At 60.9% G+C, this 115,343-nt stretch carries 106 protein-coding genes and 1 tRNA gene (2 of these 107 only partly in view); 60 read left to right on the forward strand and 47 right to left on the reverse strand.

Features of this window, described 5'->3' with window-relative positions; genetic code table 11:
• From lhpI to AC4CWH_RS16135, 4 genes are all read left to right on the forward strand, one after another.
• Positions 1-458, forward strand: partial view of a bifunctional Delta(1)-pyrroline-2-carboxylate/Delta(1)-piperideine-2-carboxylate reductase gene (lhpI, locus tag AC4CWH_RS16120; protein ID WP_491319519.1) — the 3' portion only. Its footprint begins 499 nt before the window's first position; the window shows 458 of its 957 coding nt (coding positions 500-957); the start codon falls outside the window, past its left edge; it ends in the stop codon at positions 456-458.
• Positions 455-2,935, forward strand: coding sequence for an ATP-dependent helicase HrpB (gene hrpB / locus AC4CWH_RS16125; RefSeq protein WP_491319520.1), 2,481 nt, complete (start codon positions 455-457; stop codon positions 2,933-2,935). Before lhpI ends, hrpB begins: the two co-directional genes overlap by 4 nt.
• Positions 2,936-2,948: 13 nt before the next feature.
• A complete protein-coding gene (locus AC4CWH_RS16130) occupies positions 2,949-4,253 on the forward strand; it encodes an ActS/PrrB/RegB family redox-sensitive histidine kinase (RefSeq protein WP_491319521.1) in 1,305 nt (434 codons plus the stop codon).
• Positions 4,254-4,362: 109 nt separating this feature from the next.
• Positions 4,363-4,941, forward strand: a complete 579-nt coding sequence (locus AC4CWH_RS16135) for an ActR/PrrA/RegA family redox response regulator transcription factor (RefSeq protein ID WP_491285495.1) — start codon at positions 4,363-4,365, stop codon at positions 4,939-4,941.
• Between the two features lie 15 nt (positions 4,942-4,956).
• Here the strand turns inward: AC4CWH_RS16135 and AC4CWH_RS16140 are convergent, their stop codons facing one another.
• The gene (locus AC4CWH_RS16140; RefSeq protein ID WP_491319522.1) at positions 4,957-5,445 is read right to left on the reverse strand and encodes an MmcB family DNA repair protein; all 489 of its coding nucleotides are present in this window, start codon (positions 5,443-5,445) and stop codon (positions 4,957-4,959) included.
• A gap of 178 nt (positions 5,446-5,623) precedes the next feature.
• Between AC4CWH_RS16140 and AC4CWH_RS16145 the strand changes: the two genes are divergently transcribed.
• The gene (locus tag AC4CWH_RS16145) at positions 5,624-6,298 is read left to right on the forward strand and encodes a L,D-transpeptidase (protein ID WP_491283062.1); all 675 of its coding nucleotides are present in this window, start codon (positions 5,624-5,626) and stop codon (positions 6,296-6,298) included.
• A gap of 105 nt (positions 6,299-6,403) precedes the next feature.
• Here AC4CWH_RS16145 and AC4CWH_RS16150 read toward each other — a convergent pair whose 3' ends face one another.
• From AC4CWH_RS16150 to hslV, 5 genes are all read right to left on the reverse strand, one after another.
• Positions 6,404-8,566, reverse strand: a complete 2,163-nt coding sequence (locus AC4CWH_RS16150; protein WP_491319523.1) for a malate synthase G — start codon at positions 8,564-8,566, stop codon at positions 6,404-6,406.
• A 166-nt stretch (positions 8,567-8,732) separates the two neighbouring features.
• Positions 8,733-10,127: a cytochrome P450 gene (locus AC4CWH_RS16155; protein ID WP_491319524.1), complete on the reverse strand. Its 1,395-nt coding sequence runs from the start codon at positions 10,125-10,127 to the stop codon at positions 8,733-8,735.
• A 46-nt stretch (positions 10,128-10,173) separates the two neighbouring features.
• A complete protein-coding gene (locus tag AC4CWH_RS16160; RefSeq protein ID WP_491319525.1) occupies positions 10,174-11,121 on the reverse strand; it encodes a DUF1402 family protein in 948 nt (315 codons plus the stop codon).
• A gap of 195 nt (positions 11,122-11,316) precedes the next feature.
• Positions 11,317-12,624: an ATP-dependent protease ATPase subunit HslU gene (gene hslU / locus AC4CWH_RS16165; protein ID WP_491283066.1), complete on the reverse strand. Its 1,308-nt coding sequence runs from the start codon at positions 12,622-12,624 to the stop codon at positions 11,317-11,319.
• A 96-nt stretch (positions 12,625-12,720) separates the two neighbouring features.
• Positions 12,721-13,245, reverse strand: a complete 525-nt coding sequence (hslV, locus tag AC4CWH_RS16170; protein WP_491319526.1) for an ATP-dependent protease subunit HslV — start codon at positions 13,243-13,245, stop codon at positions 12,721-12,723.
• 200 nt (positions 13,246-13,445) lie between these two features.
• On the opposite strand from hslV, the gene hisB reads away from it, so the two are divergent.
• The 7 genes from hisB to coaA all read left to right on the forward strand — a co-directional run bounded on the left by hisB (position 13,446) and on the right by coaA (position 18,156).
• On the forward strand, positions 13,446-14,042 hold the full coding sequence (gene hisB / locus AC4CWH_RS16175; RefSeq protein ID WP_491285497.1) for an imidazoleglycerol-phosphate dehydratase HisB: 597 nt from the start codon (positions 13,446-13,448) through the stop codon (positions 14,040-14,042).
• Positions 14,043-14,060: 18 nt separating this feature from the next.
• Positions 14,061-14,543, forward strand: a complete 483-nt coding sequence (locus tag AC4CWH_RS16180; RefSeq protein WP_491319527.1) for a DUF2628 domain-containing protein — start codon at positions 14,061-14,063, stop codon at positions 14,541-14,543.
• Positions 14,543-15,193 (forward strand): imidazole glycerol phosphate synthase subunit HisH, encoded by a 651-nt coding sequence (gene hisH / locus AC4CWH_RS16185; RefSeq protein ID WP_491283069.1) that lies wholly within the window; start codon positions 14,543-14,545, stop codon positions 15,191-15,193. Before AC4CWH_RS16180 ends, hisH begins: the two co-directional genes overlap by 1 nt.
• A gap of 1 nt (position 15,194) precedes the next feature.
• A complete protein-coding gene (gene hisA / locus AC4CWH_RS16190) occupies positions 15,195-15,938 on the forward strand; it encodes a 1-(5-phosphoribosyl)-5-[(5-phosphoribosylamino)methylideneamino]imidazole-4-carboxamide isomerase (protein ID WP_491319528.1) in 744 nt (247 codons plus the stop codon).
• A 103-nt stretch (positions 15,939-16,041) separates the two neighbouring features.
• Positions 16,042-16,830, forward strand: a complete 789-nt coding sequence (gene hisF, locus AC4CWH_RS16195) for an imidazole glycerol phosphate synthase subunit HisF (protein WP_491283071.1) — start codon at positions 16,042-16,044, stop codon at positions 16,828-16,830.
• Between the two features lie 10 nt (positions 16,831-16,840).
• Positions 16,841-17,164, forward strand: coding sequence for a phosphoribosyl-ATP diphosphatase (locus AC4CWH_RS16200; protein WP_491283072.1), 324 nt, complete (start codon positions 16,841-16,843; stop codon positions 17,162-17,164).
• Positions 17,161-18,156: a type I pantothenate kinase gene (gene coaA / locus AC4CWH_RS16205; protein ID WP_491283073.1), complete on the forward strand. Its 996-nt coding sequence runs from the start codon at positions 17,161-17,163 to the stop codon at positions 18,154-18,156. The genes AC4CWH_RS16200 and coaA overlap by 4 nt, the downstream gene beginning before the upstream one ends.
• A gap of 31 nt (positions 18,157-18,187) precedes the next feature.
• On the opposite strand, the gene AC4CWH_RS16210 is transcribed toward coaA, so the two are convergent.
• The 3 genes from AC4CWH_RS16210 to AC4CWH_RS16220 form a co-directional block, all read right to left on the reverse strand.
• Positions 18,188-18,799: an alpha-ketoglutarate-dependent dioxygenase AlkB family protein gene (locus tag AC4CWH_RS16210; protein WP_491319529.1), complete on the reverse strand. Its 612-nt coding sequence runs from the start codon at positions 18,797-18,799 to the stop codon at positions 18,188-18,190.
• A gap of 15 nt (positions 18,800-18,814) precedes the next feature.
• Positions 18,815-19,249 (reverse strand): alternative ribosome rescue aminoacyl-tRNA hydrolase ArfB, encoded by a 435-nt coding sequence (gene arfB / locus AC4CWH_RS16215; protein ID WP_491319530.1) that lies wholly within the window; start codon positions 19,247-19,249, stop codon positions 18,815-18,817.
• A gap of 95 nt (positions 19,250-19,344) precedes the next feature.
• A complete protein-coding gene (locus AC4CWH_RS16220) occupies positions 19,345-20,955 on the reverse strand; it encodes a phosphoenolpyruvate carboxykinase (RefSeq protein ID WP_491319531.1) in 1,611 nt (536 codons plus the stop codon).
• Between the two features lie 327 nt (positions 20,956-21,282).
• Between AC4CWH_RS16220 and chvI the strand changes: the two genes are divergently transcribed.
• From chvI to trxA, 12 genes are all read left to right on the forward strand, one after another.
• Entirely contained in the window at positions 21,283-22,005 is a 723-nt protein-coding gene (gene chvI / locus AC4CWH_RS16225; protein WP_210106877.1) for a two-component system response regulator ChvI, read from the forward strand.
• Between the two features lie 83 nt (positions 22,006-22,088).
• Entirely contained in the window at positions 22,089-23,858 is a 1,770-nt protein-coding gene (locus AC4CWH_RS16230; RefSeq protein WP_491321447.1) for a stimulus-sensing domain-containing protein, read from the forward strand.
• The gene (locus tag AC4CWH_RS16235) at positions 23,855-24,328 is read left to right on the forward strand and encodes an HPr kinase/phosphorylase (RefSeq protein WP_491319532.1); all 474 of its coding nucleotides are present in this window, start codon (positions 23,855-23,857) and stop codon (positions 24,326-24,328) included. The genes AC4CWH_RS16230 and AC4CWH_RS16235 overlap by 4 nt, the downstream gene beginning before the upstream one ends.
• A gap of 121 nt (positions 24,329-24,449) precedes the next feature.
• A complete protein-coding gene (locus tag AC4CWH_RS16240; RefSeq protein ID WP_491283079.1) occupies positions 24,450-24,851 on the forward strand; it encodes a PTS sugar transporter subunit IIA in 402 nt (133 codons plus the stop codon).
• 8 nt (positions 24,852-24,859) lie between these two features.
• Positions 24,860-25,135, forward strand: a complete 276-nt coding sequence (locus AC4CWH_RS16245) for an HPr family phosphocarrier protein (RefSeq protein ID WP_491285499.1) — start codon at positions 24,860-24,862, stop codon at positions 25,133-25,135.
• A gap of 144 nt (positions 25,136-25,279) precedes the next feature.
• Complete coding sequence (gene ahcY / locus AC4CWH_RS16250) at positions 25,280-26,680, forward strand: adenosylhomocysteinase (RefSeq protein ID WP_491319533.1); 1,401 nt, start codon at positions 25,280-25,282, stop codon at positions 26,678-26,680.
• Between the two features lie 193 nt (positions 26,681-26,873).
• Positions 26,874-29,453, forward strand: coding sequence for an ATP-binding protein (locus AC4CWH_RS16255; protein WP_491319534.1), 2,580 nt, complete (start codon positions 26,874-26,876; stop codon positions 29,451-29,453).
• On the forward strand, positions 29,450-30,964 hold the full coding sequence (gene tsaE / locus AC4CWH_RS16260) for a tRNA (adenosine(37)-N6)-threonylcarbamoyltransferase complex ATPase subunit type 1 TsaE (RefSeq protein WP_491319535.1): 1,515 nt from the start codon (positions 29,450-29,452) through the stop codon (positions 30,962-30,964). Before AC4CWH_RS16255 ends, tsaE begins: the two co-directional genes overlap by 4 nt.
• A gap of 7 nt (positions 30,965-30,971) precedes the next feature.
• A complete protein-coding gene (locus AC4CWH_RS16265) occupies positions 30,972-31,709 on the forward strand; it encodes a nucleotidyltransferase family protein (RefSeq protein ID WP_491319536.1) in 738 nt (245 codons plus the stop codon).
• Entirely contained in the window at positions 31,706-34,915 is a 3,210-nt protein-coding gene (gene addB / locus AC4CWH_RS16270; RefSeq protein WP_491319537.1) for a double-strand break repair protein AddB, read from the forward strand. The genes AC4CWH_RS16265 and addB overlap by 4 nt, the downstream gene beginning before the upstream one ends.
• Positions 34,908-38,474: a double-strand break repair helicase AddA gene (addA, locus tag AC4CWH_RS16275; protein WP_491319538.1), complete on the forward strand. Its 3,567-nt coding sequence runs from the start codon at positions 34,908-34,910 to the stop codon at positions 38,472-38,474. The genes addB and addA overlap by 8 nt, the downstream gene beginning before the upstream one ends.
• 73 nt (positions 38,475-38,547) lie before the next feature.
• Positions 38,548-38,868 carry a thioredoxin gene (gene trxA / locus AC4CWH_RS16280; RefSeq protein ID WP_491319539.1) on the forward strand — a complete coding sequence of 107 codons (321 nt, stop codon included), beginning with the start codon at positions 38,548-38,550 and terminating at the stop codon, positions 38,866-38,868.
• Positions 38,869-38,945: 77 nt separating this feature from the next.
• Here trxA and AC4CWH_RS16285 read toward each other — a convergent pair whose 3' ends face one another.
• The 13 genes from AC4CWH_RS16285 to AC4CWH_RS16345 form a co-directional block, all read right to left on the reverse strand.
• Positions 38,946-40,289, reverse strand: a complete 1,344-nt coding sequence (locus AC4CWH_RS16285) for a bifunctional folylpolyglutamate synthase/dihydrofolate synthase (RefSeq protein WP_491319540.1) — start codon at positions 40,287-40,289, stop codon at positions 38,946-38,948.
• A 28-nt stretch (positions 40,290-40,317) separates the two neighbouring features.
• On the reverse strand, positions 40,318-41,217 hold the full coding sequence (gene accD / locus AC4CWH_RS16290) for an acetyl-CoA carboxylase, carboxyltransferase subunit beta (RefSeq protein ID WP_491319541.1): 900 nt from the start codon (positions 41,215-41,217) through the stop codon (positions 40,318-40,320).
• A gap of 39 nt (positions 41,218-41,256) precedes the next feature.
• A complete protein-coding gene (gene trpA / locus AC4CWH_RS16295) occupies positions 41,257-42,096 on the reverse strand; it encodes a tryptophan synthase subunit alpha (protein WP_491319542.1) in 840 nt (279 codons plus the stop codon).
• Between the two features lie 2 nt (positions 42,097-42,098).
• Positions 42,099-43,319: a tryptophan synthase subunit beta gene (trpB, locus tag AC4CWH_RS16300; protein ID WP_491319543.1), complete on the reverse strand. Its 1,221-nt coding sequence runs from the start codon at positions 43,317-43,319 to the stop codon at positions 42,099-42,101.
• The gene (locus AC4CWH_RS16305; RefSeq protein WP_491319544.1) at positions 43,316-43,987 is read right to left on the reverse strand and encodes a phosphoribosylanthranilate isomerase; all 672 of its coding nucleotides are present in this window, start codon (positions 43,985-43,987) and stop codon (positions 43,316-43,318) included. Before AC4CWH_RS16305 ends, trpB begins: the two co-directional genes overlap by 4 nt.
• Before the next feature lie 71 nt (positions 43,988-44,058).
• Positions 44,059-44,817, reverse strand: a complete 759-nt coding sequence (locus tag AC4CWH_RS16310) for a M48 family metallopeptidase (protein WP_491319545.1) — start codon at positions 44,815-44,817, stop codon at positions 44,059-44,061.
• 91 nt (positions 44,818-44,908) lie between these two features.
• The gene (locus AC4CWH_RS16315; RefSeq protein WP_491319546.1) at positions 44,909-45,337 is read right to left on the reverse strand and encodes a DUF2852 domain-containing protein; all 429 of its coding nucleotides are present in this window, start codon (positions 45,335-45,337) and stop codon (positions 44,909-44,911) included.
• 153 nt (positions 45,338-45,490) lie between these two features.
• Positions 45,491-46,771 carry a polyhydroxyalkanoate depolymerase gene (locus AC4CWH_RS16320; RefSeq protein ID WP_491319547.1) on the reverse strand — a complete coding sequence of 427 codons (1,281 nt, stop codon included), beginning with the start codon at positions 46,769-46,771 and terminating at the stop codon, positions 45,491-45,493.
• 329 nt (positions 46,772-47,100) lie between these two features.
• The gene (gene gyrB / locus AC4CWH_RS16325; RefSeq protein WP_491283096.1) at positions 47,101-49,533 is read right to left on the reverse strand and encodes a DNA topoisomerase (ATP-hydrolyzing) subunit B; all 2,433 of its coding nucleotides are present in this window, start codon (positions 49,531-49,533) and stop codon (positions 47,101-47,103) included.
• Positions 49,534-49,665: 132 nt separating this feature from the next.
• Positions 49,666-50,031, reverse strand: a complete 366-nt coding sequence (locus tag AC4CWH_RS16330) for a helix-turn-helix domain-containing protein (protein ID WP_491283097.1) — start codon at positions 50,029-50,031, stop codon at positions 49,666-49,668.
• On the reverse strand, positions 50,028-50,591 hold the full coding sequence (locus AC4CWH_RS16335; protein ID WP_491319548.1) for a Smr/MutS family protein: 564 nt from the start codon (positions 50,589-50,591) through the stop codon (positions 50,028-50,030). The genes AC4CWH_RS16330 and AC4CWH_RS16335 overlap by 4 nt, the downstream gene beginning before the upstream one ends.
• The gene (mltA, locus tag AC4CWH_RS16340) at positions 50,588-51,706 is read right to left on the reverse strand and encodes a murein transglycosylase A (protein WP_491319549.1); all 1,119 of its coding nucleotides are present in this window, start codon (positions 51,704-51,706) and stop codon (positions 50,588-50,590) included. The genes AC4CWH_RS16335 and mltA overlap by 4 nt, the downstream gene beginning before the upstream one ends.
• Entirely contained in the window at positions 51,703-52,401 is a 699-nt protein-coding gene (locus tag AC4CWH_RS16345; RefSeq protein ID WP_491319550.1) for a Tim44/TimA family putative adaptor protein, read from the reverse strand. The genes mltA and AC4CWH_RS16345 overlap by 4 nt, the downstream gene beginning before the upstream one ends.
• A gap of 123 nt (positions 52,402-52,524) precedes the next feature.
• Between AC4CWH_RS16345 and AC4CWH_RS16350 the strand changes: the two genes are divergently transcribed.
• Together AC4CWH_RS16350 and secB are read left to right on the forward strand one after the other, a co-directional pair.
• The gene (locus tag AC4CWH_RS16350) at positions 52,525-53,064 is read left to right on the forward strand and encodes an FxsA family protein (RefSeq protein ID WP_491319551.1); all 540 of its coding nucleotides are present in this window, start codon (positions 52,525-52,527) and stop codon (positions 53,062-53,064) included.
• 85 nt (positions 53,065-53,149) lie between these two features.
• Positions 53,150-53,617 carry a protein-export chaperone SecB gene (gene secB, locus AC4CWH_RS16355; RefSeq protein WP_491283102.1) on the forward strand — a complete coding sequence of 156 codons (468 nt, stop codon included), beginning with the start codon at positions 53,150-53,152 and terminating at the stop codon, positions 53,615-53,617.
• A gap of 72 nt (positions 53,618-53,689) precedes the next feature.
• Here the strand turns inward: secB and dnaQ are convergent, their stop codons facing one another.
• Genes dnaQ through AC4CWH_RS16380 form a run of 5 tightly spaced genes read right to left on the reverse strand, consistent with a single transcriptional unit; the run spans position 53,690 to position 57,299 of the window.
• Positions 53,690-54,394: a DNA polymerase III subunit epsilon gene (gene dnaQ / locus AC4CWH_RS16360; protein ID WP_491319552.1), complete on the reverse strand. Its 705-nt coding sequence runs from the start codon at positions 54,392-54,394 to the stop codon at positions 53,690-53,692.
• Positions 54,387-55,004: a dephospho-CoA kinase gene (gene coaE / locus AC4CWH_RS16365; protein ID WP_491319553.1), complete on the reverse strand. Its 618-nt coding sequence runs from the start codon at positions 55,002-55,004 to the stop codon at positions 54,387-54,389. The genes dnaQ and coaE overlap by 8 nt, the downstream gene beginning before the upstream one ends.
• The gene (locus AC4CWH_RS16370) at positions 55,001-55,852 is read right to left on the reverse strand and encodes a shikimate dehydrogenase (protein ID WP_491319554.1); all 852 of its coding nucleotides are present in this window, start codon (positions 55,850-55,852) and stop codon (positions 55,001-55,003) included. Before AC4CWH_RS16370 ends, coaE begins: the two co-directional genes overlap by 4 nt.
• Positions 55,845-56,444 carry a Maf-like protein gene (locus AC4CWH_RS16375; RefSeq protein ID WP_491319555.1) on the reverse strand — a complete coding sequence of 200 codons (600 nt, stop codon included), beginning with the start codon at positions 56,442-56,444 and terminating at the stop codon, positions 55,845-55,847. The genes AC4CWH_RS16370 and AC4CWH_RS16375 overlap by 8 nt, the downstream gene beginning before the upstream one ends.
• A 33-nt stretch (positions 56,445-56,477) precedes the next feature.
• Positions 56,478-57,299: a pyruvate, water dikinase regulatory protein gene (locus tag AC4CWH_RS16380; protein WP_491319556.1), complete on the reverse strand. Its 822-nt coding sequence runs from the start codon at positions 57,297-57,299 to the stop codon at positions 56,478-56,480.
• Between the two features lie 406 nt (positions 57,300-57,705).
• On the opposite strand from AC4CWH_RS16380, the gene hemE reads away from it, so the two are divergent.
• The 8 genes from hemE to AC4CWH_RS16420 all read left to right on the forward strand — a co-directional run bounded on the left by hemE (position 57,706) and on the right by AC4CWH_RS16420 (position 66,341).
• Positions 57,706-58,746 (forward strand): uroporphyrinogen decarboxylase, encoded by a 1,041-nt coding sequence (gene hemE, locus AC4CWH_RS16385; protein ID WP_491319557.1) that lies wholly within the window; start codon positions 57,706-57,708, stop codon positions 58,744-58,746.
• Complete coding sequence (gene hemJ / locus AC4CWH_RS16390; protein ID WP_491319558.1) at positions 58,736-59,293, forward strand: protoporphyrinogen oxidase HemJ; 558 nt, start codon at positions 58,736-58,738, stop codon at positions 59,291-59,293. The genes hemE and hemJ overlap by 11 nt, the downstream gene beginning before the upstream one ends.
• 172 nt (positions 59,294-59,465) lie before the next feature.
• Positions 59,466-60,731, forward strand: a complete 1,266-nt coding sequence (rho, locus tag AC4CWH_RS16395; protein WP_210106847.1) for a transcription termination factor Rho — start codon at positions 59,466-59,468, stop codon at positions 60,729-60,731.
• 64 nt (positions 60,732-60,795) lie between these two features.
• Positions 60,796-62,103: a tRNA uridine-5-carboxymethylaminomethyl(34) synthesis GTPase MnmE gene (gene mnmE / locus AC4CWH_RS16400; protein ID WP_491321448.1), complete on the forward strand. Its 1,308-nt coding sequence runs from the start codon at positions 60,796-60,798 to the stop codon at positions 62,101-62,103.
• A 36-nt stretch (positions 62,104-62,139) separates the two neighbouring features.
• Entirely contained in the window at positions 62,140-64,011 is a 1,872-nt protein-coding gene (mnmG, locus tag AC4CWH_RS16405; RefSeq protein WP_491319559.1) for a tRNA uridine-5-carboxymethylaminomethyl(34) synthesis enzyme MnmG, read from the forward strand.
• Positions 64,011-64,628, forward strand: a complete 618-nt coding sequence (rsmG, locus tag AC4CWH_RS16410; RefSeq protein WP_491319560.1) for a 16S rRNA (guanine(527)-N(7))-methyltransferase RsmG — start codon at positions 64,011-64,013, stop codon at positions 64,626-64,628. Before mnmG ends, rsmG begins: the two co-directional genes overlap by 1 nt.
• Before the next feature lie 19 nt (positions 64,629-64,647).
• Positions 64,648-65,439, forward strand: a complete 792-nt coding sequence (locus AC4CWH_RS16415) for a ParA family protein (RefSeq protein ID WP_491283112.1) — start codon at positions 64,648-64,650, stop codon at positions 65,437-65,439.
• 20 nt (positions 65,440-65,459) lie between these two features.
• Positions 65,460-66,341, forward strand: a complete 882-nt coding sequence (locus AC4CWH_RS16420) for a ParB/RepB/Spo0J family partition protein (RefSeq protein WP_491283113.1) — start codon at positions 65,460-65,462, stop codon at positions 66,339-66,341.
• 64 nt (positions 66,342-66,405) lie between these two features.
• Here AC4CWH_RS16420 and holA read toward each other — a convergent pair whose 3' ends face one another.
• From holA to leuS, 3 genes are read right to left on the reverse strand one after another with little or no spacing between them, the layout of a single operon-like run.
• The gene (holA, locus tag AC4CWH_RS16425; RefSeq protein ID WP_491319561.1) at positions 66,406-67,452 is read right to left on the reverse strand and encodes a DNA polymerase III subunit delta; all 1,047 of its coding nucleotides are present in this window, start codon (positions 67,450-67,452) and stop codon (positions 66,406-66,408) included.
• 5 nt (positions 67,453-67,457) lie between these two features.
• Positions 67,458-67,979, reverse strand: a complete 522-nt coding sequence (locus AC4CWH_RS16430) for a hypothetical protein (RefSeq protein WP_491319562.1) — start codon at positions 67,977-67,979, stop codon at positions 67,458-67,460.
• Positions 67,969-70,602: a leucine--tRNA ligase gene (gene leuS, locus AC4CWH_RS16435; protein ID WP_491319563.1), complete on the reverse strand. Its 2,634-nt coding sequence runs from the start codon at positions 70,600-70,602 to the stop codon at positions 67,969-67,971. The genes AC4CWH_RS16430 and leuS overlap by 11 nt, the downstream gene beginning before the upstream one ends.
• A 170-nt stretch (positions 70,603-70,772) precedes the next feature.
• Between leuS and AC4CWH_RS16440 the strand changes: the two genes are divergently transcribed.
• Both AC4CWH_RS16440 and AC4CWH_RS16445 read left to right on the forward strand, forming a co-directional pair.
• Positions 70,773-71,432, forward strand: coding sequence for a YggS family pyridoxal phosphate-dependent enzyme (locus tag AC4CWH_RS16440; protein ID WP_491319564.1), 660 nt, complete (start codon positions 70,773-70,775; stop codon positions 71,430-71,432).
• A 133-nt stretch (positions 71,433-71,565) separates the two neighbouring features.
• Entirely contained in the window at positions 71,566-73,500 is a 1,935-nt protein-coding gene (locus AC4CWH_RS16445; RefSeq protein ID WP_491319565.1) for an AMP-binding protein, read from the forward strand.
• A gap of 67 nt (positions 73,501-73,567) precedes the next feature.
• Here the strand turns inward: AC4CWH_RS16445 and AC4CWH_RS16450 are convergent, their stop codons facing one another.
• Complete coding sequence (locus tag AC4CWH_RS16450; protein ID WP_491319566.1) at positions 73,568-74,269, reverse strand: DUF1013 domain-containing protein; 702 nt, start codon at positions 74,267-74,269, stop codon at positions 73,568-73,570.
• 219 nt (positions 74,270-74,488) lie between these two features.
• On the opposite strand from AC4CWH_RS16450, the gene acs reads away from it, so the two are divergent.
• Positions 74,489-76,450, forward strand: coding sequence for an acetate--CoA ligase (acs, locus tag AC4CWH_RS16455; protein WP_491319567.1), 1,962 nt, complete (start codon positions 74,489-74,491; stop codon positions 76,448-76,450).
• Between the two features lie 81 nt (positions 76,451-76,531).
• Here the strand turns inward: acs and AC4CWH_RS16460 are convergent, their stop codons facing one another.
• The 3 genes from AC4CWH_RS16460 to AC4CWH_RS16470 all read right to left on the reverse strand — a co-directional run bounded on the left by AC4CWH_RS16460 (position 76,532) and on the right by AC4CWH_RS16470 (position 79,050).
• Complete coding sequence (locus AC4CWH_RS16460) at positions 76,532-76,987, reverse strand: thermonuclease family protein (RefSeq protein ID WP_491319568.1); 456 nt, start codon at positions 76,985-76,987, stop codon at positions 76,532-76,534.
• Between the two features lie 117 nt (positions 76,988-77,104).
• Positions 77,105-78,727, reverse strand: coding sequence for an ABC-F family ATP-binding cassette domain-containing protein (locus AC4CWH_RS16465; protein ID WP_491319569.1), 1,623 nt, complete (start codon positions 78,725-78,727; stop codon positions 77,105-77,107).
• 233 nt (positions 78,728-78,960) lie between these two features.
• Positions 78,961-79,050: transfer RNA gene (locus AC4CWH_RS16470), tRNA-Ser, on the reverse strand.
• Positions 79,051-79,375: 325 nt separating this feature from the next.
• Here AC4CWH_RS16470 and rplU point away from each other — a divergent pair.
• From rplU to AC4CWH_RS16540, 14 genes are all read left to right on the forward strand, one after another.
• Positions 79,376-79,687 (forward strand): 50S ribosomal protein L21, encoded by a 312-nt coding sequence (gene rplU / locus AC4CWH_RS16475; protein ID WP_491283147.1) that lies wholly within the window; start codon positions 79,376-79,378, stop codon positions 79,685-79,687.
• A gap of 41 nt (positions 79,688-79,728) precedes the next feature.
• The gene (rpmA, locus tag AC4CWH_RS16480) at positions 79,729-79,998 is read left to right on the forward strand and encodes a 50S ribosomal protein L27 (RefSeq protein ID WP_491283148.1); all 270 of its coding nucleotides are present in this window, start codon (positions 79,729-79,731) and stop codon (positions 79,996-79,998) included.
• Between the two features lie 137 nt (positions 79,999-80,135).
• Positions 80,136-80,771 carry a GNAT family N-acetyltransferase gene (locus tag AC4CWH_RS16485; protein ID WP_491283149.1) on the forward strand — a complete coding sequence of 212 codons (636 nt, stop codon included), beginning with the start codon at positions 80,136-80,138 and terminating at the stop codon, positions 80,769-80,771.
• Complete coding sequence (locus tag AC4CWH_RS16490; RefSeq protein WP_491319570.1) at positions 80,768-81,346, forward strand: GNAT family N-acetyltransferase; 579 nt, start codon at positions 80,768-80,770, stop codon at positions 81,344-81,346. Before AC4CWH_RS16485 ends, AC4CWH_RS16490 begins: the two co-directional genes overlap by 4 nt.
• Before the next feature lie 198 nt (positions 81,347-81,544).
• Entirely contained in the window at positions 81,545-82,591 is a 1,047-nt protein-coding gene (obgE, locus tag AC4CWH_RS16495) for a GTPase ObgE (RefSeq protein WP_491283151.1), read from the forward strand.
• A 1-nt stretch (position 82,592) separates the two neighbouring features.
• Complete coding sequence (proB, locus tag AC4CWH_RS16500; protein WP_491283152.1) at positions 82,593-83,771, forward strand: glutamate 5-kinase; 1,179 nt, start codon at positions 82,593-82,595, stop codon at positions 83,769-83,771.
• The gene (locus AC4CWH_RS16505; RefSeq protein WP_491319571.1) at positions 83,764-85,044 is read left to right on the forward strand and encodes a glutamate-5-semialdehyde dehydrogenase; all 1,281 of its coding nucleotides are present in this window, start codon (positions 83,764-83,766) and stop codon (positions 85,042-85,044) included. Before proB ends, AC4CWH_RS16505 begins: the two co-directional genes overlap by 8 nt.
• Positions 85,019-85,726, forward strand: a complete 708-nt coding sequence (locus AC4CWH_RS16510) for a nicotinate-nucleotide adenylyltransferase (protein WP_491319572.1) — start codon at positions 85,019-85,021, stop codon at positions 85,724-85,726. Before AC4CWH_RS16505 ends, AC4CWH_RS16510 begins: the two co-directional genes overlap by 26 nt.
• A gap of 57 nt (positions 85,727-85,783) precedes the next feature.
• Positions 85,784-86,224 (forward strand): ribosome silencing factor, encoded by a 441-nt coding sequence (rsfS, locus tag AC4CWH_RS16515; RefSeq protein WP_491285505.1) that lies wholly within the window; start codon positions 85,784-85,786, stop codon positions 86,222-86,224.
• Between the two features lie 230 nt (positions 86,225-86,454).
• Positions 86,455-86,937, forward strand: coding sequence for a 23S rRNA (pseudouridine(1915)-N(3))-methyltransferase RlmH (gene rlmH / locus AC4CWH_RS16520; protein ID WP_491319573.1), 483 nt, complete (start codon positions 86,455-86,457; stop codon positions 86,935-86,937).
• 169 nt (positions 86,938-87,106) lie between these two features.
• Positions 87,107-88,501 (forward strand): murein hydrolase activator EnvC family protein, encoded by a 1,395-nt coding sequence (locus tag AC4CWH_RS16525; protein ID WP_491319574.1) that lies wholly within the window; start codon positions 87,107-87,109, stop codon positions 88,499-88,501.
• On the forward strand, positions 88,491-89,819 hold the full coding sequence (locus AC4CWH_RS16530; protein ID WP_491283157.1) for a S41 family peptidase: 1,329 nt from the start codon (positions 88,491-88,493) through the stop codon (positions 89,817-89,819). The genes AC4CWH_RS16525 and AC4CWH_RS16530 overlap by 11 nt, the downstream gene beginning before the upstream one ends.
• A gap of 78 nt (positions 89,820-89,897) precedes the next feature.
• Entirely contained in the window at positions 89,898-91,106 is a 1,209-nt protein-coding gene (locus AC4CWH_RS16535) for a divergent polysaccharide deacetylase family protein (RefSeq protein WP_491319575.1), read from the forward strand.
• A gap of 7 nt (positions 91,107-91,113) precedes the next feature.
• Positions 91,114-91,641 (forward strand): RNA pyrophosphohydrolase, encoded by a 528-nt coding sequence (locus AC4CWH_RS16540; RefSeq protein WP_491283159.1) that lies wholly within the window; start codon positions 91,114-91,116, stop codon positions 91,639-91,641.
• 76 nt (positions 91,642-91,717) lie between these two features.
• Here AC4CWH_RS16540 and bfr read toward each other — a convergent pair whose 3' ends face one another.
• From bfr to AC4CWH_RS16565, 5 genes are all read right to left on the reverse strand, one after another.
• Positions 91,718-92,203, reverse strand: a complete 486-nt coding sequence (gene bfr / locus AC4CWH_RS16545; protein ID WP_491319576.1) for a bacterioferritin — start codon at positions 92,201-92,203, stop codon at positions 91,718-91,720.
• Positions 92,169-92,486: a (2Fe-2S)-binding protein gene (locus tag AC4CWH_RS16550; RefSeq protein WP_245366906.1), complete on the reverse strand. Its 318-nt coding sequence runs from the start codon at positions 92,484-92,486 to the stop codon at positions 92,169-92,171. The genes bfr and AC4CWH_RS16550 overlap by 35 nt, the downstream gene beginning before the upstream one ends.
• Positions 92,487-92,657: 171 nt before the next feature.
• The gene (locus AC4CWH_RS16555) at positions 92,658-96,035 is read right to left on the reverse strand and encodes an error-prone DNA polymerase (RefSeq protein ID WP_491319577.1); all 3,378 of its coding nucleotides are present in this window, start codon (positions 96,033-96,035) and stop codon (positions 92,658-92,660) included.
• A complete protein-coding gene (locus AC4CWH_RS16560; RefSeq protein ID WP_491319578.1) occupies positions 96,032-97,465 on the reverse strand; it encodes a Y-family DNA polymerase in 1,434 nt (477 codons plus the stop codon). Before AC4CWH_RS16560 ends, AC4CWH_RS16555 begins: the two co-directional genes overlap by 4 nt.
• A gap of 40 nt (positions 97,466-97,505) precedes the next feature.
• Positions 97,506-98,480, reverse strand: a complete 975-nt coding sequence (locus AC4CWH_RS16565; protein ID WP_491319579.1) for a hypothetical protein — start codon at positions 98,478-98,480, stop codon at positions 97,506-97,508.
• 209 nt (positions 98,481-98,689) lie between these two features.
• Between AC4CWH_RS16565 and AC4CWH_RS16570 the strand changes: the two genes are divergently transcribed.
• Positions 98,690-99,133 carry a metallopeptidase family protein gene (locus AC4CWH_RS16570; RefSeq protein ID WP_491283163.1) on the forward strand — a complete coding sequence of 148 codons (444 nt, stop codon included), beginning with the start codon at positions 98,690-98,692 and terminating at the stop codon, positions 99,131-99,133.
• A gap of 13 nt (positions 99,134-99,146) precedes the next feature.
• On the opposite strand, the gene murA is transcribed toward AC4CWH_RS16570, so the two are convergent.
• From murA to AC4CWH_RS16585, 3 genes are all read right to left on the reverse strand, one after another.
• Positions 99,147-100,457 carry a UDP-N-acetylglucosamine 1-carboxyvinyltransferase gene (gene murA / locus AC4CWH_RS16575; RefSeq protein WP_491319580.1) on the reverse strand — a complete coding sequence of 437 codons (1,311 nt, stop codon included), beginning with the start codon at positions 100,455-100,457 and terminating at the stop codon, positions 99,147-99,149.
• A gap of 134 nt (positions 100,458-100,591) precedes the next feature.
• Positions 100,592-100,798, reverse strand: a complete 207-nt coding sequence (locus tag AC4CWH_RS16580; RefSeq protein WP_491283165.1) for a DUF1737 domain-containing protein — start codon at positions 100,796-100,798, stop codon at positions 100,592-100,594.
• Positions 100,799-100,812: 14 nt separating this feature from the next.
• A complete protein-coding gene (locus AC4CWH_RS16585) occupies positions 100,813-101,718 on the reverse strand; it encodes an HpcH/HpaI aldolase/citrate lyase family protein (protein WP_491319581.1) in 906 nt (301 codons plus the stop codon).
• A gap of 111 nt (positions 101,719-101,829) precedes the next feature.
• Between AC4CWH_RS16585 and AC4CWH_RS16590 the strand changes: the two genes are divergently transcribed.
• The 5 genes from AC4CWH_RS16590 (at position 101,830) to AC4CWH_RS16610 (ending at position 105,560) form a co-directional block, all read left to right on the forward strand.
• The gene (locus AC4CWH_RS16590) at positions 101,830-102,078 is read left to right on the forward strand and encodes a hypothetical protein (RefSeq protein ID WP_491283167.1); all 249 of its coding nucleotides are present in this window, start codon (positions 101,830-101,832) and stop codon (positions 102,076-102,078) included.
• 169 nt (positions 102,079-102,247) lie between these two features.
• Complete coding sequence (gene leuD / locus AC4CWH_RS16595; protein ID WP_491319582.1) at positions 102,248-102,853, forward strand: 3-isopropylmalate dehydratase small subunit; 606 nt, start codon at positions 102,248-102,250, stop codon at positions 102,851-102,853.
• 20 nt (positions 102,854-102,873) lie between these two features.
• Entirely contained in the window at positions 102,874-103,263 is a 390-nt protein-coding gene (locus AC4CWH_RS16600) for a RidA family protein (RefSeq protein ID WP_491319583.1), read from the forward strand.
• A 102-nt stretch (positions 103,264-103,365) separates the two neighbouring features.
• On the forward strand, positions 103,366-104,475 hold the full coding sequence (gene leuB / locus AC4CWH_RS16605) for a 3-isopropylmalate dehydrogenase (RefSeq protein WP_491319584.1): 1,110 nt from the start codon (positions 103,366-103,368) through the stop codon (positions 104,473-104,475).
• 251 nt (positions 104,476-104,726) lie between these two features.
• Positions 104,727-105,560: a phosphatase PAP2 family protein gene (locus AC4CWH_RS16610; RefSeq protein WP_491319585.1), complete on the forward strand. Its 834-nt coding sequence runs from the start codon at positions 104,727-104,729 to the stop codon at positions 105,558-105,560.
• Between the two features lie 3 nt (positions 105,561-105,563).
• Here AC4CWH_RS16610 and AC4CWH_RS16615 read toward each other — a convergent pair whose 3' ends face one another.
• The 3 genes from AC4CWH_RS16615 to AC4CWH_RS16625 are packed head-to-tail and all read right to left on the reverse strand — an operon-like array spanning position 105,564 to position 109,555.
• Positions 105,564-107,468 (reverse strand): polysaccharide biosynthesis protein, encoded by a 1,905-nt coding sequence (locus AC4CWH_RS16615; protein ID WP_491319586.1) that lies wholly within the window; start codon positions 107,466-107,468, stop codon positions 105,564-105,566.
• A gap of 34 nt (positions 107,469-107,502) precedes the next feature.
• On the reverse strand, positions 107,503-108,465 hold the full coding sequence (locus AC4CWH_RS16620) for a UDP-glucose 4-epimerase family protein (RefSeq protein ID WP_491319587.1): 963 nt from the start codon (positions 108,463-108,465) through the stop codon (positions 107,503-107,505).
• Between the two features lie 19 nt (positions 108,466-108,484).
• Complete coding sequence (locus tag AC4CWH_RS16625; RefSeq protein ID WP_491319588.1) at positions 108,485-109,555, reverse strand: MraY family glycosyltransferase; 1,071 nt, start codon at positions 109,553-109,555, stop codon at positions 108,485-108,487.
• A gap of 415 nt (positions 109,556-109,970) precedes the next feature.
• Here AC4CWH_RS16625 and AC4CWH_RS16630 point away from each other — a divergent pair, with 415 nt between their 5' ends.
• Both AC4CWH_RS16630 and AC4CWH_RS16635 read left to right on the forward strand, forming a co-directional pair.
• Positions 109,971-111,005, forward strand: a complete 1,035-nt coding sequence (locus tag AC4CWH_RS16630) for an aspartate-semialdehyde dehydrogenase (RefSeq protein WP_491283174.1) — start codon at positions 109,971-109,973, stop codon at positions 111,003-111,005.
• A gap of 234 nt (positions 111,006-111,239) precedes the next feature.
• Positions 111,240-112,013, forward strand: coding sequence for a lytic murein transglycosylase (locus AC4CWH_RS16635; protein WP_491285511.1), 774 nt, complete (start codon positions 111,240-111,242; stop codon positions 112,011-112,013).
• A gap of 48 nt (positions 112,014-112,061) precedes the next feature.
• On the opposite strand, the gene AC4CWH_RS16640 is transcribed toward AC4CWH_RS16635, so the two are convergent.
• Entirely contained in the window at positions 112,062-112,703 is a 642-nt protein-coding gene (locus AC4CWH_RS16640) for a carbonic anhydrase (protein ID WP_491283175.1), read from the reverse strand.
• Between the two features lie 139 nt (positions 112,704-112,842).
• Positions 112,843-113,712 (reverse strand): pyridoxal kinase PdxY, encoded by an 870-nt coding sequence (pdxY, locus tag AC4CWH_RS16645; RefSeq protein WP_491319589.1) that lies wholly within the window; start codon positions 113,710-113,712, stop codon positions 112,843-112,845.
• Between the two features lie 149 nt (positions 113,713-113,861).
• Between pdxY and AC4CWH_RS16650 the strand changes: the two genes are divergently transcribed.
• Positions 113,862-115,343: the 5' portion of an NAD-glutamate dehydrogenase gene (locus AC4CWH_RS16650; RefSeq protein ID WP_491319590.1), read on the forward strand. It continues 3,270 nt past the right edge of the window; only the first 1,482 of its 4,752 coding nucleotides appear in the window; its start codon is at positions 113,862-113,864; its stop codon lies off the right edge, out of view.

The following is a 115,343-nucleotide window of genomic DNA, read 5'->3' on the forward strand; positions in this document are numbered from 1 at the left end:
CACGGGAGGCGCAAGAGGCAGGCTTTGATGTGGAGCCGGTGCGAGACCTTGAGGCAGCCGTTGGCCGCGCGGATATCGTTTCCTGCGCAACCCTCTCCGTCGAGCCGCTGATCCGCGGCGACTGGCTGAAGCCCGGCGCCCATCTCGATCTCGTTGGCGCCTTCAAGCCGACCATGCGCGAGAGCGATGACACGGCTGTTTCCCGCGCCAGCGTTTTTGTCGATACGCGCGCCGGTGCCATGCATGAGGCCGGCGACATCGTCATTCCCCTGGGCAACGGGACGCTTGCGCCGGGTGACATTCGCGCAGACCTTGCCGAGCTGACACGCGGGCAGCATCCGGGCCGGCAATCTGACGATGAAATCACCCTGTTCAAATCGGTGGGCGCGGCCCTTGAGGATCTGGCCGGTGCCATCCTTGCCTATGAAACAGTACGCGGCGGGACATCTGCCGCATGACACGCACGCATGCCCCCCTGCCCCGCCTGCCGGTCAGCTCGGTGCTGCCGGATATCGCCGCCGGTCTGGCGCGCGCCAACCGCGCCGTTCTGTCAGCCCCGCCGGGCGCTGGCAAAACAACGCTGGTGCCGCTTTTCCTGCTCGACCAGGACTGGTGCAGCGGCAAGATCATCCTCCTGGAGCCGCGGCGGCTGGCCGCGCGGGCAGCGGCCGCGCGCATGGCCTCTCTCCTGTCGGAAACGGTTGGCCACACTGTCGGCTATCGCATGCGGCTTGATAACCGGATTTCCGCGGCAACCCGCATCGAGGTGGTGACGGAGGGCGTGTTTGCCCGCATGATTCTGGAGGATCCCGAGCTGTCGGGCGTGTCAGTGGTGGTGTTCGATGAATTCCACGAGCGCTCGCTGGATGCCGATTTTGGCCTGGCGCTGGCGCTCGATGCGCAGGGCGCGCTGCGCGAAGACCTAAAACTTCTTGTCATGTCTGCAACGCTCGATGTGGAGCGCGTGGCAGATCTTCTCAGCAATCCGCCTGTGATCGTCAGCGAAGGCCGCAGTTTTCCCATCGACATCCGCCACGGCGAACGCGGGCCCTCGGAGCGCATCGAGGATGCCATGGCGCGCGCCATCCTGAGAGCCCATGCAGAAGAAGAGGGATCGATCCTTGCCTTCCTGCCGGGCCAGGGGGAAATCCTGCGCACCGCCGAGCGGCTGTCCCAGAAGCTGCCGGAGACTACTATAGTCACTCCGCTTTACGGCAATCTTTCGCAAAAGGAGCAGGATCTGGCGATCCGGCCAACGGCGAAAGGCAAGCGTAAAGTGGTGCTTGCCACCTCGATTGCCGAAACGTCTATCACCATTGATGGCGTGCGTATCGTGATCGACAGCGGATTGCAGCGTCTGCCGGTGTTTGAACCGTCAACCGGCATCACCCGGCTGGAAACCGTCAAAGTATCGCGCGCTTCGGCGGACCAGCGGGCGGGCCGTGCCGGGCGGACGCAGCCCGGCATCGTCATCCGCCTCTGGCATGCCGGCCAGACGGCGGCCATGCCGGCTTTCACGCCGCCGCAGATTCTGGCAAGCGACCTTTCCGGCCTTGCGCTGGATCTTGCCCATTGGGGCGTGCGCGACCCGGCCGACCTTTCGTTCCTCGATCCGCCGCCGGCAGGAGCGCTCCATGAAGCACGCCAATTGCTGCACATGATGGGCGCGCTCGATACCTCCGACATGCTGACGCCGAAGGGCCGGATGATGCGGGGGCTTTCGCTGCCACCGCGGCTTGCGGCCATGGCGATTGCCGGCGCAGAGCAAGGCCAGGGACTGGCCGCCTGCCAGCTGGCCGTGCTGATGACGGAACAGGGGCTCGGCGGGCCGGATGTCGATCTCGACCAGCGGCTCAAATCTTTCCGCAACGAACGCGGCGAGCGGGCTGATGCTGCCCGACAGCTTGCCCGGCGGCTGGCTGATGCGCTGCCGCGCTCGGCGCAATCTCAAAATTCGGCCCCGGCGCCCGTCCTTGCCGGTCACCTGCTGATGCATGCCTATCCCGACCGGGTGGCGCTGCAGCGCGGCGCGCGCGGACGGTTTGTGATGGCGAATGGTCGCGGCGCCGAACTGCCGGAGACCGAACGTCTCTCGGGCGCCCGCATGCTTGTTATTGCAGACCTGACGGGACGGGCGGCACAGGCGCGCATTCTGGCAGCGGCCGAGATCGACCGCGACAGCGTGGAGGCGGAACTGGCCGATGCCATCGAACGGCGGCAGGAAGGTTATTTCGACCGGCAGAGCCGGCAGGTGCGGGCGCGCAAGGTGGTGCGGCTTGGCGCCATCATTCTGGAAGAAACGCCGCTTCCTCGCCCGACCGGTGCGCAGGCCGCCGAAGCGCTGGCGGATGGCGTGCGCCAGCTTGGCCTTCGGGCGCTTTCGTTTTCCAAGGACACCGAGCAGCTGCGCGCGCGCATCGGCTTTTTGAACCGCACGATCGGCGAGCCCTGGCCGGATGTGTCGGAAGAAGCGCTGCTATCCCGGCTGGACGATTGGTTCACGCCGTTCCAGTCCGGCCGCAGCAGCCTCGATGCCATCGACCAGGGCAGCCTTGCCGAGGGGCTTCGCACCCTCATTCCCCATGCGGTACGCTCGGAAATCAACCGGCTGGCGCCGACGCATTTTGAGGCCCCGACGGGACAGCGGCATCCGATCCGCTACGACGGCGAGGAGCCGGTGATTTCCCTTCGGGTGCAGGAACTGTTCGGGCTGAAGGCACATCCGTCCGTGGCCGGCGGCAGATTGCCGCTTCTTCTCGAATTGACATCGCCTGCCCATCGGCCGATCCAGACCACGCGCGACCTGCCCGGCTTCTGGGCCGGATCCTGGCGGGACGTGCGCGCCGATATGCGCGGGCAATATCCAAGACATGCCTGGCCGGAAGATCCGGCCAATGCAGCACCGACCGCACGCGCAAAACCGCGGGGAACCTGACGAGGACATGAGCATGGAACAGATCTCCATCCGCCACGCGCAGTTTGGCCGCGCCAGCCGCAGCATGCGGCTTCAGACGCTGGTTCGGCTGCGCTGGCTGGCGGTGGCGGGCCAGACGATCACCGTGCTGATTGTGGCGCTTGTCCTTAACTATGCGATGCCGCTTGTCGAAACCGCCGTGCTGGTCGCAGCGCTTGCGCTCGCCAACCTTGTTCTGTCGCTGCGGTTTCCGCCAACGCACCGGCTTCAGCCGGTAGCAGCGCTTTGCCTGCTCGGTTTCGATCTTCTCCAGATGGCGTGCCTCTTATTCATCACCGGCGGCATTGCCAATCCGTTCGCGCCGCTCATCTGCGTGCCCGTCATCATCTCGTTCGGATCGCTGCCGCTGCGCCACTCGCTCGGCCTTCTCGGCTTTGCCATCGTCTGCACGACGACGCTGGTTCTTTCGCCTTATCCGGTTCCCTGGCTGGAGGGCGAGATGCTTCTGATCCATCCGATCCTGCAGCTCGGCTCCTGGTGCGCCATCGTCTCGATGATGATCTTTGCCGCCTTTTATGCCTACCGCGTTTCCATGGAGGCGACGCTGCTCGCCGATGCGCTGGCGGCAACGGAACTGGTGCTGGAACGCGAAAAACACCTGTCACAGCTGGATGGCCTTGCTGCTGCGGCCGCCCATGAGCTTGGCACCCCGCTTGCAACGATCAGCGTGGTGGCCAAGGAAATGGAGCGCGAACTGGGCACTGATCCGCGCTACGGCGAGGACGTGGCGCTCTTGCGCAGCCAGAGCGAACGCTGCCGCGACATTCTTCGCCGGTTGACTTCCCTTTCGGCGGAAAACGAGGAGCATATGCGCCGGCTGCCACTCTCCTCGCTGATCGAAGAGGTGATGGCGCCGCATCGGCAGTTCGGCATTGCCCTGGAACTCGTGGAGAAGGGTGACCGCGCCAAGGAGCCGGTCGGCAACCGCAATGCCGGCATTCTCTACGGGCTCGGAAATCTCATCGAGAATGCCGTCGACTTTGCGTGTCAAAAGGTAACCGTGACGGTGGAACACGATGTCGATAAGGTGGTCATTACCATCGAGGATGACGGCCAAGGTTTTGCGCCGGATGTTTTAACCCATATCGGGGAACCCTATATGTCGACACGAAGCCGCGAAAATCCGCGGGCCGGCGGCCTCGGCCTTGGCCTCTTCATCGCCAAGACCTTGCTGGAACGATCCGGGGCAGTACTCGACTTTGCCAATCGCGGCCCGGATGTCGAGGGGGCCATGGTGCGCGTCACCTGGCCCCGTGCGGTCATGCAGATGCAGGCGTGACCCACAATCGACAGTGACCCGACAGGCCGGTAAACGCGTAATGACATGCGTATAGAATGCCGGATAAGAGCCGGAAGACCGGGACGCCCCCGGTGGAGACAAGACAATGATGGCAGACAAGATTGAAGCTGGCGAAACGGGCGATGGCACCGGTGATCTGGGGCCGGACGCGACGCTTCTGATCGTTGATGACGACGCGCCGTTTCTGCGCCGGCTGGCGCGCGCCATGGAAAGCCGCGGCTTTCAGGTGGAAATGGCCGAATCGGTGGCCGAAGGCATTGCAAAATCCCGGGCGCGCCCGCCGAAATATGCCGTGGTGGACTTGCGGCTCGGCGACGGTAACGGGCTCGACGTGATTGAAGCGATCCGCCAGCAGCGCGAGGATACACGCGTCATCGTACTGACCGGCTATGGCAATATCGCAACCGCCGTGACGGCCGTGAAACTGGGGGCGGTCGATTACCTGTCAAAACCCGCCGATGCCGATGATGTCTATTCAGCACTGACCCAGCGCCCCGGTGAAAAGGCGGATGTGCCGGAAAATCCGATGTCGGCGGACCGTGTGCGCTGGGAACATATCCAGCGGGTCTATGAAATGTGCGAGCGCAATGTTTCCGAAACGGCGCGACGGCTTAATATGCATCGCCGCACGCTGCAGCGGATTCTGGCCAAGCGCGCGCCAAAATAACTGCGGGCACCGGTGTCAGCCGTCTCCAAAAATCTGGCCGGTCGCCCATTCGGCGGCCAGCAGGCGCTGGCCTGCGACGCGGGCAAAGGACAGTGTCATTGATTTGCGCTGCGCGGAACTCAGCCGGTGTTCCGGCGCCTCGCGCAACAGATGCGCGCCATAACCGTCCGACAGCAGCAGGCCGCAATCCTCCGGAAAGATCTCCAGCGGAACCTGATTATGGGTGGCAAACAGCAGCCGGTCGCAATAGTGCCGGTAATCGGGCCACTTCCGGTCGACGCGAAAATCCTCGATCGAGGTCTTGATCTCGATGATCCAGATCTCGCCCTTGTCGGTGATCGACACCAGATCGGCGCGGCGGCCACTGGCGAGCGTCAGTTCGGGCAGAAGCGTGTGGCGCATCTCGGTCAAGAGGATCTGCACGCCACGGCGCACCATCATCGCCCGGCTGGATTGCCGGCCGTCGATTAACGGATTGTTAGGGCCGATTTGAACGATCGTCATCGATAACACATGGTTTGCACTGCGGATTGTTGCAAAAAGACAATGCATTTTTCATTTGTGACGGCGCGCCCCCCGGGTGCGCCACGATGCCTTGCCAACCCCCTTCTAATAGAAAATAACCGCTCAATCAAAGATGGCATCCATCATCTGCCCTGACCCCACCATTTAAGAGAACTCCATGCAAACCCGCACACGCATGATCGCATCCGGCCTGTTGGCGATGCTGGCCCTTTCCGGCTGCTCCACCACATCCGACACCCGGCAGGTTGCCGTGGCGCCCGTCCGCGTTGAGACCAACGCGATCTTCAGCGAATCCTATGGCGCAGTCACCGATGCCGGCTATGCGTTGCCGGCCATTCCGATCAGCCGCATGGACAAGAAGTTCTACCGCCAGATTGTCGATTTCGACAGCAAGGAACGCCCGGGCACCATCATCGTCAACACGCGGGAACGCTTCCTCTATTACATCCTGCCCGGTGGCAAGGCCGTGCGTTACGGCATCGGCGTCGGCAAGCAGGGTTTTGCCTGGGCCGGCGAAGCCTATGTGGCCTGGAAGCAGGAATGGCCGACCTGGCATCCGCCGAAGGAAATGGCCGTGCGCAAGCCCGACATTGCCCGTTACGTCGAAGATGGCATGGGCCCGGGCCTCAGCAATCCGCTCGGTGCGCGCGCCATGTATCTCTTCAATGACAAGGGCCAGGACACGCTGTTTCGCCTGCATGGCACGCCGGAATGGGCCTCGATCGGCACCGCCGCCTCGTCTGGCTGCATCCGCATGATCAATCAGGACGTCATCGACCTTTACAGCCGCGTGCGTCCCGGCCGCGAGACGAAGGTCATCGTCATCCAGTAAGCTGCGGTCTTTTCCGCAACACACTGTCAAACGGCGCGCCAGACGCGCCGTTTTCGTATGCGGCATTTGAAAGGCCCGTGGCGATGCGCCACGGGCCTTTTTCAATCAGGCCTTTGCCTTGGCTTCCAGCCGGCGACGGTGCAGGACAGGCTCTGTATAGCCATTCGGCTGTTCGCGCCCCTTCAGCACCAGATCGAGCGCCGCCTGGAAGGCAACCGACTGCTCGAAACGGCCAGCCATCGGCTGGTAGAGCGGGTCGCCGGCATTCTGCCCGTCAACCACGGAAGCCATGCGGCGCATGGTTTCCACCACCTGCGCTTCCGTGACCAGCCCGTGGTGCAGCCAGTTGGCCATATGCTGGGCCGAGATGCGCAGCGTCGCCCGGTCTTCCATCAGCCCGACATTGTTGATGTCCGGCACCTTGGAGCAGCCGACGCCCTGATCGATCCAGCGCACGACATAACCGAGGATCCCTTGCGCGTTGTTATCCAGTTCGCGCTGCACCTCTTCCGGCGTCCAGTTGGGGCGAGAAGTTACCGGCACGGAGAGGATATCCGAGAGTTTTGCCCGCGCGCGCGATGTCAGGCTGGCCTGAACCTCGGCGACATTCACTGTATGATAATGCGTGGCATGGAGCGTGGCCGCCGTCGGTGATGGAACCCAAGCCGTGTTGGCACCGGCCTTCGGATGGGCGATCTTCTGCTCCAGCATGGCTGCCATCAGGTCCGGCATGGCCCACATGCCCTTGCCGATCTGCGCATGGCCGGAGAGGCCGCAGGCAAGCCCGATATCGACATTCCAGTTTTCATAGGCGGCAATCCAGGGCGCCTGTTTCATGTCGCCCTTGCGAATCATCGGCCCGGCTTCCATCGAGGTGTGGATCTCGTCGCCGGTGCGATCAAGGAAGCCCGTGTTGATGAAAACCACCCGTTCGCGCGCGGCGCGAATACATTCCTTGAGGTTGATGGTGGTGCGGCGCTCCTCGTCCATGATGCCCATCTTGATCGTATTCGGCGCCATGCCGAGCAAGTCCTCGACGCGCGAAAAGATCTCGCAGGCAAAGGCCACTTCCTCCGGCCCGTGCATCTTCGGCTTTACCACATACATCGAGCCGAGACGCGAATTCTGCCGACGCCCGTTCGGGCCGACATCATAAAGAGCAATCAGGGCGGTTACCGCCGCATCCATGATGCCTTCCGGCACCTCGTGACCGTCACGATCGAGAATGGCCGGATTGGTCATCAGGTGGCCGACATTGCGCACCAGCATCAGCGAACGGGCATGCACCTCGAAGGGTGTGCCATCCGGCGCCGTATACTGGAGGTCGGGGTTCAGGCGGCGGGTAAAGGTGCTTGCCCCCTTCGACACCTCTTCGGACAGGTCGCCCTTCATCAGGCCGAGCCAGTTGCGGTAGACCACAACCTTGTCCTCGGCATCGACGGCAGCGACAGAATCCTCGCAGTCCATGATCGTGGTGATGGCCGATTCAAGCCAGACATCGGAAATATGCGCCGGATCATCCTTGCCGATGGCGGTCGAGGCATCGATGCGGATTTCGACATGCAGCCGGTTGCGCGTGAAAAGCAGGTGTGTCGGGCGGGATGCCTCGCCGCGATAGCCGGCAAATTGTGCGGCATCGACAAGCGTGACCGTCTTGTCCTTGGCCGACACCGAGAGCGCGCCGTCGACGAGGGAAAGGGCCGTGACATCCGTCCAGGAGGCGCCTTCGAGCGGCACGGACTGGTCGAGGAAGCGTCGCGCCCAGGCAATGACCTTTGCACCACGGACCGGATTGTAGGACGCGCCTTTTTCGGCACCGTCGGTCTCGGCAATCGCATCCGTGCCGTACAGCGCGTCATAGAGCGAGCCCCAGCGCGCATTGGCAGCGTTCAGTGCATAACGGGCGTTCATCACCGGCACGACCAGCTGCGGGCCGGCGATTTCGGCGATCTCCGGATCGACACTGCCGGTCTCGACCTTAAAATCCGGCCCTTCCGGCAGGAGATAGCCGATCTCGCGCAGGAAGGCTTCATAAACCGCCGAATCCCCCGGCGCGCCGTTCTTGCGGTACCATTCGTCGAGCTTTTCCTGCAGCGCATCACGGGTCTTCAGAAGCGCGCGGTTTTTCGGCGCAAGCTCGTGGACGATGCGCGAAAAACCTTCCAGGAAATGTTCGGGATCGATGCCGCTGCCGGGAAGCGCCTCATGGACCAGAAAGGCATGCAGCGCCTCGTCAATGGCCAGGCCATGTTTCTCGATTCGGTTCATCCGGATGCTCCATCATTGCGTCACCTGTGGTTTTTGCGCGCGCGGACCGCTTAGTCAATGCGGCATTGGTGGCAGGCAAGGGCGAAGCCCGCGAGAAACGCGCCCATCAACGCGCGCCATCCCTTTGAGGCCTAAGTGGCCGCAAAAATCTGCCAGTCGGGACGGGTCAGCGCGGGCTGACACGCATCGGCAGGCCGTCACGCGGCTGGGTTGTCAGCTTCTGCACCGGCCAGGGTGCGACACCCGGCACCGCATCGAACCGGTAACGTGCCATCAGCACGGCAAGCGCAATGACCGCCTCCTGCATGGCAAATGTCGCGCCGATGCAGACGCGCGGCCCGGCCCCGAAAGGCAGATACTGGAAACGATGGATCTTGCCGCGGTTTTCCGGCAAAAACCGCTCCGGCATGAATGCGCGAGGTTTTTCCCAGTAGAGCGCATGGCGATGCAGCGTCCAGGGCATGATGAGAACCGTGGTCCCCGCCGCAATCTCGACAGTCTTTCCTTCGGCACTTGTCCAGCGATCATCGGCAATGGCGGCGCGATTGATGGAGGGTGCCGGCGGATAAAGCCGCATACCCTCTTCGAAGGCGGCCCGCACATGCGGCATCAGGTCCAGCCATTCGACGGGTTCGGCCCCCGAGGCCATCACCCGGTCGATCTCCTCTTCCATCTGGCCGCGCACCTGCGGCGAATGGGAAACGCAGTAGAGCGTCCAGGCAAGCGCACGCGCCGTCGTCTCGTGACCAGCACCGATGAAGGTGAGGATATTGTCCTCGATCTCATCCAGCGTCAGCCCGTCGGGGCCGGCAAGGTCGAGAAGCAGCGTCAGAAAATCGTCGGGCGTTGAGGCGCGGTCAGCCCGCATCATCGCCTTGCGCTTTTCCATGGTGAGCCGCACGATCTCTCGGAATTTGCCCAGAACCTTGGCGCCGCCGATGCGCGTCAGACGCGGCACCCAGGGCGGCGCGCGCAAAAGATCCATCGGATCGACGCGGCCCATGCGGTGCAGCAGGCTGTCCACATCGTCGGAAAACTTGTCGCTCTGCGTGACGATATCGCCGGAAAACAGTGTTTCCGAGAGAATGGCAAAGGCGATTTCCGTCATGTCGACGGAAATATCCTCGACGCGCCCGTCGGGGCCGATATCGGCATATTTTTCGATGTAATTTTGCGATTGCGCCAGCATCTTGCCGGCAAAGCCTTTCGCATGGCGCGGCGTAAAGACCGGCGCCATGGCCTTTCGCGACCGCTTCCAGACAGGGCCTTCCGCCGTCAGCAGCCCGTCCCGCAGGATCGGGCGCAGGATGAGCTGGCGGATTTCCGACATCTCGTAATTGGAAACATTATCCACCAGCACATGGCGGATGAGACCCGGATCATTGACGATGATCGTGCGCTCGGCAAAAAACTTCGTCTCGATCCACGGCAGCGTATAGGACGGTTCACCCCAGAGTTCGAGCGGATTGCGCAAAACGGTGCGGATGATCTCCAGGCGGCCAGGCGGAACAGTGCGGGGAACCGGTGCCGGCGGCTCGAAAGGCTCGGGACGCATGTCCATGACCGGTTCTCCTGTAAGCATTTGCTTGGAGACCTTATATCAGAACTCAGAGCAGCGATTTCAATTCATCGAGCTTGTCGTTCACCAGCCAGCCGTAATAATTCTCTTCCGGCCAGGAGAACCCGCCGTTGCGGTTGCGCGCGGCAAGCGCTGCGGCGCGGTCTGCGGAATTGCCGACATTATAAAGCGTCGCGGTAATGCCGGGATTATGGGAAATGTCCATTCCAGCGATCTGCGCATAATCATCGATGGCGCGGCGGATGGTGGCGGCCATATAGGCGAGCGACTGATCCGGATCCATGATGGCCTTGTAGACATCGGCCGCATCCGAGGCATCGAGCTTCGAATAACCGGAGCGGCGCGCCACCATGTCCGATTGCATCAGCGCCGTCAGCGGGTTGATCTGGCCAAGGCCAAAGGTCTGCCCTGCAAAGAAAGGCTGGAAGAACACGGCGCTGAAGCGGTTGTCGGGATAGGACACGCCCTCCACCGTCTTGCCGCGGAAGACGCGCTCCCACACCTCTTCGCGGCAGGACCACAGCCGGTAGGAATCGTTGAAATCATCGCATTTTGAAAACTGCGCGCGCTCAACGAAGACACCGATCGTCTCGTCCTTGTAGCCGAAGCGGAAGCGGTCGCCGGCATAGGCGGCGGCCTTCACATAATAGGACTGCAGCCGGTCATAGGCATCGACATTATAGGTGTGTTCGCCGACGATGGCGCCGATGATGTGGATCGGGTCGATATCGTACTGGCGCGAGGTCTGCTTGATCTTGGAGATCAGCGACTTGTCGCTGGCCAGAAGCTCGCGGATCTTGTCGTATTTTTCGTCGAACGTGCTTCTGCCGGCCTTGGTGCGGCGCACGGAAGCACCCGGCACCTTGGGCTGTTCGGCATTACGGTTGCCTGGCGGAACGACATTCAAGCCGCCAGCCAGCGCATGAGATGCGCTCCAGGCAAAAATCATCAGCAATGCCAGAAGGATACGTCGCAAGATTTCAGTGCCTCAGGACTTCATGATGAGCCGGCCGGATGGCCCTGCACTCTCTGACGAATCAGACATGCGCATCGCATCATAATCAACTGGTGCTGCATTACTGAAAAGCAAGGCGCGGAGTCGAGCCCGCGCCTTTCAATTTCCCGTCATGAGCAGGCGTACGGCCACCGGCCGTTGCCGCCTTGCCACGTTTTACAGGATGTAACGCGACAGATCCGTATCGGCGGCGATATCGCCGACATGCTGCTTCACATAGGCCGAATCAATCGTGACGGCAGATCCCGGACGATCCGGCGCGTTGAACGAAATCTCATCGAGCACCCGCTCCATCACCGTCTGCAGACGCCGCGCGCCGATGTTTTCAACCGACGAGTTCAGATGCACGGCAACATCTGCCAGTGCATCGATGGCATCCTCGGTGAAATCGAGCGCCAGCTGTTCGGTTTCCATCAGCGCCCGGTACTGGCGGATGAGGCTTGCCTCGGTTTCCGTCAGGATGCGGCGGAAATCCTCCTTCGTCAGAGCCTTCAGCTCGACGCGGATCGGCAGGCGGCCCTGAAGCTCCGGCAACAGGTCGGACGGTTTCGAGACATGGAAGGCGCCGGACGCGATGAACAGGATATGGTCGGTTTTGACAGGGCCATATTTGGTCGAAACCGTGGTGCCTTCGACGAGCGGCAGCAGATCTCGCTGCACGCCCTCGCGAGACACGCCCGCCCCCATGCCGCCATCGCGCGCGGCGATCTTGTCGATCTCGTCCAGGAAGACGATGCCGTCGTTTTCAACGGAGCGCACGGCCTCGCGCTGAATGACCTCGTTGTCGATCAGCTTGTCGCTTTCGTCACGGATGAGGTCGCCATAGGATTTCGTGACCGTCGTGCGCACCTTCTTGGTGCGCCCGCCCATCGCCTTGCCGAACATTTCCGACAGGTTGAGCACGCCGATATTGGCGCCGGGCATGCCGGGCATTTCAAATCCGGGCATGCCGGACCCGGCATCGGCCACCTCGATTTCGATTTCCTTGTCGTCCAGCTCGCCGGCGCGCAGCTTCTTGCGGAATGTTTCACGTGTGGCAGGCGAAGCCGTGGTGCCCACAAGCGCATCGAGCACACGTTCTTCGGCACTCTGGTGCGCCTTGGCCTGCACTTCGGCGCGTTTCTTGTCGCGCACCAGGCCGATGCCGATCTCGACGAGATCGCGGATGATCTGCTCGACGTCACGGCCGACATAACCGACTTCGGTGAACTTGGTTGCTTCCACCTTGATGAAGGGCGCACCGGCAAGCTTGGCGAGGCGCCGGGAGATTTCCGTCTTGCCGACGCCGGTCGGCCCGATCATCAGGATGTTCTTCGGCATTACCTCGTCGCGCAGGCTCTCATCGAGCTGCTGGCGGCGCCAGCGATTTCGAAGCGCAATGGCGACGGCACGTTTCGCCTCATGCTGGCCAATGATGTAGCGGTCCAGTTCGGAGACGATTTCGCGGGGAGAAAAAGTGGTCATATCTTCCTCTTGCGGCATCCCTGCCCGGCCGGCTTTTTCGATCAGCCCGGCCCCAGGGACCCATGGTCAACATTCGTTAGGGGGATTGCCGGACGCTCATTCGGCGTCGAGCGATTCGACCACCAGATTGTGGTTGGTATAGACGCAGATATCGGCTGCGATATCGAGCGCGGCGCGGGCGATCTGTTCGGCATCCTTGTCCGAATCCATCATGGCGCGCGCCGCCGCATAGGCAAAATTGCCGCCGGACCCGATGGCAATCGTGCCGTGTTCCGGTTCCAGCACATCGCCATTGCCGGTGACGGCCAGCGTCACCGTCTTGTCTGCCACCAGCATCATGGCTTCGAGGTTGCGCAGGTATTTGTCGGTGCGCCAGTCCTTGGCAAGCTCGACGGCCGCGCGCATCAGCTGGCCCGGATACTGTTCCAGCTTCTTTTCCAGCCGATCGAGCAGCGTGAAGGCATCAGCCGTGGCACCGGCAAATCCGGCGATCACCTCGCCCTTGCCGATGCGGCGCACCTTGCGCGCATTGCCCTTCATCACGGTCTGGCCAAGGCTCACCTGGCCATCTCCGGCCATGATGACCTTTCCGCCTTTCCGCACGGTAATGATTGTCGTCATATGTTTCACCTGTCGCCCGCAATCGGGCTTCCTGTCGCCGGTCCATTCCGGCTGTTGGAACCTCATGTAAGTGGTGCGCCGTAGATTGCAAATCCGCTCCGTCGCGCGGAAACATCCGGGCCGTCTATTCGTTTGCACCGCAGCTTTGCGGCTGATAATGAGCGCAGACGTTCCGAAGACTGATAGATCCGGTGGGTATGATGACCGAACGCCGCGCCACGATTTCGCGCAAGACCAACGAGACCGCCATTTCCGTGACCGTCGATCTCGACGGCACCGGCAAATCGACCATCAAGACGGGCATCGGCTTCTTCGATCATATGCTCGACCAGCTGTCGCGCCATTCGCTGATCGACATGGATATCGATTGCAACGGCGACCTGCACATCGACGATCATCATTCGGTGGAAGATACCGGCATTGCCATCGGCCAGGCAATTTCGAAGGCGCTCGGCGACCGGCGCGGCATCACCCGTTATGCCTCGATCGATCTTGCCATGGACGAAACCATGACCAAGGCTGCCGTCGACCTTTCCGGCCGGCCGTTCCTCGTCTGGAACGTTGCCTTCAGTGCACCGAAAATCGGCACGTTCGATACGGAACTGGTGCGCGAGTTCTTCCATGCGCTGGCCCAGAATGCCGGCATCACGCTGCATGTGATGAACCATTACGGCGCCAACAACCACCATATTGCCGAGACCTGCTTCAAGGCCGTGGCGCGGGTGTTGCGCCAGGCGACAGAAATCGATCCCCGCCAGGCGGGACGGGTGCCATCCACCAAGGGCACGCTGGTCTGACGCCCGTCAGGAGGACCTTTGAAACGCTATATCATCCTCACGCCACCGGATGGACCCGACCGGGATCATCGCACCACCCGCTTCATCGCGGATCGCATGTCGCTGCTGGCGCTGGTATTTCCGGGCCCCTGGCTTTTGCTGCACCGCTGCTGGTGGGCCGGACTTGCCGCCCTTGGTGTGCAGGTGCTTGCGGGATGGCTGGCGGACCAGCCCGGCTTTTTCTGGGCGGGAACGCTGTCCAGCCTGGCGCTCGGACTTCTGATCGGCCTTGAGGCACGCCATATGCAGGTGCAAAGCCTGATGCGGCGCGGGTGGCGCGAAGAAGCGGTGCTGCTGGCGCCGGACCTTGCCACCGCCGAGGCGATGTTTTTCGCCGCCCTGCCCGAGCCGGAAAAATTTGTGGTTCCGGCAGCAGACTGGACCAAAATCTCCCAGCGCAAGGATGGCCCCGCTTACGGCGGCCCGGCGCTCGGGCTTTTCGATATGGGGAAGGGACGCTGATGCGCGTTGCAATCATCGACTACGGATCGGGCAATCTTCGCTCCGCCACCAAGGCCTTTGAGCGGGCCGCGCGGGAAGCAGGCCTTGATGCAACAATCGAGCTGACGGACAGCCCTGACATCGTGGCCGCCGCCGATCGCGTCGTTCTACCCGGCGTCGGCGCTTATGCCGATTGCCGTCGCGGCCTTTCCGCGGTCGAGGGCATGGAAGAGGCGCTGTTCGAAACGGTCAAGACAAAAGGCCGGCCCTTTCTCGGCATCTGCGTCGGCATGCAGCTGATGTCCTCGCGGGGTCTGGAAAAAGACGTGACGCAAGGTTTCGGCTGGATCCGCGGTGACGTCAAGGAAATGACGCCGTCCGACCCGACGCTCAAGATCCCGCAGATCGGCTGGAACACGCTGACGCTCCACCGCCCGCACGCCCTTTTCGACGGCATCCCCACAGGCCCGGACGGGCTGCACGCCTATTTCGTGCATTCTTATCACTTGGCGGCAGAAAACCCTGATGACATCGTGGCCACGACCGATTACGGCGGGCCGATGACGGCGTTTGTCGCCCATGAAAATACGGCGGGTGCCCAATTCCATCCGGAAAAGAGCCAGACGCTCGGCCTTGCCCTCATCTCCAATTTCCTGCGCTGGAAGCCCTGACATGATCCTCTTTCCCGCCATCGACCTGAAAGACGGCCAGTGCGTTCGCCTGAAGCTTGGCGATATGGACCAGGCAACCATCTACAATCCCGATCCCGCCGCTCAGGCTAAAGCCTTCGAAGATCAGGGTTTTGAATGGCTGCATGTGGTGGATCTCGACGGCGCCTTTGCCGGTGAAAGCCGCAACGGCTTTGCCATCGACGCCATTTTGAAGGCGACGAAAAACCCGGTGCAGCTCGGCGGCGGCATTCGCACGCTGGAGCATATCGAAGCCTGGCTGTCGCGCGGCCTTGCCCGCGTCATCCTCGGCACCGTTGCCGTGCGGGATCCGGCGCTGGTCATTGAGGCCTGCAAAAAGTTCCCCGGCCAGATTGCCGTCGGCATCGATGCCAAGGGCGGCAAGGTGGCGGTGGAAGGCTGGGCGGAAGCCTCCGAGCTTGGCATCGTAGAACTTGCGCAAAAATTCGAGGGCGCCGGCGTCGCCGCCATCATCTACACCGACATCGACCGCGACGGCATTCTGGCCGGCATCAACTGGGCTTCGACGCTGGAACTTGCCAACAGCACCGCGATCCCCGTGATTGCTTCCGGTGGCCTTGCCTCCATGGACGATATCCGCCGCATGCTGCAGCCCGATGCCGCCAATCTCGAAGGCGCCATTTCCGGCCGCGCGCTTTATGACGGACGCATCGACCCGGCAGAAGCATTGGCGCTGATCCGGGCTGCGAAGGGAGTGTCCGCATGACCCCCAAGGCCCGCGTCATTCCCTGCCCCGATGTGAAGGACAGCCGCGTCGCCCGCAGTTGCGTAGCAACGAGGACGCGCATGGAAAAGATGGAGGCCGTCCGATGACCCTCAAGGCCCGTGTCATTCCCTGCCTCGATGTGAAGGACGGCCGCGTTGTGAAGGGTGTCAACTTTGTTGACCTGATCGATGCCGGCGATCCGGTGGAGGCGGCAAAGGCCTATGATGCGGCGGGTGCCGACGAGCTTTGTTTCCTCGACATTACCGCCTCTGCCGACAATCGCGACACGATCTTCGATGTGGTGGCTGAGACGGCGGAACATTGTTTTATGCCGCTCACCGTGGGTGGCGGCGTGCGCGCGGTCTCCGACATCCGCAAACTGCTGCTCGCTGGTGCCGACAAGGTGTCGATCAATTCGGCGGCGGTCAACAATCCGGATTTCGTGGCGCAGGCTGCCGACAAGTTCGGCAACCAGTGCATTGTCGTCTCCATCGATGCCAAACGGCGGCGAAGCCAGGGCGTCGGTTCCGACAATATGAGCGCCTGGGAAATCTATACCCATGGCGGGCGCAACGCGACGGGCATCGACGCGGTAGAATTTGCCGCCCGCATGGTGGAGCTGGGCGCCGGCGAACTGCTGGTGACGTCCATGGACCGCGATGGCACCAAGGTCGGTTATGATCTGGAACTGACGCGGGCGATTGCCGATGCGGTTCGCGTGCCGGTGATCGCGTCTGGCGGCGTCGGCTCGCTGGACGATCTGGTGGCAGGCGTGCGCGATGGCCATGCGACGGCGGTTCTGGCCGCCTCCATCTTCCACTTCGGCACCTATTCCATCGGCGAAGCCAAGCGCTACATGGCTGACCATGGCATTGCGATGCGGCTCGACTGAGGAGACACGGATGACACAGTTTTCCCTCACCGATCTGGAGGCGATTGTCTCCGAGCGCGCCAAGGCCGATCCGCAAAGCTCCTGGACGGCAAAGCTTGTCTCCGCTGGCCAGGAAAAGGCTGCCAAGAAGCTGGGCGAAGAGGCGGTGGAAACCGTCATTGCCGCCATCCTCAACGACCGGCAGAACCTGACGGCAGAAGCGGCCGATCTTCTTTATCATCTGTTGGTCGTATTGAAGATTGCGGGCATTCCGTTGCAGGATGTGCTGGATGAACTTCAACGCCGCACGGCCCAATCGGGCCTTCAGGAAAAGGCGAGCCGACAATCCCCATGACGATCGCCAGCCAGAGCGTTGAACCCGATATTCCGCCAAAGCCGTCCGCTGCCAGCAATTATTCACCGTTCTTCCTGTTTACCTCGGAGGAATGGTCGCATTTTCGGGCCGATACGCCGCTGACGCTGACGGCAGACGAGGTCAAACGCCTGCGCTCGCTGGATGACCCGATCGATCTCGATGAAGTCCGGCGCATCTACCTGTCGCTGTCGCGTCTTCTGTCGGCCCATGTGGAAGCCTCGCAGCTGCTGTTCCAGCAGCGCAACCGGTTTTTGAGCCTGTCGGATCAGGTGAAGACGCCCTTCGTCATCGGCATTGCAGGCTCGGTTGCCGTGGGCAAATCCACGACGGCCCGCATCCTGAAGGAGCTTCTGGCGCGCTGGCCCTCCAGCCCCAAGGTCGATCTCGTCACCACAGACGGCTTTCTTTATCCGAACGCCGTGCTGAAGCGCGAAAACCTGATGGAGCGCAAGGGTTTTCCGGAAAGTTATGATGTTGGCGCGCTGCTGCGCTTCCTCTCCGCCATCAAGGCCGGCAAGCCGAATGTCATGGCGCCGCGTTATTCGCATCTGACCTACGATGTGCTTGCCGACGAACACACGGTCGTCGACCGGCCGGATATCCTGATCTTCGAAGGCATCAACGTGCTGCAGTCGCGCACCTTGCCGGCCGATGGCACGATTGTGCCGATCGTCTCGGATTTCTTCGATTTCTCAATCTATATCGATGCCGAGGAAAGCCAGATCCACAACTGGTATGTGGAACGCTTCATGCGCCTGCGCCAGACGGCGTTTCGCGACCCGAACTCCTTCTTCAACCGGTATGCGACGATTGACGAGGTGACAGCGCTCTCCATTGCCGAAGGTCTCTGGGAAAACATCAATCTGAAGAACCTGCGCCAGAACATTCTGCCGACGCGCCCGCGCGCCGATCTGATCCTGCGCAAGGGCAGCAATCACTTCATCGAAACGGTGGCGCTGCGTAAACTGTAAGCGATCTATCGCTGGCGATGAAGATCAATCGTCAGCGATTGACCCGGCGCAGCGTCAGGTTGATGCGCCCGCCCTTCTTCAAAAGCGTCGAGGTGGCCGGATAGATGCGGTCGACACCGTGAAACGCCAGACGCCCCTCTCCGCCCAGCACCACGGCATCGCCGCTTTGCAGGCGAAACGATCCTGTTGGATCTCCCCGCTCCAGCCCGCCGACGCGAAACAGGCAGGTATTGCCGAGCGAAAGCGACACGACGGGGGCATCCAGCGCCTGTTCATCGCGGTCCTGATGCAGGCTCATGCGGGCGTCATCGGCATAGAAGTTGATGAGGCAGGCCTCCGGCGGCTTTGGGTAGCCGGACAGCCTATCCCAGATCTTCAGGAGTTCGTCGGGAATGACAGGCCACGGCTCTCCCGTTGCGGGATGATGCGGCTGGTAGCGATAGCCCTGGTCCTTGTCCGTCACCCAGCCAAGCGATCCGCAATTGGTCATGCGCACGGACATCGGTTTTCCCGTGCGCGGCATGGCGGGTACATAAAGAGGAGCCTGCGCGACGATGGCACGCACGGTCTCGACCAGCCGCGCCTGGGCCTCCCGGTCCAGAAATTCCGGCAGGTGGCGAATACCGTTCATAAGCGGTGCCATGCATGTGCCTCCGTCTCAGTCGCCGCCGGGGCGGCCGCGCATCTTCTTCACTTCGGAACGCCCGGATTTTTCCTTCAGCCGCCGTTCAACCGAGCCCTTGGTGGGTTTTGTCTTGCGGCGTGGCGGAGGTGGCGGTTTTGCGGCATCGAGCAGCAGCTCCTTCAGCCGCTCGCGAGCATCCTCGCGGTTGCGCTCCTGGCTGCGAAAGCGGTTGGCCTCGATCAGCAGAATACCTTCCTTGGAAAGCCTGCGACCGGCCAGTTGCGCCGCATTGGCCTTCACCCGGTCACTCAGCGCCGGCGAGCCCATCAGGTTAAAGAACAGCTGGACGGCGGTGGAAACCTTGTTGACATTCTGTCCGCCGGGACCGCTCGCCAGAACGAACTGTTCTGTCAGCTCCCATCCGGCGATGGTGATGCGGCTGTTGATGACAAGGGGGTCGCTGGCCATGGTTCTTCTCCGGCGCCCTCTATTTCACAAATGCCGCCAAAAGAAAACCGCCGGCCCCAGAAGGACCGGCGGTGATCAATGTTCCACGTGAATCCTCACTCGGCTGCGGCAAGCACGCCCGGCGCTGCGTCGCGCACCTTGCTGTCGACATGGTTCTCGAACTTGGTGAAGTTCGAGATGAACATGTTGACCAGCTTTTGCGCCTGCGCGTCATAAGCTTCACCATCCGCCCAGGTGGACCGCGGATCGAGGATGGCGCTGTCCACGTCCGGCACAGCGACCGGAACGGCAAAGCCAAAATTCTCGTCGGTGCGGAACTCTGCCTTCTTCAGCTCGCCCGTCAGCGCTGCCGTCAGAAGCGCGCGGGTTGCCTTGATCGGCATGCGGCGGCCGATGCCGTAGGCGCCACCGGTCCAGCCGGTGTTGACCAGCCAGCAATCGACCTCGTGCTTTGCAATCAGGTCGCGCAGCAGATTGCCATATTCCGTCGGATGACGCGGCATGAAAGGCGCGCCGAAGCAGGTGGAGAAGGTGGCTTCCGGTTCAGTCACGCCCTTTTCCGTGCCGGCAACCTTGGCTGTGTAGCCGGAGAGGAAGTGGTACATCGCCTGTTCCGGCGTCAGCCGGGCGATCGGCGGCATCACGCCAAACGCATCGGCCGTCAGCATGATGATCGTCTTCGGATGCGGCGCAAGACCGGTTGCCGATGCGTTCGGAATGAAATGCAGCGGATAGGCGCTGCGGGTATTTTCCGTGAGCGACGTGTCGTCGAAATCAGGCACGCGGTTTTCGTCCATCACGACGTTTTCCAGCACGGTGCCGAAGCGGCGGGTGGCCGCATAGATTTCCGGCTCGGCTTCGGCCGACAGGCGGATCGCCTTGGCGTAACAACCACCTTCGAAGTTAAAGATGCCGTTTTCGCCCCAGCCATGCTCGTCATCACCGATCAGCGTGCGGTTCGGATCGGCAGACAGTGTCGTCTTGCCGGTGCCGGACAGGCCGAAGAACACGGCCGAATCACCGGCGGGGCCGACATTGGCCGAGCAGTGCATGGGCATGACACCCTTTTCCGGCAGCAGGTAGTTGAGAACCGTGAAGACCGATTTCTTGTTTTCGCCAGCATAAGACGTGCCGCCGATCAGCACGAGGCCGTTCGTGAGGTCGCAGGCGATGACCGTTTCCGTGCGGCAGCCATGGCGGGCCGGATCGGCGCGGAAGCTCGGCAGGTTGATGATCGTCAGCTTCTGCTGGAAGGAGGGCAGCGTCGAGCGATCCGGGCGAATCAGCAGGTTGCGGATGAACAGCGCGTGCCAGGCAAGTTCGGTCACCATGCGGGTGGGCAGCGCATTGTCCACATCGGCACCGCCGATCAGGTCCTGCACATAAAGCGTGCGGCCGGCCGCATGCGCCAGCATGTCCTGGCGCAGGATCTCGAAATGCTCCGGCGACATCGGCTTGTTGTTGTCCCACCAGATTTTCGGATCGGTGTTTTCATCGCGAACGACAAACTTGTCCTTCGGCGAACGGCCTGTGTGCTGGCCCGTGACGGCACGCAGCGCGCCATCCACCGTCAGCTCTGCTTCACCCGAACGCAGCGCTGCTTCGTACAGTTCGCTCTCGTTCAGATTGTAGTTGACGCGCGCCGCACCGCCAAGACCGATGGCCGCAATGCCATTCGACGGATTGTAAACACCGAGTGCCTCCATGTCGCGCTTCCCTTCAGCTGACGTTGGTAATGAGACAAGGCTAAACAGCGTTTTTTAAAAGAGCAAGAGCGAAAATAGAATTACGTCAATAAAATCAATTATTTAATCGATTTAAAAACTTTTCGTTCTGTTTAAATCGTTTAAAGGCGAAGAAATGTTCGGATTCTCGTGCACCCTTGAGAGCCTTGCTGGGAGAGACCAAAACACCCTCCCCTTTATCTTTGCCACAATTTGTTCCACCTTTATCCTCAAGACACGCAAACCCGGACAGTCGTCCGGCTGGGCCACAATCCAGGAGATGCGTTGAGAATGGCGGAGATAGACAGAATGCAAACAGTCGCGTTGGTGGACGACGATCGCAATATTCTAACGTCAGTGTCGATTGCACTGGAGGCAGAAGGATATCGCGTTGAGACCTATACGGACGGTGCTTCTGCGCTTGACGGACTTCTGGCTCGCCCGCCGCAGCTGGCGATTTTCGATATCAAGATGCCGCGTATGGATGGCATGGAACTGTTGCGTCGCCTGCGCCAGAAATCCGATATGCCGGTGATCTTCCTCACCTCCAAGGATGAGGAAATCGATGAGCTGTTCGGCCTGAAGATGGGCGCCGACGATTTCATCACCAAGCCGTTTTCGCAGCGCCTGCTCGTCGAGCGCGTCAAGGCGATCCTGCGCCGCGCAACGAGCCGCGAAGGTCAGGCAGCGCCCGGCACGCCAAAAGCCATTGCCGATCAGGCAGCCCGCACGCTGGAGCGCGGACAGCTCGCCATGGACCAGGAGCGCCATACCTGCACCTGGAAGGGTGAGCCGGTGACGCTGACGGTGACGGAATTCCTCATCCTGCATTCGCTGGCGCAGCGTCCCGGTGTGGTCAAAAGCCGCGATGCCCTGATGGACGCCGCCTATGACGAACAGGTCTATGTGGACGATCGCACCATCGACAGCCATATCAAGCGCCTTCGCAAGAAATTCAAAATGGTTGACGGCGATTTCGATATGATCGAAACGCTCTACGGCGTAGGCTACAGGTTCCGCGAAGCGGCCTGAATGGCTGCAGACATACGCGCAGCACATCGACCGCCAGGACGGCAGGCGGTTGCGTGAAAGGTGAAGGCGTGGCCGATCAGGCAATACAATCCGGCGAAACGGAAGGGGCGGAGGCAAGAAGCTCCCGCCCGACGCGAAGGGTATGGTCGCATCCCTTCACGCTCATTCGCCGCATTTTCGGCAATGCGGTGTTTTCAAGCCTCACCCGCCGCATCCTGTTCTTCAACATTGCAGCGACCGTGGTTCTAGTGGCGGGTATTCTCTACCTCAACCAGTTCCGCGAGGGTCTGATCGATGCCCGCGTCGAAAGTCTTCTGACGCAAGGCGAAATCATTGCCGGCGCGATTTCGGCTTCGGCCTCCGTCGATACCAATTCCATCACCATCGATCCCGGCAAGCTTCTGGAACTGCAGGCCGGCCAGAGCATCACGCCGGTGCCGAACGATGAGGATCTCGGTTTTCCGATCAATCCGGAGCGGGTGGCGCCTGTGCTGCGGCGACTGATTTCGCCGACCCGCACGCGCGCCCGCCTGTTTGATGCCGATGCCAATCTGCTGCTCGATTCGCGCCATCTCTATTCGCGCGGCCAGGTGCTGCGCTACGACCTGCCGCCGGTGGAAAGCGAAACCGCCACCTGGAACGAATGGTTTGCCAGCATCGTCAACCGCGTGCTGCAACCCGGAAATCTCCCGGCCTATCGCGAGGCACCGGGCGGCGATGGCTCCATCTATCCGGAAGTGATGAATGCGCTGACCGGTGTGCGCGGCGCCGTGGTGCGCGTCACCGACAAGGGTGAGCTGATCGTTTCGGTCGCCGTGCCCGTCCAGCGCTTCCGCGCCGTGCTCGGCGTTTTGCTGCTTTCCACACAAGCCGGCGATATCGACAATATCGTCCATGCCGAGCGGCTGGCGATCATGCGCGTCTTCGGCGTTGCAACGCTCGTCAACATTCTTCTGTCGCTGCTGTTGTCGTCGACCATTGCCAACCCGCTGCGCCGCCTGTCGGCTGCCGCCATCCGTGTGCGCCGCGGCGTGAAGCAGCGCGAGGAAATTCCTGATTTTTCTGCCCGTCAGGATGAAATCGGCAACCTCTCGATTGCGCTGCGCGACATGACCAACGCGCTCTATGACCGCATCGATGCCATCGAAAGCTTTGCGGCCGACGTCAGCCACGAGCTAAAAAACCCGCTCACCTCGCTGCGCAGCGCGGTGGAAACCCTGCCGCTGGCGAAGAACGAGGATTCCAAGCAGCGCCTCACCGCCATCATCCTGCATGACGTGCGCCGTCTTGACCGGTTGATCACCGATATTTCCGATGCCTCGCGACTGGATGCCGAACTGGCCCGCTCGGATGCGGCACCGGTCGACATGGAAATGCTGGCGAGCAACCTTGTCGACATCTCGCGCCAGATCCGCACCGGCCGCAAGCCTGTCGATATCGAGCTTTCGGTCGATCACAAGCCCGGCGTGAAGACGAGTTACCGCGTGCATGGACACGACCTTCGGCTCGGCCAGATCATCACCAACCTCATCGAAAACGCTCGCTCCTTCGTGCCGGATAAGGGCGGGCGCATCACCGTCAAACTCTACAAGAACCGCGACAACTGTGTGGTTCAGGTGGATGACAACGGACCGGGCATCCGCGCCGAAGACATTGACCGGATTTTCGAGCGTTTCTACACCGACCGCCCGGAAGGCGAAAGTTTTGGCCAGAACTCCGGCCTTGGCCTCTCGATCAGCCGCCAGATCGCCGAAGCGCATGGCGGCACGCTGAAGGCGGAAAACCTGACCGACGGAAAAACCGTCACCGGCGCCCGCTTCACCCTGTCCCTTCCAGCCGGGGAGGCTGCGTGAGGGAGGCTCAACACAACATCCACGGCACGGCGATCGTCATCGGCACACGCGGCCTTCTCTTTTGCGGCCCCTCCGGCAGCGGAAAATCGACAATGGCCTTGGCTTGCCTCAATGCAGCGCACCAAGCCGGCGCCTTTGCCGCCCTCATTGCCGACGATCAGGTTTTCGTGACGGCCCGCGCAAATGCCGTGATCGCCACAAGACCGCCTTCCATCGCCGGCCTGATCGAGATCCGCCACAGCGGAATTGCAAGGGTTTCCAGTATCGGCAAAGCTGTCCTCAATCTGGCCATCGCTCTCGTCACCGAGGATGAAGCAGAACGCCTTCCACCGGACGATGAACGGCTGGATCTTGGCCCAGCAGGCAGCCTGCCGCTGATGCGATTGCTGCGCGGCACACATCATCCATTGGCAATCCTTTCTGCCCTTCGGCCCGAACTCAGAGGAGAACATCCGTTTTCATGCGTGTGATCCGAAGATTTTTAGCTTGCACTTCGACTTTACATGGACAAGATGGCTTCCCACCGCCATTGGTCCTGTTGCAGTGCGAAAAGAGACCGAGCGTATCCGTATCCTGGGGGGTGATTTCAATATGATCGGACTGGTGCTTGTCACCCATGGCAAGCTGGCTGAGGAATTTCGTCATGCCCTCGAGCATGTCGTGGGCCCTCAGAAAAACATCGAGACTGTCTGTATCGGTCCGGAGGACGATATGGACCAGCGGCGGCAGGATATCGTGGATGCGGTGGGCAGGGTCGACAGCGGCAATGGCGTCGTCATCCTCACCGACATGTTCGGCGGGACCCCGTCCAATCTCTCGATTTCCGTGATGAACAGCGGCAAGATCGAGGTGATCGCCGGCGTGAACCTGCCGATGCTGATCAAGCTCGCCGGCGTGCGCGCCGATAACGACATGGCAAAGGCTCTCGCCGACGCAGCCGATGCCGGCCGCAAATACATCAACGTTGCAAGCCGCGTGTTGAGCGGCAAATGAACACCCAGATGCAAGCCCTGACCCGAGAACTGCTGATCATCAACAAACGCGGCCTGCACGCGCGCGCTTCGGCGAAATTCGTGCAGATGGTGACGGGCTTTGACGCGGAGGTCAGCGTCTCCAAGGACGGTATGACCGTCGGCGGCACCTCCATCATGGGCCTGATGATGCTGGCGGCCAGCCCCGGCTGTTCGATCGAAGTGAGCGCCACCGGCACCGATGCCGAGGCAGCCCTTGAGGCGCTCACGCAACTCATCGCCGATCGATTTGGCGAAGAGATGTAACGATCATATAAAGACTTCTTTATATCATTATTGCTAGTTTTCGGGAAGCCTGCTAAACGGCAGGCAAGGTCGTTGCCCTGTGCAACGGCACCTGTGTTGCTGCTTGCCGATGAGCGGTAGCCCCTGCAAAGCTGGAGAGCCACCATGAGCATTGAGAAAGATTACATCGTCGCCGACATCGCGCTTGCCGATTACGGGCGCAAGGAACTCGACATTGCCGAAACCGAAATGCCGGGCCTGATGTCCTGCCGCGAGGAGTTTGGTGCATCCAAGCCTCTGTCCGGCGCACGCATTTCCGGCTCGCTGCACATGACGATCCAGACCGCCGTTCTGATCGAGACCCTGAAGGTTCTGGGCGCCGACGTGCGCTGGGCCTCCTGCAACATTTTTTCCACCCAGGATCATGCCGCCGCCGCCATTGCCGCTGCCGGCATTCCTGTTTTCGCCGTCAAGGGCGAGAGCCTGACCGAATACTGGGATTACACCGACCGCATCTTCCAGTGGACCGATGGCGGCACCTCCAACATGATCCTCGATGATGGCGGCGATGCCACCATGTACATCCTGCTGGGCGCACGTGCCGAAGCGGGCGAGGATGTTCTCTCCGTTCCGGGTTCGGAAGAAGAAGAAATCCTGTTCGCGCAGATCAAGAAGCGCCTGAAGGCTTCGCCCGGCTGGTTCACCAAGCAGCGCGATGCAATCAAGGGCGTCACCGAAGAAACCACGACCGGCGTTCACCGTCTCTATGATCTCGCCAAGAAGGGCCTGCTGCCCTTCCCGGCCATCAACGTCAACGACAGCGTCACCAAGTCGAAGTTCGACAACAAGTACGGCTGCAAGGAATCGCTGGTCGACGGCATCCGCCGCGCAACCGACGTGATGATGGCCGGCAAGGTTGCCGTCGTCTGCGGTTATGGCGACGTGGGCAAGGGTTCGGCCGCTTCGCTGGTCGGCGCCGGTGCGCGCGTGAAGGTGACGGAAGTCGACCCGATCTGCGCCCTGCAGGCTGCCATGGACGGTTTTGAAGTGGTGCAGCTCGAAGACGTCGTCTCGTCTGCCGATATCTTCATCACCACCACCGGCAACAAGGACGTCATCCGCATCGAGCACATGCGCGAGATGAAGGACATGGCGATCGTCGGCAACATCGGCCACTTCGACAACGAGATCCAGGTCGCCGCGCTGAAGAACCTGAAGTGGACGAACATCAAGCCGCAGGTGGACATGATCGAGTTCCCCAAGGGCAACCGCATGATCATCCTGTCGGAAGGTCGCCTGCTCAATCTCGGCAACGCCACAGGCCATCCGTCCTTCGTCATGTCGGCCTCGTTCACCAACCAGGTGCTCGGCCAGATCGAGCTTTTCACCAAGCCTGCCGAATACAAGCCGGGCGTCTATATCCTGCCCAAGCACCTCGACGAAAAGGTCGCGCGCCTGCATCTGGCCAAGCTCGGCGTGAAGCTGACTGAGCTTTCCACCGAACAGGCGGCCTATATCGGCGTGTCCCAGCAGGGCCCGTTCAAGGCAGACCACTACAGGTACTAATTTTCACTAAACTATCCACAATATATGGTAGCCGCGCACTTGACAAATGCGCGGCTTCTTTTTTTGCCGCCACCCTTTGCCCGGATTCCCGAAGCAGTTATTGTTCTCAGACTTGATTCGCGCACCTGTTTCGTGTCGCGCGGACTGGGATGTCTTGTCGGCGATGCGGCACATGGGACGGAGACAGACCCGAATGGCGGTAAATTCCAAGGCTCCTCTTGTAGGGGCTCGAAAAGATGTTGGTTGCGACGAGGCACCGGCATCGACACATGAACTGAAGGCTGAGGGCCTGGCGAAAGCCGGGCGCTTTCGCTTCAATCGGCTGTATCCTCTGGTACGGGCGGGCCTTGCAGGCACGGCGCTTTCCGGTTTTGCCGGTGCAGCGTTTGCGCAGGATGCCGCCTATGGCGCAACACGGCTGTTCACCTCGTCCGAGGTGATCTTCTCGTCGCTGGCCATCGGTGCGATTGCAGCAGCGCTGCTGTCCACCATCTGGCTGGTGCGCCAGCGTGGCAATCTGGAGGCCGAAAGCGAGGACATGCGCAGCGCGCTGTCTGAAGCTCAGCAGCGTATTTCCAAATACGAAGCGCTGATTGCCGACAAGAACCGCCGGATCGTGATCTGGGAAGCGGGGCCCTCGCGCCCGGAATTCCTCGGCCAGCTGCCGGTGGAAACCGGCGCGCCGCAGGAAGACCGCGAGTTCCTTGCCTTTGGCAAATGGCTCCGGCCGCATTCGGCTGCAGAGCTTGAGCGCGCCATAGAGACGCTGCGTGGCCATGCCCGCAGTTTCGAAATGGTGGTGGAAACGCAGCGTGACGAAATTCTCGAAGTGCAGGGCCGGGTCTCCGGCGGCAAGGCCTTCATCCGCTTTATCGCGCTCAACAATCTTCGCGCGGAACTCGCGGAGTTGAAGATCGAGCGCGAACGCCTCGTCACCTCCATGGGTCTGTTCCAGTCGCTGCTCGATGCGCTGGAACAGCCGGTCTGGCACCGCGATCCCGATGGCAACCTTGCCTGGGTTAATCATGCCTATGGCGAAGCCGTGGAAGCGGCAAACGCAGCGCAGGCCGTCGAAGAAGGCCGCGAGTTTCTCGGCACCATCGCGCGCGAAAAGATCCGCGCCAGCACCACCATAACCTCGCCCTTCCATGAGCGGGTTTCGACCGTCGTGCGCGGCAATCGCAGCGTCTTCGACGTGGTGGATGTGATCGGCAAGGGCGGATCCGCCGGCATGGCAGTGGATGTCTCGGAAGCGGACGCGATCCGTGCCGAACTGACGCGCACGCTCAAAAGCCATGCCGAGACGCTCGACCATTTGGCAACGCCCGTTGCCATCTTCGACCGTGACCAGCGACTGCAGTTCTATAACCAGGCCTTTGCGCGCCTGTGGGATCTCGATCTCGGCTTCCTGGAAAGCCGGCCTGATCACAACGAGCTTCTCGACCGGCTGCGCAGCCAGAACAAGCTGCCGGAGCAGCTGAACTGGCGCAACTGGAAGGAAAGCGTGCTTTCCGTTTACCGGTCGCTGGATACCCAGACCAACCGCTGGCACCTGCCGAACGCCCAGACCCTGCAGGTGATTGCTACCGCGCATCCACAGGGCGGCGTGACCTGGGTGTTTGAAAACCTCACCGAACAGGTGGATCTGGAAACCCGTTACAACACGCTGGTCAAGGTGCAGGGCGAAACCATCGATCATCTGGCCGAAGGCGTTGCCGTGTTCGGGCCGGACGGGCGCATCCGCCTGTCCAACCCGGCATTCAGGGCCATCTGGGGCATTACCGACGACCAGACCAAGCCCGGCACCCACATCAAGGCCATCGAAGCGGCCTGCGCCATGGAATATGACAAGCCGGATGGATGGCGTCTGTTTGGCCAGATGCTGACCAATTTTGATGATGAGCGCCCCTCGCTGCAGGGAACGTTCGAGCTTTTCTCCGGCATCGTGCTGGATTATGCGGTCATTCCGCTGCCGAATGCCCAGACCATGCTGACCTTCGTCAACATGACCGACAGCGCGCGTGCCGAACGGGCATTGAAGGAAAAGAACGAAGCGCTGCGCAAGGCAGACGAACTGAAGAACGATTTCGTTCAACACGTCTCCTACGAGCTACGCTCGCCGCTCACCAACATCATCGGTTTTACCGACCTCCTGAAGACGCCGGGCATCGGGCCGCTCAACGAGCGCCAGACGGAATATGTCGACCATATCTCGACGTCCTCGGCGGTGCTGCTCACCATCGTCAACGATATCCTTGATCTGGCAACCGTCGATGCCGGCATCATGGAGCTGAACTATACCGAGATGGATATCGACGACCTGCTGGATGACGTCGCCATGCAGATCTCCGACCGGCTTTACGAAAACTCCGTGACGCTGGAAATCATCGCGGCGAAAAATCTCGGCACGATCGTCGCGGACCAGCAGCGCCTGAAGCAGATCCTGATCAAGCTCGTCACCAATGCGGCCAATTTCTCTCCGGAAGGCGCGACAGTTACCTTGAGCAGCTGGCGCAAGGGTTCGGACTTCTTCTTCTCCGTCGCCGACCATGGTCCCGGCATGAGCGAAGACATGCTGAAGACGGTCTTCGACCGCTTCTCCAGCGGCAAGGGCGGCAAGAAAAGCGGTGCGGGGCTTGGCCTCTCCATCGTTGAAAGTTTCGTCACGCTGCATCATGGCGACGTCAAGATCGACAGCCAGACCGGTGAAGGAACCACCGTCACCTGCCGTATCCCGAGCGCCATCACCGCCCGGTCCATTGCCGCCGAATGAACGACAACACCCCTCTCCATCTTGCCCTCTCAAGCGAGGCGGACACGATCCGCCTCGGTGAAGATCTGGCACTGGCGCTGAAGGCCGGCGATTGCCTGGCGCTGTCGGGCGATCTCGGCGCCGGCAAATCGACGCTCGCGCGGGCTTTCCTGCGCGCCATGGCAGACGATGACGATCTGGAAGTGCCAAGCCCCACCTTTACGCTGGTGCAGGCCTATGATCTGCGCATTCCTGTCGCCCATTTCGATCTTTACCGACTGGCCGATGGTTCTGAGCTGGATGAACTGGGTTTTGACGAAGCGCTGAACGACGGCATCTGTCTGGTGGAATGGCCGGAAATGGCCGATGCGCAACTGCCGGGTGATCGGATCCGCCTCACCCTCGTACATGATGGCGATGGCCGGCGGGCGGAATTTAACGGCCCGAAAGCCGCGCTCGATCGCATCCGCCGGGTGCTGGCCATCCGCGCCTTTCTCCAGACCCACGGTCATGGCGATGCCCGGCGGCGCTTCCTGACCGGCGACGCATCGCTTCGCGCCTATGAAACAATCACCGGCAGCGACGGCAAACGCACCATCCTGATGGACTGGCCGCTTCGCCCGGAAGGCCCGCCGGTGCTGGATGGAAAACCCTATCCGAAGGTCGCGCATCTCGCCGAAGACGCCTACCCCTTCGTCGCCATTGCCGAATATCTGCGGCGCATGGGTCTTGCCGCACCGGAAATTCTGGCGGTCGACTATACCGCCGGGATCCTGCTGATCGAACATCTGGGTTTTGACGGCGTGCTGGATGAAGACGGGCAGCCGATCAGGGAGCGTTACCGCGAAAGCATCGCCTGCCTTGCGCATCTTCACCAAAGCCCGCTTCTGCGGGAACTTCCGGTCACGCCCGACCATACGCACAAGGTGCCGGATTTCGATCCCGTCGCAATGAAGATCGAGACCCGGCTGATCCTTGACTGGTATCTGCCGTGGCAGCGCAAAGGCGGCACCGTCAGCGAGGCGGAACGCCAGTCCTATGGCGCGATCTGGGATGGCCTGATCGAAAAGCTTGGGGCTTGCGAGCACCACCTGCTGCTGCGCGACATGCATTCGCCCAACCTGATCTGGCGGGCAGAACACAGCGGGCTCCAGCGCGTCGGCCTCATCGATTTCCAGGATGCGATGATCGGCCCGACCGCTTATGACGTCGCCTCGCTGGTGCAGGATGCCCGCGTTACCATTCCCCCTGCCCTTGGCGAAGATCTGCTGCAGCATTATCTTGCGCTGCGCCATCAGCAGGGCAAATTTGATGAGGCCGGGTTCCGGCAAGCCTTTGCGATCATGGCAGCGCAGCGCAATTGCAAGCTTGCCGGCCTCTGGGTGCGCCTGAAAGACCGCGACGGCAAGCCCGGATACATGAAGCATATGCCGCGCACGCTTGCCTATCTCGCATCCGCCCTGCAACATCCGGTGCTTGCGCCCTTGCGCGATTGGATGGCAGAAGCTGGAATAGAGTTTAGACAATCATAGGTTCCGGATGATCATCGAGAATGCCATGGTGCTGGCCGCGGGGCTCGGCACCCGCCTTCGCCCCTTGACCGACCTCACACCAAAACCGCTTGTACCGGTGGGCGGGCGACCGATGCTGCATTACGTGCTCGACCTTCTGGTGGAGTGCGGCGTCAAACGCCTTGCCATCAATGTCCATCACCATGCCGACCAGATGGAAGCTTATTTGGCGGCCCGCGGCGATCTCGACATCCTCATCTCCGATGAACGGCAGCGCCTGATGAACAATGGCGGCGGGCTGATCAAAGGCCTGACGCTTCTGCCGCCGGGACCGGTTCTGGTCATGAATGCCGACCTCTTCTGGGTCAACGAACCCGCCGGCGAAGCCTCCAACCTCACCCGCCTCATCAAGACCTTCGATCCGGACGCAATGGACATGCTGATGTTGTGTGCGCCGATGGACCGGACAATCGGCCACAATGGCACGCGTGATTTCCACATGGACCCGGCGGGCCGCCTGACGCGTTACCGCGAGGGAGACGCTCATCCCGTGGTGTATGCCGGCGCCTTTGCCGTAAACACGACCTTCTTTGATGATGCGCCCGACGATGCCTTCAACCTCAACCTCTGTTTCGACAAGGCCATTGCCCGCAACCGTCTCCACGGCATCGAGCTTCATGGCGACTGGATCACCGTCGGATCGCCGGAAGGGCTTGAGGAGGCCGAGACTTTCCTAAAGAATTCTTCGCCAACGGGCGGAGCATGAGTGCGCGCGGGCAAAAACGCGTCCTGACTGTGCCCGCGGCGGTGCCTTTCCTGCGCACGGTGGCACAAAGTCTTTGCGATGGCCGGCTCCTCTCCTCCTTCCGTTATGAGGCAAGCGATCCGCTGTCGCTCTCGAAGGTGACGATCTACGTGCCGACACGGCGCGCAGCCCGCGTGCTGCGCTCGGAATTTGTCGATCTTCTCGGCGGTCGCTCGGCCATCCTGCCGCTCATCCGGCCACTTGGCGAAACCGATGACGATGCCGGATTCTTTGATCTGGTGGCACCGGAGGAGATGGATCTTTCCATGCCGATCAGCAGCACGGCCAGGCTTCTGGAGCTTGGCCGCCTGATCCTTGCCTGGCGCAATGCCCTGCCCCGCGCCATCATGGATGTGCATCAGGAATCGCCGCTTGTGGCGCCGGCAAGTCCGGCGGATGCCATCTGGCTTGCCCGCGCACTTGCCGAACTGATCGATGCCATCGAAACCGAGGAACGCGACTGGTCGGATCTCGAGCGGCTGGAAACCAGTGATCATTCGCTCTGGTGGCAGCTAACGGCAGAATTCCTGAAGATTGCCAGCAGCTTCTGGCCCTCTCGGCTGGAAGAGTTGCGCCGTTCCTCGCCCGCGCGCCACAAGGCCGCGATCCTCAACGGCGAAGCACGCCGGATCGGGGAACGACTGCATGACGGCCCGGTGATCGTCGCCGGTTCCACCGGCTCAGTGCCGGCCGCTGCCAATCTCATCGCCGCAATCGCCAACCTGCCGAACGGCGCCGTGGTGTTGCCGGGGCTCGATCTCTTCATGCCTGATGACCAATGGCAGATGCTGGGCGAGCAGATGCCGGGCACCCGGCCCGACCCATCAGGCCGCAGCCACCCGCAATACGGCCTTCACCGGCTTTTGCAAAAACTTCAGATCCGCCGCGATGAGGTAGAGCCGCTTGGCAACGCGCCCGAAGACCTGACAACGCGGGCCAAACTCCTCTCACAGGCACTTGCGCCCGCCGAGGCCACAGACCGCTGGAACGACTGGCGGCAGGAAACCGAACTTTCCGAAATCCGGGCGGCCTTTGCCGATATCAGCCTCATTGAAACCGCCAATGAGCGGGAGGAAGCCGCAGCCATTGCCATTGCGCTGCGCCTCGCGCTGGAAAAGCCCGGCATCGACGGCGGCGAATCGCAGGCGGCACTGATCACGCCGGACCGGGCGTTGGCCCGGCGGGTATCCGCCGAACTTGCCCGCTTCGGCATCACGGCCGACGATACCGCCGGCACACCGCTTTCCGCGACGCCACAGGGCACGCTTCTGGCGCTGACGCTGGAAGCCATTTTGCGGCCGGGCGATCCGGTGGCCATCACCGCACTCATCAAACATCCGCTGGCCGTGTTCGGTCTTCCGGCCGATCAACGCAAGCAGGCCGGCGAGGCACTGGAGCTTCTGGCATTGCGCGGCGGCATCGGCGAGCCGGATATCGCAACGCTTGAGGCACTTCTCGCGCGACGGCTGAAAGAACAGGCAGAGGATCGGCACACACCGCAATGGCGGCTGTCGCTGCCGGAAAACGGAGCCGTGGATGCGCAGACACTCGCGCAAAACATTGCCCGCGCCGTCGAACCGCTCGCCTCCGCACTCATCGCCAAGCGACCCGACGGCCGCAGCCTGACGGCACGGCTGCCGCTGTCTGACTGGGCGGAACGAACCGGCCGGGCGCTGGAAGCCATCGCGGCCGGGGCCGACGGCGATCTACGGGCACTCTGGACGGGCGAAGCCGGCGAACGGCTGGCAGCACTTCTCGCAGAAATCATCGAGACGGATGGTCAGATCGAGGCCGATGGCCCGCAATGGATCGACATTATCGCGGCATTGCTGACGAGCGAAGCAGTAAAACCCCGCGCGCTCAGCCATCCGCGCATCTTCATTTTCGGCACGCTGGAAGCGCGGTTGCAGAGGGTCGATACGCTCATTCTCGGCGGCATGAACGAAGGCTCCTGGCCGGGACAATCGGTCAACAACCCCTTCCTGTCGCGCACCATGAAGACCGATATCGGCCTTGAACCACCGGAGCGGCGAATCGGCCAGCTGGCGCATGACTTTGAGATGGCAAACGGCACGCGCCACATCATCTATTCGCGTGCGCTCCGCCAAGGCGGCGCGCCAACCGTCGCTTCACGCTGGCTCCAGCGCTTGCTGGCACTCGGTGGCGAGGCGCTGGCAAAGGATCTGCGGGCGCGCGGTGATGTCTACCGGACATGGGCGCGGCTTCTCGACCGGGCCGATGCGAGCGAGCGCCAACCGCTTGCGCGCCGCCCTGCCCCCAAGGCGCCAGCGGAACTGCAGCCGACGAAATATTCCTTCAGCGAAGTCGGACGGCTGCGCCGCGACCCTTATTCCATTTATGCCCGCCGCATCCTGAAGCTCGATCCGCTTTCCCCCTTCAACGAGGATCCGGGTGTTGCCGAGCGTGGCACGCTCTATCACCGCATCATCGAACGCTACACCCGGGTTGCTCCTGTTCCCGGCTCACCCGAAGCCTGGCAGGTGATGGAGCGGCTGATTGACGAGGAATTTCTGGCCGAGACGCTACCAGTTCACATCGATCAGGTGTGGCGTCCGCGTTTTCGCGAGGTAGCCCGCGCCTTCCTGCGCTGGGAAGCAGACCGCGCGCCGGATATTCGCCGGACCTATACCGAACTGCCCGCCGGGTTTGAAATTCCCGGCGCTGGCATTCGGCTGACCGGCATTGCCGACCGCATCGACATCAAGGGCTCAGGATACGCCGATATCATAGATTACAAGACGGGCCTCAGCCCCTCGGTGGCGCAGGCCCGGGCACTGCTCGATCCGCAATTGCCGCTCGAAGCCGCAGCCCTTCAGGCCGGCGGCTTCAAAGGCATCGGTGCGCTGCGGCCGGATAACCTGCTTTATGTCCGTCTCCGACCCGGCGAGCGTTTCACGTGCGACACTGTGAATAACGAGGGTGGGCGCGAAACGGCGCGCAGCAAGCCGAAGTCGGCTCAGGAATTGGGTGAGGATTCGATCGAGCAATTGACCGCCTTCGTTATTCGCCTGCGCGACGGGAATGTCGGTTTTGCCTCGCGCCTGATCCCGGTCATGCAGAGCAATTTCGGCGGCGAATACGATCATCTGGCGCGGGTGGCGGAATGGTCGACAGCCGATGCCGAAGAAAGTGATGCCGATGAGTGAGCTGCAATACCATTTGCCGGATGTCTCAGAACTGGCGGATGATCCGCAGATCTGGCTGACCTGGACGGCGCGCCAGCAGGCGCTTGCCTCCGATCCCATGGGTTCCGCCTGGGTGTCCGCCAATGCCGGCTCGGGAAAAACCCATGTGCTGACCCAGCGGGTGATCCGGCTGTTGCTCGCCGGCTGCCGCCCGTCCGCCATTCTATGCCTCACCTATACCAAGGCGGCAGCGTCGGAAATGTCCAACCGCGTGTTCCAGCGATTGGCCGAATGGGCCGTGTTGCCGGATGAGAAACTGGCCGAACGGATCGCCGGCATTGAAGGCCGTGAGCCGGATTCCTTCAAGCTTGCCGATGCGCGGCGCCTGTTTGCCAAAGCGCTCGAAACGCCGGGTGGCCTGAAGATCCAGACCATTCACGCCTTCTGCGAGGCGCTGCTGCACCAGTTCCCGCTGGAAGCGAATGTTGCCGGGCATTTTTCGGTGCTGGACGATGCCTCGGCTTCTGCACTTCTGGCCGAAGCCCGCCGGTCGCTGCTGACGGCCACCTCCGCGGAAGAGGATTCAGCCCTCGCCGCAGCCTTTGCCCATGTGCTGGATCTCGGGGACGAGACCGGTCTGGAGGGCCTCATCTCCGACATCATCGCCAATCGCACCGCAATCCGCCGGTTCCTTGCCGAAGCAGATGACCACGGTGGTCCCGACGCGCTGTTGCGAAAAACGTTTGACCTCGGCAAAAATGACAGCGAGGCCACGCTGATCGAAGCCTATTGGCCGCTTCCCGGCCTCTCCGGCCCGCTGCTTGGCCTTTATCTCGAACTTGCCGAGGCAAAGGGCGGCGCAAAGGCGGGCGAAGCGGGACTTATGCTGAAACGGGCGCTGGCCGAGCCAGATCCGTTTGCGCGTGCCAAAATTCTCGATCAGGTGTTCCTGACGCAGGCCGGCAAGCCGAAGGCAGACAGCTCGCTTGTGGCAAAAGCCATGCTGACGGCTGCCCCGCAACTGGCTGACGCCGTGGCGGCAGCGCGCCAGCATGTGGTGGATACCCGAGAGCGCTTGCGCATCCTGCGCATGTTCGAGGCGACCCGTGCGGCCCTGACGCTCGCGGATCGGTTAAACGAGGATTACGAAGAACTGAAGCGCCGCCGCAGCCTGCTGGACTTCGAGGACCTGATTGCCCGCACCGCTGATCTTCTGACCCGCGACGGGGTCGGCGCCTGGGTACATTACAAGCTCGACCAGGGCATCGACCACATTCTGGTCGATGAAGCGCAGGATACGAGCCCGGTGCAATGGGCGGTGATCAAATCGCTGGCGGAAGACTTTTTCTCCGGCCACAGCGCGCGCGAAACCCGGCGAACGATCTTTGCCGTCGGCGATGAAAAACAATCGATCTATTCCTTCCAGGGGGCCCGTCCGGAGCGGTTTGCGCAGGAGCGCTCCGAAACCCAGAAGCGGGTGGGGTTGAGCGGTCAGGCCTTTCATCCGGTACGGCTGCCCCTCTCCTTCCGCTCCACCGCCGATGTGCTGAGCGCCGTCGATCAGGTGTTTTCGCTGGAAGCCAATGCACGGGGCCTGAGCGCTGTCGGCGATCCCGTCATCCACCGGTCAAACCGCATCGGCCATGCGGGTGCCGTGGACCTCTGGGAAACCGTGGTGCCTGATGTCGCCGATATCGAGGATGACTGGACGGCGCCATTCGATGCCACGCCCGACCGGGCACCCTCTGCCATTCTGGCCGCCCGCATGGCGCATGTGATCGGCGAGATGATCGGCCGCCAGACCATCATCGAGAAAGACCATGAACGTACGATCCGTCCGGGCGATATTCTGGTTCTGGTGCGCAAGCGCGACGCCTTCGTTAATGCGCTGACGCGGGCCCTGAAGCGGCGCGGCGAAATTCCCGTTGCCGGGGCCGACCGCCTGAAGCTCACCAACCACATTGCCGTTCAGGACCTGATGGCGCTCGCCCGCTTCGTCCTGCAGCCGCATGACGACCTGTCGCTGGCCGCAGCACTAAAAAGCCCGCTGTTCGATCTGACCGAAGACGATATTTTTGCGCTGGCAGCACTCAGGCCTGCAGACACCAGCGTCTGGCAGCACATGCAGGACTTGGGGCAAGACGGTGACATCAGGCTTTCCGCCGTGGTTGCCCGTTTGCATGACATCATCGGGATGGCGGCGCGTTTCAGCGTGCATGACTTCTTTGCCCGGATTCTCGGAGCCGATGGCGGGCGCAAACGGTTCCTTGCCCGGCTTGGCAGCGAGGCCGCCGATATTCTCGACGAGTTCCTGAGCCTTGCGCTTGACCATGAGGACAAGACGCTGCCGGGCCTGCAGAGCTTCATTTCCACATTGGAGCTGGAATCGCCCACCATCAAGCGCGAGCAGGATAGCGGACGCGACGAGGTGCGCATCATGACCGTGCATGCCTCCAAGGGGCTGGAGGCGCCGGTGGTGTTTCTGGTCGATAGCGGCTCGAAAGCCTTCATCCACTCGCATGTGCCAAAGTTCCGCTTCCTGAAGATCGACGGTCGCGACGTGCCGGCCTGGGTGCCGGGAAAAACCCTCTCCAACGCGCTGACCTCGGCCGACGACGAACGGGTGAAGCTGGCGGCCGAGGAAGAATATCGCCGCCTGCTTTATGTCGGGATGACGCGCGCTGCCGACCGGCTGATCGTTTGCGGTTATCGCGGCAAGCTGGAAAACGACGAGAGCTGGCAAGCTATGGTCGCCCGCGCACTGTCAGCCGATGGCGACCGCTGCAAGGCCGCAAGTTTTTCCGGCGCAGACGGGCAATGGGATGGGTACCAGTGGCGCGCACCGGCCGGCCCGCTGCGCCAGATTGCAAGGCATGAGGAAGCAACAGCCGCGCCAGCGCAGGAGAGCCTGCCCGAGGCCTTGTCTCGTCCATTGCCGCCATCGCGCCCCCTGCCCCGGCCGCTCAGCCCCTCCGGCGCCGGTGTGATGATTGACGAGGAGGATGGCGAGGCGACCTTTGTCTCTCCGCTGTTTGGCGAAAAAGCATCCTCCGGGCGTGCCCTGCAGAAGGGTCGGCTGACACACCGCATGCTGCAGATGCTGCCGAGCTTCCCCCCGGCAGAGCAGGAGGATGCGGCCCGACGTTATCTGTCCCGCACGGCGGGCTTCTGGTCGCAGCCCGAAAGGCAGGCGCTTTTAACCTCGATCATGGCGGTGTTGCGCCATCCGAACCTTCAATCCGTCTTTGATGCCCATGCCCAGCCGGAGGTATCGATCATGGGCACACTGCTGCTGAACGGCCGCAATCACGCCGTCTCCGGCCGCCTCGACCGCCTGAGCGTCTCGGCCGATGGGACCGTCACCATTCTCGACTACAAGACGAACCGTTTTGCACCCCGATCCGCCACAGAGGTACCGTTGGCCCACCGGGCCCAGCTTGCCATCTACCGGGAAATCCTGAAGCCGCTTTATCCGGATCGGGAGATTGCCTGCGTGCTGGTCTACACGGAAACAGCAGCCGTCATCACGCTTCCACCGGCGCTGCTTTCCCGCTCCCTTGCCGAACTCAATACAAAGTGAGATAGGCAGCATTGAATTTGACGCGGCCGCGCATCACATTCTTGCCAACACGAAATCGTTGAAGGAGAGCCCCATGGCTACCGTGAAAGTCGACAATGCGAACTTCCAGTCGGAAGTTCTGGAATCCGCCGAACCCGTCATCGTGGATTTCTGGGCTGAATGGTGCGGCCCGTGCAAGATGATCGCGCCGAGCCTGGAAGAAATCTCCACGGAGATGGCTGGCAAGGTGAAGGTCGCCAAGCTCAACATCGATGAAAACCCGGAACTGGCCGCCAAGTTCGGCGTGCGCTCCATTCCGACCCTTGCCATGTTCAAGGGCGGCGAAGTCGCCGACATCAAGGTGGGTGCAGCGCCGAAAACCGCGCTCTCCGCCTGGATCTCCGGCGCCATCTAAGCGCAGCATCGACAACCAAAAGAAAAGCCCGGCATTGACCGGGCTTTTTTCATGGACGCAATTTGGGAAGGATAATCTTATTTCGGCGGTGTGCCGTTATCGGCGAGAACGTTTCCGGCCAGATAAAGCGAGCCACCGATGAGGATGCGCGGCGGCAGCTGCCCTTCGATCTGGCGCTCGGTGATTTCCTTCAGCGCGTCGGCAACCGTCAGCGACGGCTCGGCCACGAGACCTGCGTCATAGGCGGCATTGGCCAGAACCACCGGATCAAGTCCCGCATCGCTGCCGCGGATCGGCACCGCAAAGACATATTCGGCAATATCGGCAAAAGCGCGGAAATAGCCGATTGGGTCCTTGGTGTTGAGCATGCCGATGATGAGATAAAGCGGACGGGCCTGTTTTTCCTCAAATGATGCCATGGCTTCGGCAATCACCTCGCCGGCACCGGGATTATGCCCACCATCCACCCAGATTTCTGCCCCGGCTGGCGCGTATTGAAGAAGGGCACCTTCCGTCAGTTTCTGCAGACGGCCCGGCCATTCGACTGAAGTCATCGCCGTTTCCATCATCGCTTCGGTGACGGGAAAACCCGCTGCCTTTACGGCGCGGATCGCAGCGGCCGCATTCGCCAGCTGATGTCGGCCCGGCAGGCGCGGCAGAGGCAGGTCGGCAAGGCCGAACTCATCCTGATAGACCATCCTGCCAAATTCTTCGTGGGCGGTAAAATCCTGCCCGTAAATGGTTGCCGGAGAACCAAGACGATCGGCGGTCGCGGCAAGCGTTTCGCGCGCTGCCTCAAATTCCTGGTGGCCAATCACCACCGGGCGGCCCTTTTTGATGATACCGGCCTTTTCGGCTGCAATCAGTTCCACCCGGTCTCCCAGATAGGCCTGATGGTCGAACGAGATCGGCATGATGACGGATACGGCCGGATTATCGACGACATTGGTGCAATCGAGACGTCCACCCATGCCGACCTCGATGATCACGGCATCGGCGGGACGTTCGGAAAACAGCAGAAAGCCGGCGGCCGTCAGGATCTCGAACACGGTGATGGCTTGGCCCGCATTGGCCTCGGCCACCCGGCGCAGCGCATCGGCAAGATCGGCATCCTCCACCAGCGTCCCCGGCTCGCCCTTGCGGCCGATCCGGTAACGCTCATGCCAGTGGACGAGATGGGGCGAGGTATGAACGTGAACGGAATAACCGCCAGCTTCCAGGAGCGCACGACAGAAGGCCGAGACGGAGCCCTTGCCATTCGTGCCGGCGACATGGATCATCGGCGGCAGTTTCAGCTGGGGATTACCCAGAACCTCCAGCAGGCGACGCATGCGCCCAAGGGTCATGTCAAAACCCTTGGGGTGCAGTTTCATCAGGTCATTGATGACCTGTTCCGCCTCGCTGTGGGCCACGTCGTTCATGTCAGTCCCCGAGGCGTTCATCGGAAAATCAGGCGCTGAGTGCGAGCGGTTGCCCTGCTTCGTCGCTCGTATCGCCAGCTGGCTGCTTCAGCATGATCTTGAGGATCGTGGCCAGCGTGTGAGCGATATCGTGGCGCTTGACCACCATGTCGACCATGCCGTGCTCCAGCAGATATTCCGCAGTCTGAAAACCTTCCGGCAGCTTTTCGCGCAGCGTCTGCTCGATAACGCGCTTACCGGCAAAGCCGATTTCCGCGCCGGGCTCGGCAATGTGAACATCGCCCAGCATGGCATAGGACGCGGTTACGCCACCGGTCGTCGGGTTCGTCAGAACCACGATATAGGGCAGGCCCTCTTCCTTCAGCATATCGATGGCAACAGTGGTGCGCGGCAGCTGCATCAGCGAGAGAATGCCTTCCTGCATGCGCGCGCCGCCTGATGCCGGGAAGATCACAAGCGGGCAACGTTCAGCCAGCGCCCGTTCGGCTGCCTTGACGATCGCCTCGCCGGCGGCCATGCCGAGCGAACCGCCGATGAAGTTGAATTCATGCACGACGGCGACAAGCGTCAGCCCCTCGACCTTGCCGAGACCGGCCAGGATCGTATCTTCCTGCTCGGTCTTGATGCGGCTGTCCTTCAGGCGGTCGGCATATTTTTTCGAATCGCGGAACTTCAGCGGGTCCTGCGCCACCTTCGGCTGCGGCAGGTTTTCAAAAACGCCGCCATCGAACAGGTCAGCCAAACGCGCCTTGGCCGGCATCTTCATGTGGAAACCGGAGGCGGGAATGACCCACTTGTTTTCTTCCAGGTCCTTGTGGAAGACCATTTCGCCGGTTTCCGGGCACTTGATCCAGAGGTTCTCCGGCACTTCCCGGCGACCCAGCATGGAATTGATGCGCGGGCGCACATAGTTGGTGATCCAGTTCACGGGCAAAACTCCTGATTGACCATCGTCAATGTGGTAACTTTATTCGGCAGCAGCAAGGCGTGCCGAACGAACGCCGGTGGCAAGGCCGCGCACCAGCGTCGAGACTGCGGAAATCGTGTGGCTTGTCGCACAGCCTTCAGCATCGAGACTGCCGGCCACCTGGGCAACGATGGCAGAACCCACCACCACGCCATCGGCGGCGGCACCGATTGCCTGCGCATGATCGGCCGTCTTCACGCCAAAGCCGACACAGACCGGCAGGTCCGTATGCGCCTTGATGCGGTTGACGGCCGTTGCGATCTTGGACAGATCCGGCAGGGCCGAGCCGGTGATGCCGTTCATCGAGACATAATAAACGAAGCCCGATGTGTTCTGCAGAACTTTTGGCAGGCGCTTTTCATCGGTCGTCGGCGTCGCAAGGCGGATGAAGTTGATGCCCTTGGCCAAAGCCGGGATGCACAGTTCATCGTCCATCTCAGGCGGCAGGTCGACAACGATCAGGCCGTCGATGCCCGCTTCGAGCGCTTCATCCAGGAAGCGTTCGACGCCGAAGGAATAGATGGGGTTGTAATAGCCCATCAGCACGATCGGCGTCTTCTGGTCGCCTTCACGAAAAGCGCGGGCGAGATCCAGCGTCTTCGCCAGTGTCTGACCACCGGCGAGGGCCCGATGGCCCGCCATCTGGATCGCGGGACCATCGGCCATCGGATCGGAAAACGGCATGCCAAGCTCGATGACATCGGCACCGGCTTCCGGCAGCGCCTTCATGATGCCGAGCGAGGTTTCGAAATCGGGATCACCGCCCATAAAATAGGTGATGAGTGCCGGACGGCCCTCAACCTTCAGGTCGGCGAAACGTGCGTCCATACGTTCAGTCATGATCAGAGACCCATTCCGAGAAGCTTGCCGACGGTGAAGATGTCCTTGTCGCCACGGCCACAGAGGTTCATCAGGATGATCTGGTCCTTGTCCATCTTCGGTGCGCGCTTGATGACTTCGGCCAGCGCATGGCTGGGCTCGAGCGCCGGAATGATGCCTTCGGTGCGCGTCAGCATCTGGAAGGCGGCGAGCGCCTCGTCATCCTTGATTGGCACATATTCGACGCGGCCGGTATCGCGCAGCCACGAATGTTCAGGCCCGATGCCGGGATAATCGAGACCGGCCGAGATGGAATGGCCTTCCTTGATCTGGCCGTCATCGTCCTGCAGCAAATAGGTACGGTTGCCATGCAGAACGCCGGGGCGGCCGGCCGTCAGCGAAGCACAGTGTTCCTCGCCCTCCAGCCCCTTGCCGCCGGCTTCGACGCCAACGATCGCAACGCTTTCGTCATCGAGGAAGGGATGGAAGAGGCCGATGGCGTTCGAACCACCGCCCACAGCTGCCACCAGCATGTCCGGCAGGCGGCCTTCGGCTTCCATCATCTGTTCGCGGGCTTCCTTGCCGATGACCGACTGGAACTCGCGCACCATTTCCGGATAGGGATGCGGGCCGGCGGCCGTGCCGATGATGTAATAGGTATCGTCGACATTGGTCACCCAGTCGCGAAGGGCCTCGTTCATCGCGTCCTTCAGCGTGCCGTGGCCGGAGGTCACGGGCTTCACCTCGGCGCCGAGCAGCTTCATGCGAAACACGTTGGGGGCCTGACGCTCGACATCGGTTGCACCCATATAGACGACACAAGGCAGGCCGAAGCGGGCGGCAACGGTGGCCGATGCCACGCCATGCTGGCCGGCACCGGTTTCAGCGATGATGCGGGTCTTGCCCATGCGCTTGGCGAGCAGGATCTGGCCGATGCAGTTATTGATCTTGTGGCTGCCCGTGTGGTTCAGCTCATCGCGCTTGAAATAGATCTTTGCGCCACCCAACTCCGCCGTCAGGCGCTCGGCGAAATACATCGGGCTCGGACGTCCGATATAATGCTTGCCGAGATGCGCAATCTCGGCCTGAAATTCCGGATCGGTCTTGGCCTTGTTCCACTCGTCCTGCAGGTCGAGGATCAGCGGCATCAGGGTTTCAGCCACGAAGCGGCCGCCATAAATGCCGAAGCGTCCGTCTTCATCGGGACCGGCCCGGAAGGAATTCGGTTTCAGAGGCTGGTTCACGTCTCTACTCCCTTTGATCCACTGACGCGCCACGCATCGATCCTGTCGAAGAAGGCGTTCATCTTGTCGAAGTCCTTGATACCAGGTGCGCTTTCCACGCCCGAGGACAAGTCGATGCCACGCGCGCGCGTCGCCGTCAGCGCCTGAACCACGTTATCCTTGTTCAGGCCACCGGAAAGCATGTAATCGACGCTGTCGTCAAGCACGTCCATGATCGCCCAGTCAAACGAAACACCGTTACCGCCGGGAAGTTCAGAGCCTTCAGGGGCCTTGGCATCGAACAGGAAGCGATCAGCAAGCCCGTCATAGGCTTCGATCTTGCGCAGATCATCCGTGCCGCGCACGGAAAACGCTTTCATCACAGGCAGGCCATACAGCGCCTTGACCGTCAGGACGCGATCAGGGGTCTCGGCACCGTGCAACTGAAGGATATCCGGCTTCAGGAAGGCAATGATGTCTTCCAGCTCTTCGTTATCGGCGTTGACGGTGACGGCGACGATTTTTGCGCGTCCCCTCACCCGGTCAGCCAGAATGCCCGCACTCATCGGATCGATGTGCCTTGGGCTCTTCTCGAAGAAGATGAAGCCGATATGGGTCGCGCCGCGGGCCACCGCCAGATCGACGGCCTCCGGTGTCTTCAATCCGCAGATTTTGATATCTGGTGTCATGGAAAGGCGGATTCGCATGTTTTGGGCGTTGAGTCGAGCCATATTGCGGCCCTGCGACCAAGGCGCCCGTCTCAGCTGAAATCGATGGCGTGCAGTTGCGACCCGTTCTGTTTCAGCCAGCTCCGGGCCGCCTCCATTCCCGGGCAAAGCTTTTCGCAAAGCGACCAGAATTGCGGCCCGTGGTTCATTTCCTTCAGGTGCGCCACCTCATGGGCGGCGAGATAATCGATGACGGAGGGCGGTGCCATGGCGATCCGCCAGGAAAAGCTCAAGTTACCGTCCCAGGAGCACGATCCCCAGCGGCTGCGGGTATCTTTCATCGAGAGCGACTTGACCGGCTTGCCGACTGCGGCCGCATGGCGGGCCACCAGCTTTTCCAGATCCGCCCGCGCTTCCTTCTTCAGGAATGCGGCAAGCCGTCGCCCCAGATGGTCTTCCAGCCCGCTCACCCGGATCACGGGCTCACCGTCTTCTTCGCCACATTCGGTCAGGCCACGAAGAGAACCGGTATGAACGATGCGATGCGGCACGCCGCGAAGAGAAAGCGTACCGCCGGGGCGTAAACCAGAATCGGCGGCAAACTTTGCAAGCTTCATCCGCAGCCAGTCGTCATGGCGGATGAGAAAAGCGTCGATCTCGCGCTTGGCAAGGCCTGTCGGCACGGTCAGCCGCAGCGCACGTCCACCCGGTTCGATGCGCAGCGTGATGCGGCTTGCCTGGTGATGCTCGCGGATCGTCAAGGGCATGGCGCGATCGCCGACATGCAGCACGCGCTCGGTCTTCTTGACCGGGGGCTTGGTCTTCTTCGACTTTTTCAAGAGGGCGAACATGCGGTGGTTCTAGCCAGCCTTGCCACGGGGGCGCAACAGAAAACCGGCACCTTGCGGTGCCGGCCAGGATCTTTCGTCAGGATGGCAGCTATCAGACCGCTGGATACTGGGTGTCTGATCCGCGACCGCGACGCTCACGCATAAAACGGTCGAACTCTTCCTGATCCTTGGCACGGCGCAGTTCGCGCAGGTAGGAATCGAACTCCTCGCGCATTTCGTCCATCCGGCGGCGTTCCTCTTCCATGCGGTCGAGTTCTGCCTTGCGCCAATCGTCAAACGCAACATTACCGGTGGAATAGGTGCCGTTGGCAAAGGGCGAGCGGCGGCCGGACCGGCGCAGGCCGGAAAAGAAGCCGTCTGCCCTTGCATTCGCGTCGCGTTTAAAATCGCGAAGTCGATCACCGAACAGGATATAGGCGAGCATGGCAAGGCCAAGCGGCCAGAAGACCACAAAGCCGAGCACCATCAGGGCGATGGTCGCCGGCGTCCATTCCGGACGTATCAATGCTTGCTGGTTCATGGGGTGTGTTACCTCAGTTGTCATACGAACCGGCCTCATGCCTGCTCGTCTGATCTCGATTTGGTAAGTGCTGCACCCGCCTTCAAGAAGGGCCCTTGCCAAATCGGCAAAGGCCCTGATTTTATTTCAGGAAATCGGCATGTACTCGAGGTATCAGGCGGATTTGCCGCCCTTGATAACCCGTGGAACCGGTGCCTTGCGGGCCACTTTTGTGTGAGCGCGGGCGAAAGCCAGGATGCGCGGTGCAATTTCGCGGCGGAAGCGCGAGCCGTTGAAGACGCCGTAATGACCGACATCCGGCTGCACGTAATGTTCGCGCAGAGCGTCTGGAATATTCGGGCAGATGGTCTGCGCAGCCTTCGTCTGACCGACACCCGAGATATCGTCGTTTTCGCCTTCGATGGTCAGCAGCGCGACGTTGCGGATGGCTGATGTATCGACCTTGGCGGAACGGTGCATCATCTCGCCCTTTGGCAGCGAATGCTTGATGAACACGGTATCGACCGTCTGCAGATAGAATTCCGCCGTCAGGTCCATCACGGCCAGATATTCGTCGTAGAAGTCGCGATGCTTTTCCGCCGATTCACCATCGTTCTTGACGAGATGCTGGAAGAACTCCTTGTGCGCGACCACGTGGCGATCAAGGTTCATCGACATGAAACCGGAGAGCTGCAGGAAGCCCGGATAGACCGGCCGCATGAAACCGGCCTGCGGCCAGGGCACCGTCATGATCACATTGTCCTTGAACCATTTCAGCGGACGGTCCTGGGCAAGCTTGTTGACGGCGGTCGGGTTGATGCGTGTGTCGATCGGTCCGCCCATCAGCGTCATCGAAGCGGGCGCCAGAGGATCGCCGGCGGCTTCCATCACGGCTGCAGCAGCAAGCACCGGCACGGAGGGCTGACAGACACCGACAACATGGGTGTTCGGCCCGAGGTGATGCAGCATCTCGATAATGTAGTCGATGTAATCGTCGAGATCGAAGAGACCGTCCGTCACCGGCACATTTCGCGCGTCCTGCCAGTCTGTGATGTAGACGTCAGCGCCCTGTATCAGCGCCTCGACCGTGCCGCGCAGCAGCGTCGCATAGTGTCCGGACATCGGGGCAACGACGAGGATCTTCGGATCAGCATCCCTGCCCTTCGGCAGCGCCCGTTCAAAATGCAGGAGATCGCAGAACGGCTTTGACCACACCACCTTTTCCGTCACGGCGACAGTCTCGCCATCGACAGTGGTTGTGGGAAGGCCGAATTCCGGCTTGCCGTAACGCCGCGTCATCCGTTCGAAGACTTCAAGACCGGCCGCATAGGTGCGGCCCATCGTGGTCTTCGCAAACGGGTTCATGGGATTGTCATAGAGGAAGCGCATGGCTTCAGTTGAGGCGCGAAGAGGCGCCATCGCGGCGTGGTTCAACTCATAAAGTTGGTAGAACATGCGAAGCGCCACCTTTCTTTCCGATGTACTTGCCTGCGCCATAAGGGGCGCAAGACGAGATCTAGCATGGGGGAGGTAAACTAACAGGTTACATGTGCGGCGCAATATCGCCGAAAGCGGTAGACGCTATCAAGCGTGATGGAGCGCCCTGCCTCAATCCGAAGAGAGACATAAAGTTCCGTTGCGAGCGCAAGCCGTTCTGCAACATTGTTCGTACTGGCTTTTTGGCTTGAACCGCATTCGACGCGGGCCTTTTCGAACCAGAGGTTCAAAAAGAATGTTTCACGTGAATCAATCCACAGGAAAGATTCACGTGAAACAATTTTTGATCAGATGTCGAGGTTGGCAACGCTGAGCGCGTTCTCCTGGATGAACTCGCGACGCGGTTCGACCTCATCACCCATCAGGCGGGCGAACATGCCGTCCGCATCCGTCGCATCGAGAACCTTCACCTGCAACAGCGAGCGGACGTTCGGATCAAGCGTCGTTTCCCAAAGCTGTTCGGCGTTCATTTCGCCGAGACCCTTGTAACGCTGCATCGACAGGCCCTTGCGGCCAGCCGCAAAGATCGCATCGAGCAGAGCGCGGGGGCCGGCAATCTCGAACTTGCCTTCCTTGCGTGTGAGGATCGGCGGCGTGCCATAGATATCGTGCAGGCGGGCCGTCATCTGGTCGATATGGCGGGCATCGGCCGAGCCGATCAGCGCCACGTCAAGGAAAGCGGCTTCCTTCACGCCACGCACCATGCGCTCGAAGCGGATGCCGCCTTCCGGCGTCACGTGGCCAGACCAGCCGCGTTCGGTCTCTTCCGCAATGATATCGAGACGGCGCGCCACTTCGTCAGCCGTTTCCTGCGCACGCACCGGATTGTCGGTGAGTTCCGGATTAAGCGCGCCGGCAATGGCGGCCTGTTCAACGATCGCGCGGCTATAACGCGAATGCAGACCATCGAGCAGCGAGCGCAGACGCAGCGCATCGGCAATCACATCGCGCAGATCGGCAGCAGCTCGTACTTCGCCGGACCCGAGCGTCAGCGTTGCGTCCTCGAGGCCCTGGCCGATCAGGTACTCTTCCAGCGCCTTTTCGTCCTTCAGATACTGCACGGACTTGCCGCGCGTCACCTTATAGAGCGGCGGCTGGGCGATATAGAGATGGCCGCGCTCGATCAGTTCCGGCATCTGGCGGAAGAAGAAGGTGAGCAGAAGCGTGCGAATATGAGCGCCGTCGACGTCAGCGTCCGTCATGATGATGATCTTGTGATAACGCAGCTTGTCGGCGTTGAACTCGTCCTTGCCGATCGACGTGCCAAGGGCGGTGATGAGCGTGCCGATTTCCTGGCTCGACAGCATCTTGTCGAAGCGCGCACGTTCCACATTGAGGATTTTGCCGCGCAGCGGCAGGATGGCCTGGCTTTCGCGCGAGCGGCCCTGCTTGGCCGAACCGCCAGCGGAGTCACCTTCCACGAGGAAAAGCTCGGACTTTGCCGGATCGCGCTCGGAGCAGTCGGCAAGCTTGCCGGGCAGCGAAGCGATATCGAGCGCGCCCTTGCGGCGTGTCAGTTCGCGGGCCTTGCGAGCGGCTTCGCGAGCCACGGCTGCTTCAACAACCTTGCCGACGAGGATCTTGGCTTCGGTCGGATGCTCTTCGAACCAGGTGCTGAGCGCCTCGTTGACGAGGTTTTCAACGACCGGGCGCACTTCCGACGAAACCAGCTTGTCCTTGGTCTGCGACGAGAATTTTGGATCCGGAACCTTGACGGAGAGAACGGCGGTCAGGCCTTCGCGGCAGTCTTCACCCTGCAGCGTCACCTTTTCCTTTTTGGTGATGCCGGATGTATCGGCATAGGAGGTGATCTGGCGCGTCAACGCGCCGCGGAAACCGGCCATATGCGTGCCGCCATCGCGCTGGGGAATGTTGTTGGTGAAGCACAGCACATTTTCATGATAGCTGTCGTTCCACCACATGGCGACTTCGACGGTGATGCCGTCCTTCTCGCCCTTGATCGCCACCGGCGTGTTGACCAGCGGCTTCTTGGAGCGGTCGAGATAACGTACGAACGCTTCCAGACCGCCGTCATAGAGCATTTCTTCCTGGCGGATGTCGGACTTGCGTTTGTCGGTCAGCAGAATGCGCACGCCGGAATTCAGGAACGCGAGTTCGCGCAGGCGATGCTCCAGCGTTCCGTAGTCGAAATCCGTCTTGGTAAAAGTGTCTGTGCTCGGCAGGAAAGTGACTTCCGTGCCGGATCGACCTTCATATTCGCCGATGATCTTCAGGGGACTGTCGGGAACGCCGTGGGTGAAGCTGATTTCGTGAACGCGGCCGCTGCGGCGGATCTTGAGGTTCAGCTTGACGGAGAGCGCGTTCACCACGGACACGCCAACGCCGTGCAGACCACCCGACACCTTGTAGGAGTTCTGGTCGAACTTGCCGCCGGCATGCAGCTGGGTCATGATGACTTCGGCGGCCGACACACCCTCGCCGGTGTGGATATCGGTGGGAATACCGCGGCCGTTGTCGGTAACGGTGACCGATCCATCGGCGTTCAGCGTAACGGTGACGATGTCGGCATGTCCCGCCAGCGCTTCGTCGATCGCATTGTCGACGACTTCGTAGACCATATGGTGGAGACCGGAGCCATCGTCCGTATCCCCGATATACATGCCGGGACGTTTACGAACCGCGTCAAGCCCTTTCAGGACCTTGATCGAATCGGCTCCGTATTCTGCACTCGCGCTATCGCTGACGGGTGTATCGCTCATCAATCAACTTTCTAGTTTCTTGGCTGCGGACGGTGAGGCGTCGAATCACCGTTGTCCTTGACACGGACTATAGGAAGTTCCGGCCCTGTTTCCAAAGCGTTGGCTCGCGAAAACAGGGGATGACATGCGCCGTTAGCCCCGATTTGAGGCTTTTTCCAGCAGCTCCGTCAAGTCGTCTATCACGTCCGGTTCCAAAGTGCTAATGCGGCGCGCCAGAAGATTGGCAAGGGCGGTATATTTCGGCGGCAAACCGGCCGTATCCACCACCACGCGCGGATCCGACGTTTCCGCCAGCATGAACAGTTCTTCCGCCTCATCCCAGATGATGTTGAAATAGCCGGCCACACGCTGCAGAAAATCAAAGCTCGGGCGCCCACGCCGGCCGTGTTCCAGCGCAGACAGATAGGCCGGCGAAACGCGCAGTGCTGCCGCCATCTGCTGCTGGTTCACGCCTTTTCGCAGACGCAGCGTCCGCATGGCTTCACCAAACGGCGTCACCGCTCGCCACCGCGCCGGGTCAGCCGCACGTAAAGCGCGCCCTCCCCGCCATGCTGGCGTGCCGCCGGCTCATAAGAAGATATCAGGAAGCGGAATTCGGCCTTGGAAAACCACATCGGCACGGCCCGCTTCAGGGCCCCTTCGCTACCATAGGAACTTCCCTTGCCGGTGATGACAAGCACATGACGCAAGCCCCGCTCATGAGCGCGCATGAGGAAATCCAGCAGCATGCCATGCGCCTCGCTCTGGAACATGTCGTGCAGGTCGATACGCGCTTCCAGCGCCAGGCGGCCACGGGCGATCTTGCGCTTGACCGGCTTTTCCAGCGGATGGTGCAGACCTGTCGGCTGTGGCTTTTTCGGCGTTGCATCGGCGGGCTCACTGGACGCGCCTGCCTTCTGCCCGCGCGCCTTTCCCTCCTTGATTTTAGGCTCCGGCAGAGCCGTCTCCTCTTCGAAGGACAAAAGCTCTTCCATGCGGCCGGAGAGCGGCTTCGTCGTCTTGGCGACCGTGCCCCAGAGAATGCGCTCTTCGGCGCTCAGCTTCCGCCCGCCCTTCATCGGCCGTACCGAATGGCTGCTGCCTTGGGGATCAGGATATGAAAATCGGCGCTGTTGCGCACCGTACCGGCCCTGTCTCCGGCCTCGTCGCCGGACCCGGTAAAAATGTCACCGCGTGCCGGGCCGACAATGGCAGACCCCGTATCGAGCGCCAGCATCAGCCGCGCAAACGGCTGGCCGCCATCCAGATGCGTCAAAGTGTCGGAGGCGATGAAAAAGGGAAAACCAAACGTATGGATCAGCCGGTCCACGGCAAGCGAGCGACCGGGCACCAGCGGCACTTTTGCGGCAGCAATCGGTCCGAGCGTGGGATCGCTCACGTCTGCCTCGCGGAAGAAGATGTAGGAGCGATTGTGCCAAAGGACCTCATCCACCTTAGCCGGATTCTCTGCCAACCATTTTCGGATCGTCTGCATCGAAATATCTGCCGGACGGATCTCTCCCCGATCGATCAGCAGCTTGCCGATGGCCGAAAACGCATGGCCAGCCTTTCCGTCATAGGTGATCCGCCGAAGGCTACCGTCGGGATAACGCAGCCGAGCTGCGCCCTGCACATGGGTAAAGAAGACATCGACCTTGGATCGCGCCCAGGCAATTTCCAGTCCCCTGCCATTGAGATAACCGAGATCAATATCCCGCCGGTCCGGATAAGGACCGATCACACCGGACTGGTCGCGACCGAAAGCGTAGGAGGACGGCATGTCCGCCGGTCGGTTGCTGTCATTAAGATCGACAAGATCGGCAGGGCGCCGATAGAACGGAAACTCATAGCCGGATTCCGGCCGATCAGAAACCTCGACTTCCGGCTCATAAAAGGCCGTCACGAACCCCGGTTTCGCCTCCGCTTGCCTGATGCGGAAGGGAAGGCAATGGGCCTCGAAGAAAGCGCGAGCCGAGGCGGCATCGGTGATATCAGCCTGACCGGCAGCCGAAAGAAGCGGCACAAGGTCGTCCGCGCTGAGGCCAAGCGACCCGGTTCGATAGGGCTTGCCGCGTTCAAGATGCGCAAGACACTGGCGCATGACCGAAAAGAGGGGGCGGGGATCATCGATCTCCCACCCCCTCACATCGGAGAATGCCAGCTGTGTCAGCGAAAAAGGTTCGGAAACGGTCATTGCTCGGATTCGGTTGCCACCAGCTTCCAGTTCGGATCGCGCGAGCGCAGGTCACGGGCAAAGGTCCAAATGTCGGTGACCTCAGCCACGTTTTCCGCATCGCCATCGATCAACGTGCCGGCCTTGTCATAGGTTGCCGAAATCAGCTGGCTGACAATGCGCACGGTGATCTGCTCGTCATGATCTTTGACGGACGCATGGGTGATATCGGCCTTGTCGATGCCAACGAAAGTGGATTTGATGGTTTCGCCGCGTGCCTCGCGCTCGCTGATGGCTGCACCAAAACCTTCAAAAACTTCTTTCGACAGAAGACCGGTCAATGTTTTGCGATCGCCATCGGCAAATGCCATCACGATCATTTCATAGGCCATGCGGGCGCCGGCGAGAAATTCCTTCGGCCGGAATGTCGGATCGGCTTTCACGAGATCACGCAGACCCTCGTTCAGGGCAGTGCCGGGCTTGGCAACCGCATCGATCTCGCTCCAGCGCTGTTCGTCGTCCACGGGCTCGCGGCGCGGCAGTGTCACCACCTTGCCGTCATCGGCTGCCGGTCCCCGCGCCGTATCCCTTGCAGCGAAGGGATCTGCAGGCGGCTTCTCATGGCCGGTGCGGCGGCCGAGCACACTGCGCAACTGCAGGAAGATCAGCACCGCTGCCACGAGAAAAAACAGAGTTATGAAATCGTTCGCGCCCATTTTCACCCGCAGTATCGTTGGAATTGGAAAGGTTCCACCTCATATAGTCTGATATGACGCTCATTCAAATAGCGTGACCGTGTCTTCGCGTTCATGCCGTGCAACGGACCTTCAAAGGATATCATGCGCCTGTTTCTGTTTCCGCTTCTTCTTCTCGGCCTTCCGCTGGCGGAAATTGCCGGCTTCGTGATGGTCGGGCGATGGCTTGGCCTCTGGCCGACGCTTGGCCTCGTCATCCTGTCCGGCATTTTAGGTGCGATGCTGCTGCGCGTGCAGGGGCTCGGCGTCTTGCGCCAGATCCAGACGGAAGGACGCGAGGGCCGCGTGCCGGGAGAAGCCATCATCCATGGCGCGATGATCGTATTTGCCTCTATCCTCCTCGTGCTGCCCGGCTTCCTCACCGATATCCTCGGCCTTCTGCTGTTCATCCCCGCGGTGCGCACGGTGCTCTGGGGTCTGATCGGCCAGCGCGTGGTGGTGAAATCAAGCTATTCGGCCTCAGCCCGCGGCAATCCGTTCCAGAATCCACGTCAGAATCCCGAGCCAGGCAAAGGCCCGGTTGCGCGCACGCTCGATCTGAATTCGGACGATTATCAGCGCAAGCCAAACCCCTCCTCGCCCTGGTCCGACGGGCCGGATCGCAAGCCTGACGACGAGCGCTGAGACAGCCTGTCGCCCCGGCCAAAGGGTTGTAAGGAGCAGGTCTAAGTGATAGACGGCGCAAAAGATCGAAGCCGAGGAACAGCCAATGGCAAACGAAAACGAAACGCAGTCCCCCTCCCTCACCATTCTTGCGCAGTACACCAAGGATCTCTCCTTCGAGAACCCGGGCGCTCCGCATTCGCTGCAGGCTCGCGACAAGGCTCCGGCGATCAACATCAACGTGAACGTCAACGCCAATCCGCTATCGGAGACCGATTTCGACGTGGTGCTGACGCTGAACGCTGAAGCCAAGGATGGCGACAAGGTCGTGTTTGCCGCCGAGCTGGTTTACGGCGGCGTTTTCCGCATCACCGGTTTCCCGCAGGAACACATGCTGCCGGTTCTCTTCATCGAGTGCCCGCGCCTGCTCTTCCCGTTTGCCCGCCAGATCATTTCCGACATCACGCGCAATGGCGGTTTCCCGCCGCTGATGATCGACCCGATCGATTTCGGCCAGATGTTTGCCCAGCGTGTTTCCGAGGAACAGAACCGTTCGCAGACGCTGAACAGCTGATCGATCTTCTTCAAAGCATGAAAAAGCCCGGTTCGACCGGGCTTTTTTTGTGCCTGTGATTTGGTGGTGAGATCAGGAGACCGTGGGATAGCGCGACCAGATGGCCTTTTCGCCAAACGATTTGACGAGCGCCTCATGCGCCTCGATCTCTGCTTCACCCAGACGCGGCGGCAGCGGACGTGGTCGCTCCAGCGTGGTAATTTCCACCACATCCTCTTCAACAACCGTGCGCGCCCGCTCGTTGCTGGCAAGCCCCAGCGCTGCCTGCCGCCCGCCGATCATCTCGGTATAGACTTCGGCCAGAAGCTCGGAATCGAGGAGCGCGCCGTGTTTCGTGCGGTGCGAATTGTCGATACCGTAACGCCGGCAGAGCGCATCGAGCGAATTCGGCCCCATCGGGTTCTTGCGCCGCGCCATCGACAGCGTGTCGATCACCTGATCGGACGGAACCGGCGGCAGGCCAAGCCGGTCGAATTCGGCGTTGATGAAACCCATGTCGAAGTTGGCGTTATGCGCCACCCATTTGGCGCCGTCGAAAAATTCCCGGATCTGATCGACCACCTCGGCAAAGCGCGGCTTGTCCTTCAGAAAATCGTCGGTAATGCCATGCACGGCCAGCGCATCCGGATGAACCTTGCGATCGCCGGGGTTGATATAGACGTGAAACGTCCGGCCGGTCGGAAAGTGGTTCAGAAGCTCGATGCCACCGATTTCGATGATGCGGTCGATCTTGTTCTCAAGGCCGGTCGTTTCCGTATCGAAGATGATTTCACGCATCTCTTGCGCTCCATTGTCCCGTTTCAATGCCTGCCTGCACCGTGGCGATGATATCGCGCACGCGGCTTCTGGCCGCTTCGATGCCGTGGCCGGTATCGATGATGAAATCTGCCCGCGCCCGCTTGTCCGCATCCGGCACTTGTCGCGAAAGGATCAGGTTGAACTTGTCCTCGCTCATGCCCGGTCGCGCAAGTACCCTTTGCCGCTGGATCTGTGGATCGCAGGAAACCACCACGACCACATCAACCCGGTCGGCCCCGCCGCTTTCAAACAGAAGCGGAATATCAAGAACCACCATGGTGCGGCCGGCTTCCCGTTGCGTGTCCAGAAAAACCGCCTCCCGCGCCCGCACCAGCGGATGCACGATGGCTTCCAGTTCCTTGAACCGCTGGGGTTCTGCCGCAAGCGCCCTTGAAAGGGCAGCGCGATCGATCACACCCTCTGCCGTCACGCCGGGAAAAGCTGCCTCAATGGGCGCCACGGCTTCGTCGCGGTAAAGATCATGCACAACCGCATCTGCATCGTTGACCGGAATGCCTTCGGCGGCAAAGAGCGCCGCTGTCGTCGACTTTCCCATGCCTATCGATCCGGTAAGGCCGATCCTGATCATGCATGGGCCTCCATATCCTTGACGATGAGGGCGCGCAAAGCGTCATCCACCACCGGGCGCATCCCGAACCATTTTTCAAAACCGGGCACCGCCTGGTGCAGGAGCATGCCGAGACCATCCACCGTTGCCAGGCCTTCAGCTTTCGCCATGGCCAGGATCGGCGTTTCCAGCGGCACATAAACAATGTCGGTCACGACCGCATCGGCGCGCATGGTGGAAAAATCGATCTCGGGCGCTGCCTCGCCATCCATGCCAAGCGAGGTGGTGTTGATGAAAAGCCCGGCGCCTGCCATCACCTCGCCCAGTGCCTCCATCGGATGGGCATGAACGCGCGCGCCAAACCGGTCGGCCAGCGCGCTTGCGCGTGATACCGTGCGGTTGACCACATGGATTTCGGCAACGCCGCGATCTCGCACCGCTTGGATAATCGCCCGGCTTGCACCGCCTGCCCCCAGAATGACAGCGCGGTCCGCTCTGTCCCAGCCGGCATGACGCTGGTCGAGATTGGCGGTAAAGCCATAACCATCGGTATTCGTCGCTTTGAGCAAGCCCTCTTCCAGCCAAAGCGTGTTGGCAGCGCCCAGTTCCTCGGCCAGTTCATCCGGCTCGTCGGCCAGTTCGAAGGCGCGCTCCTTGTGCGGAATGGTGACATTGCCGCCGCGATAGAGGCCATCCGTCTTCAAGGACGCAATAAAATGCTGAAAATCTGCCGGCAAAACTTCGATCGCCCGATAGCTGCCATCAAGGCCGAACTGGCGCAACCAATGGCCGTGGATGAGCGGCGAGCGCGAATGACGGATAGGGCTGCCGACAACGAAGGCGGCTAACGTTTCACGTGAATCAGCCATTGATCGCTCCAAGTTCACGCAGCGCCTGCAGGAGGGGCAGCATGGGCAGGCCCAGAATGGTGAAGTAATCGCCATCGATATGCGAAAACAGCTGAATGCCCTCTCCTTCCAACTGATAGGCGCCGACGCTGGTCAGGGCCTTGTCACCTGTACGGGCGAGATAGCCATCGATGAAGCTTTCACTCAGCCGCCGCGCCGTCAGTTTGGCCATGACGACGTCCTCCCACAGCGACACGCCATCACGAACTATCACGACGCCGCTGTTCAGCTGATGAGTCTCGCCTGAGAAAGACAGAAGCGTTTCGCGGGCTTCGGCAAGGTTTGCGGGCTTGTGATAGACCCGGTCTCCAAGCGACATCGTCTGGTCCGACCCGATGACGAAGGCCGCGGGCCAATGCCGGCTGACCGCAAGCGCCTTTTCACGCGCAAGCGACTGGGCCACCTGCTGCGGATCTGCTCCCTCTTCATGAAGACGGGCCTCGATGGCGCGTTCATCGATGTCTGCGGCCTGGGCCTCAAAGGCGAGACCGGCATTTTTCATCAGCATGCGGCGGAAGGGGCTGGAGGAGGCAAGAACAAGCGGTTGGGTCACGGTTCATTCCAGGCTTTGACGGTTGGATTCGGCTTAACGCAGCTTCGGACGCAGGGCAACGATGGCAGCAGCCGTTTCTTCGATCGAGCGCCGGGTCACGTCGATGATCGGCCATTGGTGACGGGCACAGAGCGTGCGGGCATATTTCAACTCCTCATTGATGTTTGCCCTGTCGGTATAATGACCACGATCAAAACCGCTGACCGTGCCCAGTTCACGGTTTTCACGCACCTGCGAGATCCGGTCCGTTGTCGCCACGAGGCCGACAATCAGCGGCCGTATTGCTTTCAGCAGGCTCTCCGGCAGCGGCACATCCGGAACGATGGGAATATTGGCGCATTTGATGCCGCGATTGGCGAGATAGATCGAGGTCGGTGTCTTGGAGGTTCGGCTGATGCCGATGATCACCACATCCGCCTCGTCATAGGTCTCCGGCATCTGCCCGTCGTCATGATCCATGGCGAAATTCAGCGCATCGATGCGTTTGAAATAGTCGGCGTTCAACGCGTGCTGCGCGCCGACCCTTCGGCGCGACATGGCGCCGAGATAGGTCTGGAACGTGGCGAGCACCGGTTCCAGCACATTCACGCAGGGAACCCCAATTTCCCGACAGCGTTGATCCACGTGATCGGCAAGCTCCTGATCGACGATGGTATAAAGAACGATGCCCGGTTTTTCATCGATCGCATCAAGAACCGGCGAGAGCTGGCGGCGGTTTCGAATGAGTGGATAGACATGCTCGATGGCAAGCGAGCCCTGAAATTGCGCCGAAGCTGCGCGTCCCGCCGAAATGAGAGTCTCGCCCGTTGAGTCAGAAATCAGGTGCAGATGAAAGAAACTTTTGCGGTTCTCCACGTTAAACTTCACCCTCTGTTCATAACCCGGGATAAACCATGGCCTCTGGAGCGACAGGACTGAGCCGGACTAACAACTGCCGATTTATCCACAACGAAGGCTCCTGTGAGGCCGATTTCGCGGCAGCTGGGGACACTGGGGATAACTGGTAAAAGCACTTGTCTGCCACACACGCTATCCACAGATTTTCATGATGGCATCTGGCTCGCAAGAGATTGATTCAAGACAGTGAATCCGAACTGTCCACATTTGCCTGAATATGCCTATATCTCTTTCCCGCCTGGGTGTCATTGTCGCACTGTCCGCGTGTGGACTGTGCAAGAGAAATGATCCTTGATAGTCACCGACTCTAAGAATCAGAAGAATCCAAGATTCTCATTTTCTTTGTTTTAGGGGAGAACACGGTTTGCCTTCACATCGCCGAAAGGTTCTGGAGGTCCTGCAAGGATCGACCGTCGCACCTCCACCCATCTGGCTCATGAGACAGGCAGGGCGATACCTGCCGGAATATCGTCAGACGCGCGCAAACGCTGGAAGCTTCCTGCAGCTCTGTTATTCGCCGGATCTGGCAACCGAGGTCACTCTCCAGCCGATCCGGCGTTATGGCTTTGATGCGGCGATCCTGTTTTCCGATATCCTCGTCATTCCCGACGGGCTCGACCGGGGCGTTCATTTCGTCGAAGGCTCAGGCCCGAAGATGACCCCGATCGATGAGGATGGCATTTTTGCCCTCTCGCCAGAGCGCGTTCTTCTGCACCTGAAGCCGGTGATGCAGGCGGTGTCGCAGATCCGCGCCAGCCTGCCGGAGGAAACGACCCTCCTCGGTTTCTGCGGCGCGCCCTGGACGGTTGCGACCTATATGATCGCCGGCCACGGAACGACGGACCAGGCCCCTGCCCGCCTGTTCGGTTATCGTTATCCAAAAGCCTTTGCGCATCTGCTGGCGGTGCTTGCCGATCTCTCCGCCGATTATCTCGTGGCGCAGATCGATGCCGGCGCCGATGCGGTGCAGATCTTCGATTCCTGGGCGGGCGTGCTCGGTGAAAAGGAATTCGAGGACTATGCCATCAAGCCGGTGGCCCGTATCATCCGCAGCGTTAGGGAACGCCGCCCGCAAGCGAAAATCATCGCCTTTGCCAAGGGCGCCGGTATGAACCTCAAGACCTATCGCCAGAAGACCGGGGCAGACATGATCGGTCTCGACTGGTCGGTACCGCTCGGTTTTGCCGCCGAGCTGCAGAAGGATGGCCCGGTGCAGGGTAATCTCGATCCCATGCGGGTTGTTGCCGGCGGCCAGGCGCTGGATGACGGTATCGACGCCATCCTTCAGGTTCTCGGTCAGGGTCCGCTGGTGTTTAATCTCGGGCACGGCATCACGCCGGAGGCAAACCCCGATCATGTGACCAGGCTCGTCAACCGCGTGCGGGGGATTCCGCATGGCGCCTGAAAAACAGGTGCCTGAAAGACAGGTGGATGCACAGCCCGGACGACGGGCAGCGCTGCGGGCAACCATGGCGCTGATCGTTTTTGTCGGATTGATCGCTCTGCTGGTCGTTCTGCAGCCGGAAAGCCTGTATCTCTGGGTGAAGGCGTTTCACGTGATTGCTGTGATCGCCTGGATGGCCGGCCTGTTCTACATGCCGCGCCTGTTCATCTATCACACCGATGCCGAACCCGGTTCGGTGCAATCGGAAACCTTCAAGGTGATGGAAAAGCGCCTGCTGAAGGTGATTATGAACCCGGCGATGATGATCAGCTGGGCGCTCGGCCTCTATCTCGCCTGGGATATCTACGGTTTCCAGGGTGGCTGGCTGCACGCCAAGATCGCGCTGGTCGTGGCGCTGACGCTTGCCCATATGCACCAGAGCCGGGCCGTCAGGCAGTTTGCGGTGGACGGCCCGCGTAAAACCGCACGCTACTGGCGCCTGATGAACGAGATCCCGACCGTGCTGATGATGTTGATTGTCATTCTCGTGATCGTCAAACCCTTCTGATCGAGAAGAATTCCCGCCCGCCCCCCTTGCGGCTCACTGTTGAAGCCGCTATTTTCCCGCCACTCATCTTTCGTGGCTCGTGTGCATTCTTCTGTCGTCCGCGGTTTTCCTGCGGTAACGAATTTCACAGACACGCCAATTCCCTCAAAATTAGTCAAAGCGGTCCCTCTTCATGGCTGAAATGAAGCTTCAAGAACTCAAGAGCAAGTCACCGACCGACTTGTTGACCTTCGCCGAATCGCTGGAGGTCGAAAACGCGAGCACAATGCGCAAGCAGGAGCTGATGTTCGCGATTCTCAAGGTCTTGGCCAGTCAGGACGTGGAAATCATCGGCGAAGGCGTGGTTGAACTGCTGCAGGACGGTTTTGGCTTCCTGCGTTCGGCAAATGCCAATTACCTGCCGGGCCCGGATGACATCTACATCTCGCCCTCGCAGATCCGCCGCTTTTCGCTGAAGACTGGTGATACGGTGGAAGGCCCGATCCGGGGACCCAAGGAAGGCGAACGGTATTTCGCGCTCCTGAAGGTCAACACGATCAATTTCGACGATCCGGAGAAGATCCGTCACAAGGTTCACTTCGATAACCTGACGCCGCTTTATCCGAACGAGCGCTTCAAGATGGAACTGGAGGTTCCGACCTCGAAGGATCTGTCAGCCCGCGTGATCGATCTGGTGGCGCCGCTCGGAAAAGGCCAGCGCGGCCTTATCGTCGCCCCGCCGCGGACCGGTAAAACCGTTCTCCTGCAGAACATCGCCCATTCCATTACCGCCAACCATCCGGAATGCTACCTGATCGTTCTCTTGATCGACGAGCGGCCGGAAGAAGTGACCGACATGCAGCGCTCCGTGCGCGGCGAAGTCGTCTCCTCCACCTTCGATGAGCCGGCCGTGCGCCACGTTCAGGTCGCCGAAATGGTCATCGAGAAGGCCAAGCGCCTAGTTGAACACGGTCGTGATGTCGTGATCCTGCTCGATTCGATCACCCGCCTTGGCCGCGCCTATAACACCGTCGTTCCCTCCTCCGGCAAGGTCCTGACGGGCGGCGTGGACGCTAATGCATTGCAGCGGCCGAAGCGTTTCTTTGGTGCTGCCCGTAATATCGAAGAAGGCGGCTCGCTGACGATCATCGCGACTGCGCTGATCGACACCGGCAGCCGCATGGACGAAGTGATCTTCGAAGAGTTCAAGGGCACCGGCAACTCGGAAATCGTGCTGGACCGCAAGGTCGCCGACAAGCGCATCTTCCCGTCCATGGACATCCTCAAGTCCGGAACGCGTAAGGAAGATCTCCTTGTGCCGCGCCAGGATCTGCAGAAGATCTTTGTGCTGCGCCGTATCTTGGCACCGATGGGCACGACCGATGCCATCGAGTTCCTCATCGACAAGTTGAAGCAGACGAAGAGCAACGGCGATTTCTTTGATTCGATGAACACCTGATCGATAGCCGGATTCTTCATCCGGCTTTCAGGTGTCGACCGGAGTGAGAAGAGGGCAGATGTCCCTGTACAAGTCCGATACAATTTTTGCACTCTCGAGCGGGGCGACACCATCAGGTGTCGCCGTCGTTCGTTTAAGCGGACCTCTTACGTTCTCCGCAGCACGGCAACTCGCTCCCTTGCCCGAGGGACGTTTCATGGTTCTCAGATCGATTCGCCGCCGGAACGGTGAACTGATCGACAAGGGTCTGGTTCTCGGCTTCCCCGGCCCCGCCTCCTTTACCGGTGAAGATTGCCTTGAATTCCAGCTCCACGGTGGACGCGCAGTCGTCTCGGCGCTGCAAGGCGAACTTCTGGGGCTTGGTCTTCGCCCGGCAGAACCCGGAGAGTTCACGCAGCGCGCCTTTAACAATGGCAAGCTCGACCTCGTGGAAGTCGAAGGGCTCGGGGACCTTATTTTGGCCGAAACCGAAATGCAGCGGCGTCTGGCCATCGAGCAGAGCGCCGGCGGTCTGTCGCGACTGTATGTCGATTGGGCGGAGCGTCTGACCCGATGCCGCGCATTGATCGAGGCGGAGTTGGACTTTGCCGATGAAGATGATGTTCCCGGTTCCGTGTCCGATCAGGTCTGGCAGCAGGTCACGCAGATCAGCGAAGAAATTTCCAGACAGATCCGCTCGACTGAAAAGGCCGGTTCCGTCCGCGACGGATTCAAGGTGGTTATTGCCGGGCCGCCGAATGCCGGGAAATCCAGTTTTCTGAATGCGATTGCGCAACGCGACGTCGCAATTGTCACCGATATCGCCGGTACGACGCGCGATGTTCTGCACGTCGATCTGGATCTTGGGGGCTTCCTTGTGCGGTTCTATGATACCGCAGGCCTGCGCGAGACATCCGATGTCATAGAGCAGGAGGGTGTGCGGCGTGCCAGACAGGCGATGGCCGAGGCTGATCTGGTTCTGCACCTCTCTGAAATCGATTCGGATATGCAACAATCGAAGAACTTTTCCGGCGAGGTACCGAGGCTTAGAGTTGGGACCAAATCGGACAAGCATCCCGGCATAAAAGGTCGCTTTGATGTGACGATCTCCACGCAAACCGGCGAAGGTCTGGAAAACCTGCGCCAAGCAGTGCTGGAGCGGGTGCGGGAAAACTGGGCAGCAATCGCCTCCAGTGGAGCCGGAAGATTGCGGCATCTCTCCCACCTGCAGCGGGCTTCCAATTTTCTGGCAGAAGCGCTATCAGGAGCGGAACTGGATCTTCGTGCTGAAAGCCTTCGGCTTGCTGCCGAAGAGCTTGGCCGGATCACCGGCCGGGTCGATGTCGAAGATCTTCTGGATGTGATCTTCTCCGAATTCTGCATTGGCAAATGACTCACGTGAAACACTGCCGCGGCAGTGGGTGTCGAGATGAACAAGTTTGATGTAATCGTAATTGGTGGCGGCCATGCCGGCTGTGAAGCGGCATCTGCGGCGGCACGTCTTGGCGCGCGCACCGCGCTGGTGACGCATCGCCGCGATACCATCGGTGTGATGTCCTGCAATCCGGCGATCGGCGGGCTGGGCAAGGGCCACCTCGTGCGCGAAATCGATGCACTCGACGGACTGATGGGCCGGGTTGCGGATGCGGCCGGTATCCAGTTTCGCCTGCTGAACCGCAAGAAAGGCCCCGCGGTCCGCGGTCCCCGCACCCAGGCGGATCGGAGGCTTTACCGCGAGGCCATGCAACGCGAAATCTTTGAGCATCCCAATCTCGAGGTCATCGAGGGCGATGCGTTTGATCTCCAGCATTCCGAAGGTGCCGTCAGCGCCGTGCTGATGAAGGACGGCCGCCGGTTTTCCTGTCGCGCCGTCGTGCTAACCACCGGCACCTTTCTGCGTGGCATGATCCACATTGGCAACCAGACCACACCCGCCGGCCGTGTCGGCGAAGCGCCGTCGGAAGGATTATCCGCAACGCTCGGCGCCCTCGGCCTGTCGCTGGGTCGCTTGAAGACGGGTACCCCTGCCCGCCTGAATGGCTCAACGATTGACTGGCGGGCAATTGGCAGCCAGGATGCCGACGAGGACCCTGTTCCTTTCTCGTTTATGACGGAGACCATCACCAATCGCCAAATTGCCTGCGGCGTCACGCGCACCGTAGACGCGACGCATAAAATTATCGCCGATAACATCGGCAAGTCGGCGATGTATTCGGGACAGATCACCGGCGTCGGGCCGCGGTATTGCCCGTCCATCGAAGACAAGATCGTTCGCTTCGGTGAACGCGACGGACACCAAATCTTTCTGGAGCCGGAAGGACTGGACGATGACACCGTTTACCCAAACGGCATCTCGACTTCCCTGCCCGCCGACGTGCAGCAAGCATTTATCCGCACCATCCCGGGATTGGAAAAGGTTGAGATCCGCCAGCCCGGTTATGCCATCGAATATGATCACGTCGATCCGCGCGAACTGGGGACCGATCTGCAGCTGAAGCGGATGCCCGGTCTTTTTCTGGCCGGTCAGATCAATGGTACCACTGGTTACGAAGAGGCAGGCGCCCAAGGGCTGGTTGCCGGCCTCAACGCCGCCCGTCTCGCCGGCGGGATGTCATCCCATATTTTCAGCCGAACCGAGTCCTATATCGGTGTCTTGATTGATGACCTCACGAGCCGTGGTGTCACCGAGCCCTATCGCATGTTCACATCGCGTGCCGAATATCGAATTTCGCTGCGCGCCGACAATGCCGATCTGCGCCTGACCCCTGCCGCCATGGACCTGGGCCTGGTGGGCAGCGTGCGTGCTGAAAAATTCAAGCACTTTTCGGAGCAGATGAATGTGGGCCGCACGACGTTACAGACACTGAATGTGACGCCCAAGGAGGCGGAGGCTCATGGTCTTCACTTGAACCAGGATGGTCAGCGACGCACGGCCTACGATCTCCTGTCTTATCCGGATATTGATTTGGCAGCCGTGCAAAAGTTATGGCCGCAACTGCGCGATCTCGAAAAGCCGGTCGCGGAGGCGTTGGAGATCGAAGCGGGTTATGCGGTCTACATGGCGCGGCAGCAGGCGGATATCCAATCCGTTCGGCGCGACGAGGAACGGGCCATACCGGATAGCTTCGACTTCGATCTGGTCTCCGGCCTCTCCAATGAATTGAAACTGAAACTGAAGCGCGCCGCCCCCCGCAATATTGCACAGGCATCTAAGGTCGATGGCATGACGCCCGCAGCGCTTGCTCTCATCCTGGCCTTGGTGAAGAGAGCGGAACCAAGACGCGAACTGCGAGTCTCCTGATGCAACTGAACGGAATACGTGTTTCACGTGAAACAGTGGAGAGGCTCGAGCGGTTTGAAGCGCTCTTTCAGAAATGGGCCAAGACCATCAATCTGGTTGCTCCCTCCACCAAAGCCGACTTCTGGAAGCGCCATATTGCAGACAGCGCGCAGATCTTCCAGCTTTCCCCGGCGCCCGCGACATGGGTCGATCTTGGCTCGGGCGGCGGCTTTCCGGGCATTATCACCGCAATCTTCCTTGCTGATCTCGGCGACGGCTGGGTTCATCTGGTCGAAAGCAATCAGAAGAAGGCGTCGTTTCTGCGCACCGCAATCGCGGAAACCGGAGGGCGCGCCTCCGTTCACCCTGTTCGGATCGAAGCGGCTCCTGCCGCCATTCCCCGCTGTGATCGCATTTCGGCGCGTGCATTGGCAGAACTGCCGCTTCTTTTGGACTATGCCTCCGGATGGATGCTGAACAATCCGGAGATAAAGGCCTTTCTCCACAAAGGCCGGGATTACGCAGCCGAAGTGGACAAAGCGCATGGTCGCTGGAACTTCGATCTGGTACAACATTCAAGCGTTGTGGAGGATGATTCCGTAATTTTGGAAGTGTCTCGGTTACAGCGCAAGGTTTGACCTCTTCAGCAGGTGCCCCATGTACGAGACCAATCGTATCATCACGATCGCAAACCAGAAGGGTGGCGTCGGCAAAACGACGACCGCCATCAATCTTGCCACGGCCCTGGCCGCGATCGGCGAGCGTGTTCTGATCATTGACCTCGATCCGCAGGGCAATGCCAGTACAGGTCTCGGAATCGACCGCCGCGATCGCAAGATGTCGTCCTTCGATGTGATGATGGGCAGTCAGAACATTCGCGATGCCGCTGTTCCGACGGCTGTTCCCAATCTCTTTATTGTTCCATCGACGATGGATCTCCTCGGACTGGAAATGGAAATCGGCCGTGAGGCCGATCGCGCCTTTCGTTTGCGCCGTGCTCTTCAGACCGTCGAAGCGTTGGATTTCTCCTATATCCTGCTCGACTGCCCCCCCTCCTTCAATCTCCTGACCATCAATGCGATGGCTGCAGCCCATTCGGTCCTGGTTCCCCTGCAGTGCGAATTTTTTGCACTCGAAGGTTTGAGCCAGCTGCTGGAAACCGTGAATCAGGTGCGTCAGACGATCAATTCGGGCCTTGATATTCAGGGGATCGTGCTGACCATGTTCGATGCGCGCAACAACTTGGCGCAGCAGGTGGTGAATGACGTGCGGACTTATCTGGGCGACAAGGTTTACCACACGCTCATTCCCCGCAATGTCCGCGTGTCGGAAGCGCCCTCCTACGGCAAGCCGGCAATTCTTTATGATCTGAAATGCGCCGGCAGCCAGGCCTATCTCCAGCTGGCCTCCGAGGTCATTCAGCGTGAACGGCGGCGCAAGGCTGCCTGATCTGCCAAGGGTACATATGCATGAGTGAAGATCTTTCGAAGCGGCGTCTGGGTCGCGGTCTTGCCGCCTTGATCGGAGAAATGGACCAGACGGTTCCGGTAGGTGAGCCGCCTGCCCGCGCCGTGAACCCGGATCGCCTGGTGCCCATCGAGCATGTGCTGCGCAACCCGCGCAATCCGCGCCGACTGTTCGATGAATCCGAGCTTCAGGATCTCGCAAGCTCCATCCGCCAGCATGGCATCGTCCAACCGGTTGTCGTTCGCCCGCACGGACAGGATTTCGAGATTATCGCGGGAGAGCGTCGCTGGCGTGCAGCGCAGCTCGCAGGGCTGATCGAAATCCCTGTCATCGTGCGCGATGTGGATGACCGCACGGCGCTTGAAATCGCGATCGTGGAAAACGTCCAGCGATCAGATCTCAATCCGCTGGAAGAAGCACTTGGTTACGAGCAACTGATCGCCGAACATGGTTATACGCAAAATGACCTCGGCGAAATTATCGGCAAGAGCCGGAGCCATGTGGCCAACAGTCTGCGACTGCTGAAGCTGCCGGAGCCGGTGCGTGACATGCTGTCCGTGGGGGATCTCTCCGCTGGCCACGCCCGGGCTCTGGTCTCTACCTCGGATCCGGCAGCGCTTGCCCGCACCATCGTTGCCAAGGGCATGTCCGTGCGAGACGCTGAACGCCTCGCTCAGAATAACATCAAGGCGCAAAATGAGCCGCAGTCCCTGCAGCGTTCAGCGGAGAAAGATTCCGATACGCTCGCATTGGAACGGACGCTGACGGATGCGTTGGGCCTTGACGTGAAAATCACCCACAAGGGTGGCGCCGGCCAGATCCGCATTGGTTACCGCACGCTCGAACAGCTGGAAGAGGTCTGCCGCCTCTTGGAGCGAAGATAGCCTCTCAACTGGCTCGGCAATCTATTCCAGCAACCGACCCCGAATTGGAAAATGTGCCGCCGCGTTAACCGCGGGCGGCACCCCGGGCCGATTGCAGGGCGGTGGCAAGCAGCGTCTGGAAGGCGATCGTGTCTTCCAGACTTGCCTTCTGGCGAGAATGAAGCACCGCAGTCTGCAGGCGATTTGTTTCCCGCGCCAAAGCCTCACCGGTCCAGGTACGCAGCGCCTTCTCGAACAGGGGTTTGCGCTTGAAATGAATATGCCGGCCCATCGTCTGCATGATCTGCGCCGGCTGGCTGCGCTTTTCATCCATCTCGGCCCGCATCACGTCAAGCAGCTGAAACTGACGCAGGCAGGACTGCAGCACGAGGAAAATGGGTGTCTTGGAGCTGACGATCTTCTGGATTGCCCGGTGAAGACCGGGCAGATCGCCCTTCAGAATGCAATCCACAGCGTCGTCGGTGGAAATGGCGCTGGCATCACCAATGATATCAGTGACATGCTGTTCTTCGATGACGGAATTTCCCCGGCAATAGAGGGCAAGCTTGCGGATCTCGTTGCGGGATGCGACGCGGTCGCCGCCCAGGCCTTCCAGCAGCCGTTCACGCGCATCAGGCGTGATGCGCAGGTTTTCCGTCGACAGCTCATGATCTATCAGCATATTCAATGACTTGACATCATCTGCATAGCAGGGGATGGCAACTGCCAGCTTGGCGGGTTCGCAGAGCTTTCGCAGGATATTGGTTTTCTTCAGATCGCCGCCTTCGATGATCAGCAGGCTTTCCGGCTCGGGTCCGGAAAGCAGGACCTGCAGCGCGTCGGCAAGCGGCTTTTCGCCACCACTTCCGCGCAACCAGACCAGCTTGTTGCCGCCGAAGAGGCCAAGCGAATTAACCTCGTCCACAAGACGACCGGGATCGCCTTGCAGATCGGAGAGGTCGAGGCGCGTGAAGGAAAACGGATCGGTCGGCGAGACGCCAGCCTTGGCCGCCAACTCGCCGGCGCGCTCGGAAACAAGTCCCCGATCCGGCCCATAGATCAGGAAGATCCGGTATAATTGCACAGCTTTCGGCAGAAACCGCTCGAATTCGTGGGCCTTGATTTCTGCCATGGTGCTTAGAGGCCGAGGACGGCTGCAATATCCGCGCGGATGAACTCGGCAAGCTCGCGGCCGGCGCGATCTTCCGCATCGCGGTAGGCCCGCAGCTTTGCAAACTGCTGGTTACCGATATCAACAAGTGATGTGACCGCGCGGTTTGCCGTCTTCAGGACCTTGCCATCGCTGATCTGCGTCAACGTATAGGTCGCAGACACGGTGACGCGGCCGGGCGTGACGCCGACCGAAATCTGGTCGTCGAGAATGTCGGCACGCGTCGATGTGACATTCATCGTCAGCTGATAGTCGGCTTTGGCTGCTTCCCCTGCCCCACCGGTGGTGAGGAAGATCAGCTGGTTGCGGACCACCTGTTCGATGCGATCGTCTGCGGCCGAGAATTTGATCGCCGCAAGCTTCTGCGGCGTTCCACTGGTGGACGAATAGAGCGGTCGCACCTGGCAGCCTGCCAAGGTGGCGGCTGCTGCCAGAATGAGCACGGCGTGACTTGCGCGGCGAAGGGCCGGCGAGAGTTCAAACAACAATGTTGATGATCCTCTGTGGGACGATGATGATCTTTTTCGGCGCACCGCCGGCAAGGGCCGTGCGCACGGGTTCAAGCTGCAGAACCGCCTGCTCGATGGCATTGTGGTCCGCGTCGCGGGCAATTGTCAATTCCGCCCGCTTCTTGCCGTTGATCTGCACCGGCAGAAGCACGTCATTGTCTGCCACCAGTGCTGTATCAAACACAGGCCAGCCGGCTTCGGCAATCAGACCCTGATTGCCAAGCGTGGCCCAGCATTCTTCGGCCAGATGTGGTGTCATTGGTGCAATCAGTTGCACGAGGATCTGGGTGGCATCACGAACCGCAGACACGGTTGCTGCATCGGCTTGACCGTTCGCAACAGCGGTCAGCGGCTGCGCCAGCGAATTCACCAGCTCATAGATGCGCGCGACGGCCTTGTTGAAGGCAAGCTTTTCGTAATCCCCCTCAACCGCTTTCAGCGTCTTGTGGGCGATCTGCGAAATGCCAAGCGCAGAGCCTTCATGAGCCGGCTTTGCTTCGGCAGCACTCAGGGTGGAAGCGGCTTCCGATATCAGGCGCCAGACGCGCTGCACAAAGCGGTGCGCGCCTTCCACACCGGATTCCGACCAGATCACATCACGCTCTGGCGGCGAGTCCGACAGAACGAAGAAACGGGCGGTATCGGCGCCGTAGGAGGCGATGATATCATCCGGATCGACAACGTTCTTTTTCGACTTCGACATTTTTTCGATCGAGCCGATCGACACTTCCTCGCCGGATGTCAGCATATAGGCCTTGCGGGCCCCTTCGATATCCTCGATGCGGATTTCCGCCGGCGCCACCCACTGCCCGTTCTGCCCTTCGCCAAGGCGATAGGTCTCATGCACCACCATGCCTTGCGTGAAGAGGCCCTTGAAGGGCTCGCTGAGGTTCACATGGCCGGTTTCGCGCATGGCGCGGGTGAAGAAGCGCGAATAGAGCAGATGCAGGATCGCGTGCTCGATACCACCGATATACTGGTCGACCGGCAGCCAGCGATCGGCAACTGCCGGGTCCGTCGGGCGATCTTCCCAGGGCGCGGTAAAACGGGCGAAATACCAGCTCGAATCGACGAACGTGTCCATCGTGTCGGTTTCACGGCGTGCATCATGGCCGCATTGCGGGCAGGCCACGTGGCGCCACGTTGCGTGACGGTCCAGCGGATTGCCGGGAACGTCGAAGGTCACATCATCCGGCAGCTGCACCGGAAGATCCTTCTTCGGCACCGGCACCACGCCACAGACCTCGCAATGGATAACAGGGATCGGGCAACCCCAGTAGCGCTGGCGGGATACGCCCCAGTCACGCAGGCGGAAGTTTACCTTGCGCGCGGCCTGTGGTGCATTGCCGACCTCCTGTGCAGACAGGATGTCGGCCACCTTCTGGAAGGCTTCGTCCGTCGACAGGCCATCGAGGAAGCGTGAATTGATCATCACGCCATCGCCGACATAAGCCTCGTCGCCAACGGTGAAACTGGCCGCATCGCCATCCTTGGGCATCACCACCGGCACGACCGGCAGATCATACTTGCGGGCAAAATCCAGGTCGCGCTGGTCACCGGACGGGCAGCCGAAGATGGCGCCCGTGCCATAGTCCATCAGCACGAAATTGGCGATATAGACCGGCAGTTCCCAGGTAGGATCCAGCGGATGGCAAACCTTCAGACCGGTGTCGAAACCCTTCTTCTCGGCAGTTTCCAGCGCCGCAAGCGAGGTTCCCTGCCGGCGGCATTCGTCCGCAAACTCCGCTGCTGCAGCATTTTCGGCGGCAACGGCTTTTGCGACCGGATGATCGGCTGAAATGGCAAGGAAGGATGCACCAAACAGCGTGTCCGGCCGCGTCGTATAGACCTCGATCTCACGGCAATCGGCCTTGGCGCGGCTTTCCGATGACAGTTCCCAGCGGATCGTCAGCCCTTCCGAGCGACCGATCCAGTTCTTCTGCATCAGCCGCACTTTTTCCGGCCACTGGTCGAGGCCGTCGAGGGCTTCCAACAGATCCTCGGCAAATTCGGTGATCTTGAAGAACCACTGCGTCAGCTCGCGCTGCTCGACAAGCGCGCCCGAGCGCCAGCCGCGGCCGTCGATCACCTGCTCGTTGGCCAGAACCGTCTGGTCGACCGGATCCCAGTTGACCTTCGACTGCTTGCGGTAGACCAGGCCCTTTTCCATCATGTCGAGGAAGAGATATTGCTGGCGATGGTAATAGGCGACGTCACAGGTCGCAAACTCGCGCGACCAGTCGAGCGACAGGCCCATCGACTTCAGCTGCGTCCGCATCGTGGCGATGTTCTGATAGGTCCAGTCCTTCGGATGAACCTTGTTCTGCATGGCGGCATTTTCCGCCGGCATGCCGAAGGCATCCCAGCCCATCGGATGCAGCACGTTGAAACCGCGGGCACGCTTGTAGCGCGCAACCACATCACCCATCGCGTAATTGCGCACATGGCCCATGTGGATGCGGCCCGACGGATAGGGGAACATCTCGAGCACGTAGTACTTTTCGCGGGTATCGTTGTTGTCGGTCTCGAAGGTCTTCTCTTCGGCCCACTTTGTCTGCCAACGGGGTTCGGCATCCCGCGGATTGTAACGTTCGGTCGCCATTTCAGTGAAATTCCGGGTATGAATAAGATGCGAGACCTTCACCACGAAAGGCCGTGAGCGTCAAGTTTCGAGGGTGCCAGATGCGCTGCCTGCGATCAAACACTTGGCATTGCGCCCGCGCAGAGGTAACGCCGTGGCAGAGATAATGCCGGCGATGACAAGGAGAGGCCATGACCATCGAGCAGAGACTGGCGGATGTCCGCACTAAGATAGGTGCGGCGGAGCGCGATGCAAGCCGGGCAGAAGGCGCGGTCACCCTGGTTGCCGTGTCGAAAACATTCGAGGCCGATGCCATTCGCCCGGTCATTGCCGCCGGCCAGCGTGTGTTCGGCGAAAACCGCGTGCAGGAAAGCCAGGGCAAGTGGCCGCAGTTGAAGGGTGACACGCCCGATATCGAACTGCACCTCATCGGCCCGCTGCAATCCAACAAGGCCGCCGATGCCGTGGCGTTGTTTGATGTGATCGAAACCGTCGATCGCGAAAAGATCGCACGCGCGCTTGCCACCGAGATGCAGGCGCAGGGAAAAAACCTCAGGCTCTATGTCCAGGTCAATATTGGCATGGAGCCGCAAAAGGCCGGCATCGCGCTGAAGGAGACGGTGGCCTTCGTCGATTTCTGCCGCAAGGAGCTTGGTTTGTCGGTGGAAGGGCTGATGTGCATCCCGCCGGCGGACGACAATCCGGGCCCCTATTTTGCGCTTCTTGCAAAGCTTGGCCGCGAGGCGGGCGTCGAAAAACTCTCCATGGGCATGTCCGGCGATTTCGAGACGGCGATTGCCTTTGGTGCGACAAGCGTGCGGGTCGGCTCTGCCATCTTCGGCCATCGTTGACGAAGCGCAAGCCTCTTGCCGCTGGCCCGGCGAATGGCGTGTGACGCCTTCCCCTTTCGTCGGGCTTTTCGCTCCCTTCAGCTGCTTCTAAACTGCCTCAAGGTGAAGAAGCCGCGGATGATGGGAGGATCAGATGCACAGCCGCTATCACGAGGTCTATCAGGAATGGCAGCAGGACCCGGAAGCCTTCTGGGGAAAGGCGGCGAAAGACCTGCACTGGTTCACGCCGCCTGAGCGCGTGTTTGATGCAGACCAGGGCGTGTATGGCCGCTGGTTTGCCGATGGAGAGACCAATACCTGCTACAATTGCGTCGACCGCCATATTATCGCGGGGCGCGGCAGCGACCGGGCGCTGATCTTCGACAGCGCAATGACCGGCGAGAAGCGCATTTTCTCCTACGATGACATGCTGGTCGAAGTGCAGGCCGTGGCGGCCGTTCTTCAGAATCTCGGTGTTGCCAAGGGGGATCGCGTCGTCATCTACATGCCGATGGTGCCGGAGGCCATCTTTTCCATGCTTGCCTGCGCCCGCCTCGGCGCCATCCACTCGGTCGTGTTCGGCGGGTTTGCCGCGCACGAACTGGCAACGAGGCTGGATGATTCGCAGGCAAAAGTGGTGATCAGCGCCAGTTGCGGGCTCGAACCCGGCCGCGTGATCGCCTACAAGCCACTGCTCGACCAGGCCGTGGACATGGCGCTGACAAAGCCGGATTGCTGCCTCATTCTCCAGCGCGACCAGTTGCACGCGGCACTACGTTATGAACATGGCGATGCCGATTTCGCCCATTTGGTGGAGGTGGAAAAGGCCAAGGGGACGGTTGTGCCCTGCGCGATCATGGCAGCGACCGATCCGCTCTACATTCTCTACACGTCGGGCACCACAGGCCAGCCGAAGGGCGTGGTGCGCGACAATGGCGGGCATATGGTGGCCCTTCACTGGACCATGGCCAATATTTACGGCGTATCCCCCGGAGAAGCCTTCTGGGCCGCCTCCGATATCGGCTGGGTGGTCGGACATTCCTACATCGTCTATGGCCCGCTGCTGGCCGGCAATGCCACGGTGGTTTTTGAGGGCAAACCTGTGGGCACGCCGGATTCGGCTGCCTTCTGGCGGGTGATCGAAGACTATGACGTGAAGGTGCTGTTTACGGCACCCACAGCCTTTCGCGCCATCCGCCGCGACGATCCGGATGGAGATCTGATCTACCGGCATGACCTTTCAGGATTGCGCGGCCTGTTTCTCGCCGGCGAGCGCGCCGACCCGGAGACACTGAAATGGGCCGAGCGGCTGCTGAAAGTGCCGGTGGTGGATCACTGGTGGCAGACGGAAACCGGCTGGGCGATTGCCGCAAATCCCGCAGGCCTTGGGCTTCTGCCGTTCAAATACGGCTCGCCGACGCTGCCAATGCCCGGCCACGCCGTCGAGGTGGTGGACGATGCCGGCCATCCGGTGGCGCCGGGCACGCTTGGCAATATCGTGATCCGGCTTCCGCTTCCCCCTGGCTGCCTCGTCAGTTTCTGGAATGCCGACCAGCGCTTTCGTGCGACCTGTCTCGATGAATTCCCCGGCTACTACAAGACGGCCGATGCCGGCATGCGCGACGAGGACGGTTATGTCTTCGTCATGGCGCGCACCGACGATATCATCAACTGTGCCGGCCACCGGCTGTCGACGGGGGCGATGGAAGAGGTTTGCGCCATGCATCCCGATGTCGCCGAATGCGCGGTCATCGGGGTTGCCGATCCGCTGAAGGGGCAGATCCCCTGTGGTTTTCTCGTGCTGAAGAGCCGCGTCACGCGCGACACCGCCCTGATCATTCGCGAGGTGGTGGATCTGGTGCGCAGCGAAATCGGCCCGGTTGCCGCTTTTCGCACGGTGATGATTGTGGACCGCCTGCCAAAAACCCGTTCGGGAAAAATTCTGCGCGGCACGATGCAGAAGATCGCCGACGGCATGCCGTGGAAAATGCCGGCAACCATCGACGACCCGGCCATTCTCGACGAAATCGGGGCCATTTTACGCAACCACGGTTACGCCGCCCCTTCCCCGACGCCTTCAGCTGCGTGAGGCAGAAAATGCGCGCACAAAAAAGCCGGCACTGCGGCCGGCTTTTTCCAAGAAGAGTGGTGAGACCTCAATAGCGGTCTTCGTCCTCATCTTCGGTGCGCGTCGACTTCAGCGAAGACAGCTTCTTGAAGACGGCATCGGCGTCGATTTCCTTCTCTTCCTCGCGCTCGTAGCGATAGCCGAGGTTCTCGGTCTCGCTGGCGGCCTGCAGCGTCGCGCCCATTTCGGCAGCGGTCGGCAGCGGACGGTTCTTGGCGGCGCGTTCGACTTCGAGGTCGAGATCGATCTGGCTGCAGAGGCCAAGCGTGACCGGATCCATTGGCGTCAGGTTGGCGGCGTTCCAGTGGGTGCGGTCGCGAATTTGTTCGATGGTCGATTTTGTTGTGCCGACGAGGCGCGAAATCTGTGCGTCCTTCAGTTCGGCATGGTTGCGCACCAGCCAGAGAATGGCGTTCGGGCGATCCTGGCGCTTGGAAACCGGCGTATAACGCGGACCGCGGCGCTTGGATTCAGGCACGCGAACCTTTGGCTCGGAAAGCTTCAGGCGGTAGTTCACGTCTTTTTCAGCGCGGCCGATTTCATCGCGCGACAGCTGGCCGGTGGCGATCGGATCGAGACCCTTGATGCCTTGCGCGGCTTCACCATCGGCAATCGCCTTCACCTCGAGAGGGTGGAGCTTGCAGAACTGGGCGATCTGATCGAAGGAGAGCGCCGTGTTGTCGACGAGCCAGACTGCCGTCGCCTTCGGCATGAGCAATTGTTGAGCCATGGATATGATCCTTCTATCGTCCGCGCCGGTGTCGCGGGCCGTGGGGTGTCACCACAATTTCCGGGAATTCTCGCGCTCTATAACCGGATTGCGAATAAATTGCAATTCTTCAAGCAGCATCACCGTTTGTCTAATTGTCGTCACCGCCCCACCTGATAAGAATCGCATTCGGGAACCGCGTTCGTCATCCGGATGCGGCGGAGCATGAGGAGGAATTTCATGTCGGAGAAAGTTTATCCGGTCCAGAAGCATGTGAAGGGCCGAGCCCTGATCGACCGCGAGAAGTACTTGAAATGGTACGAGGAAAGCGTGGAGAGCCCGGACAAGTTCTGGGGCAAGCACGGCAAGCGGATCGACTGGTTCAAGCCCTATACCAAGGTTAAGAACACCTCCTTCAAGGGCAAGGTTTCGATCAAGTGGTTCGAGGACGGCCTGACCAATGTCTCCTACAATTGCATCGACCGGCACCTGAAAACCCATGGCGAGCGCACCGCGCTGATCTGGGAAGGTGATAACCCCTATATCGACAAGAAAATCACCTATAACCAGCTTTACGATCAGGTGTGTCGCCTCGCCAACGTGATGAAGAAACACGGCGTCAAGAAGGGCGACCGCGTCACCATCTACATGCCGATGATCCCGGAAGCGGCCTATGCCATGCTGGCCTGTGCCCGCATCGGGGCGGTTCATTCCGTTGTCTTTGGCGGTTTTTCACCGGAAGCGCTTGCCGGCCGCATTGTCGATTGCCAGTCCACCTTCGTCATCACCTGCGATGAAGGCGTGCGCGGCGGAAAGCCCGTGGCGCTGAAGGAAAACACCGACAAGGCGATCCACATTGCAGCCCGCCAATATGTCACCGTCAACAAGGTGGTCGTGGTGCGCCGCACCGGCGGCAAGACCAACTGGGCGCCGGGCCGCGACCTCTGGTACCATCAGGAAATTGCAACGGTGAAAGGCCATTGCGAACCGGTAAAGATGAAGGCGGAAGATCCGCTATTCATCCTTTATACCTCCGGTTCCACCGGTAAGCCGAAGGGCGTGCTGCACACCACCGGCGGTTATCTGGTTTATGCGGCGATGACGCATGAATATGTCTTCGATTACCATGATGGCGACGTCTACTGGTGCACCGCCGATGTCGGCTGGGTCACCGGCCATTCCTACATCGTCTACGGGCCTCTGGCCAATTGCGCCACGAGCCTGATGTTCGAGGGCGTGCCCAATTTCCCGGACCAGGGTCGCTTCTGGGAGGTGATCGACAAGCACAAGGTCAACATCTTCTACACAGCGCCCACCGCGCTGCGCTCGCTGATGGGCGCCGGCGACGATTATGTCACCCGCTCGGATCGCTCCAGCTTGCGGCTGCTCGGCACGGTCGGCGAACCGATCAACCCGGAAGCCTGGGAATGGTATTATAACGTCGTCGGCAACAAGCGCTGCCCGGTCATCGATACCTGGTGGCAGACGGAAACCGGCGGCCACATGATCACGCCGCTGCCTGGCGCCACCGACCTTAAGCCCGGCTCGGCCACCCTGCCCTTCTTCGGCATCAAGCCGCAATTGGTCGATAACGAAGGCAATGTGCTGGAAGGCGAAGCCGACGGCAATCTCTGCATCACCGACAGCTGGCCGGGGCAGATGCGCACCGTCTACGGCGATCATGAGCGCTTCATCCAGACTTATTTTTCCACCTACAAGGGGAAATATTTCACCGGCGACGGCTGCCGTCGCGATGCGGACGGCTATTACTGGATCACCGGCCGCGTCGACGATGTCTTGAACGTTTCCGGCCACCGGCTGGGCACGGCTGAGGTGGAATCGGCGCTTGTTTCGCACCATCTGGTGTCGGAGGCGGCGGTTGTCGGATACCCGCATTCCGTCAAGGGACAGGGCATTTATTGTTATGTCACCTTGATGGCGGGCAATGACGGCAGCGATGCGCTGCGCCAGGATCTGGTCAAACATGTGCGCCAGGAAATCGGGCCAATTGCGGCGCCGGACAAGATCCAGTTTGCCCCCGGCCTTCCAAAGACCCGCTCCGGCAAGATCATGCGCCGTATCCTGCGCAAGATTGCCGAGGACGATTTTGGTGCGCTTGGAGATACGTCCACGCTTGCCGATCCCGCCGTTGTCGATGACCTGATCGAGAACCGGCAGAACAAGGCACCCGTGCCGGCCTGAGCTTGCAAAATCGTCCATGACAAGCGGCCAGCCGAGTTTTCGGCTGGCCGCTTTCGTTTCTGTTCTATCAAAGGGAATATGTCAGCTGCGGACGCAGATATCGTTCTTGCGACCCTTGCCACTGTAAGGTGTCGCAAGCCCCGCCTGAAGAATTTCCCGTGCCGGATCGCGTCCGTCGGCGAGCGCCACATCGGCTACGATGCGCCCGAAATATTTGTCAGCGGCAATGCGCGACAGTTTAACCTGAGGCGATGTCGCCGCCATGCCTTCCAGCAGGCGCTTCGCCTCTTCCGCCGCCTGACGGCCGCTATCGCATTTCGACTTCAGTTCGGCCGTATCAATGCCGCGCAGCCGCACGAACACTTCGACGCTCTGCTGCGGCCAGGGCCTTGCCGTCACCAGAAGCGTATCGCCGTCTACCACGCGGATAACATCCGCAAGCACCGGCCCCTCCACCAGCGTTTCGGCCATGGCGAAGGGTGTCGCAGCAAGGGCGATCATAGAGGTCAGTAACAGGAGGAGACGGGAAAGAGCCATATAAGGAAAATATTCCTTTTATAGTGCCGCCGTCAATGGGAATTTTAACCTACGACAACCTATAGCACCGTCATGCCTTGTCTGTTCACCAATGGCGGTCGCTGCAGCAAGAAGCCATCAAACATGCAGGCCCGGTGCTTCCTGACCGGTCCGCTCGACATATTCGAGATAACCGCCGCCATATTGATGGATGCCATCCGGCGTCAGTTCCAGCACGCGGTTGGAGAGGGCGCCGAGAAAATGGCGGTCATGGCTCACAAACAGCATCGTGCCTTCATAGGCGGCGAGCGCCTTGATCAGCATTTCCTTGGTGTCGAGGTCCAGATGGTTGGTCGGCTCGTCGAGCACGAGGAAATTGGGCGGGTCAAACAGCATGGCGGCCATCACGAGACGGGCCTTTTCACCACCGGACAACACCCGGCAACGCTTTTCCACATCATCGCCGGAAAAACCGAAACAGCCGGAGAGCGCCCGAAGCGGCGCCTGGCCGGCCTTTGGAAACTGTTCTTCCAGCCATTGCAGAACGGTGCTTTCGCCATCCAGCAGATCCATCGAATGCTGGGCGAAATAACCGAGCTTGACGCTGGCGCCGATAGTGACGCTGCCCGTATCCGGTGCCGTGCTGCCGGTCACCAGCTTCAGCAGCGTCGATTTGCCGGCGCCGTTGATGCCCATGATGCACCAGCGCTCGCGCCGGCGCACCATGAAGTCCAGCCCTTCATAAATCGTCCGGCTGCCATAGGCCTTGTGGACGTTCTTCAGATTGACCACGTCCTCGCCGGACCGCGGCGCGGGCAAAAAGTCGAAGGCGACGGTCTGGCGCCGCCGCGGTGGCTCCACGCGGTCGATCTTGTCGAGTTTCTTGACGCGGCTCTGCACCTGGGCGGCATGCGAGGCGCGCGCCTTGAACCGCTCGATAAACTTGATTTCCTTGGCAAGCATGGCCTGCTGACGCTCGAACTGCGCCTGCTGCTGTTTTTCGTTCTGCTCGCGTTGCTGCTCGTAAAAACCGTAGCCGCCGGAATAGCTGGTGAGCGATCCGCCATCGATCTCGATGATCTTGGTGACGATGCGGTTCATGAACTCGCGGTCGTGCGAGGTCATCAGCAGTGCGCCGTCGTAATTCTTAAGGAAGGATTCAAGCCAGATCAGGCTTTCGATATCCAGATGGTTGCTCGGCTCATCGAGCAGCATCACGTCAGGCCGCATCAGGAGAATGCGGGCGAGCGCCACGCGCATCTTCCAGCCGCCGGAGAGTTTTCCGACATCGCCGTCCATCATCTCCTGGCTGAAGCTCAAGCCGTCGAGAACCTCGCGGGCGCGGCCTTCCAGCGCATATCCGTCCAGTTCCTCGTAACGCGCCTGCACTTCGCCGTAACGCTCGATGATCTCGTCCATCTCGTCCATGCGGTCAGGATCGGACATGGCAGCTTCCAGAAGGCGCAGCTCGGCCGCAACGGTGCTCACCGGCCCTGCCCCCTCCATCACCTCGGCCACGGCAGTGCGTCCGGACATCTCCCCGACATCCTGATTGAAATAGCCGATGCTTACGCCTTTTTCGAAAGAAACCTGGCCCTCATCAGGAAGCTCCTCGCCGGTAATCATGCGGAAAAGTGTCGTCTTGCCGGCCCCGTTCGGTCCGACAAGCCCGATCTTCTCCCCCTTGTTCAGCGCGGCGGAGGCCTCGATGAACAAAAGACGGTGGCTGTTCTGCTTGGAAATGTTTTCGATGCGGATCATGTCGACAAGGGCCCGAATGGTTTTTCGCGCGCCTTATGCCACGGCAGGTGCCGTCTGTCCCCGGGTTTATGCGGATAGCGGGTGCAAAACCGGCAGACGACCGACCATCAGATGACTGAAACTGCCCGCAGACGGGGACATAGGGTCACGTGCCGATGCAGCTCACCCTGTGACTGATCTTATAAGAGGCCATTAAAGGCGAACGAGCCCGGAGATACTTAGCGAAGGTATCATGGCGGAGAGGGTGGGATTCGAACCCACGATACGGTTGCCCGTATGCCGCATTTCGAGTGCGGTGCTTTCGACCACTCAGCCACCTCTCCGCTTTGCTGGTCGGCGCTTTAAGGCGCGGGCTGTCTCATAGCGATGAAAGGCAAGGCTGGCAAGGGCGAAATCGTGCCTTGCCACGTCTTTCTCCTTGACACTTTTCCAGGCCTCAAGTATCCCCCACGCGTTCCGGTATGGGGTACTCCGTTTCATGGAGGCCAGACTGGCAGAGAATGCCAGGCTTTTTCAAAGCCTGTTTCACCGGCAGACCGGTTCGAGAGAGTTCTCTTTCGACATCCTGCTCAAATGTGGACTGATAAAAAGACGGCCGCTTGCCCTGATAAGGCAGGAAGAGCCGGATCGAACATGAAAGGATAAAAAATGTTCGCAGTCATCAAGACCGGCGGTAAGCAGTACCGCGTAGCGGCCAACGACGTTCTCACCATCGAGAAGCTCGACGTGGCAGCCGGCGACGTGGTCGAATTCAACGAAATCCTGGTCATCGGCGTTGGCGCTGATGCCAAGTTTGGCGCGCCCTTCGTGGCTGGCGCTACCGTGAAGGCCGAAGTCGTCGAACATAACCGTGGCAAGAAGGTTCTCTCCTTCAAGAAGCGTCGTCGTCAGAATTCCAAGCGAATTCGTGGCCATCGCCAGCATCACACGGTCGTTCGCATCACCGACATCGTCGGCTGATCGGTTTCAACAGGTTTTCGAAGGTTTAAAGGAGAAATCCCATGGCACATAAAAAAGCTGGCGGCTCCTCGCGCAACGGTCGCGATTCCCAATCCAAGCGTCTTGGCGTGAAGAAGTTCGGCGGCGAAAACGTCATCGCCGGCAACATCATTCTGCGCCAGCGTGGCACGCAGTGGCATCCGGGCGCCAATGTTGGCCTCGGCAAGGACCATACCATTTTTGCACTCACCGCCGGTAATGTGGACTACCGTACGAAGGCTAACGGCCGCGTATACGTGTCCGTAATGCCGAAAGCGGAAGCCGCGGAATAACAAGCCGGAGCGCGTTAAGTCAGCCGGCGTCACATCGACCCGGCTGATGCCCGCAAAAGGTTCAGTCTGAAAAAAGGGGAGATGGGGCGCCACCCACCTCTCCTTTTTTCTTTAACCCCCGTCAGGAGGACTGAACCATGCAGGACGAATTATTAAGGAGCAGCCAGCAGCGGCTGCCGCAAGAGCGGTTGAGACCGCAACGGTTACGGAGCGATTGCCCTGTCTTGTTGTCGCAGAGACTTGTCCTGCGCGCACCCCACGAAGAAGACATCAACGCCCTTGCCCATCTCGCCAACAATGTGAACATCGCCTCCATGGTGTCGCGTATGCCGCATCCCTACACGGCAACGGACGCCGCCGATTTCGTGCGACGCACGAAAGCGGGCGAGATTGGCAAGTGCGTTTATGCCATTACGCGAGGAGACAACGGCGCCTTTCTCGGTTGTTGCGCGCTGGAGCCGCATCTTGATGATCCCCTGACGCTCGAAATCGGCTATTGGCTGGGCGAACCGTTCTGGAATGAGGGTTTTGCCACGGAAGCAGCGCACGCGCTGATCGACATGGCCTTTCGCACCCGCGATATCGACCAGATCGATGCCCGGTGCCGGGTCACCAACATTGCCTCGCGCCGGGTTATCCAGAAGTGCGGCTTCCAGTTCCAGGGGTCCGGCATGGTCGGGTCGCTGGCGCTCGGCGGCATGGTGCCGGTCGAATGGTTCAGGCTTGATCGCAAGACCTGGATGTCGCTGAAGAGCTGGGGGGAAATGCGATGAGTGCTGCCGTTCTCACCCAACCGGTCATGGCAAGACCTGGGCCCTGCCCGATCATCGAGACCGATCATCTGGTTCTGCGCCCCCATCGCATGGACGATGCCGATGCCATCTCCCAGTCGCTCAACGACTGGCAGGTGACGCGGATGCTGTCGCGTGTGCCGCTGCCCTACAGCCGCGACGATGCACGCGACTGGCTGAACCGGCAAAAATCCGGCGCGCTTCCGGATTGGCAATTGGCCGTGACGGAGGGCGATGGCGTCCACATCGGCTGCGTCGGCATCGAATTGCGTCATGGACTGTGGCACCTCGGCTATTGGCTAAACCGATTCTACTGGGGCCAGGGCGTGATGAGCGAGGCAGCCTTTGCCGCGCTTGAGCGTTTTACGCGCCGCATGCCGGATGTGACGATGTATTCCGGTGCCTTTGCCGATAATGCTGCCTCGCTGCGCATCCAAGCGAAGCTCGGCTTTGACATTGTCGGCACGAACGAGGTGTTTTCGATGGCCCGCAACCGGATGGCACCGCATATCGAAACCCGGCTGAAGCCCGGCGCTTTGAAGAATCCGCGGGCGTAGGACGTAATGCTGGGGCGGGCCGGATGCAAACCGGCCTGCCCTCTTCTACCGCCAAACGACGGGTCTGCGGGCCTGTTGCGGTCGGCGGGGCATGAAAATGTCGATAATCTTTGACCTTCACGACGAGCGGCGATAACGAAAAGTCCGGCAAACGGTGCGCTACCGCCTCGATCAACCCCAGAACTGACGGCAGAACCCATGAAATTTCTCGACGAGGCAAAAGTCTACATCCGATCAGGCGACGGTGGCGCAGGTGCGGTGTCGTTTCGCCGCGAAAAATTCATCGAGTTCGGCGGCCCGGATGGCGGCGATGGCGGGCGCGGCGGCGACGTGTGGGTGGAGGCAGTGAACGGCCTCAACACACTCATCGATTTCCGTTTCCAGCAGCATTTCAAGGCCGCGACCGGCGTCCACGGCATGGGGCGCAACCGCACCGGAGCCAATGGCTCCGGCGTTACGCTGAAAGTGCCTGTGGGAACGCAGATTTTCGAAGAAGACAACGAGACGCTGATCACGGACCTCACCAAGGAAGGCCAGACCTTTCGTCTGGCGGCCGGCGGCAATGGCGGTTTCGGCAATGCGCATTTCAAATCCTCCACCAACCAGGCGCCCGACTGGGCCAATCCCGGCCTCGAAGGCGAGGAAAAGACAATCTGGCTGCGGCTGAAGCTGATTGCAGATGCCGGTCTCGTCGGTCTGCCGAATGCCGGAAAATCCACCTTCCTGGCAACGGTCACCCGTGCCCGGCCAAAAATTGCCAATTATCCCTTCACCACGCTGCATCCCAATCTGGGCGTTGCCACCATTGACGGGCGCGAATTCGTGCTCGCCGATATCCCGGGCCTGATCGAGGGCGCCCACGAGGGTGTCGGCATCGGTGACCGTTTCCTCGGCCATGTGGAGCGCACGCGCGTGCTGCTGCATCTGGTGTCTGCCCAGGAAGAAAATGTCGGCAAGGCCTACAAGACCGTGAAGTACGAGTTGGAGGCCTATGGCGGCGGTCTCACCGACAAGCCGGAAATCGTTGCGCTGTCGCAGATCGACGTGCTCGACGAAAAGGAACTGAAGAAGAAAGCCAAGGAGCTGGAAAAGGCCTGTGGGCGACCACCGATGCTGATTTCGGCCGCCATCAACAAGGGCATGCTGGAAGTGCAGCGGGCTCTGCGTGATGTCATCGTATCCTCCAAGGGCGAGACGGCGCTTCCTGACCGCAGTCTTGGCGAAGACGTAGAAAACGAGGATTGAGATGAGCCTGTCGCGCAAGCCCCTTGCCGGTCATCGCCGGATCGTCATCAAGATCGGCTCTGCCCTCCTCGTCGATCGCAAGACGGGTCTGAAAAGCGCCTGGCTTTCTTCCGTCTGCGCCGATATCGCAGCCTTGCGGGCGCAGAATATCGACGTTCTCGTCGTTTCCTCCGGCGCCATTGCGCTAGGACGCACCGTGCTTGGCCTGCCGTCCGGTGCGCTGAAGCTGGAGGAAAGCCAGGCGGCAGCCGCCGTCGGTCAGATCGCGCTGGCGCGTGCCTGGTCGGAAAGCCTGTCGCGCGACGAGATCGTTGCCGGCCAGATCCTGCTGACGCTCGGCGATACGGAAGAACGCCGCCGTTATCTCAATGCGCGCGCCACGATCAGCCAGCTGCTGAAGCTCGGTGCCGTGCCGATCATCAACGAGAACGACACGGTCGCCACATCGGAAATCCGCTACGGCGACAATGACAGGCTTGCCGCCCGTGTTGCCACCATGACCGGGGCCGATCTGCTTGTGCTGCTCTCGGATATCGACGGACTTTATACGGCGCCGCCGCATCTTGATCCAGAGGCCCGGCATCTGGGCACCATTGCAGCGATTACTCCGGAGATCGAGGCGATGGCCGGTGGGGCAGCATCAGAACTGTCGCGCGGCGGCATGCGCACCAAAATCGATGCGGGCAAGATCGCAACCGGTGCCGGCTGCGGCATGATCATCGCGTCCGGCAAGACGGATCATCCCTTGAAGGCAATCGATAGCGGCGCACGCTCCTCGTGGTTTGCACCATCAGGCACGCCGGTCACGGCCCGCAAGACCTGGATTGCCGGGCAATTGCAGCCGGCGGGAGATCTTGTGGTGGATGCCGGTGCAGAACAGGCGCTGGCGCGCGGCAAGAGCCTGCTGCCGGCTGGCGTTCGCGCCGTGTCCGGCCAGTTCAGCCGGGGGGATACGGTTGCCATTATCGGCACGGAAGGGCGCGAGATCGCCCGTGGACTGGCTGGCTATGATGCGGAAGAGGCGCGCCAGATTACCGGTCGCAAGTCCGCAGAGATCGAGGCGATCCTCGGTTATGCCGGTCGCGCCGCCATGGTCCACCGCGATGATCTCGTGATGACGGGGACGGTGGTTTCGAGAATGACTGCGGACAGGGTTTCAGAGGATGCCGCCCATGCTTGACAAGGTTGTTACATCAGACATCGACCGCCTGATGCAGGACATGGGTGACAAGGCAAAGGCTGCCGGCCGCATGCTTGCGACGGCATCCGCCGCAGCCAAGAACCGGGCGCTGACATCGGCAGCCGATGCGATTGTTGCCGCACGCGACGAAATCCTCGCCGCCAACGCCAAGGATCTCGCAGCCGTCGCTGACAAGGGCCTGCAGCCGTCTTTCATCGACCGGCTGACGCTCACCGAAAAGCGCGTCGAGGAGATGGCCGAGGGATTGCGCGCCATCGCAGCGCTTTCCGATCCCGTCGGCGATGTGATTGCCGCCTGGGAGCGTCCGAACGGGCTGAAGATCGAGCGCGTGCGCACGCCGCTCGGCGTCATCGGGGTGATTTACGAGAGCCGCCCGAACGTGACGGCCGATGCCGGTGCGCTCTGCCTGAAGGCCGGCAATGCAGTGATCCTGCGCGGCGGGTCTGACTCGCACCATTCATCGCAGGCGATCCATCGCTGCCTTGCCAAGGGACTTACAGAGGCCGGCCTGCCGGAAGATGCCATCCAGATCGTGCCGGTGGCGGATCGCGCGGCCGTTGGTGCCATGCTGTCTGGCCTTCACGGCGCCATCGATGTCATCGTGCCGCGCGGCGGAAAAAGCCTTGTGGCGCGGGTGCAGGCGGAAGCCCGCGTGCCGGTCTTTGCCCATCTGGAAGGGCTTTGCCATATCTATGTTGATGCCTCTGCCGACCTCGACATGGCGGTCAGCATCGTCGTCAATGCGAAAATGCGCCGGACCGGCATTTGCGGGGCAGCCGAAACGCTGCTCATCGACAGGGCGGCAGCGGCTACGCATCTGAAGCCCATTCTTACCGCGCTTGCGGCTGCCGGTTGCGAGATCCGTGCCGCGGCGGATGTCCTGGCGCTGGCGCCCGACCTTGTTCCGGCAATCGAAGAGGACTGGCGCACGGAATATCTGGAAGCGATCATTTCGGTTGCGCTTGTGGATGGCATCGATGGCGCCATCGGCCATATCGCCACCTACTCTTCCAATCACACGGAAGCGGTGATTGCCGAGGATCCGACCGTGGTGTCCCGCTTTTTCAACGAGATCGATTCGGCCATCCTTTTGCATAATGCCTCGACGCAGTTTGCCGATGGCGGCGAGTTCGGCATGGGCGGCGAGATCGGCATTTCCACGGGAAAAATGCATGCGCGCGGCCCCGTCGGCGTCGAGCAGTTGACCTCGTTCAAATACCGTGTGCATGGCACCGGCCAGACGCGGCCCTGACAGCGTGACGGCAGGGCGGGCTCACGATCGTTATCTCGTCCTGCCGCGCGCCGAAGCCGGCATGACCGTTGGCCTGTTCGGCGGCTCGTTTAATCCGCCACACCCGGGCCATCTGCTGGTGGCGGAAATTGCGCTGAAACGGTTAGGCCTCGATCAGGTCTGGTGGATGGTCACACCCGGCAACCCGCTGAAAAGCCGGGCGGAACTTCTGCCGCTTGCCGAGCGCATTGCGCTCAGCGAAGAGCTGGCGCGTGATCCGCGCATCAAGGTCACGGCCTTCGAAGAACGGTTGAACACCAGTTATACGGCCCGCACGCTGGCGCATGTGGTTCAGAAAAACAGCAAGGTCCGCTTCGTCTGGATCATGGGTGCCGACAGCCTGAAAACCTTTCACCGCTGGCAGAAATGGCGCGACATTGCCGCAACCGTGCCGATCGCCGTGATCGATCGGCCGGGCGCAACGCTGTCGTTCCTGTCGTCACCGGCGGCGCGGGCCCTGTCCTTTGCGCGCATCGATGAAAATGCCGCACGCTCCCTGCCCTATCGAATGGCGCCGGCCTGGACCTTCATCCACGGTCCGCGCTCCTCGCTGAGTTCGACCGTGCTGCGCAACAGAGGCAATACGGCGAAAGAGGCCGGCAATCCCTTAACTGTTGCCCCACCACGTCTCTTGAAAGATTAACCATTCGGTGCCACCTTCATTTGACCGGGTCCTTCACAAGGGATTCGGGGCAAGTGCCTGTTCTGTTCTTGGAAGAAAGGAACAACCCTGACAACAGTACACGCCAAGGGGAAGGCGCATAGCGTCCTCCCGAAGAGACTGGAACGTGGCGTCGATGCCGCTGCCCGTGCTCTTGAACTGGTCCTCGCAAGCCTCGAGGACTCCAAAGCGGAAGACATTGTCACCATCAACATTGCGGGAAAGTCCGCGCTGGGCGACTACATGGTTGTAGTTTCCGGGCGATCGACCCGGCATGTCTCGGCAATCTCAGAGCATCTTTTATCCGACCTGAAGGACGAGGGCTTTGGTGGCGCTCGTGTCGAAGGGCTGGAGACCGGAGACTGGGTGCTGATCGATACCGGTGACATCATCATCCACGTGTTCCGTCCGGAAATCCGGGAGTTCTACAACCTGGAAAGGATGTGGGCCGCACCCGACGACGACGAAACGCGGCACTAGGACGCCTGTTCTTGCGCCCGAAAGGGCGTGAAGCGGGTGCTCCTTAAGACAAGTATGATACGTCCTGATCCCGAATCGCTGGCGATTTCGGGTTTAGGATGTCGGTGGCATGATCGGCCGGTGCCGATGCTGCCGTGCAAGGTCTGCCGGAACGGCTGAATACATTCAGCCGGGAATGCCTTATGGCATCCAGCGTGCTTTTGGGCTTTCAAGATTTCAGGCGGTGATAGATGCGTATTGGTCTTTTCGCGGTGGGACGGTTGAAAACCGGACCGGAGAAAGAATTGGCCTCGCGCTATCTTGATCGTTTTTCCAAGGCCGGCCCTGCCGTCAGCCTTGAACTTTCCCGCGTGGTGGAGGTCAACGAAAGCCGTGCCTCAAGTGCCGATACCCGCAAGCGCGAAGAGGCGCAGCTTCTCGAAAAAAGCCTTGCGGACGGCGCCATCCTGATCCTGCTCGACGAACGCGGCAAGGCGCTCGACAGCCCGGCCTTTGCCGATCTGCTCGGCCGTTACCGCGACCAGGGCAAACGTGAGCTGATGCTGGCCATCGGTGGTGCCGACGGGCTTGATCCGGCGCTTTACGAGCGCGCCGATGCCATCGTCAACCTCGGATCCATGACATGGCCGCACCAGCTGGTGCGCATCCTGATTGCCGAGCAGCTTTACCGCTCTGTCACCATCCTGTCCGGGCATCCCTATCACCGCGTTTAAGCGGCGATTTCAGGGATGATGCGTTTGCGCCGATACACGATGTTGTTTCTGGTGCTCGCCGGCAAATCAGCTTAGGCTTTTAGGATTGCGGTGATGGTTGATGCGGGGCCTGATGGCGGGCGACCCGAGGGGTTATTGACGGGTGACGATGCGAACGCGCAACGGAAGCATGCGGGCTGTACGGCCGCTGGCGGCAATTTTGCTGCTGGCAATGCTTGCGGTGCCGGTGACGCGTGCGCAGGAGCAGCCCGCAGCCAGCGAAACCTCTCCCGCGCCGGTTGGTGAAGCGGGTGGCGAGAACAAGAACGCCGTCGATCTTCTGGAAGCCAAGCGCGATGAAACGCGCGCCGAGTTCGAGACGCTGTCGAAGACGCTGAGCCTCTCGACGGATAAGACGAAGGAAATTTCCGCCGCCATCGCAGCGCTCGACAAGAGCAGCGCCAATATTCGTCAGGCTCTCATTGAATCGGCGGCCCGGCGCAAGCATTTCGAGGCCGATCTTCATGCGAGCGAGGAAAAGCTCGCGGGGCTGAAGGTGAAGGAAGACGGTATCCGCGCTTCCCTGCATGAGCGGCGCGGCGTGCTGGCAGAAGTTCTGGCCGCGCTCCAGCGCATGGGGCGCAACCCGCCACCGGCGCTTCTTGTTACGCCGGAGGATGCGCTTGGTTCGGTGCGCAGCGCCATTCTTCTCGGAGCCGTGGTGCCGGGTATGCGCGCGGAAGCCGACCGCCTGATGGCTGACCTCAAATCGCTCGCCGATCTTGAAAAGGATGTGCTGGCGGAACGGGAAAAGGCCTCGCAGGCGATGACCGCAAGCCTTGAGGAGGATCGGCGCATGTCGCTGCTTCTGGCGGAAAACGACAAGCAGAGCCGGCAGAGCGCCGCCGAACTTTCCGCAGAGCGCCAGCGTTCCGAACAGCTTGCCAGCCGCGCCACCAGCCTTGAAGGCTTGATCGGCTCGCTGGAAGGCGAAATTTCCTCCGTGCGTGAGGCCATGCAGCGGGGCCGCGAGGAAGAGGAGCGGCGCAACCAGCTGACCGCTGCCGAGCGCCAGAAGGCCCAGGAACTGGCCGAAAGCGGTGTGCCCGACAAAAACCGTATTGCGCCCGCATATGCATTTTCAAGCCTCAAGCAAAAACTGGCGGTGCCTGTCGAGGGAGACCTGCTGCGCAGCTACGGCGACCCTGATGGCACAGGCCACTCGGCCAAGGGCATCACGCTGGCGGCTAGCGCGGGTGCCGTGGTGACGGCGCCGGCCGATGGGCTGGTGGTGTTTGCCGGTTCGTTTCGAAGCTATGGGCAGATGATCATTCTCAACGTGGGCGATGGCTACCACCTCGTCATGACGGGGATGGACCGGGTGAATGTGCGCCAGGGGAAATTCGTCTTTGCCGGCGAACCCTTGGCCGCCATGGGTGCGAAAAGAGTGGCGAGCGCAACGGCGTTGGCGCTGGAAACAGATCGCCCGACGCTTTACATTGAATTTCGAAAGGACGGCACTCCGGTCGATTCGAAGCCGTGGTGGTCCGCAAAGGAAACTGGAAGGGCACGCAATGATTCGTAGGGCTTCTCTTGTCATCGTGGGGGCGCTGCTCGGCGCTACAGCCATGAGTGTCGTCTATTCCGCCGGTGTGCCTGCCCAGGCTGCGGGCTCGTCGACCTATCGTGAGCTGTCCATCTTCGGTGACGTGTTTGAGCGCGTGCGCGCGCAATATGTGACGCCGCCCGACGATGAAAAGCTCGTGGAAAATGCCATTAACGGCATGCTCTCCTCGCTCGACCCGCATTCCAGCTACATGAACTCCAAGGATGCGGCCGACATGCGCACCCAGACCAAGGGTGAGTTCGGCGGTCTCGGCATCGAAGTGACGATGGAAGACGAACTGGTCAAGGTCATCACGCCGATCGACGATACGCCGGCAGCCCGCGCTGGCGTTTTGGCCGGCGACTTCATCTCCGAAATCGACGGCACGCCGGTGCGCGGCCTGAAGCTGGAAGACGCGGTTGAAAAGATGCGCGGTGCGGTGAAGACACCGATCAAGCTGACGATCCTGCGCAAGGGTGCCGACAAGCCGATCGAACTGACGGTCATGCGCGACATCATTGCCGTTCGCGCCGTCAAGTCGCGCGTCGAGGGTGATGTCGGTTATCTGCGCGTGATTTCGTTCACCGAAAAGACCTATGACGATCTCGAAAAGGCGATCAAGAAGATCAAGGCAGATGTGCCCGCCGACAAGCTGAAGGGTTATGTGCTCGACCTGCGCCTCAATCCAGGCGGTCTCCTAGACCAGGCGATCAATGTCTCGGATGCCTTCCTGGAGCGCGGCGAAGTGGTCTCCACCCGTGGCCGTAACCCGGAAGAAACCCGTCGTTTCAATGCCGGCCCCGGCGATCTCACGGATGGCAAGCCGGTGATCGTGCTCGTCAACGGCGGTTCGGCCTCCGCTTCGGAAATCGTTGCCGGTGCTCTGCAGGATCTGAAGCGTGCCACGGTTGTCGGCACGCGGTCCTTCGGCAAGGGCTCCGTCCAGACGATCATCCCGATGGGCGATGCCGGCGCGCTTCGCCTCACAACGGCGCTCTATTACACGCCGTCGGGCAAGTCGATCCAGGGCACGGGCATTCAGCCGGATATCAAGGTCGAACAGCCGCTGCCGCCGGAATTGCAGGGCAAGGTGCGCGCCGAGGGTGAATCGAGCCTGAAGGGCCATATCCAGGGCCAGAGCGAGACGGAAGAAGGCTCCGGCTCCACGGCCTATGTGCCGCCGGAAGCCAAGGACGATATCCAGCTCAACTACGCGCTCGACCTGCTGCGTGGCGTGAAGACCGACCCGTCCTTCCCGCCGCAGCCGGACAAGGCCGCTGCCGCTGTAAAGCCCTGATACGTATTTGAAAGCCCGCTCCGCTGACAGCGGAGCGGGCTTTTTCTCGCCTGACCTCCAGCACAGCGGACGGACGCATTGGGGACAGATCTTCGCGCTCCGCTTGGACAAGACAGACAGAAAAAGGCCCGGCCGCGGCGGGGCCTTTCGCTTGAGCGGCTTCTGGCCGCCATAGCCGCCGCTGGGCTGCTTGGCGCTTCCTTTTATCTCATGCGCGCTTCCGGTCTTCCCGATGAAGCGCCTGCGACACTGACCCTTGCCGTGCCGCCCGCCGCCTCCGTGCCGGTGCCAGTGACGGGGCCAGTGCCGGATACCGTGACTACGCCGCCGCTCTCTTCGCTGTTGCGTAGTGGTGGGCAGGCCGGTGCCGATATCAAGCGTTCGCAGCTGGATGACGGCTCTGTCGTCACCACATTTTCCCCCCGTCCGCGCGATGGAACAGGACCGCTCCTCATCGATGCGCGTCAGGTCGGCCAGGATCCACGCCTTGCAGCCATGCCCAATGACGACCTGCTGGAGGAGACGGCGCTTGGCCGGCTGCCGGTCAAGGGGCCGGACGGTCTTCGGCCGATGGATCACTATGCAAGACCCTGGTCCGGCGCGCGCGGCACCCGTATCGCCATCGTGATTGCGGGCCTTGGGCTGAGCCAGACCGGCACGCAGCAGGCGATCCGCCAGCTTCCGGGCACCATCACCTTCGCCTTTGCCGCCAGCGGCAACAGCCTGCAGCGCTGGATGCAGGAGGCCCGCCGCAAAGGTCACGAAATCCTGTTGCAGATACCGATGGAACCGTTTGATTACCCGGCGAATGATCCGGGGCCTCTGACGCTTGCAACCAATGTTTCGGAAATGCAGAACCTGAAGCGGCTGCATGAGGCCATGGGCCGCATGACCAATTATACCGGCGTCGTGAACTTTCTTGGCGGTCGTTTTCTGGCGGACCGTGAGGCGCTCCAGCCGATCATGGCCGATCTGTCCGCCCGTGGCCTGCTGTTTCTCGACGATGGCACGTCGGCTCAGTCGAAAAGCGGCGATCTCGCCAAAACCCTCTCCCTGCCGCAGGGTTTTGCCGATCTGACGCTGGACGCAAACCTTTCCCGGCAGGCAATTCTGGAAAAGCTGGATACACTCGAGCGGATCGCGCAGCGGCGGGGATCGGCCATCGGCATTGGCTCGGCGTTTGACGAGACGGTGGGGGCGGTTGGCGAATGGGTGAAGCAGGCGGAAAACCGAGGCATTGAAATCGTTGGGGTGTCGGCACTTTTGTCCGAACCCGCAAACCAGTGAGGCAAGGATGAGCAAGAACACGAAACCCGCAGGCGATCTGCCGTACCGGCCTTGTGTCGGCGTCATGGTGCTGAACCGCGACGGACTGGTCTGGGTCGGACGCCGGCTGTCGGAGGGCAACAGCGAATCGGATGGATCGCCGCAGCTCTGGCAAATGCCGCAGGGCGGCATCGACAAGGGCGAGGATCCGCGCGATGCCGCCTACCGCGAGCTGTTCGAGGAAACCGGCATGAAGACGGTGTCGCTGCTGGCGGAGGCGCCGGAGTGGATCCACTATGATCTTCCCGCCCACCTGATCGGTATCGGCCTCAAGGGCAAATATCGTGGCCAGCGCCAGCGCTGGTTTGCCTTCCGCTTCGAGGGCGATGAAAGCGAGATCAACATCGAAAACCCACCGAGCGGCCAGCACCAGGAATTCGACGCCTGGGACTGGAAGCCGATGGCGGAACTGCCGGATTTGATTGTCTCATTCAAACGCCCGGCTTATGAGCAGGTGGTTGCCGCTTTTTCGCATCTTGCCGGCACAAAAGCCTGATCTTCTTTGGGCGTCAGCCAATAAAAAAGCCGGCTTGCGGATAACGCGAGCCGGCTTTTCCATGTCTTGAAACTGGTTATTCGGCAGAGTCGGCCGATTCGGCGTTCAGCAGGCCGTAACGTTCTTCACCAAGCTTGCCGAGCAGTTCCAGCTGGGTCTCGAGGAAGTCGATATGGCCTTCCTCATCGATCAGCAGCTGTTCGAACAGCTTCATGGTGACGTAATCGCCGGCTTCATGACAGATGTCGCGCGACGCCTTGTAGGCCGTGCGGGCGTCATATTCGCCAGCCAGATCCGCTTCCAGCACTTCGCAAACGGTCTGGCCGATGCGCAAGGGAGCGAGTGTCTGCAGGTTGGGATGGCCTTCCAGGAAAATGATGCGCGCAACGAGCTTGTCGGCGTGCTGCATTTCCTCGATCGATTCGGCCCGTTCTTTCTTGGCAAGCTTGGTGTAACCCCAGTCTTCCAGCAGCCGGTAATGAAGCCAGTACTGGTTGACCGCGCCGAGTTCGAGAAATAGGGCCTCATTAAGCCGCTCGATGACTCTTGTGTCGCCTTTCAATGTCCGCTCTCCTGTTGTCCTCGTGGAACTTCTTCAGGCGTGACATATAATCGACAACCTCTGCCTCCGTCGAGTGGCGGCAGGCATGATATTCTTCGGTCGTGCGGATAATGAGATCGACGACATTCGGGAAGCAGCCGCAGCAACGGCCGCGCTTGCTCATGGCATGGTAAACCTTCGAGGGCACGATCAGCTGCCAACAGTCCTCATCCAGGAGGCCGTTGATCACGTCCCTGATTTCATGATCGGTGATGTAATTGCAACTACAGACCAGCATGCTCATTAGCCATCAAACATGACACTCGATATCCTCTTTCTTGATAAAGCGGATGATCGATGTCAAGAAAAATTCGATGGCGAAGAGCCAAAAGCCCGTATTTGGGCGGATTTGGCGAGGTTTGGGTGTGTCACATTTCCGTGTCGTGGGGCGCTTGTGACCGATCGCGGTGGCGCTTCAGTGGAAATTTCGGCCTCGCGGCAGCACGCGGGCATTCTCATCTGTGACGCCTGAGGGGGCCGCTCTTGGGGCCGAAGGCTGGAGGGAAGGTGTGCGGACTTCCCGCGGATCGCGCGTCGCCCGCAATACCTCGTCGGAACGCTCGCACAGCCCAAAACGCCGCGTTTCAGCCTGCAGCAGGCCAAGCATCGGGGTCATGTCCTCGATATGGTCGGCAATCACATGGATAACACCGTTTTCCCGCTGCAGCAGGCCACGGATGCGCACCAGCCTTGCGGCCATCACCACGGCACGATAGGCGGCAAAGATTTTTGGCCGGATGATGGCATTGGCCACCCCCGTCTCATCCTCCAGCGTCATGAAGATGACCTTGGCCGTGCCGGGACGCTGGCGGATCAAGACAAGGCCGGCAATCTCCACGCGCCGGTTTTTCGGCGCGGTGCGCAGCTTTTCCGTTTCCAGAATATGGCGGGCGGCAAACGTCTCGCGCAGAAAGGAGACCGGATGCGCCTTCAGCGACAACATAAGGCTGCGGTAATCCTCGATCACCTGCTCACCGGGCGGCATGTCGGGCAGCACCATCTCCGGCTCTTGCTGCAGGTCGTCGTGGCCGGTGCGCTCGAACAGCGGCAGGCTCTCGCCGGCCTTGCCCACATCCAGCGCCTTCACCTCCCAGAGCGCCCGGCGCCGGTCGATCCCTATGGAGCGGAAAGCATCCGCCTCCGCCAGCCGCTCGATCACGCTGCGGGCAAGGCCTGAGCGCTGCCAGAGATCGCGGATCGAGCGGTAACCCCCGCCCCGAAACGCTAGCAGCTTTTCCCGGATCTCCTTTTCCGAAAGCCCCTTGATCAGCCGGAAGCCCAGCCGGACGGGTTTTCTGGAGAGGATCACGTTTTCCATGCTCCTGTGCTGTTCGGCGATGGCGTGTCGATCAAACCCCTCGCCGTCTTCCAGGCTCTGGTCCCAATCGGAAAAATTCACGTCCACCGGCAGAACCCGCACCCCGTGCTCGCGCGCATCGCGCACCAATTGGGCCGGAGCGTAAAAGCCCATCGGCTGCGCATTGAGGATCGCGGCCAGAAAAACGTCCGGATAAAGCGCCTTGAACCAGCAGGAGACATAAACGAGGAGCGCAAAGGAGGCCGCATGGCTTTCGGGAAAACCATATTCGCCAAATCCTTCGATCTGGCTGAAGCAGCGATCGGCAAAATCCTTGTCATAGCCGCGGCGCACCATGTTACTCACCATCTTGTCGCGAAAAGTGTGAATGGTGCCGGTGCGCTTGAAAGTGGCCATGGCACGGCGCAGCCTGTCGGCTTCGCTTGGCGAAAATTCCGCCGCCGTGATGGCAATCTGCATGGCCTGTTCCTGAAACAGCGGCACGCCGAGCGTTCGTTCCAGCACAAGGCGTAACTCGGCGCTCGGATACTCGATTTTCCGCCCTGCCCTCTCGTCCTCGCGGCGCTTGAGATAGGGGTGAACCATGTCTCCCTGGATCGGCCCCGGCCGCACGATCGCCACCTCGATCACCAGATCGTAGAATTTTCGTGGTCGAAGGCGTGGCAGCATGCTCATCTGCGCCCGGCTTTCGATCTGGAAAACACCCACCGTATCGGCGCGGCAGATCATGTCGTAGACCTGCGGCTTCTCGTCTTTCAAAATTCCCGCCAGCGTTTTTCGCTGCCCATAATGGTCTTCCAGCAGGCGAAAAGCCTTGGCAAGGCAGGTGAGCATGCCAAGCGCCAGCACATCCACTTTGAGGATGCCGAGCGTATCCAAATCGTCCTTGTTCCACTCGATCATGAAGCGGCCGGGCATGGCGGTCGGCATGATCGGCACCACCTCGTCCAGCCGGTCGCGGGTCATCACGAAACCGCCGACATGCTGGGTGAGGTGGCGGGGAAAATTCATCAGCTGGCGGGCATAATCGAGCACGCGCTTCGTCAGCGCATCGTCCGGATCAAGCCCGGCATTTTTCGCCTCACGCTCGGAAAGCCCATCGGTCGACCAGCCCCAGATCGTGCTCGACAGCGCCGATTGCACGTCTTCCGAGAGCCCGAAAGCCTTGGCGACCTCGCGGCCGGAAGAGCGCGTGCGATAACTGGTGACGGCAGCGGCAAGGCCGGCATGCTCGCGCCCATAGGTGCGGTAAATGTGCTGGATCACTTCTTCGCGCCGCTCATGCTCGAAATCCACGTCGATGTCAGGCGGTTCGTCACGTTCGGTGGAGAGGAACCGGGCAAACAGCAACGACGATTTCATCGGGTCGACATCGGTGATGCCGAGACAATAACAGACGGTGGAATTGGCCGCCGATCCCCGACCCTGGCAGAGAATGTTCTCACTGCGGGCAAATTCCATGATGTTGCGCACGGTCAGAAAATACGGCGCGTATTTTTTCTCTGAAATCAGGTCGAGTTCGGCGCGGATCTGCGCGCTGACTTTTTCCGGCACCGTGCTGCCATATCGCTGGCGGGCTCCTTCATGGGCCAGCCGTTCCAGTGTTTGTGAGGGCGTTTCGCCCTCCACCCGCTCTTCCGGATAATTGTGCTGCAATTCGTCGAGCGAAAAATGGAGCGCGTCAAAAAAGGCAAGGCTGTTGTCGAGCGCTTGCGGATAACGGCGGAAGATGGAAGCCATCTGTGGTGCCGTCTTCAGGTAGCGTTCGGCATTGGCGGCAAAACGAAAGCCGGCCTCCGCCACCGTCACATGCTCGCGAATGGCGGTGACGACGTCTGCGAGCGGCCGGCGGTCTGAGGCGTGGTAAAGCGGCTGGTTGGTGGCGATCAGGGGCACGTGCGCCTGCTGTGCCCAAGCGGAAAAACCCGCAAAGGCAAAGGCATCCTGACCGTCATAATGGACTGAAAGCGCCAGATGGATCGCCTTGCCGAACCGTTCCTGAAGGCGCTCCAGCAGGGCGAGAAAATTGTCGCCGGCGTCTTTATCGGCAATCAACTGGCGGCCGGGCAGGACGGCCAGCATCATCTCATCGCCCCAGGTGAGGAGGTCGTCGAGGAAAAGTCGGCACTCGCCTTTTTCGGCGCGCAGATTGCCGGAACTCAGCAGCCGGCAGAGATGGCCCCAGCCCTTGCGGTTTTTGGGATAGGCAAGAATGTCAGGCGTGTCGTCGCAAAACACCAGCCGCGCGCCGGGCTGGACCTTGAGATCCGTTTCAGTCTTCAGCACCCGCAGTTGCGCATGCGCCTTCACCACGCCTGCCACCGTGTTGCGGTCGGCAATACCAAGGCCTGAGAGGAGGCCCTGGCGTTTGAGGAAAACGGCCTGCTGCACCATTTCCTCCGGATGTGAGGCACCCTCCAGAAAGGAAAAATTGGTGCGTGCCCCCAATTCGCAAAAGGCTGGAGCCGGTTTCATGCGAAAATGCCGTGCATGAACCAGCGCGGATTGGCGACCTGATCGTAAAGCCCCTGCCGATAGACCCAGAACCGCTGGCCGCTGTCGGATTCCAGACGGAAATAATCGCGCGTCGGGGCATTTTCGCCGTCCACCCACCATTCCGCCGCCAGCCGTTCGGGCCCTTCCGCCCGACGCACCTGATGGGTGAGCCTTCGCCAGCGAAAGCGGATCGGCGGCCCGTCCGGCACTTCCACGGCAAAGGCTTCCAGCGGTTCGGGATGCGGAAAGAGCCGCAACGGCCGCTCCTTTTGCAGGAGGTGTCCATGGTCGAGCGGTGCCGCCTCCGGCAGGCGCTGCGGTTTGCCCAGGGCGTGTTGAATGGCATCGACGGCGACCGCCGCCCGCTCGGGAATATGGCTTTCGCGCATCTGGTAGGTTTTTAGACACTCCGGCCCAAGCCGGGCCGAGACCTGATCGATGAAATCGGCCAGCGACTGCTGCTTGCGGTCGTCGCCATCGAAATCGCCCTGCGCATGGTCAAAGGGTGCGTGGCGCAACACGTTGATCCGCAGGATCTCAAAGCCGAAGCCGGCATCGAGATCGTCATGCACGCCCGTCAGCCGCTCGGCAAACAGCCGGGCAATGCGCGCACCGTCGCGCAAGGGGCGCGAAGCACCGGCGCTCAAGCGAAACACCTTGCCGTCAACGCGAAACAGCACCAGTTCGAACATCCGGCCGCCGGCCGCGCGGGCTTCAAGGCTCGGTTTCAGGGCCTCTACCACCTGCGCGGCAAGGGCCAGAATATCCTCCTCGGACTGGATCGGTTCCGCCAGCCGCCGTTCGGCAGAAAGGCTCGCCACCGGCAGGCGCGGCGAAATCGCCTCCTCGTCCAGCCCGGTCGCCTGGTCGAGCCGTAAGAGAAGATGGGCGCCGAAGCGGCGGGCCAGCGGCGCACGCGGTGCTTCCAGAAGGTCACCCACCTGTTTCAGCCCGACTTTCGCCAGCGCCTGCACCACATCGGCGCCCACGCGCAGCGCTGCGATCGGAAGCGGGGCAAGCACGGCCTCGATATCGCTGTCCTCGATCACCCGGCTTTCTCCGAAACGGGCGACGGCGGACGAAAGCCCAGGCGCCGAGGAGATCGCCCCTTGCACCGCCATGCCGAGCGCCGTCATCCGGTTCAGGATTTCCGCAAGAAGGGCTGCCTCACCGCCGAACAGATGGGCGGAACCGGTGACATCGAGGAACAGGCCGTTCGAGCCCTCCAGCGCCACCAGCGGCGTATAACGGTCGCACCAGTCGGCCAGCGCTTCGAGAAAACGCCGGTCGGCTGCTTCGTCTTCCTCGATGACGACGAGATGCGGGCAGATGGCCCGCGCCTCCGCAAGCCCCTGGCCGGGTTTCAGGCCTATCGCCTGCGCCTGTTCGTCAAGGGCGGTGAGACGCATGGCATTGTCGCGCCGGCCGGCGCAGACGAGAGGCGCATCCTCAGGACGCGCGCTCGAAGGATCCGTCGGGCCGCCCGCGTGCCGGCCTGTCAAACGCCAGGATAGACCCCGGCGCCGGCGCAAGATCCGGTCTGTCGAAAGTTTTGGGAAATAGAGCGCCAGAATGCGCTGCCGGCTGCCTTTCAGGAACAGCATGTCTTGGCGTGTGGACGCAATTGAATTGGCGGTCATGGGGATTCCACTCCAGGGAGAGACAGAGCGGAGCCGGGTTGCGGCTCTTTTCCAATGTGAGACGGAAAACCGAAGGTCCGATGCTGCCGCCAAGCATCGATCCGTCGGGAAGGCGTCGTTGTGAGGCAAATGCCGGCTGGGTCAGAAACCGGAAGGCAGCGCTCGAGGCCTCCTCTTCTGCGGCATGGCGCAAAAGCAGAAGCGGCCGCCCCGCCGCCTTTGCCCGCAACGCTAAGCGCCGGCTTTCCGTCAGCCCGAAGGTTTTGGGATTGCCGCGGGTTTCCAGAATGGTCACGCCAAAGGCGCCGCTTGCAAGGGCTGCTTCCGCAAGCCACAGCGCCTCGTCGAGCCGGTTCGGCAGAGCCTGAAAGAACGGCTCCGTTCCAAGGCCGAAACCGCGCATGCCGATGAGATAAGGCGCTCCCGCCTCCTGGGTCGCCATGCGGTCTGAAATCCAGAGAACAGGCAGGTTTTCAGCCTTCGGTGCCCGTGCCTTGATGAGCACCGAAAGCCCCATGGTAAAACCGCTGGCAGATCCTGCATCGAAAAAACCGCGGCTGCGGATCTCGGTGATCGCATCGAGCGGCAGCCCGCCATCCAGTGCCTCGTCCAGCGCAGCAATGCCGGTTTTAAGCCGGGCCGGCCGGTCTTGCGCCCTCTCCTGCCCTTCTCCCACCGCTTGTGCCCGTGCAGCGGCAAGGGCTGGGATAGGCTTTCCCTCCAGCCGGGCTATCGTTTCGCGCAGGGCAAAAACAGTCTCCTGCGCCAGGGCGGATCGCGCCATGACGTCAGCTCCACTTCTTGTCGAGACCAGGATCTCCAGGATCCTCTTCGCCTCAATTGTTCATGTTATGTTCTTATGGATTCCAGAGCTGCCCCGAAGAGTCAACAGCGGTCCCCATGAGATTCGTTCACCCTCCCCACCTCTTGCTTGAATCCGCACTCGAAATATTTTTCCAGAAACCTTATATGCTCGTTGAAAAAGGAGCAGTTATGGCCCGTGTCGACCAGACCGATGATTGGCGTGATCGCCACGCCCCCACCATCAGCACGTTCGAATCGCTGGCAATCGAGGCCTATGGAAACCTGCCGGAAGAGTTCCGTGCGCTGACCGGAAACCTCACCATCGAGATCGAGGACTTTCCCGACGACGAGATTTTCGAGGACATGGCGCTTGAGACGCCTTTCGATCTTCTGGGGCTTTTTGAAGGGCGCGGCATTTCCGAGCGTTTCAGCATGGAAACCGGCGAATTGCCGAACCGAATCCGCCTCTACCGCCGGCCGATCATCGATTATTGGGCGGAAAATGAGGAAACGCTGGGCGATATCATCACCCATGTGCTGATCCACGAAATCGGCCACCATTTCGGCCTCAGCGATGACGACATGGAGCGGATCGAGGAAAGCGTCGAGGACGCGGCTGACCGGACAGGTTAGCCGCCTTTCCTCTTCAGACGCGCGCGGGAATGCGCCTTATGCGCGCGCCCAAGGCGTTCAGCCGCTCGTCAATGCGTTCATAACCGCGTTCGATCTGCTGGGCATTGTTGATGATCGATGTGCCCTCGGCGCCCATGGCCGCGATCAGCATGGCCATGCCGGCGCGAATGTCGGGGCTTTCCAGCCGTGCGGCTTTCAGCGGGCTCGGTCCGGAAACCACGGCGCGGTGCGGATCGCAGAGCACGATGCGGGCGCCCATCGAGATCAGCTTGTCGACAAAGAACATCCGGGATTCGAACATCTTTTCAAACATCAGCACCATGCCCTCGCATTGCGTGGCGGTGACGATGGCAATCGACATCGTATCGGCCGGAAACGCCGGCCAGGGCTGATCCTCGATCTTGGGCACATGGCCGCCGAAATCCGGTTCGATCCGTTTCGCCTGGCCGGAGGGCACGATCAGATCGTCGCCCTCGATGCGGCAATGGATGCCCAGCCGCTCAAAGCCCATCAGGGTGGAGCGCAGGTGCTGCACACCGGCATTGGTGATCCTGAGATCGGAATCGGTCACCGCCGCAAGTCCGATCAGCGAACCCACTTCGATATGGTCAGGCCCGATCCGGTGGCTTGCCCCTGAAAGCGGCGCGCCGCCGTGGATCGTCATGCAATTGGTGCCGATGCCCTCGATGCTGGCACCCATGGCAACGAGGAAATGGGCGAGATCCTGAACATGCGGCTCGGAAGCACAATTGCGCAGAATCGTGGTGCCAGAGGCCGAAACGGCGGCACACAGCGCGTTTTCCGTCGCAGTCACCGAGGGTTCATCGAGAAACACATCCGCTCCGACGAGTTTTTGCGCGCGAAACACGTAGTCGCCTTCGAGCGAGATCTGCGCACCGAGCTGTCGCAAGGCCAGAAAATGGCTGTCGAGGCGGCGCCGGCCGATCACGTCGCCGCCGGGCGGCGGCAGGGTGATTTCTCCGCAGCGGGCAAGAACCGGCCCAGCCAGCAGAATGGAGGCACGAATGCGTGAGCAGAGATCCGGGTCCAGCGTTGCCGGGCGAACGTCGCGCGCATGAATGCGCAGAGTATTATGGTCCGTCCACGCAGTTTCGGCACCGAGAGACGAAAGCAGCTGCACCAGCGCCTCCACGTCGCGGATGCGCGGCACGTTGGTGAGCACGACGGGTTGGTCGGTCAGCAGGGCGGCGGCAATGATCGGCAGCGCCGCGTTCTTGTTTCCGGAGGGCTCGATGGCACCGGAAAGGCGATGCCCGCCCTCAACGATATATTCTACGCGTTCAGCCGCTCTCGGTTCTGCCATTGTCTCATCCGTGTGTTGGGGTGCGAAGCGATGCCCCCAACCACACGGATTTCCCGGCGGTTGTAAGGCATCGTCATCGTTCAAGGCGCAGCCCTGCCCATGCGGGGAATGGTGTCCGGCAGGCCTGTCGAGGCTTATTGCTCGCCGAGCTTCATGTCGGGATGATAGTCCTTGCCTTCGACGGTTTTCACCACCGCCTGCCCGCAATAGAGCTTGTTTTCCGCCACGTTGAACGTGTGGCTGGGGGAGCCGTGCAGGTCCCAGCCCTTGTTGAGGGCATCCGTCACCCGGTGGCAGAAAGAGGAATCGTCGGGGCCGGTGAGGAAGCGGTAAACTTTCATGGGTCAGTCTTTCTTTAGTCGATAAGGTTGGTTTTTTCGATCAGTCGGGCCAGTTGCACGAGCCGTTCGGCTTCGACAAGATGCAGCCGTTCGATCATGCGGCCGTTGAGGTTGATGACATTGAGGGTCTGCGCCTCCGGTGTCGAAAAGGCGGCGATGATCGCTTCGGCCTCTGCGACCGCCTCGGGATCCGGGCCGAAATGGTGGTTGGCCGGGCCGATCTGGGCCGGGTGGATCAGCATCTTGCCATCAAAGCCCATGTCGCGGCCCTGGCGGCATTCGCTCTCGAAAGTGTCCGTGTCGCGAAAATCGTTAAACACGCTGTCGATGACGCAGAGCCCATGGGCGCGGGCGGAAAGCACCACCTGCATCAGCCAGGGAATGAGGAAGCTGCGGCCTTGCCGTGCCGGCACACGGGTTTCCTTACGCAGATCATTCAGGCCAGCAACCAAACCCTCCAGCCGCGGCACCGATGTTTCACGTGAACCAGCAATTGCGCCCGCATGGAGTACGCCTTTGGCCGTCTCGATCATCGCCCAGATTTTTGTGGTTTCGGGCACGCCGGCCTCGTTGAGGGCGTGTTCCACGGCTTGAACGTCAGCGACGCTTTCCACTTTCGGCAAAAGCACGGCATCGGGGCGGGTGGAGACAACGAGTGCCAGATCGTCCGCGCCTGATGTCGAAGAAAGCGGGTTGATGCGGATGATCGAGAGACGGTTGCCAGCCGGTGGCTTTGCGAAATAGGCCGAGAGATTGGCGCGGGCCTCGTCCTTCTTTTCCGGTGCGACCGAATCCTCAAGATCGAAGATCACGCCGTCGCAGGCAAGCGAGGAAATCTTGTCCAGCGCGCGCTGGTTGATGGCGGGCACGCTCAAAAGCGAGCGTTGCGGGCGAAGAGCCGGAGCAAGCGAATGGGACATCGCGACTTTGTGACAAGCTTTGTGATGAGGCGCAAGAGCGCAGTAGGGCAAAAGCCCTTGCAAGTGTCGAGAGAAAAGCCCACATTTCCACAAGAAGAAAGGTTCAAAACCATGCAGAATATCCGCGCACTCTTCCTTGGCCTTGCCGGCATTGCCGCCATCACCGCTGTTGTCGTGCTCACGGCATCCATCACGCTGGCCTTTGCCGCCATGCTGACTGTGTTTACGGCCGTGAGAGCGCTCACTCTTCGCCATAAACCCGTTCCGGTGCGCGCCAAGGCATCCGGCGCCAAAAATTCGGCGCAGGCAAAAGACATGCGCGTCTGGAACGACGGTCGCGGCACGATCATCGATCTTTAAAGGCGATCTCCTGTCAGCGGCTCTGTCTTTAAGCGGTTCAGATCACAATGTGATGACGGGTACGTCGATCCAGAGGTTCGGCGTACCGTTTGATGGCAAACCGGACTTCAAATCTCCCTGAAATTGGTCTATGGCAGCATCCGCAGAACAAGTCTCGCGGAGGCAGATCATGGATAAATTTACCAAGCTCACCGGCGTTGCTGCGCCGCTTCCTGTCGTCAACATCGACACGGACATGATCATTCCGAAGGATTACCTGAAGACGATCAAGCGCACCGGCCTCGGAACCGGCCTGTTTGCCGAAGCGCGTTACCTAGAAGACGGTTCGCCGAACCTTGATTTCGTGCTCAACAAGCCCGCCTATCAGAACGCCAAGATCCTTGTCGCCGGCGACAATTTCGGCTGCGGCTCCTCGCGCGAGCACGCACCTTGGGCGCTTCTGGATTTCGGCATCCGCTGCGTCATTTCCACGTCCTTTGCCGACATTTTCTACAACAACTGTTTCAAGAACGGCATCCTGCCGATCGTCGTTTCGCAGGACGATCTCGACAAGCTGATGGATGATGCCTCGCGCGGTTCCAATGCCGTGCTGACGGTGGATCTGGAAGCCCAGCAGATTTCTGGTCCCGATGGCGGCACGATCACCTTCGATATCGATCCCGCCCGCAAGCACATCATGCTGGAAGGCCTCGACGACATCGCCACCACGATGAAGAGCGATGGCGCCATCGCCTCGTTCGAAAACAAGATGCAGGCCGAGCGTCCCTGGCTCTGACATGTGAGGAGGAGGCTCCGGTGGTGACACGCATATCGTCGGACTCTCCCTTTGAAGCGACGATCGGTTATTCGCGCGCCGTCGTGGATGGCGACATGATCTATGTCTCCGGCACCACCGGCTATGATTATAGCCGGATGGTCATGCCTGACGATGTCGGCGAACAGACGCGCAACGCCCTCCACACGATTGCCAAGGCGCTTGAGGAGGCAGGCAGCGCGTTGCAGGACGTGCTGCGCGTGCGCTATTACCTCAGCGACCTCGCCCATTACGATACCATAGTCCCCGTGCTGGGTGATGTCTTCGGTACCATCCGCCCGGCGGCCACCATGGTGGTCTGCGGTCTGGTGCGCCCGGAAATGAAGATCGAGATCGAGGTCACTGCGCGGCGCGGCGCAGGTTCGGAATAAAAAATAGTCTGCGGCTTCGTCCTGCGGCAGGCGCGGGCGAAGCTGGGGAGGCGCCACCCGTGGCGCATCATGCCTGCCAATTTCTCAAGGACACGCATCATCATGTCTCATTCGCTTTTCCTGCTTCCCGGTGACGGTATCGGCCCCGAGGCCATGGCCGAGGTCGTGAAGATCATCGACCACATGAACGAAGCGCTTGGCGCCGGCTTCGTCACCGAGCAGGGCCTGGTCGGCGGCTCAGCATACGATGCCCACGGTGCTGCGATCTCCGAAGACGACATGGCAAAGGCGATGAATGCCGATGCGGTCCTGTTCGGCGCCGTCGGCGGCCCGAAATGGGATGCGGTTCCGTATGATGTTCGTCCGGAAGCCGGCCTTTTGCGTCTGCGCAAGGATCTTGAACTGTTTGCCAACCTGCGCCCGGCCATCTGCTATCCGGCGCTTGCCAATGCCTCCTCGCTGAAGCCGGAACTGGTCGAAGGGCTCGATATCCTCATCGTGCGCGAGCTGACCGGCGGCGTCTATTTCGGCGAGCCGAAGACGATCACCGATCTCGGCAACGGCCAGAAGCGCGCCATCGACACGCAGGTCTACGATACCTACGAGATCGAGCGCATTTCCGGTGTTGCCTTCGAACTGGCGCGCACCCGCAAGAACCGCGTCTGCTCCATGGAAAAGCGCAATGTGATGAAGTCGGGCGTTTTGTGGAACCAGGTGGTGACCGAAACGCACAAGGCAAAATTCTCCGACGTGGTGCTGGATCACATGCTGGCCGATGCCGGCGGCATGCAGCTGGTGCGCGCGCCAAAACAGTTTGACGTGATCGTTACCGATAACCTCTTCGGCGACATGCTGTCGGACGTCGCGGCCATGCTGACCGGCTCGCTCGGCATGTTGCCCTCGGCTTCGCTTGGCGCACCGGATGGAAAGACCGGCAAGCGCAAGGCGCTTTACGAGCCCGTCCACGGTTCGGCCCCTGACATTGCCGGCAAGGGCATTGCCAACCCGATCGCCATGATCGCATCGTTTGCCATGTGCCTGCGTTACTCCTTCAACAAGGTCGAAGAAGCCGACCGGCTGGAAAAGGCGATTGCCAACGTGCTCGACAAGGGCATCCGCACCGGCGACATCATGGCGGAAGGCTGCACGCAGGTCGGCACGTCGGAAATGGGCGATGCGATCCTTGCCGAATTCAAGGCCCTGTCTGCCTGATGCGGGCCAACGGGGCTGCGCCTAACTGAAACCTGCAATGCCCCGCCCAGTGCGGGGCATTTTTTTACCCCTCGAGCTTCCAATCGCTCTTGCCGCGAAAATTCGGCGGCCCGGCCCTCGAAGTCTGGGCCACTTTAACCGGCGCCCGCAAGATCAACGGGCCTGTCTTTATCGTGCCAACGGCGGTCCTTGCCAAAATCCCTGTCATAAATCCCGGTTAGGATCTGTATAGGCTTTGGGGAGCATATGGGATGATTGAAAAGCTGAGGCGGCGTCATAACCGTTACTGCGGAAGTTATCGCACGGACTGTCACTTTTCCTGTCTTTTCGTCGCGCTCAATCTCGTTCTTCTGTCGGTCTTCCTGCTGGATGAGCCGGTCTCGGCCTATGTGGCGCGCACGCCCTCCATCCTGAAGCCGATCGGCAGCTTCGTCACGGATTTCGGCAAATCCGGCTGGATCCTGATGGCTTGCGCCATGCTGTTCTTCGAAGCGCTTTCCCGGGGGCGGCTTGCTCGCGCGGCAAGGAACCGCCTGCAGGCATTTTTCCTCTGCCATCTCGCGGCCTATATCTTTCTGACGGTTGCGCTTTCAGGCCTTGCGGCGAACCTTGCCAAGCGGCTGATCGGCCGTGTGCGGCCCCCTTCGCAGGCGGACTGGGGCGCCTTCGGCTTTTCACCTTTTCATGGCAGTTATCATTTCGAAAGTTTTCCGTCCGGCCACGCGACGACCATCGGCGCCCTGATGATGGCGATTGCCCTGATGGCTCCGGCCTACCGCGTCCATTGCCTGGTGCTTGGCCTCTGGCTCGGCTTTTCCCGCGTCATCATCGGCGTGCATTATCCAAGTGACGTCATGGCCGGCCTGGTGTTCGGAGCGTGGTTCTCGATCTTTACCGCCGGGATGTTTGCGCGTTACGGACTTCTGTTCCGGGCGCAGAATGGTGCCTTGCCGCAGCTTTGCCGCCCCGTTCCGCTGGAGCGCCCCGACTGGAGCCGCCTGCGGCAATTGCGCCTCGGGCGAACGCGCGCACATTCGCCACAGCCATCCGCCGCCCTGAGGCTGGAACCGGTGCTCGCCCGATAGACTTCAGGCGTCGGTGTTTTGTGTGCCCGGACAGTCAAGCCCGATGAAGCGGAACAGCACTGTGCGGGCCGCCGCCTCGTCCTCAATATCGACGGCGGCTTTCAGGGCCTGCAGGGCCTTCAGCACATCGTCATGGGAGCCGATCTTGGTGTCGGCGCGCAGGATCTTCGGGTGCTGCGTCTTCATGGCGTTCGCCATGTCGTAGAACAGTTCCTCGAACAGTTTTTCACCCGGGCGATTGCCTGTCACGCGGATCTCGATGCCGCCATCGGGGTTTTCCGCATTGCGCACGGTAAAACCGGCCAGCCGGATCATGTTTTCTGCGAGATCACCGATGCGGACCGGCTCACCCATCTCCAGGAGGAAGATATCGCCCCCGACGGAAAGCGCGCTGGCCTGCACGATCAGTTCGGCCGCCTCCTGGGTCGACATGAAATAACGCGTCATCGCCGGGTTCGTGACGGTCACCGGGCCGCCATCGGCGATCTGCTGCTTGAACAGCGGCACGACTGAGCCGTTGGAGCCAAGCACATTTCCGAAGCGCACCGCGCAGAAATGCTGGCCGCTGCCACTGCGTTCAGCCTCCAGTGCCATCTGCCGGATGATCAGTTCCGCCCAGCGCTTGGTGGCACCCATCACATTGGTCGGACGCACCGCCTTGTCCGACGAGATCAGCACGAAATTGCCGACACCGGCCTCGAAGGCGGTCTTTGCGACCGTCAGCGTGCCAAAAACATTGTTCTCGATACCCTCCAGCGCGTTGACCTCGAGCATCGGCACATGCTTGTGCGCAGCCGCATGATAAAGCACGTCCACCTTATGGGTGTCGATTGCCTGCTTCACCCGCGCCTGATGGGTGATCGAACCGAGGAAGGGCACAATCTGGCAGCGGGTAAGGCCTGCCAGTTCCCGCTCGATCTTGTAGAGCGCAAATTCGTTCGCCTCAAACAGCACGAGGCATTTCGGCTTCCACTGCACGATCATCCGGCAGAGTTCCGAGCCGATGGAGCCGCCGGCACCGGTGACCATGATCACTCGGCCCTCCACGATACTGTCGATCAGTTGCGGATCCGGCGGCACGAAGGAGCGGCCGAGCAATTCGTCGATCTCGATCTCGCGGATCTGGTTTGCAAGATACCGGCCATCCACCAGGTCTGAAATATCCGGAACGGTGCGGATCTTTACGCCAAGCCCGCTGATGCTGCCGATCACGCTGCGGCGCCGGTCGGCGGAGATTGTGGAGAGCGACAGGATGATTTCCTGCACGCCGTATTGTTCGATCAGCCGCGGCAGGTTTGCCGGATTGAAGACGCGATACCCCCCGACATCGCGGCCATGGTGGTCAGGATCCTCGTCCAGCAGGCCAACGATGAAGCGGTTTCCGCTGCCCCGCAGCGCCTGCGCCAGTTGCACGGAGGAGGCGCTGGCGCCGTAGATGAACACCGGCTGCTCATCGCGGCGCAGGCCGGTGCCGTGGCTGAGGATGATCTTGGTGGTGAACCGCGAGCCCCCGACGAGGGCCGTCCCGATGGCAAAATAGAAGAAGGGAATGGAACGGGGAACAATGCCGCGGCCGGACATCTCCATCAGGAAGACGAGGATGACCCAGATCATCGTCGCAATGCCCATCGCCTTCAGGATCGTCCAGATGGCCGTATCGGGGAGATAACGGATGACAGCCCTGTAAAGCCCCATGCGGATGAAGATCGGGATGGCAATCGCCGGTGCAAGAAAGGCGAGGAGAATGCGCTCCGGCGAAACGTCAGGCCACCACACGGCATAGCGCAGCGCATAACTGGCCCAGAGCGCGACGATCAGTGCCACGACGTCGAAGCCGATCAGCAGCACGCGTTTCCAGAAGCGCGGCATTTCCTCAATCATGCGTCGCAGCACGTCAGTTAAAGCCATGCAACTGCTCGCATCTTGAAGCCTTTCGCGCCGATCATGGGGCCGCCTTGCCCTGATTGGGTGACGATCCGGGTGATTTTTCCCGGGCCACCGTTTGCTGCAGACCGTAGGCCACCGGATAGGGGGGGACCCAATCGAGCAGTGAACCGGCCTTCCCTATATCCACCTGCAGATTCTTAAGCAAGCGGTCGCTGATTGAAGTCTTTCCGGTCAACTTTGCCAGTGTTTTCAGCAGGCTGGGAGGGATCGGCAGGCTTGCGGCATGACGTCCCTGCAGTTGCGCCAGCCGCCTGAACAACTGATGCGTGGAAAGATCCTCGCCATCGCCTGCCAAAAAAACCTGTCCGGCTGCTTGCGGATGATGTGCGGCGATGAGGAGAAGGTCGCAGAGATTGCCGACATAGACCAGCGAGCGGCGGTTGTCGCAGGCGCTAAAGGGGGAGGGCAGGCCGCTGCCGGCAAGGCGCATCAACAGCGCGAAATTGGCACCGACACCTGGACCATAAACCAGCGGCGGGCGCACGATCACGATCTCCAGGCCGCTCTCCTTGCCAAAGGCGAGAAGCGCCCGCTCGGCTTCGGCCTTGGAGAGACCATAGGCATCCTGCGGATCCGGTGGATCGTCGGCACTGAAGCTTTTGCCCTCCGGTGTGCTTTCGCCGTTCACCTTGATGGAGCTTGCGAAAATGAACCGGCGCACGCCGGCATCGGCGGCCTGGCGGGCAAGATTGAGCGTGGCATCGACATTCATCGCCCTGAAATCGGCAAGCGGGTCGCTTGCCGTTTCCTGCATCACATGAACGCGTGCGGCAAGGTGAATGATGGTATCGACGCCGGCAAGCGCTTGCCCCCAGTCGGTCTGCCCGGTGATGGTACCGATCGTGTAATGGCCCGGGCGGGGGAGACGACTTGCCGGACGAAACGGCAGGCCGCGCTCTTCCAGCATCCGGCAGAGGGCTTGCCCGACAAAACCTGTGGCGCCAGTGATCAGATACACGCGCTTGTCGTCCTTCTGCTCATCGTTTCAACAGCTTTCGATAGGTGGATGTGCTTGCCGTTTCGTGATCGGGAAGGCCTGCACCGGCGAGAAGCGCAAGTCCGGCCGTGGCCAGATAGACCAGAAACACGATAAACCAGCCAAAGCCGGTGTCATTGGCGAGGAGCGCCAGCGGCAGGATGACGAAAAGATTGAGGCCGAAGGCCGACAGGGTGACGGGCCGCGCGCCGCCGAACCGCCTCGCCAGGCGCTGGTAGGCATGGGAGCGGTGTGCCTCGGCAATGTTTTCACCCCTCAGATACCGGATGATCAGCGTCACGGTGGCGTCGCTTGCAAACAGTGCCGAAAGGATCAGCCATTGCGGCAGGGTCAGCCACCCGGTGTGAAGGCTCGTCATGGCCATGGCCACGATGATGAAGCCGAGAAACGTGCTGCCGGCATCGCCCATGAAGATGCGCGCCGGCGGAAAGTTGAAGAGTAGAAAGGCCGCTGTCGAGATCGCCGTGGCCGCCATCAGCCACCACGCCTCGCTGTCGATCGCCTCTGGTGTGCCGATAGCGGCGATTGCCATGGCAGAGATCATCATCATGACCGCCTGCTGGCCGGCAATTCCGTCTATGCCGTCCATGAAGTTGAACAGGTTGACCCACCAGAGCCCGCCGAGCAGAAGAAGAAGACCGGCTGCGAGCTGGAAAACCGCTCCGGCATTGCCGGCGATTGCCACCGTGCCGTCGGTGATCCAGATCGCAAGAAAAACGATTATTGCCTGTAACGGCAGGCGCACGCGCGCAGCCAGTGGTCGCCAGTCATCAAAAAGGCCGATGGCGGCCATGATGGCGCCGAGCAGCAGCAGTGACAGCGTCTGCCCGTTGCCGCCGGGCATCAGCAGGCCGCAAAGCAGCGTGCCGACAACGATGCCGATGCCGCCGCCGGTTGGCGTTGGCCGCACATGCGAGGAGCGCGCCACCGGCGCCTGCACGAGGCCGAGATCGCGGGCCTTTGCGATGATCACGAAAACGCAGAGCGCGCTTGTGAGAGCGCAGGCCGCAAGGATGCCAGCGCGCGGGAGGCTGACAAGCTCACTCAGCATCGGCGGTCGCTCCCGGTTGCAGGTTCCGGCGGTCGATCACTCGCAAATTGCGCGTCCTTTTCATGCGGCATGCTCTCATGGGCCATCATCTGGCCCGCAACGGCGTCGGGAAGAAAAGGTTGCGCCTCAGCAACGCTTGACTCGCCTGCGAAATCTTCTAAGGAGTTCATCCGAAGGGAAGCAAGAATGTATCGCAGCGACAGTCACATCGCAGCTTCATTTGGTCCGGCACATGTGGCCGGAGCGCCGCTTTTCGCATGCGTATCCTCCAAAACCAAGGCCAAAACGACGACGAAAACCGTCTGACGTCTCTGGCCTACCGCTCTCTCCCCGGTTCGGCCGGGGACAAGGAAGCACGGTTTTTATCGTGTTTCCCCCTCAAAGCCCGAGGAGAGAAGAGAAAGAGAGCAGGAAAATGGGTTTCAAGATTGCAGTGGTCGGCGCAACCGGCAATGTCGGCCGGGAAATGCTGAACATTCTCTCCGAGCGCGGCTTCCCCGTCGATGAAGTGGTGGCGCTTGCCTCCGCACGGTCGCAGGGCACCGAAGTGTCGTTCGGCGACAAGGTGCTGAAGGTGTCCAACCTTGAGCATTATGATTTTTCCGATACCGATATCTGCCTGATGTCGGCCGGTGGCACGATCTCGCAGAAGTGGTCTCCGAAGATCGGCGCGCAGGGTTGCGTCGTCATCGATAACTCGTCGGCCTGGCGTTATGATCAGGATGTTCCGCTCATCGTTCCGGAAGTCAATCCGGATGCGATCGACGGCTTTACCCGTCGCAACATCATCGCCAACCCGAATTGCTCGACGGCCCAGCTGGTCGTGGCGCTGAAGCCGCTGCATGATTTTGCCAAGATCAAGCGCGTCGTTGTCTCCACCTACCAGTCGGTTTCCGGCGCGGGCAAGGAAGGCATGGACGAACTGTTCACCCAGACGCGCGCCGTCTTCGTCGCCGATCCGGTCGAATCCAAGAAGTTCACCAAGCGCATCGCCTTCAACGTCATTCCGCATATCGATAGCTTCATGGAAGACGGCTACACGAAGGAAGAGTGGAAGGTGCTGGCCGAAACCAAGAAGATGCTCGATCCGAAGATCAAGGTCACCTGCACGGCCGTGCGCGTTCCCGTCTTCATCGGCCATTCGGAATCGGTCAACATCGAGTTCGAAAACGAGATCACCGCCGACCAGGCCCGTGACATCCTGCGGGAGGCGCCCGGCTGCCTCGTCATCGACAAGCATGAAAACGGCGGTTACATCACGCCGCTGGAATGCGCCGGCGAAGACGCGACCTTCATTTCCCGTATCCGCGAGGATGCAACCGTTGAAAATGGTCTCAACATCTGGGTCGTCTCCGACAACCTGCGCAAGGGCGCTGCCCTGAATGCCATTCAGATTGCCGAGCTTCTCGTCAATCGTGGCCTGATCAAGCCGCGCAAGCAGGCTGCCTGAACGAAAAATTACCTTTTGGTAAGCATGACATGATAAAGCCTCGCCTTCAGGGCGGGGCTTTTTCGTTCGGGCGGATCACGATCTTTTCATGGACGGAAAGGTTGTCGAGAGCCACGAGCGCACCCATAACCCAGACGAGCAACGGGAGACGCGCAAGATGAGCAGCGTTTCCAAGACAAGCATGGGATCTGACGAATGTTGAAAACTGTTCTGGGTGGCGCTGTCGGCGCTGCGATGATGCTGACGGTCTCTGCCGCGCAGGCTGCCAGCTGCGGCAATGATGCGTCAGGCTTCGATGCCTGGGTGCAGGCATTCAAGCAGCAGGCACCGGCCCAGGGCATTCCGGCCTCCGTTGTGCAGCAGGCCTTTTCCGGCGTCAGCTACAATCGCCCGACGATCCGTGCCGACCGCGGCCAGAAAAGCTTCAAGCTCTCCTTCGACGAATTCCTGCAGAAGCGTGGTGCCACCACCATCATCGCACGCGGCAAGACGATGAAGGCTTCCAATGCTTCCCTCTTTGCCAATATCGAACGCCGCTACGGCGTGCCGGCCGGACCGATCCTGGCGATCTGGGGCATGGAAACCGGTTTTGGCAGTTTCATGGGCGACCAGCATACGCTGTCGGCCGTAGCAACGCTTGCCTATGACTGCCGCCGCTCGGCCTATTTTACCGAACAGCTTTATGCCGCCCTGCAGCTTGTGGCGCGCGGCGATCTCAGCCCGACAGCCAAGGGTGCTGCCCATGGCGAAATCGGCCAGACGCAGTTCCTGCCGCTGAACGTGCTGCGTTACGGTGCCGATGGCGATGGCGACGGTCATATCGATATGGTCCGCTCGCGCGCCGATGCGCTCGCCTCGACGGCCAATTTCCTCGTCGGGCATGGCTGGCAGCGCGGTGCAGGTTATCAGCAGGGTCAGCCGAACTTTACCGCCATCGAAGGCTGGAATGCCGCCACCGTCTACCAGCAGGCGATTGCCTATATGGGCGCCAAGATCGACGGGCAATAGGCCCGTCCGGTCAACCCGGCATCCGGCGCCCGAGGTAAACCATCCGGCTCAGAGAGTGGGCCGGATGAAGTCGCCGGTCTTGGCATCCATGACCCACAGCTCGCCGGTGGAGATGTCGAACCAGGCGCCGTGGACACGCATGCGGCCCTTTTCCTCAAGGATCTTCACGCAAGGAAACGTGCGCAGGTTGGCGATGGAATTGCGGATCGACACCCGTTCCAGGGCTGTCTGACGCTCGGACTGGGTCAGCACATCAAGGCTTGGTATCTGTTCGGCGGTCGGGCGCAGCAGGCCCATCCACTTGCCGATGAAGTCACCCGGCGACAGTGGCTCGTCCATGGGATCAAGCGCTGCCTGGATACCGCCGCAGCGGCCATGGCCCATGACCACGATATCGCGGATCTTCAGCACCTGGACGGCATATTCGAGTGCTGCCGAGGTTGCGTGATACTGGCCATCCGGCTCGTAGGGCGGCACAAGGTTTGCGACATTGCGCACGACGAAAAGTTCGCCGGGTCCTGAATCGAAAATCGTCTCAGGTGCTGCCCGGCTGTCGCAACAGGCTACCACCAGCGTATGCGGTTTCTGGCCTGTCTCGGCCAGTGTGCGGTAGCGCTCGCGCTCCCCGCTATAGCGGCCGCTCATGAAGTTGTCGTAACCGGAAAGAAGGGAGGGCGGAAAATCTGTCATGCGCTTTGATTAGCCTTGCGTGCGAGGAAGATCAACAGTCACAGCCCCGGCAGAAACCGGAATTGACGCGGCACAATCCTTCTGCGTTGAACCCGTTTGTTCAGACACGCCTTCAGCGTGCATGTCGTGGGCCTGGCGGCTAGCGGCGGGTGCTGCGGGACGGATGCATGAGGTGGCGCAGCTGCACCATGGCCATGGGCGTCGATAGGCTGGCCGCATCGGTTTCCAGCGTCAACTCGTCGCCACCGCGCTTGGCGGTGCGGGCCAGAACCTCGAATACGCTGGCGGTTGCCAGTTGCAGTGCCTTTTCCTCATCCATGCCGGACAGAAGCCGGGCAAGAAACACCGCCGACATCAGATCGCCAAGGCCGTTGGGTGCATTCTCGATCAGCCGGTGTTCGGCAAGCAGTGCGTGTTTTCCCGTAAGGTAAAGATTGCCGGTGCCGCCTGACATCATCGGCACGGCCGAGGTCACCAGCATCTTTGCCGGTCCCAGTGAAAGTGCAGCATCCATGATCGCCGCATTGGTGTCGAGATCGGCACCGGACATCCAGGCGAGTTCATAGCGGTTTGGCGTCGCAAGCGTGGCAAGCGGGATAAGGTCTTCCCGGATCGCCACAGCCGTCGCCTCCGGCACGTAGAGGCCGCCCTTGTCGCCCATGACAGGATCGCAGACATAAAGCAGGTCCGGATTTTGGGCCTTCAGCGCTGCAATCAGGCGGGCAACCTGCGGCGGCTGCAAGGCGTGGCCGAAATAGCCTGTGAGCACCGCCTTCACCTCGGAAAGCCAGGGCGCGCGGATCAGATCCTCGATGACCTTCTCGAATTGATCCTCCGGTATCACCACCCGCGTCGAGGGGCCATGGCCCGGATGCCAGGGCATGATGACGGTCGGCAGCGCCCAGACGGGCAGGCCCATCGTCTCGAGTGCGAACACGGCAGCGCGGTTTCCAACGGAACCGCGAATCACATGGCTCGAAATAACGATGACGGCATGGGTGTCGGACATGAGGAAAAGCCTGTTTTCAACGATTGGGTCGATTTTTCACGGTCTGGTGTCAATAAAACTCATAAAACTATGCGAGAACCTGTTCCAGAGCTGCCTTAATGCCTCAAACATCGGTTGAATAGCTCATAACGAAGCAAAGGGAGGAAAGCATGGCTGCCAAGCGTAATCCGAAGCGGGAAAAGCAGATCCAACTGGCCCGTGCCGCCTGGGCGGAAAGCGGCGGCGTCAGGCTTGATCCGGATATTCTGTTTGGCCGGGCAAGCAATGACGACGTTGCCGCCTATTCGCCGGAAATGCTGGCGGCGTCTGCCGAATATGCCGGGCGAGAGCTTGAGGCCTGGACGGGCGAGACCGCGCGCATCTCCGTTGCAACGGTTACGGGCGTCGCCCCCAATGGCGTGCCGGTGTCGGTGCTGACGGTGATCGACCGCGACATGCCTTTCCTGTTCGATTCGGTGATGGGCGAGGTGACCAGTACCTTCCGGGACATCACGCTTGCCGTGCATCCGATCCTCGACGTGCAGCCGGGCAAGGCGCCGGGGCTTTATTCCTACGAACGAAGCCAGGCGGCGAGCGAGCATGTCAGCCTCATCCAGATTCATCTGGCACCGATCACGGACGAGCAGGCCGCAGACCTGATGGCGCGGCTGCGCCAGGTGCTCGACAAGGTCCATGCCGTCATTACCGACTGGAAGCCGATGCTCTCCCTCTTGAAGGGGGCCAGCCGCGAGATGAAGGAAGCGCCGATCACCGGCCGCAAGGGAGAACGGGACGAGGCGCTCGATTTCTTCAAATGGCTGCGCGACGGCAATTTTATCTTCCTTGGCATGCGTGAATATATCTATTCCGGCGACGGCCCTCAGGCGACGCTGGAGCGCGGCGAGGGACGAGGCCTCGGCATTCTCTCGGATCCCGATGTGCTTGTACTGCGCCAAGGTAAGGATCAGGTGACAACGACACCGGAAATCCTGCAGTTTCTGCAGGGCGAGGATTTCCTCATCGTCACCAAGGCCAATGTGAAATCCACCGTCCACCGGCGCGCCTATATGGATTATGTCGGCGTCAAGCGCTTTGATGCCGAGGGCAGGGTGACGGGCGAACTGCGTATCGTCGGCCTGTTTACCGGCACCGCCTATACCCATTCAGTGAGCGAAATTCCGCTGCTGCGCGCCAAGGCGGCCCGGGTGGAGGAGCATTTCGCTTTCGATCCGCTCAGCCATTCCGGCCGCATGCTGCGCAATACGCTGGAATCCTATCCGCGTGACGACCTGTTCCAGATCGATCCGGATCTTCTGGCGCGCTACTGCGAGCAGATCATGGAACTGGCCGAGCGGCCGCGCGTGCGGGCGCTCGCCCGTATCGACCATTTCGATCGCTTCGTGTCCATTCTCGTCTACGTGCCGCGCGAAAACTACAATTCGGTGGTGCGCGAGAAGATCGGCGCCTATCTCGCTGCAACCTTCGAAGGCCATGTTTCCGCCTATTATCCGGCCTTCCCCGAAGGCGGCAATGCGCGGGTGCATTTCATCATCGGCCGCAGGCTCGGCAATACGCCTCACATTCCCCAACCGCAGCTGGAAGAGGCGATCCGGGAGATCTCGACCCCGTGGGCCGATCGTTTTGCCGGACTT

This window comes from Neorhizobium sp. PAMB6716 (assembly GCF_058242805.1).

Bases quoted from the DNA above. Each gene is read 5' to 3' on its own strand.
- hisH (WP_491283069.1), top strand. From the start codon at position 14,543: ATGCGCGTTGCAATCATCGACTACGGATCGGGCAATCTTCGCTCCGCC.
- hslU (WP_491283066.1), bottom strand. From the start codon at position 12,624: ATGACCACTTTTTCTCCCCGCGAAATCGTCTCCGAACTGGACCGCTAC.
- AC4CWH_RS16565 (WP_491319579.1), bottom strand. From the start codon at position 98,480: ATGGCGCGATCCGCCCTGGCGCAGGAGACTGTTTTTGCCCTGCGCGAA.
- arfB (WP_491319530.1), bottom strand. From the start codon at position 19,249: ATGGCCAGCGACCCCCTTGTCATCAACAGCCGCATCACCATCGCCGGA.
- rsmG (WP_491319560.1), top strand. From the start codon at position 64,011: ATGCAACTGAACGGAATACGTGTTTCACGTGAAACAGTGGAGAGGCTC.
- AC4CWH_RS16580 (WP_491283165.1), bottom strand. From the start codon at position 100,798: ATGAAAGTTTACCGCTTCCTCACCGGCCCCGACGATTCCTCTTTCTGC.
- AC4CWH_RS16450 (WP_491319566.1), bottom strand. From the start codon at position 74,269: ATGGCTCAACAATTGCTCATGCCGAAGGCGACGGCAGTCTGGCTCGTC.
- AC4CWH_RS16625 (WP_491319588.1), bottom strand. From the start codon at position 109,555: ATGCTGAGTGAGCTTGTCAGCCTCCCGCGCGCTGGCATCCTTGCGGCC.
- AC4CWH_RS16370 (WP_491319554.1), bottom strand. From the start codon at position 55,852: ATGGCTGATTCACGTGAAACGTTAGCCGCCTTCGTTGTCGGCAGCCCT.
- AC4CWH_RS16220 (WP_491319531.1), bottom strand. From the start codon at position 20,955: ATGGAGGCACTCGGTGTTTACAATCCGTCGAATGGCATTGCGGCCATC.
- AC4CWH_RS16335 (WP_491319548.1), bottom strand. From the start codon at position 50,591: ATGAAGGGCGGGCGGAAGCTGAGCGCCGAAGAGCGCATTCTCTGGGGC.
- AC4CWH_RS16155 (WP_491319524.1), bottom strand. From the start codon at position 10,127: ATGGACATGCGTCCCGAGCCTTTCGAGCCGCCGGCACCGGTTCCCCGC.
- ahcY (WP_491319533.1), top strand. From the start codon at position 25,280: ATGAGCATTGAGAAAGATTACATCGTCGCCGACATCGCGCTTGCCGAT.
- holA (WP_491319561.1), bottom strand. From the start codon at position 67,452: ATGGCAGAAATCAAGGCCCACGAATTCGAGCGGTTTCTGCCGAAAGCT.
- proB (WP_491283152.1), top strand. From the start codon at position 82,593: ATGAGCCTGTCGCGCAAGCCCCTTGCCGGTCATCGCCGGATCGTCATC.
- leuS (WP_491319563.1), bottom strand. From the start codon at position 70,602: ATGGCGACCGAACGTTACAATCCGCGGGATGCCGAACCCCGTTGGCAG.
- secB (WP_491283102.1), top strand. From the start codon at position 53,150: ATGGCAAACGAAAACGAAACGCAGTCCCCCTCCCTCACCATTCTTGCG.
- dnaQ (WP_491319552.1), bottom strand. From the start codon at position 54,394: ATGCGTGAAATCATCTTCGATACGGAAACGACCGGCCTTGAGAACAAG.
- obgE (WP_491283151.1), top strand. From the start codon at position 81,545: ATGAAATTTCTCGACGAGGCAAAAGTCTACATCCGATCAGGCGACGGT.
- AC4CWH_RS16610 (WP_491319585.1), top strand. From the start codon at position 104,727: ATGATTGAAAAGCTGAGGCGGCGTCATAACCGTTACTGCGGAAGTTAT.
- AC4CWH_RS16255 (WP_491319534.1), top strand. From the start codon at position 26,874: ATGGCGGTAAATTCCAAGGCTCCTCTTGTAGGGGCTCGAAAAGATGTT.
- AC4CWH_RS16315 (WP_491319546.1), bottom strand. From the start codon at position 45,337: ATGAACCAGCAAGCATTGATACGTCCGGAATGGACGCCGGCGACCATC.
- hemJ (WP_491319558.1), top strand. From the start codon at position 58,736: ATGGCGCCTGAAAAACAGGTGCCTGAAAGACAGGTGGATGCACAGCCC.
- AC4CWH_RS16305 (WP_491319544.1), bottom strand. From the start codon at position 43,987: ATGACACCAGATATCAAAATCTGCGGATTGAAGACACCGGAGGCCGTC.
- hisF (WP_491283071.1), top strand. From the start codon at position 16,042: ATGACCCTCAAGGCCCGTGTCATTCCCTGCCTCGATGTGAAGGACGGC.
- AC4CWH_RS16510 (WP_491319572.1), top strand. From the start codon at position 85,019: ATGGCACCGGCCAGACGCGGCCCTGACAGCGTGACGGCAGGGCGGGCT.
- chvI (WP_210106877.1), top strand. From the start codon at position 21,283: ATGCAAACAGTCGCGTTGGTGGACGACGATCGCAATATTCTAACGTCA.
- AC4CWH_RS16310 (WP_491319545.1), bottom strand. From the start codon at position 44,817: ATGTTCGCCCTCTTGAAAAAGTCGAAGAAGACCAAGCCCCCGGTCAAG.
- AC4CWH_RS16525 (WP_491319574.1), top strand. From the start codon at position 87,107: ATGCGGGCTGTACGGCCGCTGGCGGCAATTTTGCTGCTGGCAATGCTT.
- AC4CWH_RS16585 (WP_491319581.1), bottom strand. From the start codon at position 101,718: ATGTCCCATTCGCTTGCTCCGGCTCTTCGCCCGCAACGCTCGCTTTTG.
- gyrB (WP_491283096.1), bottom strand. From the start codon at position 49,533: ATGAGCGATACACCCGTCAGCGATAGCGCGAGTGCAGAATACGGAGCC.
- AC4CWH_RS16285 (WP_491319540.1), bottom strand. From the start codon at position 40,289: ATGAACGACGTGGCCCACAGCGAGGCGGAACAGGTCATCAATGACCTG.
- AC4CWH_RS16345 (WP_491319550.1), bottom strand. From the start codon at position 52,401: ATGGGCGCGAACGATTTCATAACTCTGTTTTTTCTCGTGGCAGCGGTG.
- AC4CWH_RS16135 (WP_491285495.1), top strand. From the start codon at position 4,363: ATGGCAGACAAGATTGAAGCTGGCGAAACGGGCGATGGCACCGGTGAT.
- AC4CWH_RS16640 (WP_491283175.1), bottom strand. From the start codon at position 112,703: ATGACAGATTTTCCGCCCTCCCTTCTTTCCGGTTACGACAACTTCATG.
- AC4CWH_RS16530 (WP_491283157.1), top strand. From the start codon at position 88,491: ATGATTCGTAGGGCTTCTCTTGTCATCGTGGGGGCGCTGCTCGGCGCT.
- AC4CWH_RS16560 (WP_491319578.1), bottom strand. From the start codon at position 97,465: ATGCGTCTCACCGCCCTTGACGAACAGGCGCAGGCGATAGGCCTGAAA.
- AC4CWH_RS16245 (WP_491285499.1), top strand. From the start codon at position 24,860: ATGCAAGCCCTGACCCGAGAACTGCTGATCATCAACAAACGCGGCCTG.
- AC4CWH_RS16420 (WP_491283113.1), top strand. From the start codon at position 65,460: ATGAGTGAAGATCTTTCGAAGCGGCGTCTGGGTCGCGGTCTTGCCGCC.
- AC4CWH_RS16350 (WP_491319551.1), top strand. From the start codon at position 52,525: ATGCGCCTGTTTCTGTTTCCGCTTCTTCTTCTCGGCCTTCCGCTGGCG.
- rpmA (WP_491283148.1), top strand. From the start codon at position 79,729: ATGGCACATAAAAAAGCTGGCGGCTCCTCGCGCAACGGTCGCGATTCC.
- trxA (WP_491319539.1), top strand. From the start codon at position 38,548: ATGGCTACCGTGAAAGTCGACAATGCGAACTTCCAGTCGGAAGTTCTG.
- addB (WP_491319537.1), top strand. From the start codon at position 31,706: ATGAGTGCGCGCGGGCAAAAACGCGTCCTGACTGTGCCCGCGGCGGTG.
- murA (WP_491319580.1), bottom strand. From the start codon at position 100,457: ATGGCAGAACCGAGAGCGGCTGAACGCGTAGAATATATCGTTGAGGGC.
- AC4CWH_RS16570 (WP_491283163.1), top strand. From the start codon at position 98,690: ATGGCCCGTGTCGACCAGACCGATGATTGGCGTGATCGCCACGCCCCC.
- AC4CWH_RS16320 (WP_491319547.1), bottom strand. From the start codon at position 46,771: ATGTTCTACCAACTTTATGAGTTGAACCACGCCGCGATGGCGCCTCTT.
- trpA (WP_491319542.1), bottom strand. From the start codon at position 42,096: ATGACTGAACGTATGGACGCACGTTTCGCCGACCTGAAGGTTGAGGGC.
- AC4CWH_RS16140 (WP_491319522.1), bottom strand. From the start codon at position 5,445: ATGACGATCGTTCAAATCGGCCCTAACAATCCGTTAATCGACGGCCGG.
- AC4CWH_RS16465 (WP_491319569.1), bottom strand. From the start codon at position 78,727: ATGATCCGCATCGAAAACATTTCCAAGCAGAACAGCCACCGTCTTTTG.
- rho (WP_210106847.1), top strand. From the start codon at position 59,466: ATGGCTGAAATGAAGCTTCAAGAACTCAAGAGCAAGTCACCGACCGAC.
- leuB (WP_491319584.1), top strand. From the start codon at position 103,366: ATGTCTCATTCGCTTTTCCTGCTTCCCGGTGACGGTATCGGCCCCGAG.
- AC4CWH_RS16130 (WP_491319521.1), top strand. From the start codon at position 2,949: ATGGAACAGATCTCCATCCGCCACGCGCAGTTTGGCCGCGCCAGCCGC.
- tsaE (WP_491319535.1), top strand. From the start codon at position 29,450: ATGAACGACAACACCCCTCTCCATCTTGCCCTCTCAAGCGAGGCGGAC.
- coaA (WP_491283073.1), top strand. From the start codon at position 17,161: ATGACGATCGCCAGCCAGAGCGTTGAACCCGATATTCCGCCAAAGCCG.
- rplU (WP_491283147.1), top strand. From the start codon at position 79,376: ATGTTCGCAGTCATCAAGACCGGCGGTAAGCAGTACCGCGTAGCGGCC.
- coaE (WP_491319553.1), bottom strand. From the start codon at position 55,004: ATGATCAGGATCGGCCTTACCGGATCGATAGGCATGGGAAAGTCGACG.
- AC4CWH_RS16540 (WP_491283159.1), top strand. From the start codon at position 91,114: ATGAGCAAGAACACGAAACCCGCAGGCGATCTGCCGTACCGGCCTTGT.
- AC4CWH_RS16635 (WP_491285511.1), top strand. From the start codon at position 111,240: ATGATGCTGACGGTCTCTGCCGCGCAGGCTGCCAGCTGCGGCAATGAT.
- hrpB (WP_491319520.1), top strand. From the start codon at position 455: ATGACACGCACGCATGCCCCCCTGCCCCGCCTGCCGGTCAGCTCGGTG.
- mnmG (WP_491319559.1), top strand. From the start codon at position 62,140: ATGAACAAGTTTGATGTAATCGTAATTGGTGGCGGCCATGCCGGCTGT.
- addA (WP_491319538.1), top strand. From the start codon at position 34,908: ATGAGTGAGCTGCAATACCATTTGCCGGATGTCTCAGAACTGGCGGAT.
- AC4CWH_RS16590 (WP_491283167.1), top strand. From the start codon at position 101,830: ATGCAGAATATCCGCGCACTCTTCCTTGGCCTTGCCGGCATTGCCGCC.
- AC4CWH_RS16555 (WP_491319577.1), bottom strand. From the start codon at position 96,035: ATGAAACCGGCTCCAGCCTTTTGCGAATTGGGGGCACGCACCAATTTT.
- AC4CWH_RS16550 (WP_245366906.1), bottom strand. From the start codon at position 92,486: ATGAGCATGCTGGTCTGTAGTTGCAATTACATCACCGATCATGAAATC.
- mltA (WP_491319549.1), bottom strand. From the start codon at position 51,706: ATGACCGTTTCCGAACCTTTTTCGCTGACACAGCTGGCATTCTCCGAT.
- AC4CWH_RS16145 (WP_491283062.1), top strand. From the start codon at position 5,624: ATGCAAACCCGCACACGCATGATCGCATCCGGCCTGTTGGCGATGCTG.
- AC4CWH_RS16200 (WP_491283072.1), top strand. From the start codon at position 16,841: ATGACACAGTTTTCCCTCACCGATCTGGAGGCGATTGTCTCCGAGCGC.
- pdxY (WP_491319589.1), bottom strand. From the start codon at position 113,712: ATGTCCGACACCCATGCCGTCATCGTTATTTCGAGCCATGTGATTCGC.
- AC4CWH_RS16440 (WP_491319564.1), top strand. From the start codon at position 70,773: ATGACCATCGAGCAGAGACTGGCGGATGTCCGCACTAAGATAGGTGCG.
- AC4CWH_RS16630 (WP_491283174.1), top strand. From the start codon at position 109,971: ATGGGTTTCAAGATTGCAGTGGTCGGCGCAACCGGCAATGTCGGCCGG.
- hisB (WP_491285497.1), top strand. From the start codon at position 13,446: ATGACCGAACGCCGCGCCACGATTTCGCGCAAGACCAACGAGACCGCC.
- AC4CWH_RS16460 (WP_491319568.1), bottom strand. From the start codon at position 76,987: ATGGCTCTTTCCCGTCTCCTCCTGTTACTGACCTCTATGATCGCCCTT.
- AC4CWH_RS16210 (WP_491319529.1), bottom strand. From the start codon at position 18,799: ATGGCACCGCTTATGAACGGTATTCGCCACCTGCCGGAATTTCTGGAC.
- AC4CWH_RS16490 (WP_491319570.1), top strand. From the start codon at position 80,768: ATGAGTGCTGCCGTTCTCACCCAACCGGTCATGGCAAGACCTGGGCCC.
- hisA (WP_491319528.1), top strand. From the start codon at position 15,195: ATGATCCTCTTTCCCGCCATCGACCTGAAAGACGGCCAGTGCGTTCGC.
- AC4CWH_RS16265 (WP_491319536.1), top strand. From the start codon at position 30,972: ATGATCATCGAGAATGCCATGGTGCTGGCCGCGGGGCTCGGCACCCGC.
- AC4CWH_RS16505 (WP_491319571.1), top strand. From the start codon at position 83,764: ATGCTTGACAAGGTTGTTACATCAGACATCGACCGCCTGATGCAGGAC.
- AC4CWH_RS16240 (WP_491283079.1), top strand. From the start codon at position 24,450: ATGATCGGACTGGTGCTTGTCACCCATGGCAAGCTGGCTGAGGAATTT.
- AC4CWH_RS16150 (WP_491319523.1), bottom strand. From the start codon at position 8,566: ATGAACCGAATCGAGAAACATGGCCTGGCCATTGACGAGGCGCTGCAT.
- AC4CWH_RS16445 (WP_491319565.1), top strand. From the start codon at position 71,566: ATGCACAGCCGCTATCACGAGGTCTATCAGGAATGGCAGCAGGACCCG.
- AC4CWH_RS16485 (WP_491283149.1), top strand. From the start codon at position 80,136: ATGCAGGACGAATTATTAAGGAGCAGCCAGCAGCGGCTGCCGCAAGAG.
- leuD (WP_491319582.1), top strand. From the start codon at position 102,248: ATGGATAAATTTACCAAGCTCACCGGCGTTGCTGCGCCGCTTCCTGTC.
- AC4CWH_RS16415 (WP_491283112.1), top strand. From the start codon at position 64,648: ATGTACGAGACCAATCGTATCATCACGATCGCAAACCAGAAGGGTGGC.
- hslV (WP_491319526.1), bottom strand. From the start codon at position 13,245: ATGACGACAATCATTACCGTGCGGAAAGGCGGAAAGGTCATCATGGCC.
- rlmH (WP_491319573.1), top strand. From the start codon at position 86,455: ATGCGTATTGGTCTTTTCGCGGTGGGACGGTTGAAAACCGGACCGGAG.
- AC4CWH_RS16615 (WP_491319586.1), bottom strand. From the start codon at position 107,468: ATGGCTTTAACTGACGTGCTGCGACGCATGATTGAGGAAATGCCGCGC.
- acs (WP_491319567.1), top strand. From the start codon at position 74,489: ATGTCGGAGAAAGTTTATCCGGTCCAGAAGCATGTGAAGGGCCGAGCC.